Origin of the sequence: Actinomyces bovis, from assembly GCF_900444995.1 — a bacterium.
Lineage (GTDB): Bacteria > Actinomycetota > Actinomycetes > Actinomycetales > Actinomycetaceae > Actinomyces > Actinomyces bovis.
Window position 1 is genome coordinate 1 of sequence record NZ_UAPQ01000011.1, and the last position, 115,343, is coordinate 115,343.

Sequence of the window (115,343 nt, forward strand, 5' to 3'; positions counted from 1 at the left end):
TGATGGCTTCCGCTTGGGCGGCAGCGCAGCTGGTGATGCCGTGGAGCAGCACCAGTGTGGGGTCGGCGGGGTTGCCGGCGGTGATGCGGGCTAGGGCTTCGCAACTGGATGTGGGCATGTGCTGATTGTGCCTGCGACGGCGTCGTAGCCTGGGGGCATGAGTGATCACAGCGAGTCCTACACGGATACGGACGGTCCCCGCATGAATGTGGAGTCCTTCAACCTGGACCACACGCGCGTAGCGGCACCCTTTGTGCGCGTGGCCGACCGCAAGCGTTTGCCAGGCGGGGATGAGCTGGTCAAGTACGACGTGCGCTTCTGTCAGCCCAACCGGGAGCATCTGGAGATGCCGACGGTGCATTCGGTGGAGCATCTGGTGGCTGAGCTAATGCGCAACCATACGGACCGGCTAGTGGACTGGAGTCCGATGGGCTGTCAGACGGGCTTTTACGCGCTAACTCTTGGTTTGGAGCCGGCTGAGTTCCTGCCGCTGTTGGAGGCAACCTGCCGTGATGTGCTGGCGGCTGCGGCAGTTCCAGCCGCAAATGAGGTGCAGTGTGGCTGGGGGGCCAATCACTCGCTGGCTGGGGCGCAGGCTGCGGTGGCGGAGTTCCTGGCGGCTCGTGCGCAGTGGGAGACGGTCATTCCGGGGTGAGCTGAGGCTTTTGGGGGCACCGCATGGCACCTGCTGGGGCAGAGCTGTAAGCGGTTCGCCACTTATAGAACCGAGTTATTTCATCTTGGTCAACAATCTTGCAGTTAAGGCGCACAAGCGGTTGAATTATCCGCACGATGGCCCGCTAACCCGGTTGGCCACGTTAACCCCCTGTCAGGATGGAGACATGACCATCCCTAGTGCAATAACGCCGGGAACTATCGACGTTGAGTCGGTTCTCCCCACTATCCCGGTACTTCTCGGCCCGGGCCGTCGTGTGCTGCTCACAACGGTCGACGAGCAAGGTGCCCCGCACACCCGCCCTGTGCTCATGCTCGCGGACGCGGAGAACCGCCGCGGTTACGCCAGCCTATTGACAAAGAAGACCTCCACGAAGGCCCTCGACGTCCGCAGTCACCCGCGCGTGACGCTCTCCGGGTCCACGCCACAGCCCTGCTGGGGTCGCTTCTCCATTGAGGCGAATGCCCGCGTGGTGGAGGTGCCGCAGGCCCTGGGTGGCCCATCGGTGGTGCGTCTGGAGTTTGAATTGCTGTCCGCCCGGGTGTGGGTGATTTACTCCTCGGCGCCGCGCGACAACGAGGTCTTTGAAATTCCTGTGGCCTGAAAGCTGCGCTCCCAGCAGCCTTAGGTCCGGGCGAAATCCGGTCCGAGCCCAGGCTGGTCGCAGCGGATTCCCGCCGCTACCGACCACCCGCTCCGACCCGCAGGCTCCCCGCGCTCCCTTGCCGCAGCCGGCCCAGAGGACTCCGCAGTCCTCTGGGCCGGTTCCGCACCTGGTCCCGCGTAGAGCGGACTCAAAGGGCGCGTTCAGGGTGCGCCGTCTAAAGTTGAGGTGTGAGCACCCTGACTGAAAGCCCGCAAGCGCTGACCCGCGAGGTCTATGGTCCCGCCACGGATGCCAGCGCACCCCTGCTGGTGCTGTCCCACGGGATCACTGACAACGCCGCCTGCTGGGTGGAGGCCGTGGAGCTGTGGACGGCTCAGGGGTACCGGGTGCTGGCTTTGGACGCGCGCGGCCACGGCACTTCGCCGCGCTGGCAGGAGGCGGACCTGGTCTCCCAGGACAGCGCCGGGGAGCGCCTAGCCCAGGATCTGGAGGAGGTCCTAGAGGATGTGCGTGTCAAGGGACTGGCTGGCGAGGGTCCAGTGATGGGTCCCCTCGTGCTGGTGGGGCACTCCATGGGGGGAGTTACCTCCCTGGTGGTGGCGGCGCGCAGGCCAGAGCTGGTGGACGCCGTCGTGGCCGAGGACCCGGCATTCACCACCGCGACTTCGCGCCGCGTACTGCGGCTCACGGCTTTCCAGCGGCTACGCGAGGTGCAGGAAATCGCCAGTGACCCGCAGGCGCGCTTCGCTAAAGAGATCACTGCGAACCCCACCTGGTCACACCGGGAGGTGGCGGCCAGTGTCAAAGGCGTGGTGGATTGTGACCAGGCCTTCTTAAAGACTGGCTGCGTAGGGCCGACGACGCCGTGGCAGGAGGTCGTGGACGCGCTGAGCCTGCCGGTGCTGCTGGTTACCGGCACTGGAGACGACGTCATCATGAACCAGGCGCGACTGGCGGAGCTTCTCAAGCGCAACCCGAGGCTTAGCACCGCGATCATTGAGGGCGCCCCCCACTGTGTGCGGCGCACCTACTCGGGGCGCTTCCACTCGGTGGTGGACCCGTGGCTGCGTTTTCAAACCGCTCAGCACCCTAAGCAGACCGACCTCAGCTAGGTCAGGTACCTGGGCGCGCGCCTCGCGAGGGGAAGTAGGACACAGTCCCATAACCTCCTGTACGCCAAGGCGCCGCAAAGTGCTCGGGCGTCTAGGATTTGCCGAGTCACTGACGGCCAGGCCAGTCCTGCCGCTACCGTCCTCAGGAGAAACAATCCATGGCAAAGGCCCTGGCCAATCGCAGCCAGTCCTGGTCTCAGGTCCACCGCGCCCTAAAGGGTGCCCAGAAAAGCAACCGCAACGCTCCGGCCTACTCGCGCTGGTTCAACCGCCCCCTGGGTGGGGTGTTTGCAGCCACCGGCTTCAAACTGGGCCTAACCCCCAACCAGGTCACTGGCATCAGCGCCATCTTTACTTTCTGCGGACTGGCGCTGCTGGCTACCACCTCCCCCAGCTGGCTGCACGGTGTGAGCGTGGCAGTGCTGCTGGCTCTGGGCTATGCCTTGGACTCGGCCGATGGCCAGCTGGCGCGCCTGCGTGGCGGCGGCAGCCCTGCTGGAGAGTGGCTGGACCACGTCATTGACGCCACCAAGCAGGCTTCGGTGCACTTGGTGGTGGCCATCTTGTGGTTCCGTCACCTGGAGGGCTGGCCGCTGTGGACAGTGCTCGTGCCGCTGGGATTCTCCGTGGTGGCCTGCGTCTGGTTCTTCACCATGATCCTCACCGACCAGCTAGAGCGCGCTGCGGGCACCAAAAAGACCGGGGCGGTAGCCACGGCGCCGCGCACCTCCCTGCTGAACTCGGTAATCGCCACCGGCTTGGACTATGGCTTCCAGGTGGTCACCATGCTGCTGCTGGGCTGGTGGACCGGCTGGCGCTGGTTGTATGTGGCCCTGGCAGCCTTCAACCTGTTGATGCTGCTGGCTCAGCTGGTGCGCTGGTACCGGCGCGTAAACGCCCTGCCACGCCACTGAGGCGCGCTCGGGAGTGAGGCACGCTCGGGCAAACAGCCTGGGCGGCAGTTCTCTGCCGCTAAAGCCTCAGGCCATGGCGAGGCCCTAGGGTCTGCGGCTGCCGATCTTCTTGGCGGGCACGCCGCCATAAATGCCGTAATCCTCGTAGTTCCCTGCGGTGACCACGGCTCCCGCCGCGATGATGACGCCGTTGCCAATGTGCGCGCCGTCCAGAACGGTGACTTTGGCACCGATCCATACGTCGTCGCCCACGGTGATGCCCTGGTGAGTGACGCCCTGCTCGCGCATGGGGCGGGTGGTGTCTGCGTGGACGTGGTTCTCTGAATGGAAGCTGACGTAGTTGCCAATCATCACGCTGCTGCCAATCGTGATGCCGCCTGCTGCGCCGTAGAAGGCGTCGGTGCCCAGGCCGGTGTTGTCCCCCACGCGCATGCCTTTGCCCAGGTGCTCCAGGCTGCCGATGCACTCAATGCGGGAGTTTTTGCCTAGGGCCACGTTGTTGCCCCAGGTGACGCCGTCGGTGCTCATGGCGTCCAGGTAGGCGCCTTGGCCGATGGTGCAGCCGTAGCCGCAGCGGAACTTGGAGGCGCCGCGTAGGCGGGCGCGGCGGCCCAGGAAGATTGAGCGGCCGGTGCCGGTGCGCAGGATGCCGCGGGCTTTCATGGCGGCCCGCTCAGCTAGGACTCCCAGGAGGTAGTTAGCGGGTAGACCCTCGTCGACGTGGTAGTCGTGGCCTTTGACAGCCGCGATCAGCTTGCCCACGCGGCGGGCGGCGGATTTGCTTGCCATATCAATGTTCTTCCGGGGTGGTGTATTGCCTCAGATTAGCGCGCGACTGGACTAGGTGGCGAGTCGGTCAGATGACTGAATGGCTGCGATTCTGCGGCAGTGTCGTCGGGACGGCTGGCCGCCGACAAGGGGCCTGTGCAGGCTGCGCGACTAAACCGTGGCGCGAGGCCGCCTAGGCTCGGGGCATGAGCCTTTCCCAGCCTGCCCAGCTTGCCCAGTCCTGTTCGCCGCGGCCGGTGACGGCGGTGGTCGTGGTCGCCATGCCGGAGGAGGCGGCGCCTTTTGTGGCGGCCTTAGAGCCTTTACCAAGCGCGGCGCCGCTGCCGCCACTGCCTGGCCCGGGTGGGGTGGTGAGCTTGACACTGCCTGAGCGGCCCGGATTGGGGGCTGCAAACCATGCCGGACCACGCGAGCTAGTGCTGGTGCGCAGTGGGATCGGCTTGGTGAATGCTGCCTCTGCGCTGGCCACGGTGCTGGTGGCGGTGCAGCCAGAGCTGGTGATCTCCGCTGGAACTACCGGGGGCCTGGGGCGGCAGGTGGAGGTGGGTGATGTGTGTGTGTCAGATACGCTCAGCTACACCGACGCAGATGCCACCGCTTTTGGTTATGCGCGCGGGCAGGTGCCGGGCATGCCGGTGCTTTATGTCGGGGATTCAGCGGCTCTGGACCTGCTGGCCCAGCGGGCGGAGGTGTTGCGGGGGGCGACGGCGTCGTCTGGCCAGGCGCGGTTGCACCGGGGCTTAATGCTGGCCGGGCAAGCTTTTGTGACGGCGGCGAATGTTGCGGATGCGCGCGAGGTCTTCCCGGCGGCGCTGAGCACGGATATGGAGTCCACGGCTTTGGCGCAGGTGGCGGCGGGGGCAGGGCTGCCCTTCGTGTCGGTGCGTGGGGTGTCGGATTTGTGTGGCCCGGAGGCGGGTCAGGACTTCCACATCGGGGTGGAGGAGGCGGCTACCCGCTCCGCCGCCCTGGTGCTGTCCCTCCTGGCCTGAGGGCGGAGCGCCCAGGGGCTGGGAGACAGTCTGGCAGGCCGTACCCGCCTCGGGTGAGCCCAGACCCTCAGCGGAACTAGGCTGGATACACTCATAAGCATGAGTCGTGGACTGGGGACCTTGAGGGTCGAGGGACTGGCGTCAATCCGTAGCCTCACCTTGGATCTGAGCACGGAGGTGACCGTGCTGATCGGCGCCAACGGCTCCGGCAAGTCGAACCTGGTCAGCGCCCTGGAGTTGGTGGCCCGTATCTGGGACGACTCCTTCCAGGAGTACCTGCAACAGCGTGGAGGCATCAGCAACCTGCTGTTTGAAGACGCCCAGACCCGGGCCAAGCACGTCTTGATTGAACTGACCTCCGACTTCGACGAGGAGGAAAAGCGCAACGGCTATCGGGTGGAGATCACGGAGGACTGGAAGGACGCGGACCTAGCCACTTTGCATGAGTGGCTGCTGTTCCAAGCTGGCCGAGACCGGGAGCGGTCTTTCGCGGAGGCCCTGGGTTCCGGCACCAGCAGTCAGGTCCGCAGCCTGTCCGAGTCGGCGGCTGAAGACAGGCTCAGCGGCTTTGCCAAGTACGTGGGCCCGATCTTGCAAGGGTGCCGGGTCTTCCAGTTTGACGACGTCTCAGCGACCGCACCGGTCAAGAGCTGGTCCACCCTGGGTGACGACCTAGCCTTGCGCTCGGACGCGCAGAATATCGCCGCTTACCTGCACAAGGTCAAGGAGGAGCATCCGCAGCACTACCGGCGCATCGTGACGGCGGTCCGTCATGTTACCCCGTTCTTTGACGACTTTGTGCTGGTGCCCAGCAAGAATGAGCGCATCCGCCTGCGTTGGCGCCAAAAGGGCCTGGACCGGGTGTTCTCAGCGCGTGAGGCCAGCGACGGCACGCTGCGCTTCATCTGCCTGGCGACGCTGCTGCTGGGCCCGGACCTGCCGGCCACCGTGGTCTTGGACGAGCCCGAGTTGGGCCTGCACCCAGCGGCTATTGGCCTGCTGGCGGAGATGACGCGAGTGGCGGGCCGCAATGGTCATAAGGTCATCCTGGCTACCCAGTCCGTGCCTCTGCTGTCCCACTACAGGGTGGAAGAGGTGGTGGTACTGGACCGGGTTGACGGCGCCACCCAGGTCCGTAGGCCGGACCCCGCACAGTTGGAGGGCTTCCTGGAGGAGTACTCCACTGGGAATCTGTGGGAGATGAACCTGCTGGGAGGCCGACCCGCAGCTGAGGGGACCAGCGCATGAGACAGGTGATCGTGCTGGTGGAGGGGCAGACCGAAGAAGAACTGGTCAAGAACGTGTTGGCTCCGGCAGCCTTCTCACGAGACGTCCATCTGGTCCCTTCGGTAGTCATCACGTCAGCGAGCTCCGCAGCAACCCACCGGGGTGGTGGTAGCTGGAAGCACTATGAAAAGCGACTGCGGCACTTTCTGGCTAACCGCCACCTGAGCAAAGTTGGTCTGCTGCTGGACTACTACGCCTACCCCAAGGACGCCCCAGGGCAAGACCTTCCCGGCGGTGGCCCGGACCGGCAGCGAGCTCTGATGGCAGCACTGTGCTCCCAGCTGCCAGACCCACGTTTCCATCCCCTGGTCGTGCTCCATGAGATAGAGGCGCTGGTGCTGGCGGCAATCGACGCTGGCCGCGGTGACGACCTGTTCGAGCCCCTCCCCCTGGCCCGGCTGCGTGAGCAGATCAGCCAAGCGGGCGGCCCCGAGCAGGTGAACGACGGATTGCTGACTGCGCCGTCGAAACGCCTGGAGACGGCGGACCCTCGCTACCTGAAAACCGTCACTGGCCCGCTGCTGGTGGCTGAGGCTGGCTTGCAGGCCGTGCTGGAGCGTTGCCCCACGTTCAGCGCCTGGTGGGAGGACCTCCTGGCCTGAGGGTGGCCTGAGCGGCAGGTGTACGGCAGACCTGTATTACTTCTGTACGGGCAGGCTCCTGTAGCTCCTGTGCCCGCTCACGCCCGCGCAACGCGAGCGCCTGCACCCAAAGCCTGGCTGGCCCGGTGTTTAGGGCTGCTCCTGCAGGTGCTGCTCTACGCGCTCAACCTTCGCGCTGAGCTGGCCGGTCCAGCCGGGGCGGATATCGGCCTTCAGCACTAGGGCCACACGTGGGCTGACCTCGGCCACCGCCTGGCAGGCGGCTTTAACCACCGCCATGCATTCGTCCCACTCTCCCTCCAGGGTGGTGAACATGGAGGTGGTTTCGTTGGGCAGGCCGGAGGCACGCACGACGGCGACGGCGCGGGCTACCGCCTCGCTGACTGAGCCATCTGGCTCGTCGGTGGTGGTCGGGGACACAGAGAAAGCCACAAGCACGCCCCCACCCTAAGCCCCACCCCGGCGTCCGCCCTACGCTCTCGGCAACAATCGCTTCGATTAGGTCGGTTGACCTATTGAAATAGTGAACGTTCAGCTGGCTTGAGATGAGACACTCGTTTTCCATGCCAACTGATTGAGCACAGGTTACCCGGAAGAGGTGAGGGGTCAGCATGGAGCAATACGAATCTGCAGATGGCAAAGTCTTTGACGATGCTGACGTTGAGCGCTGGGCCGCTCAGGCAGAAGCGGGCCTTAAAGGCCTTGAACTCACGCGCACACCTGCACCTTGGCGTGCCACAGCTTCAGCGCCGTCGCCTCACTCGTAATCGGGCTCAGGGGCAGAAACGTCTCGCGCCATATTGGCAAAACGGGCCAGGTGCCCTTGGAAAGCCACCGGAATCGTCTTGGTCTCACCATTTCGGTGCTTAGCCACAATGATGTCCGCCTCCCCAGGACGCTGTTCAGAGTCGTAGTAGCTGGGGCGATGCAGCAACATGATGATGTCCGCATCCTGTTCCAACGAACCCGACTCACGCAGATCACTCATCTGCGGCTTCTTGCCTTCACGCTGCTCCGGGCCGCGGTTCAACTGGGCCACAGCGATCACCGGGATCTCCAACTCCTTGGCCAGCAGCTTGAGCTGGCGGGAGAACTCGGAGACCTCTTGCTGGCGGGATTCCACTCGTTTACCCGAACTCATCAGCTGCAGGTAGTCGATGACCACCAGCCCCAGGTCCTCCTGGTCCTTCATGCGGATGCACTTGGAGCGAATCTCCGGCATGGTCAGGTTCGGGGAGTCGTCAATAAACAGGCGTGCGGAATCCACCGGGTTGTAGGCCTGCGCCAGGTCCAGCCAGTCCTGATCGCTCATATTCAGGCCGCCTCGCAGCTTGGTGAGTTCCACCGCCGCCTCGGCCGCGAGCAGGCGCATCATGATCTCCATGCGCCCCATCTCCAGGGAGAAGTAACAGCTGGTCTTTCCGTGCCGGATCGACGCCGAGCGGCAGAAGTCCAAAGCCAAGGTGGATTTACCCATGGCCGGACGAGCCGCCACAATCACCATTTGCCCGGCCTGCAACCCTCCGGTCAACTCGTCTAGCTCCGTGAAGCCGGTGGGGATGCCGGTCATCTGGTTGGCGTCGCGAGACTGGGCTACTTCAATCTCCAGGTTGACGGCGTCCAGCAGCTGACCGATTGCGATGTAGTCCTCGCTCTGCCGCTTGTGGTTGACGTTGTAGACCTCTGCCTGCGCCTGGTTGACCAACTCCTCGACGTCGCCTGGCTGGGAGGTGTAACCCAGCTGGGTGACGCGGGTACCGGCCTGCACTAGGCGCCGCAAAATCGCCTTCTCCCGCACAATGCGGGCGTAATAACCGGCGTTGGCGGCGGTGGGCACACTCATGATGAGGGTAGACAGGTAGTCCAAGCCACCGATGCGTTCCAACTGCCTGTGTTTAGTCAGCGCATCAGCCACAATCACCGGGTCCACGGGCTCACCGGCGGCGTAGATCTCGGAGATGACGTCGTAGATGGTGACGTGAGCGGGCAGGTAGAAGTCGTCGGCCATCAGCTCGGACTGCACTACGGCGATAGCGTCCTTGCTCAGCAGCATGGAGCCGAGTGTGCAGACCTCGGCATTGAGGTCTTGGGGCGGCATGCGGTCGAAGGCATCAGCCAGGCTGGGGGCGGAGCGCTCCTGAATATCGCCGGGACCGGCGGTGTCTCGCTGTGACGTGGGAGCTCCTGCTCCACTGACACTCATCTGGCCTCCCACACAGTCTCACCAGCGGCACACCCGGACCGGGACCGTCCGCGTATAACGCTGGGCTCGCGACGATAGCGGTGAGTGCTGCTGACCGCAATCAGCAACTTTGGGTCTAGTGTGGACAGCTCTGGGACACCTTGTGGAGATCTGGGGTCAGCTTGGGGAGAAGTGGTGCCTAAGCCTGTGGATTAGTGTGGAGATCACGTTTTGAACACAAGCGACTTACGAGCAACATTCCCCTTGATAGCAAGGATTTCCTCTAACTTTCCCCCACCCAAGAAAGCGTATTGCTAACACTTTGGCTACCTGTGGATAAGTGGACATCTCTGTGGATGAACCTCAACTCCGTGTTGAGAAAACCCATGAGAAACTGCCTCCCAGCCCCCACATCTACCCCAGAAAGGTCACTGTGCACATCTCCCCCAGCCCACTGGACCGGCGCATCCTAGCCCTGGCCCTGCCAGCCCTGGGGGCCCTGGTGGCCGAGCCCCTCTTCGTGCTGATCGACTCGGCCATGGTGGGGCATTTGGGCGCCCAGAGCCTGGCAGGCTTGTCCTTGGCATCCACGGTGCTGACCACAGTGGTGGGTCTCTTTGTCTTCCTGGCCTACGCCACCACGGCCATCACGGCCCGCCTCTTTGGTGCCGGTGAGCGGCAAGCTGGCTTGCGCGCCGGGGTGGACGGCTTGTGGCTAGCGGCCTTCCTGGGCCTGCTGGCAGGCCTGCTCCTGGCGACGACGGCGCCCTGGGTAATCGCTGGTCTTGGTGGCCGGGGGGCGGTGGCAGCGGCGGCAGTCGCCTACTTGCGGACCTCAGCGGCAGGGGTGCCGGGCATGCTGGTGGTTTTCGCGGCCACCGGGACGCTGCGTGGCTTGCTTAATACGCGCACCCCTTTGGTCGTGGCCACCGTAGGCGCAATAGTCAATGTGCTCCTCAATGCCCTCTTCCTCTACGGCCTGGGCTTGGGAATCGCCGGCTCAGGCCTGGGCACGGCTCTGGCACAGACCGGCATGGCTGGGGCCTTAGTGCTGCCGCTGGCCCATGCAGCGCGGGCCGACGGCGTCGCCCTGCGGCCCAGCGGCACCGGCTTGGCCAGTTCCTTAGGCGCGGGCACGCCCTTGCTAGTGCGCACTATCTCCTTGCGCATTGCGCTGTTGACTACGGTCTGGGCGGCCACGCAGCTGGGGCAAGCGCCCTTGGCCGGGCACCAGGTGGTCAACGCCATCTGGGGTCTGGCGGCTTTCAGCCTGGATGCGCTAGCGATTGCAGCGCAGGCCCTGGTGGGCACAGCCCTAGGTGAAGCTGCTGCCGCGTCTGCATCCCCGAAGACCGTGCCGCCGGAGCGTCTAGGCCTGGGGGTAGACGCAGTCCTGCGCCGCTGCCTGGCTTGGGGGGTGGGCGCTGGAGTGGTGCTTGGCGCCCTGGTGGCCGTGGGGAGTCCTTGGCTGCCGCTGCTGTTCACCACTGATCCCGGCGTCGCAGCTGCGGCCCGTCCGGCCCTGCTAGTGGCGGCTACCGCGATGCCACTGGCCGGGGCGGTGTTTTTGTTTGACGGCGTGCTGATGGGGGCGGGTGATGGCCGCTATCTGGCAGGCGCCGGGGTGGTGACTCTGCTGCCCTACCTGCCTGCGGTGGTGGCTGTGGCCCACGGCTGGCCTGCTGGTGGACAGGCCGGTCTGCTGTGGCTGTGGGCGGCTTTTGTTTGGTTGTTCATGGGGGCTAGGGCGGTATCTACCGGCCTGCGAGCCCGCTCTGAGGCTTGGCGCCACTAATCTGCGCCGTCGTCGTCGACACAACCAGAGCTGCGGCCCCGGAGGCCGCCAGCGCGCACGAAGGCCCGCCACCGACTATCCGGTGACGGGCCCTCCTGCTTAAGGCTTATGCCCGATTAGCGGCGCTCAGCGAGCGGGAACGACGTTGACCTCGATCGGGGCGACGACGTCGGTGTGCAGGCGCACGGTGGCGCTGTGACGACCGGTCGACTTGATCGGGGGCACGATCTGGATCTTGCGGCGGTCCACAGCCGGGCCGCCAGCAGCCTTCACGGCCTCAGCCAGGTCAGCGGTGGAGACACCGCCGAACAGGCGACCGTTGGCGCCGCAGGAGGCGGAAACGGTCACGACGTTCTCGGCCAGCCAGGCGCGGGCGGTCTGGGCCTGCTCCAGGGACTCGATGCTGCGCTTGCGGCGCGCCTCGGCCATCTGGTCGATCTGACGCTGCGCGCCCTTGGTCCACGGGGTGGCGAGCTTGCGGGGCAGCAGGTAGTTGCGGGCGTAGCCGTCCTTTACGTCAACGACCTCACCGGCGGTGCCCAGGTGGGCGACGTCGTGCGTGAGAATGAGCTTGGTGGTCATACTTGGGCCTCCAATCAGCGAGCAGAGCTCGAGTAGGGCAGCAGCGCCATCTCGCGGGCGTTCTTCACGGCCTTGGCGATCTTGCGCTGCTCCTGGACGGAGACGCCGGTGACGCGGCGGGCACGGATCTTGCCGCGGTCAGAGATGAACTTCCGCAGGGTGGCAGTGTCCTTGTAGTCAATAACGCCGACCTTGATGGCCTTGACCGGGCCAATCTTCTTCTTCGGCTTACGAAGCTGAGGCTTCGCCATAGTGGTACTCCTTGTTCAGAGCGCCTGAGCGCTCAGTACGAGATTGGTTGATGTGGGTGGGCGCTTAGCGCCCAATATCCGTCCGAATTGCCTGCGCGGATCAGAACGGCGGCTCGTCACCGAAGGACGTTCCCGTGCTCCACGGATCGTCCGCGGCGCCACCAGCCGGGGCGTTATAGGAGGCCTGCTGACCCCCGTTGTAACCGCCACCGTGGTTCTGGTTTCCGTTGTAACCGCCGCCCTGGTAGCCGCCTTGGTTCTGGCTGCCGCCCTGGTAGCCACCACCTTGGCCACCCTGCCCACCAGCGCGTGGGGTGCGGGTGACCTCAGCCTTGGCGTAGCGCAGGGAGGGGCCGACCTCGTCCACCAGCAGCTCGTAAACCGTGCGGCTGGCGCCCTCACGGGTCTGATAGGAACGCTGGGTCAGGCGGCCCTGCACGATGACGCGCATGCCCTTCTTCAGCGAGGAGGTGACATTGTCAGCGGTGTCCCGCCACACCGAGCAGGACAAAAACAGCGCCTCGCCGTCGTCCCACTGGTTTGTCTGGCGGTTGAAAGTCCGTGGCGTTGAGGCCACACGGAAGTTGGCGACAGCTGCCCCATTAGGGGTAAAGCGCATCTCCGGGTCCGCCACCAAGTTGCCGACAACGGTGATTACAGGCTCTCCAGTCATGCTTTCCTCCGTGCTCTCAGGGTCTTCAGACGGTTAGGGCTCAGGCCTCGGGGCGCAGCAGCTTGGTGCGCAGCACGGACTCGTTGAGGCCGAGCTGACGGTCGAGCTCCTGGGCGATCTCAGGCGTGGTGGTCAGGTCAACGACGACGTAGAAGCCCTCGGACTTCTTCTTAATGTCGTAGGCCAGACGACGCTTGCCCCAGATGTCGACCTTGTCCACGGTCCCACCGTTGCTGGGGACGACCTGTAGCAGCTTTTCGAGCGACGGAGCGACAGTGCGCTCGTCCGTCTCGGGGTCGAGGATGATCATGATCTCGTAGTGACGCATGCTTGGTACCCACCTCCTCTGGTCTGAAGCGGTCACGGTCTTTCCGTGACAGGAGGGTGATGCGTGCGACGGCGTCGCCCGGACGGGTGCCCGGATGGCGCAGTCGGTTAGCGAGCCTACCGGAGATGACGCACCGCCCGGAAGGCCAAGGCCTTGCCGGGCGGCGTGCGCTGCGACACCTCTGTGTCAGGTTCCTAGGTCAAGCGAAAGCTCAGCGACTAACCGTTCCTGCCGTTTCGGTTGCCATCCCGGTTTCCGTTGCCGTTCGCATTGCCTGGCGCATTGCCATTGGCGTTGCCGTTCGCGTTGCCGTTGTTATCCGGCACTTTATCCCCTGGTGCTGGATCGTTAGACGGCCCCGGGTTTGGTTCTATTGGAATCTCAGTGATCTTGGGGGGTTGCTGCTTAGAACCAGGATCACCGGTAGCTATAGGCTCCGGAGCAGGCTTAACGCCCACCGTAGGCTCCGCCGTCGGCTCCGCAGGCTGTGCAGGCTGCTGCTGTACGCCACGGCCAGGATTAGGTTTGGTGGTCTCCTCGTCGGCTGGGACCTCAACCTTGTTGCTGCTGCGCGAGCCCTCGAGCTTGCCCTTGCGGTAGGAGCCAGGCGTGCGGTCAGGGAACTTCTCCACCGGCAGCTCCGCCAAGGCGGTTTGCATGTACTCAGTGAAGATATCCGCCGGATAGGTGGAGCCGATGATCTCCGGGTATTTGCCCCACGGCGTGATCGACTGCTCGGAGCCATCCGGACCGGACTGGTAGAGGGTGACCGCCGTAGCAATCTGCGGCGTGAAGCCCACGAACTGCGCGGACTTGTTATCCGAAGAGGAACCGGTCTTGCCAGCCACTGGGCGGTCGAGCTTGCGCGCCGTCTCACCCGAGCCGTACTCCACCACCTTCTGCATGGCGAAGGTCGCATCCGCCATCACTTCGTCCTTAAAGACCTTCTTCCCGGTGGTGTCTGGGGCATAGACGGCGGAGCCCTGCGCATTGGCCACGGAGGCAACGATGTGGCTGTCGCGGCGCGTGCCCCCTGAGGCGAAGGTGGTGTAGGCGGTGGCGATGTCAACGGTGTGGGGTGAGGCGGAGCCAAGCACCGACTGCACCACCGTGTCCATACCGACGGTGTTCTCCGGGTACCCGGCGCGAATAGCCACCTCATTGGTGCGCTCGGCGCCCAAGTCATTGTTGAGCTGCAGGTAGGAGGTGTTGATGGAGAAGGCCGTGGACTTCACCATGTCAGACCAGGTGTAGGACTGGTTCCCGTAGTTCTCAAAACGAGTGCCGTTCATCCAGATCGGCGATTTACCGGAGTAGCCATTGGCCAGGGTCAGGCCGTTCTCCAGGGCGGCCACCAAGGCAAAGGGCTTGTAGGTGGAGCCAGCCTGGGCGACGGCGTCGGTGGCTGAGTTCACCTGCTCGGTGAGATAGTCCTTGCCGCCGTAAAGGGCCAGGATTCCGCCAGTTTTTACGTCAACGGAAACCAGAGCCACCCGCAGGTTGGGGTCGGCGCCTTCAGGCAGATTGCCGACGGCGGCCACCGCCGCATCCTGGTTGGTCTTGTTGATCGTGGTGACGATCTTGTAGCCACCGGTGTCTATGCGCTCCTCAGTCAGGCCTGCCTTGGCTACCAGTTCCTTGCGGACCATTTGCAGCAGGTAGCCGTTGGGACCGGCGTAGACCTGATCTGTCATTGGGGTGATCGTCTCTGGCATAGCGGTGGCTGCGGCCCGGTCGGCTGCGGTGATGTAGCCGTCCTCAAGCATGAAGTCCATAACGCGGCTCCACCGCTTCTCAGCCTGCTCCTTGTCAACCGCCGGGTCCCAGGCCGAAGGCGCCGGCATGATGCCCGCCAACAGTGCCGCCTGGGAGGGACTGAGTTCTGCAGCACTGATCCCAAAGAAGGCCTGCGCAGCTGCTTCTATGCCATACGCACCGCGGCCGAGGTACACCGTGTTCAGGTAGGAGTCCAGGATCTCCTCTTTGGACTTCTGCTTGTCGATCTTGATGGCCATGATGGCCTGTTCGAACTTGCCCCAGTATGAGGAAGTCGTGTCCACGTAGTAGTTCTTGATGTACTGCTGCGTGAGCGTGGAGGCACCCTGGCGGCCACCGCCGCGCAGGTTGTTCCACAGGGAGCGGATGATGCCCTTGGGGTCCACACCGTTGTTCGTGTAGAAGCTGCGGTCCTCACTGGCCACCACCGCGTTGCCCACGTATTTGGGCAGCTTGGTGGTGTCGATGATGGTGCGGTTTACCTCAGCGAATTTGCCCATGACGGTGGTGCCGTCCGCGTAGTAAACGGTGGAGCTCTGGGCCTGCGCGAACTGGTTGGGCTCGGGCACATGGATCGTGGAGTAAGCCCAGGCGAAGAGGCCGCCAACTGCAGCAATCATCAGCAGGAAGCTAGCCAGGATGAAACGCCAGGAGGGTAGCCAGCGGCGAATCGGACCCTTGCCGTAACGCGGGTAGTTGAAGATCCGGCGCCAGCCCTTGGGCTTGTCTACCGGCTGCTTGCTACCCCTAGCCTCAGCGCGGGCAAGCTTGCCGCCTGTGGCGCTGGCAGCTGCACCGGCGCGATCCGGCTGGGACGAGCGGGTCTTGCGCTTGGGGCGCCGTCCTGCGGAAGCCGCTTGGGCGAGCTTCCGCCCTACGGGCCGCTCGGGACCTGCGGTCGGTTGTGACACGCGGTTCTCGCTTCCTGATCTGTCCCTTTCGGGAGGTGGACGCCTCAAGTATGGCTGCTTCCTCCCTTAGGAACAGTGACAGAAGCCTGTGAAACTGACTGTGAGCAGGGGACTCGGTCACTTTGCTGTGTGCTCCATCACGGCTAAACCTTGCCTAAGCGTGACGCCGGGGCCTGCGGCCGCTAGGTCGCAGGCCCCGGCGCGTCCGCAGTCACTGCCAGGTGGCAGTCTCGGGGTCTACGCCCTTAGCGGCGGCGTTAGCCTCCACCACCGCCTTCAGCCACTGAGCCAAACCGGGGGCGACGGCGTCGTAATGCTGTTTGAAACGCGGATCGCAGACGTAGCCACGGGCCAGAAGCACGTGCTTGGCATGAGTGACGTCGAACCAGCTGAGGCTGGCGCGATGCTCCTCAGCGAGGGCATTGGCCCGCTCAGATCCGGGCTTGACTCCCGCAGCCATTGCGGCAGCAAGCTCGCGCTCTACCGCCTCCACGCGTTCCTTATCCGCCTTGGACTCGGCCGGGGTCTTGGCGGCAAGCCGCTCCGCGGAGACCTTCCAGTCTTCCGTGTGCCCCCAACGCTCCTGGGCCTCAGCCTCCCAGGCGGGGTCCCACTGGTCCCCCATGATCTGGGCGCGCTGCGCGGCACTTAGCTTCTCTCCCATGGTGTCCTTCTCCATCATTGTGTCCACTGCCCGGAGCATCCGGGTCAGGTGGGCGATGCGCTCGGTCAGCAGCTCCCGCTGCCGGGACAGGTGCCCGAAGGCGTCCACCCCAGGCTGATCCAGCACCTCAGCCACCTGGGCCAAGGGCATGCCGGTCTCTCGGTAGACCAACACCTGGTGGACGCGCTCCACATCCGCTGAGGTGTAGAGCCGGTACCCGGCCCAACTGCGCTCCGAAGGCGTCACCAGGCCGATCTCGTCCCAGTGGTGCAGGGTCCTGACACTGACACCCACCAGGGCAGCCACCTGGCCCACGGTCAGGGACTGTCCGTCGGCGTCACTATCGCGTTCCACGGCCACCTCCTGTGCCTCGCTCACCTGGCCGAGCCTGGTGCCTCACGCCGCGTGAGGGTCAAGCAGCGCTCCGACGGGTATGGCGCGGGCGCCACACGGATCCCGCCTGTAGCCGGTGGCACATAGGATCATAAGGCTGTGACCTACGCCCTGATGTTCCTTGGTGCGGGTCTCATCGTGCCTGCCTGCGCCGCAGCCTTCGCCCTGGGGCTGCGCCGGGGTCGGAACACAGCCAGAGCCCAGGTCCCAACCTCCACCGCAGAAGTCGCCCCGCACCCCCAGGCGCCGGACGCCGCCGGGCCAGGCTCCCCCGTGCTGGACGCCCCGACCTCAGGCACCCCAGAGCCGGGCGCCGCGAGCCACCAACCGGTCGTCGCCGTCGGTCACAGCGACGCCATCAGCCTGACCCTGCTGGATGAGCGCAGTCCTCGGATTCGCGGAAACATCGGCCAGATCATCGAGAACACCTACCTGGGCACGACGCACCGACTGGTCATAGAGACCGAGCTAGGGGTCATGGATACGGTCGTGGACGCGCACGCTCCCGAGGCTGAGGCGGCTCCTGGGGACGCGGTGCGCGTCACCCTGAACGAAGACCGCCTCTGGGCCCTGCCAGCCACCTGATCCAAATGCCAAAACCCTTGTGAACTGACATTTCTGCACTCATGGCGCGACGCCACCGTCGCCCTCGCAGCAACGTCAATCTCGACGGCGCTAGGCAGCCCTCAGGCAGGGATGACGCGGGCGGAAAGCACGCCGTCAATTGCGCGCAGCTCCTCTAGGCCACCGGGGTGCACGGGCCCGTCAATATCCACCAGCGTGACCGCCAGGTCCCCCCGGGAGCGGTTGAGCAGGTTCGCAATATTCTGCCCATGCTGCGCCACCAGGGTGGAGACCTGCCCCACCATATTGGGCACATTGCGGTTGACGATCACCAGGCGATGCGTGCCTGGCTCGCGCGCCATAACGGCCTCAGGGAAGTTCACAGAGTTGTGGACCTGCCCCTCCTCCAGGAATCCTCGCAGCTCATCCACCGCCATAATCGCGCAGTTGCGCTCGGCCTCCTTGGTGGAGGCGCCCAGGTGGGGCAGGGAGATGCACTTGGGGTGCTTATGCACCGCGTTGGAGGGGAAGTCGCAGACATACCCAGACAGGTAACCCTGGTCTAGGGCGGAGATAATGGCGGGCTCGTCCACGATCTCGGCGCGGGCAAAGTTCAAGATGATGGCGCTGTGGCGCATGAGGGCCAGGCGCTGGGTGGAGATCAGGCCGCGTGTGGCGTCAATCAGCGGCACGTGCACGGTGAGAATGTCGGCGCGCTTGAAAACCTCCTCAATGCTTCCGGCGCGCTTCACCTCTGCGGACAGGTTCCAGGCGTGGTCCACACTGATGGCCGGATCAAAACCCACCACTTTCAGGCCCAGGCCCAGGGCGGCGTTGGCCACCTGCACGCCGATAGCGCCCAAGCCGATCACCCCCAGGGTCTTGCCGGGCAACTCAAAGCCCACGAACTGCTTCTTGCCGGCTTCCACGGCCTTGGCGATAGCGGCGTCGTCGCCCTCCAGGGTGTGGGCAAAGCGCGCCGCCGGGATCAGGTTGCGTGAGGCGATGAACAGGCCTGCGAGCACCAACTCCTTGACGGCATTCGCGTTGGCACCGGGCGTGTTGAACACGGGCACGCCCCGTTCGGTCATGGCGGCCACGGGAATGTTGTTGGTGCCTGCCCCGGCGCGGCCGATGGCCAGCACAGAGTCGGCAATGGGGGTGTCGTGGAGTTTGGCGGAACGCACCAGCAGGGCATGCGGCTTCTCGACGGCGTCGCCCACCTCATAAATCTCGGCGGGGAAGCGAGTCAGGCCGGAGCCGGAGATAGCGTTGAGGGTCTTGACGCGGAAACGCTCGGTGGGGGTGGGGATGGCGGTCATGGGGTTTCCTTCTGGCTCTCAGGCGTGGCTGCGTTCGAACTCGGTCATGTAGTCAATCAGGGCAGTGACGCCGTCGTCGGTCATCGCGTTGTAGAGGGAGGCGCGCATGCCGCCCACGGAGCGGTGCCCCTTGAGGTTCATAAGCCCAGCTGCGGTGGCCCCGGCCAGGAAGTCGGCGTCCAGGGCAGGGTCAGCCAGGGTGAAGGGGATATTCATGGCTGAGCGGGAGCGCTGCTCCACGGGGTTGTGGTAGAAGCTGGAGGCGTCGATGACGTCGTAGAGGCGCTGGGCTTTCGCGTCATTGCGCTCTCCCATGGCAGCTAGGCCACCTTGGTCTTCGATCCAGTGCAAGATGAGGCCAAAGAGGTAGATGGAGAAGGTGGGTGGGGTGTTGAGCATGGAGTCGTTATCCGCCATGACTTTCCAATCCCACACGGCGGGCACATCCGCGCGCGCCTGCCCCAGCAGGTCCTCACGCACAATATTGACGGTCAATCCGGCGGGGCCCAGGTTCTTCTGGGCGCCCCCAAAGATCACGCCGAACTTGTCTACCTCAATGGGCCGGGACAGGTACATGGAGGAGAAGTCAGCCACTAGGGGCAGGCCTGCGGCCTCTTCGGTGGGGACGTAGGGCATGGTGACGCCACCGATGGTCTCATTGGCGCAGTAGTAGAGGTATTTGGCTGCGGCGGGGACGGTGAAGGAGCCGGGCTGCGGGGTGGTGTTGTAGGAACTAGCGGATTCGTCGGCGACGACAATGGTCTCCACGCCCATGCGTCCAGCCTCTGTGATGGCCTTCTTGGACCATTGGCCGGTGCGGATGGCGGCGATCTGGTCGCCACGCTGGGTGAGGTTCATGGGGATGGCGGCGAATTGGCCGGTGGCGCCACCTTGCAGGAAGAGGACCCGGTAGTTCTCGGGAATGCCAGCGAGGCGGCGCATGGTGGCTTCAGCGTCCGCAGCGCATTCCACGAAGTCTTTACCTCGATGGGAGACCTCAAGGACACTCATTCCTCCGCGCCAGTCCGTGAGCTCGGCGGCGGCCTGCTCAAGGACAGGGAGGGGAAGTTGGGCGGGTCCGGCGGAGAAGTTGTGAACGCGCATGCTTCACCCTAACCCGAGGTGGTTTCAAGGTCGTGTCCCGGGAGGATGCCGGAGCCTTCCGGTGGGCGCGTTGGTGTATGCAAAGGGGCGGGTCCCGGAGTGCTTGACTCCGGGACCCGCCCTATCTGATGTGCGCCTGGGCCTTAGGCCTGGCGACGGCGTCGCACCGCTGCCCCAGCCAGCACCATCCCACCGGCCAACGGCAGGAGCACCTGGGCGCCAGCGCCCGTGGCGGCCAGGCCGCTCTTCTTGGGCTTGGGCGTGCTGGACTTAGGTGTGTTGGGCTTGGGCGGGTTGGTGGAGGTATTGAGCTTGGCCTTCGGCTGGGACTGCCCGGTGGTCGGGCTGGGCGCTGGCTCTGCGCTCGGGCTGGGCGTGGCCGTCACAGTAGGCGCTGGGCTCATCGACGGCGTCGCACTGGGCTGAGCCGACGCGCTGGGCGCAGCAGTGGCCGGAGGCGCTGGCTCGGCGGTGGCTGGCGCAGTCGGCGTGGCAGTAGCCGGGGCCGTTGGCTTGGGCTCTGCGCTTGGGCTGGGCGCAGCAGTGGCCGGAGGCGTTGGCTCGGCGGTGGCTGGCGCAGTCGGCGTGGCGCTGGGCGTGGCTGATGGGGACGGGCTGGAAGACGGCGAAGGCGTCGGCTTCAAAGACCCAAGGAGTGCCTCGCAGGTGCGGTCCACATTCGCCTGGTGGACTGCAGGGTCGATCTGATCCACGTAGGCCTTCAGGCGGTTCGTGTACTCAGTGACGGTAAAGGTCTGCTCCCCAGCTTTAGGTGCCCACGCCGAGCCCGCGGGCCAGTTGCCTGCGGAGAAGGTCTGGGAGGCGTATGCGCCAAATGAGCCGGTGCTGGAGGATTCTGCGATCGCGAAGCCAGTGTGCGTCATGCGTGCCCCACTGTTCGCGTCCGCCAGGGTCAGGTAGTGACCGACATGGCCAAAGTTGGTCTTCGCGGCGGTCTGTTCTCCCGAGCTCAGGGTATAGATGTGGTTGGACTCGTCCGCCAGCCAAGCATCACGTTGTGCTTGGGTCATGCCAGCTGTCTGCGTATCCCAGACGTCCTTCTCATCGAACCACCAGCCCTGGTAAGGCCCTAACGGGTTCCCCGAGTCTGAATGCCTCATATACATATTTGGCCCCACGGAGGACCACGAGGCAGCGAGGTTCTCCGCAGCTTGGTCATTGACCACGTGCTCGAGGCCCTCGATCGCCGCCTGGTGGTTGGCACTGTATTGGGCAACCGCCATGAGCCGGTCTGTGACCTGAAGCTCGGCCATACTGGCGCCCTCCTGCGGGACGCCACGCAGGGCAGCAATTCCTGGATCTGTTCGAGCGGGGTCGTCATTGCGGAGGTGGCTAGAGACCGGAATCCACTTGAGGCTCTCAAGCATCAGTTTCAGGTCCGTTGCGTCACCAGACTGGCCTATATGAGTGTCTCCTACGAACTCGCCACTGGTTAGCGCCGTCACGGCGTCGGCAGCTCCGTTCTTCTGAAAGAACCCCAGGGAGCCTTTGGCGTACTGGACCTTCGCATCAGCCTGAGCAGCCCGAGCGGCTTGGTAAGCATCCCACTCGGGGCCGGTTGCCGTGATGCCGTCACATTTCGGTCCGGCGGGCTCCACGGTGATCTCTGCCGACACGGCTTGTGAGCCGGCAATGGCCGGTACCAGGACCATGGCTCCTACGGTCAAGCCTGCGGCCAGTCGCCGCGCGGTGGGTGTTAGTCGCATGAGAGTCTCAATTCGGGAAATAGGGAAACGGTCGAAAAGACCCGCAATCGTTATCCTTGAGACACTTTCGTGACCTCGCAACTTGAGGGGCCGCAGGATTCCCGCAGCCCACCGCCACTAATCACCAAGTGTTATGTGCGCACGCGAACCACATAGGTGCGGAACCTCGCCGCAAGAGGCAGCACCCTCAACCCCAATTCACTAGCTGGCGCGCTCAGGCAGCACTCCAGAAGCCCTTAGGTCTTAGGCCTGGCGACGGCGTCGCACCGCTGCCCCAGCCAGCACCATCCCACCGGCCAACGGCAGGAGCACCTGGGCGCCAGCGCCAGTGGCGGCCAGGCCGGGAGCTTGCGCTGCCGGAGCCTGGTGCTTAGGGGCGTAGGGCGCCTGCGGAGCCACGAAGACCTGACCATCCTTATTGGTCACCACGTGGGTCTGCTCGGGCGCAGGCAACTCCGGCTGGGCGGCAGTGCCCGCCTCAGGCTGCTCCTCCGGGCCAGACTGCGGCTGGCAGGGCTTGGGACTCTCCTGCACCTGCTGGTTGGGGTCACATTTGGCGGCAGCCCCAGCCTGGGCGCGGGCCTTGGCGGCCACCTGGGCGTCAGCCTTAGCCTTGGCGTAGGCCTTGGTGAGAAGCGGGAAACGTGGGTCTGTAACTCCCGCCTTCATGGCCTCAGCATGGTTAATCGCCTCTAGGTCCTTAGCGGCCTGCACCAGCGCGGCGGCGTCAACGGTGCCGAAGCTCTTAGAACCGGTGGCGGCTACGAGGCGCTGACGTGCGCTCTGCAGCGCGGCCTGGGCGCGAGCAGCCTGCTGCTGCGCGGCGGTGGCGGCAGCCCGACCATCACCGCGACCGGTCAGCAGGTCACGAATCTGACCGACCCGGGCAGTGGCGCGCTCCAGTGTGCTTTGCGCCGTGGTGACAGCTTGTTTCGCGGTGGTCTCGGCGGCAGTGGCAGCCCGCAGCTTCCCGGTGGCCTGCGCAAGCTTCTGCTCCGCCGTCGTCAAGGTGGTGGAGGCGGATGCCAGGCGGGCCTCAGCAGCAGTCTCCGCCTGGTTGGCAGCCTGCAGCTTGGTCTTGGCCTTGTCTACGCGCTGTTGCGCTTCTTCCAGACTCATGCCGTCACCAAGGGCGGCGAGTGCCTGGCGGGCCGCCACCTCAGCGGCCTGCGCCTTAGTGAGCGCAGCTTTGGCCTGCGCAAGAGTGCTGCGAGCCTGCGACTGTGTGGCTTTCTTATCCGTCAGGTCCTGCTTCTTGGCGGTCAGGTCGGTGGCGTCGACGTCGGCCACCTGCTGGGCCTTCTTTAGAGCAGCGTCGGCCTTAGCCAGGATGGCGTCCTTGGTGGTTTTATCCGCCGTCGCCTTAGCGGCCTTGGCCTTGGCGGCGTCCAGTTCAGCCTGCGCGGCGTGCTGAGCGTTTTGCCCAGGGGCCGCTCCGTCGGCTGCTCCGGCGCGCTTTTGCGCTAGCTCCTGGTTAGCGGCATCCAGCTTGGTCTGAGCCGCAGCCACGATCTGGTCACCGGCGTGCTTGGCCTGGGTGACCTTGCTGCAGTAGGTGTTGACGAGCCGCTCGTACTCCTCAAGGGTGTAGAGCTTTTCCCCGTTCTTAGCGCTGGCCGCAAACTCCTGCACGTGGGTAAGCGGGTAGGAGATGGGCGGTGCGCTCTCAAAGCCCGTCTCAGCGCTGCCGCGCCTGGAGGTGATGGCGTAGCCAGTTGCGGTCTTGCCCTTGTCCACCAGGTTCAGGTAGTGGCCAAAGTGCGGGTAAAGCTCCGGGTGGGCCAGGTAGAAAGCGTAGGCGTCAAAGCGCTCGGAGGCTTTGACAGCGCCCTGTTTGACCTGCTCGTCCCATATGGCCTTCTCTTGGTGGTACCAGCCCAGGAATGGGTCCTCTTTGCGGGTGTTGTTCCAGGCGGCGTTTTCCCCGGCCTCGTATTTGTCACCGTTGTCGCCAGCGTGGCCACGGTAGTGCGCCGACCAGTTGGCGTGACGCTGAGCCACTGCGGTGTAGTAGGGGCTGATCTTGCGCTCCGCAGCAGCCTTGGCCTCAGCCTCAGTCATGCCGGCTTCCAGATACTCCTTGGTGCGCAGTTCCACTGACTTCTTGAGCAGAGCAACCGTGGCCTGGAGGTTCTCTAGGCTGGTGGCATCCTGCGGGTCGCCCTTGTGGGTGTAGGAGGCGATGGTCTTGCCGGAAGGATCTTTGGACTCGGTGTCGTTCAGGACATCCACCGCGGCCTGCGCTCCAAGCTTCTTGAAGAAGCCGAAGGAGCCTTCCGCGTAGAGGTCTTGGGCGGGCTTGGCGGATTTCTTGGCCTGCTCCAGTGCAGCCTGGGCCTGCGCCACCTGGGCTTCAGCGGCTGCGATTTGCTCAGCTGTAACGCCACCTTTGCGCTGCTCCTGCAGTCCCGCCTTGGCTGCCTCAAGCTCTTTGGTCTTGGTGGCGACCAGTGCCAGTGCGGCGTTTAGGTCCGCCTGGGCTTGGCTGGCCGCCTGTGCGGCGGTCATTTGTTCGGTCTTTGCCTTGGTGGCGGCTGCGTTGGAGGCAGTGGCCTTGGTGGTGGCGGTGTCCACCAACTGCTGGGCGCTGTCGACGGCGGTGGTGGCCTGATCCAGGGCCTGCTGCGTCTGCGTGACAGCGGTTTCCTTGACGGCGGAGTCGGCCGCCGCGGCAGTTACCGCCTTTTTGGCCTTCTCTTGGGCTTGGTTGCCGTCGCGCAGGATTGCCGCATGGGCGGAGACGGCGGCGTCGTGCTCAATGGTGGCGGTCCCCACAGCTTGGTCGGCCTCAGTCTTGACCTGCTCAACCTGGGCCTTTTCAGCGCGGGCAGCGTCGACGCCGGCCTGCGCTGTGTTCTGCTCCGACTTGGCGGTCTGCGTGGCCTTAGCAGCCTGCGTGGCGTCGAGCTTTGCCTCAGCTAGCTTCTGCGAAGCCTGCTGCTGGTCCTTGGTGGCCTCCGCGAGTGAGGCCTCAGTGAGTTTGCCTGCTGCGTGCTGTGCCTCATTAGCCACTTGCTCAGCGGTTTTGGCGGCGTCTGTGGCCTGCTGAGCGTTCTCAGCTTTGGCGGCGGCGTCTTTGGCAGCGCCTTGCGCCTCCACCAAGGTGGCCTTGGCGGTCATCTCAGACTTAGCGGCAGTTCCCTCAGCTTGCTTGGCAGCCTCTGTGGCCTTTGCTAGCTGGCCCGGAGGGCACTCGGCTACGGTGCTTGAATCCTCCGGCTGGCTTTTGACCTCGTCAGCATGTGCGACGTTGGGAATCAGCAGCACGGCGCCAGTCGTCAGCCCGGCAGCCAGAAGAGCAGGTCGGAGGGTAGAAGACACGAGGGACTCGATTCACGCGACAGGGACGCAGGTATTCAGGGCCTGCATTCGTTATCAATGTGACCCTAGCGTGATCTAGTCGTCTATACCAGCCCCTTTTAAACCCCAGGCTTAGCTCGGCACTTCAGCCAGCATGCTTGCCCCGACGTCGTCCCGCAGGCCTCGCGGCTAAGCTTCCAGCAGCGCTAGAACCAGGCTTGAGCAGCCGGTATTTCCCTGCCATTGCGCCATTCCTGTGGCGGTCCACATGACTGACAACCGCAGTGGCCGGGGTGGTTGAAAGCCCGCGGGCAGCAGCATTCGCGCGCGCTTTGATGGCGGCATCCAAATGCGCTTGCGCCCGGGCATAGGCGCACACCAGCAGGGGAAAGCGGGCATCATTGAAACCCTTAACCAAGGCCGCTTGGTGATCAACGCCACTTAAGTTAGCGACCAAGAGGTCGAGGGCGCTCGCCTCCACCTGGTCGTAGCGGTGCGTGCCAAGCGCCTGGGCCAGCTGCAGTCGGGAAGCAGCCAGGAGCGCCGGCGCATCCGCCGCTGGCCCCATGGGGGCTGCCCGGCGCTGTGCAGCGGCCTGGACGGCGCGGCGAGCAAGGTTTGCGTAAACCTTGGCAGCCTCGAATCGTGCCGAGGCCGCAGCTGTTGCCACACAGGCGTCCTGCAGAGTCTCTTGTGCCTGGTTTTCCAGCTCTTGGGCATGACCAAGGGCTGAATCCTGACTGAGCCGCTCGCGCAGTTCACGAGCCCAGCCTTCTGCAGCTAGTGCCTGGATCAGCGCGCTCCAGGAGGTATTGGGTTGGGAGGGCGCCGGTAACTGCGGTGCCTTGGCCACAGCAGGGCCACTGGCCTCCGACGCCGCTGCCGCGCTACCTATCTGCGAATCTGCCGCGCTATCTGACGCCTTGGCTGCCCGGTCCTGGGCGTCAGCCTGGCCGACTCCTGCCTGCGGCACCACTTCTAGCATGCAGGCGTCAGTCACCTTTTCTGCAGCTGCCAAGGCCGTCTCGGCGCGGGCCACCGCCTGGCGGCCATCGCACTCAAGGGCTTTGCAGATCGCAGCTGCCAGATCGCGCTCGTGCCGGGCCTGAAGCACCGCCGCCTCGGCCCCTGCTTTGGATTCCTCCGCCTTGTCGAGTTCCTCGCGAGCCGCCTCATAGGCAGTCTGGGCGGCAGCCAGCGCCCGGCGGCAGTCGGTTTCACTGCCGACGGCGTCGGCAGAATCGGTAGCCGACACCTGCCTCTCGGCCTGCGCTGGGACTGTAGGCGCAGCCTCGACCGTGTGAGCGTCTGCGGCAGCTCGCAGCGCCGCCATCTGAGCTCGCAGGAGGGCGTCGGCAGCAACCTCGCAGGACCTGGTGGCCTTAGCCTCAGCTAGATCGGCAGGATTTGCCGGATTTGGCGTACTCACATTTGCTTGCGGGAGGCCGCCGGGTGGAGTGGTGAGTTCCAGCGGCTCGGGCGCCGCCGTCTTTTGGCTGGATGCCGCTTCCACAGTGGGCGCGGCATTTCTTGGGGCGGTAACCGAAGGAATGGATCGTAGGGCCAGTGACACTGGAGGCTCAATTCTTCAAGGCGAAACGCGGGTCAAATAAACTCACCTTCGTTATCTTTGACATCAAAGCGTTACCTCACAACAACCGACACCGCACGCTTAGGCGCGCCAGCTGCACCGCTCCTATATTCAGTTATATTGCCGCTCTCGCCGATAACCTTCGCAACTCGGTTGCCCGGCAATTACCTTTACATAGCGGAGGGCCGGGCGGTTTGAGGATCACCCTCAGGCCGCCCGGCCCACCACTAAGGCCTAGTTGTCAGGCGAGCGTCTTGCGGCGGCGCAGCGCCACACCAGCCAGCACCATGCCGCCAGCTAGCGGCAGCAGGTCCAGAGAGTCCACACCTGTGCGCGCCAGCTCCCGACCATTCTCGGCCGGCTTAGCCAGGTGGCGGGGCTGGTAGGGCGTCTCCACCTTCAGATGGGTGCGGCCATCGGTGTCCACCACCATCTTGGCGGTCGACCCGGTCCTGGCAGCCTCCTCAGCGGCCAGCTTGTCAGCCTCCGCACGCATCGCCGCAGCGGTCTCCTGCGAGACCCCGGCGACCTGGTACACCTCAACCAGCACCGGGTAGGCACTCAGGCCGAAGCCCTCAACCATGGCCTGCTCGTGCTTCACGGCTGCCAGCTCAGAGGCGACGGCGCTGAGCTTGGCGGCATCAGCCTGCGCCAGGCTCTTGGCACCCGTGGAGGCGATAAGGCGTGCGAGCGAGTCCTTGAGTGTGGCCTGGAAGGCCGCCAGGTTGGACTCAGCGGTGGCTACGGCGGCACGGGCCTGCTGCTGCTCCATCAGGAGCTTGCGCACCGGGGCGACCTTCGCCGTCACCTGGGCCAGAACAGTGGCGGCAGCGGTGGCGGCCTGGTCCGCCTCAGTCTTGGCAACAGCGGCTGCGGCAGCCTTGACGGTGGCGTTCTGGACAGCCGTCTTGGCCTTGGCGACGGTGGCAGCAGCAGCCTCGACCCGCTTGTCGGCGGCGGCTGCGGCGGCACGGGCATCGGTCAGGGCGCTCTCCGCCTTCGTCACGCGGTCCATCGCGGCCTTCAGACCGTGACCCTTGAGGAGGTCATCCAGACGCTGCGCGGCTACGGCCTGCGCGGCCCGCGCCTTGGTCAACTCCTGCTGGCGAGCCGCCAGCGCCTTGGCGGCGGAGTCCTGCGCAGCCTGCGCCGCAGTCTTGTCCCGGGCGGCCTGCGCGGCCTGGTCCTGCTTGCTCTTGTAGTCCCGCGCAGCCTTCTCCCGTACGGCCTGCGCGGCCCGCGCCACCTGGTCGGCCTGCGCCTTACCCGCCTCGGCCGTCTTCAGGTCGGCCTGGGCCTTGGCCACCTGAGACTTGGCCGCGGCCTGCTCATCAAGTCGGGACAGACGGGCAGTGGAGGCGGTGTCGAGGTCCCGCTGGGCGGCCTTGACTGCGGCACGTGCGGTCGCAACCTGGTCCTTGGCGGCCTGGATCTTGGTCTGGCCCTGGTCCTTGGCCGCCTTGACCCGGTTGTAGTAGGCCAGGAAGGCCTTCTCGTAGGTGTCGAAGTCCTGGGCGCCCTCGGCGGTCCGGCTGCTCTTCATCGCGTACTCACCGGCGACGGCCCGGTAGTGCCCGTCCACCCTGGAGATGCCCATGCCCGCGGCGACGCCGTCGTCTGGCAGCATCAGGTTCAGGTAGTGACCCACCTGCAGGTACAGCTCCCGATCCTTCATGAGGACTCCGAAGGCGTCCGCCTTGTCCGCCTCGGTGACCCTGCCGTCCTTGACGGCCTGATCCCAGATCTTCTTCTCGGCGTACCAGAGCTCAACCGCACCCAGTCCGTTGCCTCCGGAGGCCAGGTTCTCCCCATTGGCCTGCATGAAGGGTTCATCGGAGGTTAATTCGTGGTGGACCAGCTTGTTCTGACTGGCGGTCCAGTTGGCGTAGATCTGGGCGAGCGCCATGAGGGTGTGGCTGACCTTGAAGGGCGCCAGGCCCTCTGCCTTGCGGAACTCGTTGGTGTGGCGAATGGCCTCCAGGGACTTGCGCATCTCCTCAAGGTCGGTGGCGTCCCCGGGGGCTCCGGGGAAGGTGGCCTCCCGGTAGGCCTTGCCGTTCTCACCGGAGGTGCTGCTAGTCAGGGCCTTGACGGCATCCTCAGCTTTAGCCCACTCGAAGAAGCCAATCGAGCCTTTGTTGTACTCGGCGGCAGCTTCCTTGGCGGCCTGCTCCGCAGCGGTCACAGCGCCTTCGGCGTTGCCAACGGCAGCTTTCTTGGCAGCCAGGTCAGCATTGGCGGCAGCAATGGCAGCATTAGCGGTAGACACGGCCTGCTTTGCAGCCTTTAGGGCAGCCTCAGCCTGGGCCACTGCAGTCTTGGCATCAGTCACCGGCTTGCCTGCGTTAGCAGCGGCCTGGGCGGCAGTCGCCTCGTTCTTCTTGGCCTGCTCTAGCTCAGCCTTAGCAGTTCTGACCGCCGCTTCAGCCTTGGCCAACTCATTCCTGGCCTGGACCAGCTCAGCCGTGAGCATGATTTCGGCGTTTGCCAGGCCCTTTACGTTGTCGGCGATTTCAGCGGTCTTTTTCTTGGCCTCGGCGAGCTCGGCCTGAGCCTTCTTGGTGGCGGCGTCAGCATTGGCGAGCAGGCGGTCGTGGTTGGCGACGGCGTCTGTCTTCTCCTTGGTGGCAGCATCCAGGGTGGCCTGCGCCTGGGGCTTAGCCTCTGCAGCTGCTTTCTGCTCCGCCTTGGCTGCCAAGGCCTGCTTCTCAGCCGCAGTCTTGGCCTCCTGCTCCTTGGCAGCCTTCTGCGTAGCCTCAGCCTGGGCCTGCTGTGCCGCCTTGGCTGCGGCGGCGGCCTGGGCTTCGGCCTCCAGGTTCTTCTTGTAGGTGTCTTGGTCAACGTTGGCCGCGGCAGCATCAGCGGCCTGGGCCTGCTCCTTGGCCTTGGTCAGTTCGGCGTTGGTGGCCTGCGCATCTGCGGCTGCCTTGGCGGCGTCCTTAGAGGCATCCTGAGCTTCGTTGAGAGTCTGCTTGGCGGTGGCCTCAGCGGAGTCGGCCACAGCCTTGGCGGCATTGGCCTCAGCATTAGCCTCCTTAGCGGTCTTAACAGGCTCCGACTTCTTGGGGGCCTCAGCAGCACCGGTGGGCACGGATGCAGCCTTGCTTGTGGAGGTGGTGGCAGCAGAGGCGCCGGCAGCTTGGGAGTCCGTGACCTTTGAACTGGTTTCCGGCGCTGGGGTGGCCTCCTCTGCGTTAGCGGTGGAGGGAAGCAGGAGAACTGCTCCGGTGGTCAGGCCAGCAGCCAGCAGGACGGGGCGAAGGTTTGTGCGCACACAAAGCTCGATTCGGGTTGGGGAAGGGGATAGCAACTATGTTGCCAGTCATTCCCAAACAATAATCTCACAGTTTGAGCCTTGCAATCGCAGCGTTAGGGAGATGTTATCCAAAGATGGGAATGTCCCTATTGACAGTCTCCACAGGGCCACATATTAGGTGTGCGTTACATCGCATTTGTTAGCTGGAAGCAAGGCCTCGCCACCAGACTCCCGCAGCCTGTTTACCCCCACCCAGCAATGCCCGCGCCACCAAACCCTACCGGGGCGCAGCCGCTCACAGCCCCACCAGCACCTGAACCATCACGATCTTGACCACAATCGCCAGGGCAAACAGCGTGGCATAACCGGCCTCCACCCGCTCGTCGTCGCGCTTGGACAAAGCAAAAGCCAAGATGGCGGGCTGCCCCACCAGACCGGCAAAACCCCCGGCCGCCCTTTGGACGCTCACCCCCGCCCAGCGCGCCCCTGCCAACAGCACCACCGCGTTAACCGCCACAATCAGGGCCGCGAGCGCTCCCACCGCAACCCCCGTCCAAGAGAAGGCGGCCGCAGCGAAGGAGGGGCCCGAAGCCAAGCCGATAGCCGCTAGGAAGAACAGCAAGCCCAGTTGCCGGATCGTGGCATTGGCGGCGTGGGGCAGCACCCAGATGAAAGGACCGGTGCGCTCGGCCCAACCGAGCACCATGCCCACCACCAGCGGACCTGCGGCCACACCGAGTTTGAGGCTGAGGCCACCGGGCAGAGGGATCGCCACTAGACCCAATAGGACTCCCAGAGCCATGCCCATACCTACGGAGAAAGCGTCGATCTGGGCAATGGACTTCTCCGAGTCGCCAAAGTAGTCAGCGGCTTTCTCCAACTGCTCGGAGGGAACCACCGCCAGGACCCGATCTCCAAGCTGGAGTACTAGGTCGTCGCGAGCCAACAGGTCGAGGTCGCCGCGCTTGACGCGAGTGATGACGCCTTGGAAGCGACCGTGCATATCCAACTCAGCGATGGTTTGCCCGGCCACGCGGGTAGAGGAAACAGTCAAGCGCCGGTAGTCCACCACGGTGCGATCTTTGGCTAAGCACTTGCCGTAGCCGGTGCCCAGGCTGTGCAGCGCCTCCTCAAGGGCGGCAGGTGCCCCCACAACCACCACCTTGTCCCCAGGGAGCAGCTCTTCCCCCGGCTGGGCCACACGGGTGTGGCCGTCGCGCTCCAAGTAGGAGATGCGAATCCGTCCGGTGCGGAAGAGTTCAAGCTCACTTAGGCGTATGCGGGTGAGCAGGTAGACGCTGGTGGCTTTGAGACCGTCGGCGCTGGCGGGGCGGGGGTCGCGGCGGCCAGGCCAATCCCGCCCAATCACCGCGGCAACGATGATGATGGCCACGGCCACACCCACGGGATAGGCCAGGGCATAGCCGACGGCGGGCTCCTGGTTTCCGGCAGCCTCGATGGCGGCGTCAAGCACCGGGGAGGTCAGGGCTCCAGCGAAGGCCCCAGAATCCATGGCCGGAGTGATGCCGGTGAGCCGGGAAAAGGCGGCTCCAGCAGCTCCGGCTATGACCAGGGCGGCGGCACACAGGCCCATTAGGGGAAGCTGACGGCGTAGGTCGCGGAAGAAAGTGCCGCCAGCACCAATGCCAACGGTGTAGCAGAACAGGCCAAGGCCCAGACTGCGCAAAATGCTTAGGTCTGAGCCCAGGCGGGGGTCCAGCGCGCCGATGACCAGGCCCACAAACAGGGCCCCGGCGGCACCGAAGCGGATTGGGCCCAGCGGGATATGCCCCACCGCAGTGCCCAGGCCGATCACCAGGAAGACGGTGAGCAGCGGGGCGGTGGCAAGCACGTCCACGACTGGTTTGAGTAGGTCTGGCACGCGCAAAGGCTAGTCCGATCTCTCGCGGGCCAGTCAGAGTTCGACGGCGTCGCCGACGCCGACGCTCGCTGAAACGACCCCGGCCACCCGGCCTCCCCGCACCCGCCCCGAGCGCAGCTTGTGGAATCCCCACAGGACGTCGACTCCACCCCGACCTGACCTGGCGTCACCTAAGAACCCGTGACAGTCTTCAGGATCGCGGTATTCACCATTAACGTGTGACCAATGACGCAGCCGCGTCGTGTACCTGACACAAACAAGGCGGTGAACGGGTGACAACCCAGACCAAAGCATCTCTGCCCTCCTACTCTCCGGAAGAGGAAGAGCTCATCATCAGGAACAAGCAAGGTGTTCCGGTGGGCATCAAGCCGCACCACAAGTGGACCCCCAAGTCGATCGCTATTTGGGTGGCTATCACCGCCGTAGGCGTGCTCGGCTGGTGGATGTTGGCTGTGGCGCGTGGGGAGAACGTGAACACGATCTGGTTCGTGGTGACGGCCATATCCACCTACGCCATCGGCTACCGCTTCTATGCGCTCTATATCCAGCGCACCATCATGCGGCCCGACGACTCCAATGCCACCCCCGCTGAGCGCATCAACAACGGCCGCGACTTTGACCCCACCCACCGTGTGGTCCTCTATGGTCACCACTTCGCGGCCATCGCCGGCGCCGGTCCCCTGGTGGGTCCGGTGCTCGCCGCCCAGATGGGTTACCTGCCCGGCACGCTGTGGATCATCCTGGGTGTGGTTGTGGCCGGAGCTGTCCAGGACATGCTGGTCCTGTTCTTCTCCATGCGCCGCGGCGGCCGCTCCCTCGGTCAGATGGCCACGGATGAGATCGGCAAGATCGGCGGCACCGTGGCCACCGTCGTCGTGCTGGTCATGCTGATGATCGTGCTGGCGGTGCTCGCCATGGTCTGCGTGAACGCCTTGGCTGAATCTCCCTGGGGCGTCTTCTCCGTGGGTATGACCATCCCGATCGCCGTCGCCATGGGCCTGTGGCTGCGTTTCGTACAGCCCGGCAATATCACCCAGGTCTCCCTGGTGGGCTTTGCAGTTCTAATCGGAGTGATTATTGGTGGCCGCTACGTCGCAGAGTCCTCCCTGGGCCAGTACCTGCACCTGTCCCCCACCGCCCTGGTGTGGGCCATGATCATCTATGGCTTCCTGGCCGCTGTGCTGCCCGTGTGGGTGCTGCTGACCCCACGCGACTACCTGTCCACCTTCATGAAGGTCGGCACCATCGTGATCCTGGCCCTGGGCATCATCATCGTGCGCCCAGTGGTGGAGATGGCTGCGGTTTCTGAGTTCGCCTCCAACACCGCCGGCCCGGTTTTTGCGGGCGAACTCTTCCCCTTCCTGTTCATCACCATCGCCTGCGGCGCCCTGTCCGGCATGCACGCCATGGTCTCCTCGGGCACCAGCCCCAAGATGATCCAGAAGGAGAGCCAGGTGCGCATGATCGGCTACGCCGGCATGCTTATGGAGTCCTTTGTGGCGATTATGGCGATGGCGGCGGCGGTTTCTTTGAGCCCCGGCATCTACTTCTCCATGAACACGCCGGTGGACTCGCTCAACAAGCTAGCTCCCGACGTCGTGGCCACCGCCCCCTGCAAGACGGCGGATGACCCCAACCACAACTGTGAGAAGCTCGCGGCGGCGGCCATGAAGAACCTCAAGGTCACAGACGCCCACGGCAAGACCCTGGACCCCACCTGGGAGTCCTGGGACGATGCAGGCAACCCCAAGACCTACAAGGGAGCTGAAGCCCTGGAGCGCCTAGCTTCCGACGTCGGGGAGAAGAACGTGGTTTCCCGCACCGGTGGCGCCCCCACGCTGAGTGTGGGCATGGCCCATATCCTTCACCAGATCGGTGGTGGCCGCGCCATGATGGGCTTCTGGTACCACTTTGCGATCATGTTCGAGGCCCTGTTCATCCTCTCAGCGGTGGACGCCGTAACCCGTGTGGCCCGCTTCCAGCTGGGTGACGCACTGGGCAATATCTGGCCTAAGTTCCGTGACCCGTCCTGGCACGTAGGGGCCTGGGCCACCACTGCCGCCGTCGTGGCCGCCTGGGGCTCCCTGCTGCTGATGGGTGTAACCGACCCCCGCGGTGGCATTAAGACCCTCTATCCGCTGTTCGGTATCGCCAACCAGCTCATCGCGGCGGTGGCGCTGTTGATGTGCCTGGTGATGACGGTGCGCAAGGGTTACTTGAAGTACGCCTGGATCCCGGCGGTGCCACTGGTCTTTGACACGGTGGTGACTTTCACGGCCTCCTGGCAGAAGATCTTCTCCACGGATGCACGCATCGGCTACTTCCAGCAGTGGCGGGACGCCAAGGCAGCGCTGCCGAATCTGACCGACCCGAACCAGATCTCCGTCACCAAAGCGGTTATCCGCAACACCATGATCCAGGGGACGCTCTCGGTGGTGTTCTTGGTGCTGGTGGCCTTTGTGATGGTGTGTGCGGCCATTGCCATGGTTAAGGCGGTGCGCCGCGGCGACACCACCACCTCAGAGGACCCCTACCAGGAGTCCAACTTCTACGCACCGGAGACCATGATCGCCTCCAAGCTGCAGAAGCGCCTGGTCAAGGAGTACGAGATGGTGGGCGACCCCGCCCTCATTCCGGGCCGCTCCCATTCAGGGCATTGAGATGCGCGCTTTGCCTGTAATAGCAGCGCTAGCTGAACCTCCCGCCCCCAGCCCGGCAGCGGCAGATTGCAGCGGTGGGTCGACGGCGTCGTCCCGGCGTGGTTGGGTTCGCCGCCTGCAAGGCCTGCGGGAGGGTTTGCGTGAGGCCCGCGCCTTGTGGCGGGACTTCACCGGTGAATCTGCCTATGAGCGCTATGTGGAACGTCACCGGCGCGAGCACCCGGACCATGAGCCGCTGACTGAGCGGCAGTGGTGGCGGGCGCGCGCGGCCTTTGACGAGGAGAACGTCTCCACCGGCTGCTGCTGAGTCTGGCCCTGGTTGTGCCGGGTGCCTGGCGGTGTTCTGCCGTCGGGTGCCCGGCACACTCGTGCCCAAGCAATTCACTGGGCGCAATCCAATGGAGGTGACTGCGCCAACGTGTCACCTACCACCAGATGGTTTGCAAGAAAGCGGCAAACTAGCGGGTAGACTCTGCCGAGTGTCTGAGAAGAGCCTTAACCCCAAGACCTGGATTTGCTTGGTGCGCGCGGCGTGGCTGGCTTATTTGATCGTGGTCTTGGTGGCGGTTCTCTGGCCCAGCGGGCAGGAGGTCTCTGAGGTCAAGGAGACGATTGGGCCGCCCACGGTGGCACCAGAGCACAAGGATGTCTTCCTGAACTTGGTGATGCTGACGCCGCTGACTTTCTTGGGGATGCTGGGCTGGCCTCGCTTTGGCCCCTGGCGCTGGTGTCTGGCGGGCGTGGTCTTGGCCGCCGCCATTGAGTTCACGCAGTTTGCTGTGCCTGCGCTGACGCGCCGCGCCAGTGTGGCAAATGTCTTCCAGAACTCCTTTGGTGCCGTGGTTGGGGTGGCTTTGTTCCTGCTGGTGGCCTGGGTGGCGCGCCAGCTCTCGGCGCGCGGTAGCCGTCAGTAGCCAGGTAAACCGTTACTATCAGCACAGTCGCGGTCGCCAGGCCAGTGACCGACCCCTCCCCCTGAGGTCGGCTGGACCGCGCAGCGGATGTGAGGAGAGGACATGGGTCTTCTGGACGGGATCGAGAAGAGCTTCGGAAGTGTGGGCGATGCCGCCAAGCGCACTTTCTCCCACCTGCCCTCGGGCTCCGTCACCGACGTGCTTAGCCAGGAGCTGCGCCGGGTACTGGCGGAGACGGCCACGCCCTTCGGGCACGGCCGCTCGGTGGTGGCCAACTCCTTCATCTTCACTGTGAATCCGCAGACTGCGGAGCGCATCTCCCGGGAGGGTGAGCAGGCGGTGTTTGCCTCCCTGGAGAACACCGCAACGGTCTTTGCCACGGAAAACGGCCACTCTTTTGTGGGGCCGATTGAGTTTGGTTTGGCTCTGGGACCGGAGGGCTCCCAGCCAGTCTTGATTGAGGCCAGCCGTAAGCGGGGGGCGACGGCGCCGGCCACCGCTGGACCCACGCAGGACCGCCCGGTAATTGAGGTTGACGGGCAGCGCTATGTGCTCACCGGTGAGGTGACGATCCTGGGCCGCGGCAGTGAAGCCGACGTCGTCGTGGATGACTCCGGGGTTTCTCGCCGCCACCTGGAGATCCGCAACCGCTCTGGGCACTACGTGGCCACGGACCTGGGCTCCACCAATGGCACCCTGATTGAGGGCCACCCGATTGACGCGGCCACGCTGGTGGACGGCAACACGATCCAGGTGGGTCGCACCACTATCCGCTTCTGGGACGGCAGCCAGGGCACCTCTGCCTGAGGAACTGAGGGACTCTGAGCAGCTAGGGCACTTAGACCCCAGGATCCATCACCCAAACTTATGGTTTGGGGTCGCTTTGCGGGCTTCAAGCGAATTGTTATCACAATGTGGCCGTAGGCCCGCTGCAGCCGCCAAGCTTCTCCACACACAAAAAGACCCGGCCGTTCAGCGACCGGGTCTACCTTCGTGCGCGGGGGGGGACTCGAACCCCCATGATCGTAAGATCACACGGACCTGAACCGTGCGCGTCTACCAATTCCGCCACTCGCGCGAAGCGAGGACGACGATAGCACGCACCCCCCGCACCCCGTCCAACTCAGAGCGAAGCCCAAAGGCGTGAGACCGCTCACGGCCAGTACCCGGGCACTGGTACCCGTACTTTTCGGCCTGCTGAAAGGCGGATTAACGCCGCCGCTCCACACTTGAGCTCTCCCCACCCGCTACGATGAGCAGGCCCGTGTATGCACTTCATGCACCCGCGTGAACGGCGTTGATGGATAGGAGGTCCCTGCGTTGGTCGCACCCTTGTGGAGCAACAAGAAAGCCAGCCCTGCCCAGGGCACCCCAACGCGCGGCAAAGACGTTGAGGCCATTGAGATCCTCACGCGCATCAAGGAACTGATGGACACCGGTGCTCGCCGCACCTCCTCAGGCAAATACCTGGTGCCAGACACCTACACCGTTCACCTCCTGCCTGCCGACTACAACCGCTTCGTTGCCTGGGGCATGGACGCTCTACGCGCGGAGCTCGCGGACGCCGCCCAGGCCGCCGTCGCCGAACAGGGTTACAGCACCACCACCCCCGTGACTGTGGACCTGGTGGCGGACTCAGAGATCCACTCAATCTTTGGCGCCTTTGAGATCGTGCCCACCTTCACCGAGCCGCACCGGGGCGCCGTCATCACCGTGCACGTCCACGGCACCACCAATGCTGAGCGCTACGCCCTGCCCTTCACCCCCGTGACCGTAGGCCGACGCACCGGGGCGGATATCGTGGTTCCGGACACCGCCATCTCCAGCCGTCACCTGCGTTTCATGACCACGCAGCGGGGTCTGGTGGTTGAGGATCTAGGTTCCACCAACGGCACCCGCATCAATGGCCGCCGCGTGGCCGCCAAGGCTCCCACCCTGCTCAACCAGGGGGACCTGGTGATGATTGGCGAAGGCACTTCCATCACAGTGACTCAGGCGCCGCTGGGCGCGGGGGGCAGCCTGTGAGCGAGTTCTTATTCTCCGTGCTGAGATTTGTATACCTGGGCTTGCTCTGGCTGCTGATCTTCCTAATGCTGCGAGCCCTAGCGCGCGGCACCGCTGACGTGGCCTCTGTGTCTCATGCCCCCGTGCGTCGACCCGGCGCGCGCCTGCGCCCTGGTCAAGGGCGCCGCAAGGGCGCTAGCACCATCTACATCTCAGAGGGGCGTTTGGCGGGCACTTCCATGCCCCTATCGCCGGTATCCATCACCATTGGCCGTGCGGTGGACAACACCTTGGTGCTGGATGACAACTACACCTCCTCCCACCACGCTCGCATCTATCCCCAGGCGAGTTCCTGGTGGGTGGAGGACTTGGGCTCCACCAATGGCACTATCGTGCAGGGAAGAGCCATTGACAGGCCGATGCGGCTAGACCTCCACATGCCCGTTTCCATCGGTAAGACAACCTTGGAGCTGCGCTGATGACCATCTACCTGCGCTTCGCAGCGCGCTCCGACGTGGGCCTGGTACGCCAGTCCAACCAGGACTCCGGCTACGCCGGACCGCACCTGGCGCTCCTGTGTGACGGCATGGGCGGCCCCGCCGGTGGAGATATCGCCTCCGCCGTCGCGATTGAGCACCTCACTCACCTGGATTCGGATATTTACCGGGCCGACGAGATGCTGGACCTGCTGCGCCACTCCGTGCAGGAAGCGCACGCCGACCTGATCTCCCGTTCCTCCGAGAACCCCGACCTCTCGGGCCTGGGCACCACCTGCATCGCCATCATGCGCAGCGGCAACAAGCTGGCCATGGTGCATGTCGGAGACTCGCGCGCCTACCTGGTGCGCGGCGGCGTGCTCACCCAGGTCACCACCGATCACACTTTTGTGGAATACCTGGTGGAGACCGGCCGTCTCACCCGTGAGCAGGCCCGCCGCCACCCCCAGCGCTCTGTGCTGCTGCGGGTCCTGGGTGACACGGAGGGCGAGGTCCAGCTGGACGAGTCGATCCGCGAGGCCCTGCCAGGAGACCGCTGGCTGCTGTGTTCTGACGGCCTATGCGGGCCGGTCACCGCAGACACCCTGCAAGAGGTCCTAACCACCAATGAGGACCCAGGTGAGGCTACGGACAAGCTCATTGACTTGGCCTTGCGCGCAGGCGGCCCAGACAACGTAACCGCCGTGGTCTTTGACGTCGTCGAGGGCGAGCCCACTGACAATCCCACCCCCCAGGTGGTGGGTTCTGCTGCCGCCATCCGCTCACGCAACGAGGCCCTGCTGGATGGTGGCAAGCCAGGCGCCATACCTGCCTCCACCAGTTCGGACTCTTCCTCCCCAGCGGGCAAAGCGGCTGCCCTGCTGGCACAGGCGAGCGGCCAGGGAAAAGGTTCTAACGAGCGTCTGGCCGCCCAGGAGGCACTGGCGCTCGCAGAAGCCGCGGAGTTGCAGGCCTTAGCTCGCAGACGCTCCCGCCGCAACACAATTCTGGGCACCCTGCTGCTGGTGGTGGCACTGGCGGTGTCTGGTCTGCTGGCCTACCAGTGGACTCAGACGCAGTACTACGTCACTGTGCAGGATGACCATGTGGTCATCTACCAGGGCGTGCCCCGCGGCTTAGGTCCCGTGAAACTGTCCCACCTGGTGCAGACCTACGACGGCCCCACGGACCCGAAGGTCTCCGCCCTGGATGCAGAGATGCGCAGCCGTCTAGAACAGACGGTCAGTGAGCCTAGCTTGGAAGCGGCCCGTAACTACGTGGAGAACACAGTGCGCCCCCGCCTGGCCGACGCCGTCCTGCCGGGTGCCTCAGAGCCTTCCGCGACCTCATCTGCGACCGCGCCTGCCAGTGGCACCCCCGCTCCCACCACCCCCATCCCTAGCCCTCCGAGCCCCAGTCCGACGCCGTCATCGGGGGTCTGAGATGTCCCTAGTGACTGGTCCAGGAGCCATTTCACCGGACAGTCGACGGCGCACCGAAGCCAAGCTGCTGGTGATCGCCGTGCTGGTTGGTGTCGGCGGGCTGGTGCTCACTGCCGCTGGCCGCGACGACGTCGCCTGGAACGAAATCACGGTCCAGTGCGTGGCGCTGGTAGTGCTACCACTGGTAGCGCACCTAGCGATCCGTTTCCTGGCACCACACGCCAACCCGTTGCTGCTACCAGCCGCCACAGCCCTCAATGGGCTGGGGATCGCCATGCTGCGCCGCCTGGACTTCGCTTTTATCTACTACAGCAACAAGCCCCTCATGGGTACCGGCCCGGTGCTTCACATGGCTATCGGCGTGGCGCTGCTAGTGCTGGTCCTGTTCTTACTCAAGGACTTCCGACGCCTGGAACGCGCCATCCCGCGCTTTTGGGAACGCGGTGAAAACGGTGTAGCGGCTAAGCCTTTGCCCATCACCCCGGCGCAGGTAGCAGGGATTCTGGCCGTACCACTGTTGCTGCTGCCCTTCGTGCCCGGCATCGGTCAGTCCGCCAACGGGGCGCGCGTGTGGGTGAATATCGCCGGTTTTGGCTTCCAGCCTTCTGAGCTGGCCAAGATTCTGCTGGCCGTGTTCTTTGCCTACTACCTCAAGACTCGGGGCGCCAACCTGGCTCAGGCCGGACGCCGCAAGATCGGACCGCTGCGCCTACCTTTTGGTTGGCGCGTGCCCAAGTCCCGGGACCTGGTGCCTCTGTTGATCGTATGGGCACTGTCCACGGCTTTCCTGGTGGCGCAGAACGACTGGGGCATGTCCGTGATGTTCTTTGGTGTGTTCGTGGTGACCCTATGCGTGTCCACCGGCACCTTCATGTGGGCTTTCCTGGCGGCCATTCTGATCATCCCGATGGCTTGGATTGGCTATCTGACCACCAGTCAAATCGCCTCACGCTTTACCGCCTGGATTCACGCCATGGACCCGCAGTACGCGGCAGGCCCCTCCTACCAGCTGGTCCAAGGCCTGTTCGCCCTGTCCTGGGGTGGCTCTTTTGGCACCGGTTGGGGTCAGGGCAACCCCAATCTCATCCCGGAGGTGCAGACGGATTTCATTCTGGCGGCCTTTGGGGAAGAACTCGGCCTGACCGGCACCATCGTGATCATCCTGCTGTACGCGACCATCGTGATGGTGGGGCTAAACACCGCCCTGGCAGCCCGGGACAACTTTGGCAAACTGCTGGCCAGCGGACTGTCTTTCTCCTTGGCACTGCAGGTCTTTGTGATGGTGGCAGCACTCACTCGCCTGATGCCGCTAACCGGCTTGACCACCCCGCTGCTGTCCAATGGTGGCTCCTCAGTGCTGTCCACCTGGATCATCCTGGCGGTCTTGCTGCGCCTTTCTGACACCGCCATGCAACCGGGCTCAGAAGACAATCCAGTCAGTCGCAACGCCGTCGTTCTACCAGGCGCCCAGGGGGTGGGAGCATGAGTATCTCCGCTCTCAACAAATCGGTTCACCGCTTACAGGCACTGGCTGTGGTGCTGTTTGTGACCCTCTGCGTGGGCCTGAGCTCCGTGCAGTTCTTTGCTCGCCCCTCACTGTGGGAGAAGGGCTCACCTTCCGCCTTGGGTAGCAACAATGACCTGCGCCAAGACCCGCGCAACCCCCGGATTCTCATTGAGCGCTACAGCCGGCCGCGCGGTTCGATTGTGGCGCGTGGCTCCGACGGCGCCACGGTCACCCTAGCTAGCTCCACCAAGGACGAGAACGGCTACTACACGCGGTCCTACGCTGACGGCCCGCTGTACTCCCACGTCACCGGCTACATCTCCATGACCCAGCAGGCCTCCACTGGCTTGGAGCAAACGGAAGACTCCGTGCTCACAGGCCGGGCCCAATCCCTGTGGTGGTCGCGGCTGCGTGATGCAATCCGCAATCAGAACCAGCGGGGTGGTTCGATTGAGACCACCATCGACCCCAAGATTCAGAAGGCCGCCCAGGAGGCCTTGGGGAACCGGTCGGGCAGCGTCGTCGCCATGGACCCACGCACAGGAGCGATCCTGGCACTAGTCTCCACGCCTACTTTTGACCCGAACCCACTGGCCAGCCTAAACTCCAGCACAGCCCTGGACGCCTCCAAGTCCCTGGCCGCGCAGTCTGGAGCACCCTTGGTAAACCGGGCCCTGAACGGCCAGTACGCGCCTGGCTCCACCTTTAAGATCCTCACGGCCGCCGCCGGCATCCGCAGCGGCAAGGTCAAGCCTGACACCCAGGTTTCCGCACCGGACCGCATCACGCTGCCAGGCACCAATCACCAGATGGAGAACTACGCCGGGGAGTCCTGCGGCAACGGCGTCGTCTCCCTGAGCTATGCCTTCGCCCGTTCCTGCAACACGCCTTTTGCACAGCTGGGAATGGATGTGGGTGAGAAGTCTCTGCGCGCAGAGGCGGAAGCCTGGGGCTTTAACTCGCAGGTTTCTGTGCCCCTGCATGTCACGGATTCGGTGTACACCCCCAACGGTGACGACCAGGCCCGCACCGCTCTGGCGGGTATCGGCCAGGGTGGGGTCACTTCCACCCCACTGATGATGGCAATGGTGGCCGCCACCGTGGCCAATCAGGGCCAGCAGATGCAGCCCCATCTGATCTCCCGCGTGCTGGACCAACGCCTCAACACGGTCCAAAAGACCCAACCGCAGGTGCTGCGCACCCCCATCAGCAAAGACACTGCCAAGTCACTGTCCACGATGATGCAGCAGGTGGTGGGCTCCGGCACTGGCACGACGGCGCAGGTCGCTGGAGTCACCGTGGCCGGCAAAACCGGCACGGCGGAGAGCGATTCCCAGCAGGCGGGGGACGGCCCCACCACCTGGTTCATTGGTTTCGCGGGCACCGACATCGCCAAGCCAACTATCGCCCTGGCGGTGGTGCTGGACTCCGGTCCGCAGACCAACCACGGCACCGGTGGCAGCCTGGCCGGGCCCATCGCCGCCCAGGTGATCGACGCGGCGGTGGATCAGTGAGACCGCGCACCGGCCTGGAGATCCAGGGACGCTACCAGCTGGCCGAGCGCATTGCCTTGGGCGGCATGGGTGAGGTGTGGCGGGCCACCGACCTGCGCTCGGGCCGCGCCGTCGCCGTAAAAATCCTGCGCCCGGAACTGCAGGGCGATGAAATCTTCCTGTCCCGCCTGCGTGCCGAAGCCAAAAATGCCTCCGGCCTGCGCCACCCCAACCTGGCGGTGGTGCTAGACGCCGGTGAGCGTCAGGGCTCCGGTTGGATCGTTATGGAGTTGGTGCAGGGGCGCCCCCTGTCGGACATCCTGGCGGAGCGGGGCACTATGCCGCCCGAGGAAATCCTTACGATCCTGGCGCAGGTGGCTCGTGCCCTACAGGTGGTTCACGACGCCGGGGTGGTGCACCGGGATGTCAAGCCCTCCAATATCCTCATCACCCAGGAGGGCTTGGCCAAACTCACCGACTTTGGTATCTCCACCGGCACCAACCAGCTGCCCATGACGGCGGCGGGCATGGTGATGGGCACCGCCCAATACCTGGCTCCTGAGCAGGCCATGGGCAATCTGGCCACTCCCGCTGGGGACCTGTACTCCCTGGGGATCATCGCCTATGAGGCACTCACGGGGAACCGGCCTTTCGCCGGGGCCTCTCAGGTGGATATCGCCTATCAGCACGTGAACACCCCGGTTCCGCCCCTGCCGGAGTCACTGCCAGCGCAGGTGCGCCAAGTGGTTATGGAACTGCTGGCCAAGCGTCCGGCGGAGCGGCCTTTCTCTGCCCGGGAGCTGGCGCGGCGTCTGGATCGGATTGTGATCCGTATGCCGCAAGAAGACTGGGATCCTAAGGAGGGCGTGCAGTGGCGTGGCCCGGCCTCGGTCCGTGCGGCTGAGTTGGAGGCCGGGGCGCAGGCTGACACTCCCGCCACCCCAAGCAGCCCACAGTCCGCCACTGAGGGGCAAAATGCTGCGCCGGAAGAGGCGCCGGGGCCTGGCTCGGCGCCAGGGCAGGTGGCTGCCTTTGCTGCTGCGAAGGGTGCTCGTGGCTCTGCAGAGCGGCGCGGCACTGATCGACGCGCGGCGGTGCGGGCGGCTACAGGCGCTGGCCCTGCCGGTTCCGTAGCTTCGGGAGCGGCTGGCGTTGCGGCCACCGGTTTGGGCACGCCTGCCGCCGTCGGCACTCGGGCCGCTGCCGCCCGAGTACGCCCCCGAAATAAGCCACCTTTCCCAGTGACACCAGGAGCGGAGTTGTCTACCCCCAGCCCTGCGGGCACGGCAGCACGCCGTCACGGACGCAGTGAACAAGTCCTGGTGTATACGCTGTTGGTAGCCACACTGTTTGTACTCGTCGCGGTCCTCGCGCTGCTGGGCATGTTGTTGTCCGGCTCGGGAGCAGCCGCAGCCCAAGGCCAGGTGCCTGTGGGAGCCGTGTCCGTCATTCCTGCCAAGGAGGCACAGTGACCGAGCATTTCCCCCGCATTCTTGCGGGACGGTATGAGATCCGCGACCTCATTGGTCGCGGTGGCATGGCTGAGGTGCGCCTCGGCTATGACACGCGCCTATCCCGCACCATCGCCGTCAAGCTGCTGCGCGCGGATATTGCTGACGACGAGACCTTCCAGGCCCGCTTCCGCCGGGAGGCCCAGTCGGCCGCTGGCCTGAACCATCCGGCCATTGTGGCCGTCTACGACTCCGGTGAGGAACCGATGACGCAGCCCGACGGGACTGTGCGCTCTGTGCCCTACATCGTCATGGAGTATGTGGAGGGACACACGGTCCGCGAACTGCTTGGTGAGGGCGAGGCCGTCCCGATCGAAGAGGCTGTGGAGATCACCGTGGGCGTGCTAAACGCCCTGGAGTACTCGCACCGGGCAGGGATCGTGCACCGGGATATAAAGCCCGGAAACATCATGCTGACCTCCACCGGCGATGTGAAAGTCATGGACTTTGGTATCGCCCGGGCCATTGAGGACTCGGCAGCCACCGTCACCCAGACCCATTCGGTGGTGGGCACCGCCCAGTACCTGTCTCCAGAGCAGGCACGGGGCGAGCTGGTGGACGCCCGCTCGGACCTGTATTCCACCGGTTGCTTGCTCTATGAGCTGCTGACTGGGCAGCCGCCCTTCCAGGGTGACTCAGCCGTAGCTATCGCCTACCAGCATGTGCGGGAGCTAGCCAAGCCGCCGTCAAGCCTGGCTGCGGACGTGCCCGAGGCCCTGGACCGGGTGGTGCTCAAGGCTTTGGCTAAGGCCCGCGATGACCGCTACCAGGACGCTGCACATATGCGCTCTGACCTGCTGGCGGCCTCGCAGGGCTTGGCCGTGGTGGCGCCGGCGGTGGATGCCTGGAGTCAGCAGACCACCTTCATTCCGGCGCAGAGCCAGCTAGTTAACCCCTCTCCGGCACCGGCACCGCCGTCGGGGCAGAGCTCGGAATCAGCGGAGGAGGAGCCACACCGCTCCAACACCTGGGTGTGGTGGCTGGTGGGCGGCTTGGTGCTGCTGGCCGCACTTATCGGTGGCTTGTATGCAGCCGGTGCGGTGGGTGGCTCAGCTTCGCACACGCCCACTCCGGTGGTGACGGCAGCCCCCGTGCCTGACGTGGCGGGCAAGAGTGAAGCTGAGGCGAAGGCGGCCATTGAGGCAGCTGGCCTGGTATTCAAGCGTGGCGACGACGTCGCCTCAGACACGGTTGATCCTGGCCTCGCGGTCTCCACCGATCCTGGCAGCGGCACCAATATGGTGCTGGGCCAGACGGTCACCGTGCACTTCTCCTCTGGTTCCGCCATGGTTACGGTGCCTGATGTGAAGGGCAAGAGCCAGTCTGAGGCACGTTCGCTCCTGCAGGCCGCAGGCCTGGTGGTCGGTGACGTGACCACGGAGGACGCGGCCGGCTTCGACGCCGGTGAGGTCATCCGCACGACGCCGGTGGCGGGTACCTCCGTCAAGCGGGGCGCCACGATCTCCCTGGTGGTGGCCTCCGGTAAGGTCACGGTTCCCACGGTGGTGGGTCTCAAGCTCTCCGAGGCGGAGGAGGCGCTGCGGGCAGCAGGGCTCAGCTACAAGATCGTCACGGAGAAGACCACTGACCCTGCGCAGGTGGACACGGTCAAGTCCGTGGACCCGCTGGAGGGCGCGGCCGTGAACGCTGGCAAGGACCAGGTCACCGTCACCGCCTGGGTGGCGGACCAGGTGGACGTCCCGGACGTGAAGGGCCAGACACAGGCGCAGGCGACTGCTGCCCTCCGGGCCGCTGGCCTGGGTGAGGTGACGGTGACGGAGGTGGAGGCCCAAAGCCCGGCGGAAGCCGGCAAGATCGTCTCGCAGACTCCGGAAGCCGGCCAGAAGGCCATGCGAAACACCCCGGTGAGCATCTCGGTGGGTAAGTCTGCCGCCCCCACCCCGGCTCCCACGCAGAAAGCCAGCAAGAAGTCGGAGTGAGCAGGCCTGAGGCTGGGTGGGGCTGGCTGGATGGTTAGCCCCACCCAGCCTCTAGGTGTGCCTGACCAACTCCACCCCGGGAGACCACCGGGCCGCCGTCGCCGCGTTGGGGCCTGTCCGCCTGGGCGCTAGCCGACGTCGGCCCGACCAGAGAAGTGCCAGCGGGCATCAGCCCACGGGAAGCCGTACTCCATGAGCAGGTACACGACGCCTGCAAGCAGCGCCAAGGCTTCAATGACCTTGAACCAGGTGGGGCCGGGCAGGTGCCGCCAGATGAATCCGTACATCAGTTGACCTCCGGGTCCTTCAGGACCGACTCGGGGCGCCCCTCGGAGCGCGGCATCCAGTACGCAAACTTCGCATGCACGATCCAGCGGTGGTCATTGCCCCATTCGCCGACGTCGACTGAGTGGCAGGTAGTCATGGTCAGGTAGCGATCCGTGGCGGGTAGCTCCGGGTGTCCGGGCACTGGTGCGATCACCTCAGTCTGGCTGGGCAGCACAATCTCATGGCTCTCCACCTGGTAGACGTACCAAGTGTCCTTGGTAGAGACGACGATCTCATCACCGGGCTCGAGCAGGTCGACGCGGCGGAATGAGTTGCCGTTGGAGCGGCGGTGACCAGCCATCGCAAAGTTGCCGACTTCTCCAACCTGTTGGGTATCGGCATAGTGCCCGGCAGCCGCCTGGTCGAGCACCTCCGGGCCGGTGCCTTCCTGGATCGGCATATTGTTGTTGGTGATGCCGTACCACTTGGGGATCACGAGCATGCCGATGGTCTCTCCATATGCGGCCTTTGGCATAACCGGGGGGGCATCGGTGTGCTTGGTACCAGTGGTCTTGGGGGACTCCACCTGAATCTGGGTGAAGGCCTTGGTGGCCACTTCCGCCTTCTGGGTGGCCTCAATACCGGTCCACCAGATCTGCCACACCAAGAACAGGCCGACGACGGCGCCGGCGGTAATCAGGAGCTCACCCAGGAGTGTCAGCAAAATGTCCAGGATGCTGCGGCGCTTGGGTTTTCGGGCGTGAGCGGGGGCCCGCCGCAAGTCCTTGCGGCTGACTGGCGCGGCAGCGCGGGTTGCTTCCAACTTGGGGAAGGCCTCCTGCGCTGGCGCTTGGCCAGTTGCCGCACGGGATGGTGCCGTGCTCGGCTGGTCATCCCGGGCCGACTCGGGCCGGATGGAAGGCGGCAGCTCAGAGGGCGCCGTCGCCTCATGCGGTTCTTGTTCAGCCATCGCTGCTCCTTGCCGTCCCACCCTGGAACGCTGCCAGTCTATGTGTAGCACGGCAATGGCCTAGGCTATGGCCGGTGCAGGTTCGCCAACAACAGACGAACCGCCAGCTGATTGCTCATAGTTCCATCGTCAGGAGGTCCGCGTGGCCGACCCCAAGAAGTCCGGTAACCCCGCCAAGGCAGCCAAGGCCCTGGAGGAAGAGTCGCGCGCAGCGGCTAACCGTGTGGCTCGTACACCGGTGAAGGTAAAGGACACCCACAGTCCTCGCTGGTACGTGCCCACCGTGGTGGCGCTGATGCTGATCGGCCTGTTCTGGGTTGTGACCACCTATGTGTTCCAGGGTCGGTACCCGCTGCCCTACTTCCTGGAAAACCACCGTGGTGACTGGCTGCGCAACGGCAACCTGTATGTGGGTGGTCTGATCACCTTGCTTGGTTTCCTAGGCATCCTGCGCTGGAAGTGAGTTACGACGTCGCAGTTGCGGCGCGTAGCTAGGCCCTGCTTAAGCGGCGGTTGTCCACCTCTGTGGACAACCGCCGTTTTTTGACTTGTGGACGGGTGAATTGCTGGGTTTAGCTGCAATTGGCGCCTTATCCCCAGGTGTGTACATCCCTGTGGATTAATTACAGAGCTGTTATTCCCCAGGCTTGTCCACAGCTGTGGACTAGTTACACCTGTGTAAGACCCGCTACCTACCGGTGGTCTGTCCAAGGAATTACAGTGCTCCGACGGCGAGCCCCGAAACCCAGAGCTAGCTTGACTGGGCGCGCGAGTGGTTTAACCGGGCTCAGGCGAGCAGCGCCCGCGCCGTGACTAAGGCCAGAAGCAGCAAGGTGATCGCCACTGTGCCCGCCACGGAAACCATCGTGCGCTTGCCGCGCGGCGCCCAGACGTAGATGGCAGCCAGGGCAGCACCCGCGATCATGCCGCCAATATGGCCTTGCCAGGAGATATTGGCGCCCACAAAGGAGATCACCAGGTTGATGCCCAGCAGGCCCAACACCGCTGAGGTGTCCCGCCCAAAGCGCCGCTGCACCACGAACATAGTGGCAAAGAGTCCAAAGACGGCGCCCGAGGCACCCACCGTCCAGGTCAACCAGCTCTCTGAGCCGGGAGTGGCCAGCAGATAGATCATGGTGGAGCCTCCCAGGGCACTGACTAGCAACAAGCACAGGTAGCGCCAGCGCCCCAGGATGCCCTCGAGCTGTCCGCCCACCACCCACAGGGCGAACATATTGAAAGCCAGGTGCATGGTTGAGCCGTGAAGCAGGGCTGTGGTCAAGAAACGCCAAGGCTCAGCGGCGGCCCGGCTCGGGTTGAAGGCCAGCCAGCCGGTTACTTGCAGGTTGGGGGCCTGCTGCGCCAAGAAGACCAGCACGCAGGCGGCGATGAAGCCAATGGTTACCGTGGCATTGTTAGTGGGCATGCCGCCGAGCACGGTGCGGTTGGGGCGGCGGGCGGCAGCGGCACCCTGGGCACAGTCCACACAGCGCACGCCCACCGCGCTGGGCACCTGACAGTTGGGACACACGGGCTGATCGCAGCGCTGGCAGCGCACATAGGCGACCCGGTCGGGGTGGCGGGGGCAGACGGGGGCAAGGTTGCTGGCTGGCTGGCTCACGGGATCATCTCCTGGGCGGGTACAGCGACGCCGTCGGACCAAGGCCCGACGGCGTCAGCGGGGTGCTTGGTGGCGTCACTCGCTCACAGTCACAGAGTCAATGACCACGTCCTGTAAGGGACGGTCACGGCCGTCAGTGGCCACACCGGCGATAGCGTCAACCACCTGCTTGGAGGCGTCGTCGGCCACCACACCGAAAATCGTGTGCTTGCCCTGCAGCCAGGGAGTGGGGGCCACGGTGATGAAGAACTGTGAACCGTTGGTGCCCCGACCCATGCGCAGACCGGCATTGGCCATGGCTAGAACGTAGGGGTCGTTGAAGTTCAGCGAACGGTCGATCTCGTCGTCGAAGTTGTAGCCCGGGCCGCCGGTGCCGGTGCCCAGCGGGTCACCGCCCTGAATCATGAAGCCGGGGATTACACGGTGGAAGATGACGCCGTTGTAGAGCGGCTCATGCTTCTGCTCGCCGGTGTTGGGGTCGGTCCAGGCCTTGGTGCCCTTAGCTAGACCGGTGAAGTTGGCAACCGTCTCTGGTGCCTGCTCGGGGAAGAGGGTGACGTGAATGTCACCGTGGTTCGTGTGCAGTGTCGCTTCCATGCACGCATGTTCCCACGCCAGATTGGGTGCTTCCTAGGACGCTCCGCTCAGCGCGCATGTGTTCACCCCAGGCAAAACCCTCATAGAATCCTCCTCTAGGCGGGTGCAGAGGTGTCGCGGGGATGCGACGATGTAGCTCACGACGGCGTCCCACGCCGTCGCCGTGCCCGGGCATGCCCGGCAGCAGCTAGCAAGGAGGCAGGTATGTCCTTCAAGAAATGCGACGCGAACCAGATGCGGCAAGAAGCCGCCGAGTTCGCGGGGAGCCTGGCCTCTCAGGCCGAGCACGCCGTGGACCGAATGGCGCAGTGGGCTGGCCACGGCCTCAGCCGCGCTCGTTCCGAGGCCGAGAAACTGGCCCGTAACGCGCAGGCCCGCACCGCTATGCTGGAGGAGGCGCGTACAAAAGTCGTTGAGGACTACGTGCCGCGGGTCCAACGGGCCAGTGCTGCCGTCCGCACGGCAAGTGATCAGACCGAGGGCGTGCCATTTATGGAGCGCGCCCATATCATCAGCACTGCCGCCAAGCAGGCGGCACTTCAGGAGGTTCCCGTGAAGAAGAAGCACCCCATTCTCAAGACCTTCGGCTGGGTCACCCTGGCCGGTGTGGCTGCTGCGGCCGCCTACGTCGTCTGGCAGCGCAGCCAGCCGGTGGAGGACCCGTGGGCTGAGGAGTACTGGGCCGACTCGGAGGAGGCCGAGGAGACCGAGGTCAACGCCAACTGAGGCCTTAACCCCAATTAAACGGCGGGCCCTGCAGGATTAGTCCTGTAGGGCCCGTTGGCTTTCAGACCGGAGCAGCTGCCCAGCAGGCGGGCAATGGTGGGGTCAGTCGCGGGGTTCGCGCATGTCATTGGGGTGCATGCCGTAGCGCCGGCCACGGTCCAAGGCGTCCAGGCGGGCCATCTGTGCACCGGTGAGTGCGAAGTCGAAGATGGCGGCGTTAGCGGCCAAGCGCTCAGTGTGAGTGCTCTTGGGGATCAAGACGTCGCCGCGTTGCAAGTGCCAACGCAGCACCACTTGGGCGGCGCTGCGGCCCACCTCAGCGGCCAGCGCTGCCAGCTCAAGGTCACCGAGTAGCCGGGCGCGGGCAAGCGGGGACCAGGCCTGGGTGACGATTCCCTGGCTGCGGTGGTAGGCCCGCAGGGCGTCTTGGCGCAGGTAGGGGTGGATTTCCACTTGGTTCACTGCTGGGGTGACACCGGTGGCCGAGATGATCGTCTCCAGGTGTTCCGGCTCAAAGTTGGATACGCCGATGGCGCGCACGCGCCCAGACTCCTGTAGTTCGATCATGGCCTGCCAAGTTTCTACTAGGTCCAGGCCTGGGGAGGTGGCCAGGGGCCAGTGCACTAGGAACAGGTCCAGATAATCCAGGCCTAGAGCTTTGAGTGAGGCGTCAAAGGTGCGGAATACGTCGTCGCGACGGTGGTTGGGGTTGTTGAGCTTGGAGGTGATGAAGAGTTCTGCGCGGGGCAGGCCGGAGTCAGCTACTGCGCGCCCTACACCGGCCTCGTTGGCGTACATCTGGGCGGTGTCCACGTGCCGGTAGCCGAGCTCTAGGGCTGCGAGCACGCAACGGGTGACGTCGTCGTCAGGGATCTGGTAGGTACCTAGGCCCAGTTGGGGGATAAGCACTGGCTGGCCACCGGTACCTCGGGTCAGGGGCAGCAGGGGCACAGGCAAGGTGGTGCAAACCGGAACGCAGCTCATACCTTGAGCCTAAGCGCCACCGCCCCCGCGCGGAAGGCATTGACGGTGTTGCGGGAACACCTGAAAGACCCTTCTGGTGGAGCCAACGGGACTCGAACCCGTAACCCCCTGCTTGCAAAGCAGGTGCGCTACCAATTGCGCCATGGCCCCTATGTGTTCATGTCTGGGAAGACTCAGCCTCCGCCGTCGGCTCCTGGATTGGGTCGGTGACCTCAGCCCAGGCGGTCCGCCAAGCGCGGGCCTCCTCGATCCTAAGCCACGCAGCGTAACCAGCAGCAGCCAGACATGAGAAGACCGCAGCAGATACGAGCTTCCGGTTCTTCATGAACCCTCCTCATCGTTCCACCGCGGGTGGTGGGCCTAGCTGGACTCGAACCAGCGACCTCATCCTTATCAGGGATGCGCTCTAACCAACTGAGCTATAGGCCCGGGCGACCGGATGAGATTAGCGCACCCGATCTGGAGCAACCAAATTGGATCAGTCGTCCGCCAGTGTGAGATGAACCCCACCGACCAGCGAGGCGGTGATGTTGTACAGGAAGGCGCCAATTGTGGCCAGGGCGGTGGTCAGCACGATATTCACCACGCCTACGATCGCGGCCATAGCGATTGCGCGGGAGAACTTCAGGTACTCCACCAGAGCCTGGAAAGCATTGTTGTTCTGGTCGAAGACGGAACCCACAAGCTCCTGGATGCGTGAGAACACCTGCATCCGGTCCAGCATGAACCACACCACGGCAGTGCCCACAATAATCACGATGAAGGCCGCGAAAGACAGCAGGAACGACACCTTCATAACGGACCAAGGGTCCACGCGGGTCAGTGCCAGCCGGACTTTGCGGGGGCCTGCGATCTTCTTCTTGACCGACTTGCTGCCACTGGCTGCCTGAGCAGGGTTCGCGCTGGCGGGGAACTTTGCCCCAGGGGCTGCCGGCGGAATCGTAGGCGTCTGGCTCATGCCTGGTCCTCCCTTTCGTCCTCAGTCGAGCCTACCGCCTCAGTGCCCTTGGGCGCTGCCGGAATGCTCACGCTCTCAGCAGTGACCTCTGCCGGGCTATCTGCGCTGGCCGCACTGGCCGCCACATCAGCACTCTCTGGGCTATCTGCGCTAGCCGGTAGGTCATCGCCGTCGAGCTCACGCTCAGTATTGCGAGCCACCGCGATAATGCGGTCGCCGTCGTCAGGTTTGGCGAAAGTCACGCCCTGGGTATTGCGGCCGGTGCGGGAGACCTCGTCCACGGCGGAGCGCACTACCTTGCCGGATTCCATGATGCACATGACTTCATCGCCCGCACCGGTAACCAGCGCGCCCACCAAGTCGCCGCGCTCCTCCACCAGGTTGGCGACCTTCACTCCCAGGCCACCGCGCCCCTTCACGGGGTAGTCGGCCACATTGGTGCGTTTGGCGTAGCCACCTTCAGTGACCACAAAGAGGTCGGCATCAGTCCACTCGGGGTCCACCACATCCATGGCCAGCAGTGAATCGCTTTCGCGGAAGCGCATGCCGGTGACGCCGCTGGTGGCGCGGCCGGTGGGGCGCAGGGCCTCGTCACTGGCGTGGAAGCGGGCGGACTGGCCGTGGCGAGAGACCAACAGCAGGTCCTGGCCAGCAGACAACAGGGAGGCGGAGACCAGCTCGTCGGCATTGCCAGCTTCGTCCTCACGCAGGTTGATGGCGATTACGCCGCCCGAGCGGTTGGAGTCGTATTCGCCTAGGCGAGTCTTCTTGACCAGGCCGCGGCGGGTGGCAAGCACCAGGTAGTCGGCCTGCCCGTAGTCCTTGAGCTCCATAACCTGAGCGATCTCCTCCCCAGGTTGGAAGGCCAGCAGGTTGGCCACATGCTGGCCCTTGGCGTCGCGCCCTCCCTCAGGCAGTTCATAAGCCTTGGCCCGGTAGACCCGGCCCAGGTTGGTGAAGAACAGCAGCCAGTGGTGGGTGGTGGTCACAAAGAAATGGTTGACGACGTCGTCCTCGCGTAGGGCTGCACCCTTAACTCCCTTGCCGCCCCGGTGCTGGGAACGGTACTGGTCGGTGCGAGTGCGCTTGGCATAGCCGGAGCGGGTGATAGTGACGACTACCTCCTCCTCCGGAATCAGGTCCTCCATGCGCATCTCGCCGTCGAAAGGCACGATGCGGGTGCGCCGCTCATCCCCATACTTATCCACAATCTCAGCCAGCTCATCGGAGACGATGCCACGCTGACGCTGTGGGGAGGCGATGATGTCTTTGAGGTCAGCGACCTTGGTTTGCAGCTCCTCGGCTTCCTGCTGAATCTTGAGACGCTCCAGGGCGGCCAGGCGGCGCAGCTGGAGGGAGAGGATGGCCTCGGCCTGGGCTTCATCCACACCCAGCAGCCCCATCAGGCCATTGCGAGCCTCCTCGGTGGTGGGTGAACGACGAATTAAGGCGATGACGGCGTCTAGGGCGTCAATAGCCTTGAGCAGGCCTTCCAGAATGTGCAGGCGTTCCTCAGCCTTGCGCAGGCGGTAGCGGGAGCGGCGCACGATCACTTCGATCTGGTGCTCCACCCAGTGACGCACAAAACCGTCCAGGCTCAGGGTGCGGGGCACCCCGTCCACCAGGGCCAGCATATTGGCGGGGAAGTTGTCCTGTAGCTGCGTGCGCTTGTACAGGTTGTTGAGGACTACCTTGGCGACGGCGTCGCGCTTAAGCACGATCACTAGGCGCTGGCCCGTGCGGCCGGAAGTCTCGTCACGGATATCAGCGATGCCGCCGACCTGCCCGTCACGCACCAACTGGGCAATCTTGTCGGCCAGGTTGTCAGGGTTTACCTGGTAGGGCAGCTCGGTGACCACCAGGCATTGGCGGCCGTGAATCTCCTCCACATTGACCACGGCCCGCTGGGTGATCGAGCCGCGGCCGGTGCGATAGGCCTCCTCGATTCCGCGCCTGCCCAGGATGGTGGCGCCGGTGGGGAAGTCTGGGCCGGGGATCCGCTCAATCAGGGCTTCCAGCAGCTCTTCGCGGCTAGCGTCAGGGTGCTCCAGGAACCACTGCACTCCGCGGGCCACCTCCCGCAGATTGTGCGGCGGGATGCGGGTAGCCATGCCGACAGCGATGCCCTCAGAGCCGTTGACCAGCAGGTTGGGGAAACGGGCCGGTAGGATGGTGGGTTCTTGGTTCTTGCCGTCGTAGTTGTCTTGGAAGTCGACCGAGTCTTCGTCGATGTCGCGGACCATTTCCATGGCCAGGGGCGCCATCTTGCATTCGGTGTACCGCGGGGCGGCAGGTCCCAGGTTGCCGGGCGTGCCGAAGTTTCCCTGCCCGGCTACCAGCGGGTAGCGCAGGGACCAGGGCTGGACCAGGCGGGCTAAGGCGTCGTAGATGGCGGCGTCACCGTGGGGGTGGTAGTTACCCATGACGTCCCCGACGATGCGGGAGGACTTGGAGAAGGAGGCGTTGGGGCGGTAGCCGCCGTCGTACATGGCGTACAGGACGCGGCGGTGGACGGGCTTGAGTCCGTCGCGCACATCCGGCAGGGCACGGCCCACGATGACGCTCATGGCATAGTCCAGGTAGGAGCGTTGCATCTCCAACTGGAGGTCTACCGGCTGGATGCGGTCGTGGGTCTGCTCGCTCAGGGGGACGGAGGTGGTCTCGTCGCTCACGGGATTCCTTTGCTGGTCTGAGTCGGTGGGGGTTCCTGGGCGCGGGGCGCTCAGATGTCCAGGAACCTCACGTCAGCGGCATTGCGCTGGATGAAAGAGCGGCGCTGTTCGACGTCGTCGCCCATGAGAATGGAGAAGGTTTCATCCGCGTCAGCGGCCTCGTCGAGGGTGACCTTCTTGAGAATGCGAGAAGCGGGGTCCATGGTGGTTTCCCACAGTTCGTGGTCGTTCATCTCACCCAGACCCTTGTAGCGCTGGATGCCGCCCTCCTTGGGCAGACGGCGCCCGGCCTGAGCTCCGGCTTTGAGGAGTTTGTCCCGCTCGGCGTCAGAGTAGGCGAACTCGTGTTCGGCGTTGGACCACTTGAGGCGGTACAGGGGCGGCATGGCGATGTAGGTGTGCCCATGCTCGATTAGCGGCCGCATATAGCGGAACAGCAGGGTGAGCAGAAGGGTGGCAATGTGCTGACCGTCGACGTCGGCGTCCGCCATGATCACGATCTTGCCGTAGCGCAGCTTGGATAGGTCAAAGTCCTCGCCGATGCCGGTGCCAAAAGCCGTGATCAGGGAGCGGATGGTGTCTGAGGATAGGGCACGGTCCAGACGAGCCTTCTCCACGTTCAGGATCTTGCCGCGGATCGGCATGATGGCTTGGTGCTCAGGGTCGCGGCCACCGACGGCGGAACCCCCAGCAGAGTCACCCTCTACAATGAAGATCTCGCATTCGGCGGCGTTGCGGGAGGAGCAGTCGCGCAGTTTGCCGGGCATGGAGGCCGATTCCAAAACGCCTTTGCGGCGGGTAGCTTCCCGGGCCTTGCGGGCGGCCAAGCGGGCAGCGGCAGCCTGGGTGGCCTTGGTAATCACAGATTTGGCGTCGGCGGGGTGGGAGTCCAGCCAGTCGGCAAGCTTGGCAGAGACGGTCTGCAGCACGAAGGTGCGGGCTTCAGTGTTGCCTAGCTTGGTCTTGGTCTGACCTTCAAACTGGGGCTCGGAGAGTTTGACGGAGATGACGGCGGTCAGGCCCTCGCGGATATCGTCGCCGGTGAGGTTGTCATCTTTGTCTTTAAGCAGGCCCTTCTCGCGGGCGTATTTATTGACCAGGGTGGTTAGGGCCGTGCGGAAGCCCTCTTCATGGGTGCCACCTTCAGTGGTGTTGATGGTGTTGGCGTAGGTGTGCACGGACTCGGAGTAGGCGCTGGTCCACTGCATGGCGATTTCCAGGCTGATGCCACGGTTCTCATCCAGCTGGGTTTCGGCCTCAAAGTCGATGATCTCGGGGTGGATCAGCTCGGTCTTCTTGGACTTGTTGAGGAAGGCCACGTAGTCGCGCAGGCCGTGCTCATAGCAGTAGGTGTCGGAGCGGTGGCCCTTGATGGGGTCGTCTGCGGGGCCGGCGTTGTCCCCGGTGATCTCGTCACCGGCATCGTTTACACCCGCGCGTTCGTCGGTCAGGGTGATGCGCAGGCCCTTGTTGAGGAAGGCCATCTGTTGGAAGCGGCGGCGCAGGGTCTCGTAGTCAAAGACCACGGTCTCAAAGATTTCAGGGTCGGGGTAGAAGACCTGGGTGGTGCCGGTGGCCTCGGTGGCTTCTGCCTTGATCAGGGGGGTTTGGGGTTTGCCGCCGTCGCCAAAGCTCATGCGCCAGACGTGGCCTTGACGGCGCACCTCCGTGTCCACTCGGGTGGATAGGGCGTTGACTACGGAGATACCGACGCCGTGCAGACCACCGGAGACGGCGTAGCCGCCGCCGCCGAATTTGCCGCCAGCGTGCAGGATTGTCATGACCACTTCGACGGTGGGCTTGTGCTCGGTGGGGTGCTCGTCCACGGGGATACCGCGGCCGTTGTCCACCACTTTCAGGCCGCCGTCGTCTTGGATGGTGACCTGGATGTGGTCGCAGTAGCCGGCCAGGGCCTCGTCAACGGCGTTGTCAACCACCTCGTAGACCAGGTGGTGCAGGCCGCGTTCACCGGTGGAGCCGATGTACATGCCGGGGCGTTTGCGGACGGCTTCTAGGCCTTCCAGGACGGTGATGTCGCTGGCTCCGTAGTCCTGGCTGCCTTGGCCACCCCGGTTACCGTTGGTGGTTTTGGGCTTAGAGTCCTTGGGGTCGACGGCGTCGGCGGTCACAGTGATGTCTTGCTCAGACACGTGCTGGTAGCTCCTCGTTGTGTGCCGGGCGCCCCGGTGGTCGGTGCGCATTGGTCCGGCGACGGCACCGCTGCGGGCTCCTGAGGCTCGTGAACCCCATCCGTGTGGTGAGGTACGTGCGTAGGGCCTTGGGCGCACCATGGCATTTCCAGGGCGATTCTAGCGTGTGTTGGCTTGCTCCCGGGCAGCGCACGCATGATGAGGCCGTGGCTCAGATCACCAAGCTGCAGGTCAATTCGAGCGGCTTCCTCCAAGGACACAGTTCTCTCTACAAACTCCCACGGCGCGGGTGCTCACCCGGCGCCAAAGTTCACCGCTCTGGGATTCACAGCGCCTACACGGACCACAGTTCCTAACCGGCGCCGGAAGCAGTAGGCGCCACCTCAGCCGTAGGTGTCGCGCGGGCCGCGACCGTTGCGCACCGTGCGCTTGCCATGACACCAACTGGGACCCTGCGGCCCCAACACCGTCATCTTGGTCACCGCGCCCTGGCCAATCTGCTCGGCCAGCAGGGCTTCAATCCGTGGCTGAAGCAGCCGCAACTGCTGGGCCCAAGCGGAGGAGGAGGCCCGCACCGTCAATACGCCCTCGTCAAAGGACTCCACCACGCAGTGCTCAGCCACCTGCTCGCCCACCAGCTCCGGCCAGCGCACAATCACCATGGCCATGCGCAGCTTGCCGTTCCAACCTTTCTCCCGGGCCGTAGCCCGCAAAGCCTTGGAGGCCAGGTGCGGGTCAAAACGGCTGGGCCCAGGCCGACCTTTGCCAGGTGCCAGACCTGGCGCGGCAGGCGCCTGCGGATCCAAGTCTTCAGGACTCTCCCCACCCCGGCGTTGATCCCAGGCGGCTGCCTGCCCATCCGCTGTGCGACGCGGAGCAGCTCGGCGGGCTAAGCCCCGATCCCAGGCCACTGAAATCTGCCGAGCTAAAGCTCGCTGGGCCAGGGCATCCCCAGCGCTCTCCCAGGCCTCAACCACGGCTAACCCCAGAGTCCTGCACCTGTAGTCGCGCCCCCTTGAGTTCCGTGGGCACATCCTCATCCACAGCGGCGGTTAACAGCACCTGCTGCGCCTGAGAAACCAACTGGGCCAGAGCTGTGCGGCGCCTGGCATCCAGGGAGGCAAAGACGTCGTCGAGGACCAGCACCGGTTCACCGTCGCCCTCAAAAGCAGCGATGTCGTGGCGCAGCATCTCATAGGAGGCCAAGCGCAGCGCCAAAGCCAGGGACCACTGCTCACCGTGAGAGGCGAAACCTTTGGCGGGCAGACCTCCCAGGAACAAGGAAAGGTCATCGCGGTGAGCCCCAATGAGATTCACACCACGGTTGATTTCCTTGGCGTGCAGCGTCCCCATGGCAGCCACCAGACGGGCAGTGGTGCTCGCGATATCAGCCAACTGCGCCTTTACCTGCGCAGGATCATCACGCGGGTCTGGCGCGGGAACCCCCTCGTGTTCCAAGAGGCTGGAGCGGTAGGCGATCACCGCCTCGGATTGGCCCAAACTCACCGCCTCATAGCAGGCGGCCACCCAGGGCCGCAGCCGCGCTACGACGTCGATCCGGGCTGCCAACAACTGGGCTGCTGCGGCCGCCAGCTGGGCATCCCATATCTCCAAGGTGGCCTCTAGGGCCTTGGTGGGGGTGCGTTGGGCGCGGGCGGATTTCAACAGTCCTGCCCGCTGCGCCAAGATTCGCTCGTGGTCGGCGCGCACTGCGGCTAGGCGCGGGGTCAGTTGGATCGCCAGGTCATCCAAAAAACGACGGCGTACGGCTGGTTCCTCCCGCACCAGTTGCAAATCCTCCGGGGCAAAAACCACTGTGCGCAGCACACCGAGCAACTCCCGGGGGCGCACAGCAGAACGATTTAGGCGGGCCCGGTTGGCTTTGCCGGAGATAATCTCAACCTCCAACACACTGGGCCGCTCACCATGAATCACTTTGGCACGCACCACCGCCCCAGCTGCCTGACTTTCACCGGGTGCAGCTCGGCGCACCAGGGCGGTGTCCTGGCCGACGCGGTGACTGGACAGGGCTGACAGGTAGGCGATGGCCTCAACCAGGTTGGTTTTGCCCTGCCCATTGGGGCCGACGATGGCGGTAGGCCCCGGCGCAAATTGGACCAGCAGCTCCCGGTAGGAGCGGAAATCTGTCAGTGCCAGGTCGGAGACGTACATATTTCGGGCACAGCTTCCCGGCGACGGCCGGGAGCAGGCTCAGGCCCCGAAGCGGATCGGCATGATCAGGTAGCGGAAGCTGGCATCTTCCTGCCCCCCGATCGCGTCCATGCCGGTGAGCACCGCAGGCTTGGAGGGATGAGTGAAGTCCATGCGCACGTATGGAGTGCTTAGGGCGCCTAAGCCATCCAGCAGGTAAACCGGGTTGAAGGCGGTGGAAATGTCCTCACCCTCTAGGTGAGCTACCAGGTCTTCACTGGCCTGGGCGTCGTCACCTTGACCAGCCTCCAGTGACAAGCTGCCTTGGGTGAATGACAGGCGGATAGGCGTGGAGCGTTCCGCCACCAAGCTGACGCGACGCACCGCCGCAATCAATTCTTCTTTGCCCACAGTGGCGTTAATCGTGGTCATCTCTGGGAAAAGTCGACGCACGGGCGGGTAGTCGCCGTCGGTAAGCAGGGAGGTGGTACGCCGCCCGCCAGCTTCAAAACCAATGAGACCAGCTGAGCTGGCGCCGTCTTCACTGAGTGCCACGGTTACGTCACCGGAGCTGGTTAGGGATTTGGCGACGTCGGACAGGGTGCGGGCCTTGAGCAGTGCGGTGGTGGAGATGTTCTCCTGGGCTGGGGACCAGTGCAATTCGCGCATGGCCAGGCGGTAGCGGTCGGTGGCCAGGAGGGTCAGGGTGCTGCCTTCAACTTCCATCAGCACGGAGGTCAACATGGGCAGGGTTTCATCGCGGGAGGCGGCGGTGAAAACCTGGCTGACGGCCTTAGCCAAGTCACCGGCGTCGATTGTGCCTGCTACGGCGGGCATCTGTGGCAGGGCCGGGTAGTCGTCAGCAGCCATGGCAGCCAAGGTGAAGTGGGCGCTGCCGCAGGTGACGGTGACTTTGGATCCGTCCACATCTAGATCTACGGGCTTGGCGGGCAGGGCCTTTGCGATATCAGCCAATAAGCGGCCCGAGACCAGGACCACGCCGGGCTCTTCAACTTCAGCTGCCACCTCGCTGCGGGCGGAGACCTCATAGTCGAAGGAGGACAGAGTCAAGCTGGAGCCTTCTGCCTCCAGGCGGACTCCGGCGAGCACCGGCACTGGTGGGCGCTGGGGCAAGGAGCGGGCAGTCCAGGTTACTGCCTCCGCGAGCACGTCGCGGTCAACCCTTAGCTTCACGGTCGTTTTTCTCCTGTGGCGGGGGCTTGGTCACTGCCTGGCAGTGTAGACGAATCACAGGACTTATCGGCAGGGCGTCATGGCCCCGAGAGGAGTTCATTCGTCGTCGAGATCTCTTGTAAGTAGTGGTAGTAGCAGCTGTGGATCATGTGGATAGCGCGTGCTTGCGTTCAAACGACGCCCTTCGCGCTTGTGGAAGCACACGGGTGTGCTTCGGTGGAGGAGGGCCAGAAGCTGTGAGTTGGCACAGCCTGGGATTTTGAAATTACACAGAGGCCCGGCCTGAACACACAGGTGAGTTACAGGTTTTCCACCTCTTGTCCCAAGCACTGCGCACAGGGTGCAACACGAGGTCTTTCCCGCGCCGTCACGGGCGCTCAGACGGGGCGCGGTGTCTGAGCAGCCTGCTTGATACGGCTGGTGATCTCTGCGACGTGGTTGTAGGTCTCGCGCCGCTCAGCCATCTGAGTGCGGATCTTCTTATCCGCGTTCATGACTGTGGTGTGGTCCTTGCCGCCGAACTCCCGGCCAATAATCGGCAGAGACAAGTCGGTGAGTTCTCGGCACAGGTACATGGCGATGTGTCGGGCAGTCACCAGCGTCTTGGAGCGCTTGCGGGAGCAGAGCTCGTCAATGGTGATGCCAAAGTAGTCGGCGGTCTGCGCCATGATCAGGGGCACGGTGATCTCCTCACCACCTGGGTCGGTGATGATGTCCTTGAGGACCTTCTCCGCCAAGATCCGGTCCACCGGCTGCTTGGTGAGGGAAGCGAAGGCGGTTACACGGATCAGTGCGCCCTCCAGCTCACGGATATTCGTGGTGATTCGGGAGGCGATGTAATCCAGTACGTCATTTGGCAGGTTCAAGCCCTCAATCCGGGCCTTTTTGGACAAGATGACGGTACGGGTCTCCAGGTCAGGCGGCTGCACGTCCACGATCAGCCCCTCCGCGAAGCGCGAGCGCAGTCGCTCCTCAAAGCCACCCAGGGACTTGGGCGGCTGATCGGAGGTAAGTACCACCTGCTTGTTGGCGGTGTGCAGTGCGTTGAAGGTGTGGAAGAACTCCTCCAGGGTGCCTTCCTTGCCTTGGAGGAACTGGATGTCGTCGATCAGCAGGATGTCAACCTGCCGGTAGCGGCGTTTGAAGCCATCAATCCGTTCCTGGTCACCTACGGAGTTGATGAAGTCTGAGAGGAACTCCTCAGAGTTGACGTAGGTGACTCTGATATTTGGAAAAAGGCTGCGGGCGTAGTGGCCAATGGCGTGCAGCAGGTGGGTTTTGCCCAGCCCAGAGCCGCCGTAGATGAACAAGGGGTTGTAGGCCTTGGCAGGTGCCTCGGCGACGGCGACGGCGGTGGCATAGGCGAAGTTGTTGGAGGGCCCAGACACGTAGGTGTCGAAGGTGTACCGGGGGTTCAAGGGGGTTCCGGAAGGGCCGGCCAAAGGGGTATCGGCCGTTGAAGCCAGTGGCATGGGTTTGCCAGCAGGCTCCAGCTGCCTATCGCGACTAGCCTGCACTGCCACCGGGGTGACGGGAGCCCGCGGCGTCTTAGGGGCAGGGGCCTCGGCCTTGGCCGGGCGTTCAGCCAACCAAGCTGCCGGGGTGGTTTCCAAGGAAGTGTCCACGGTGACTTCTACGTCCACCGGGCGGCCGAGCACCTCGGCCAGAGCGGCTTTAATCTGATCGAAGGCCTGGTTGTTGATCACCTCGCGGGCAAAGGCTGAGCCCACGATCAGCACGATGGTGCCGTCGACGTCGACGGCGCGGGTGGTGCGGATGATGGAGAGTTTGCCTTGGCCGAGGCCGGAGGTGGCCGCGAGGATGTCGCAGGCACGGCGCCACTGGTTTGTCGCTGAGTCTGACACGTCAGGACCTCTTCTCATGCGCTGGCGTGAGCCAGGCGGAGCTGGGGGTCGCAGGAGATCGGAGTGACCCGCGGCCTGGGGTTATCAGGAACTGTAGAGCCTAGCGGCAAGCCTCAGGGTGGCAAGTTGTCGACAGGTTTATCCACAGACGGGGACAATCTACGGCGCTGAGGCAGGGGTTTGTCCACAGGTTGGTAGGTAAGTAGCCGCACATGCTGTGCGTAATTGACCACAATGATCTACAGGCGGCTACGCTGCAGTGCAGCACCTGGTTGGAGCGTGGCGGGATTCTCACAGTTTCCGCCACTTTCACGTTTGACCCCGATTCCCGCCCACCTTTAGGGTTGTGCAGACGTTCGCGTGGACTCCGGTCCCGATCTAGGGGGCAGCCACTCGAGCGACGGCACCACGATTCCGCGGATTGCCGTTCCGATCATCCCCACCAGGAGAAACAGCCGTGAGCAAGCGGACCTTCCAGCCGAACAACCGCCGTCGTGCCAAGGTGCACGGCTTCCGCAAGCGCATGAGCAGCCGCGCTGGTCGTGCCGTCCTCGCGTCGCGCCGTCGCAAGGGCCGCGCCCGCCTCGCTGCCTGACGGTGCTCCCGGCAGCGCACCGGATGCTGCGGTCCGAGGACTTCGGTGCCGCAGTCAGATCTGGTGTGCGCAGCGGGACCCGCAGGCTCGTGATCCACTACCGCGCCGGCGAGGCTGGGGAAACCACCCCGGCGCTCGTCGGCGTCGTCGTGCCAAAGAAGCAGGTCAACCGAGCTACTCACCGCAACCGCATCAAGCGGCGGGTGAGGGCACTCATGCGTGAGCGCGTCGATCAGCTTGAAGCTGGCAGCAAGGTGGTGGTGCGAGGCCTGGCAGCCGCTGACGGCGCAGCCTCACCGGAGCTAGCCCGCGACCTCGACCGCTGCCTGCACCGCCTGCGCGGTCCAGCTCTGGAGAGGAGCGGTGGTGGACGCAGAGACTGAAGAGTCCCTGTTCACGCGCCTAGCGCTGCTACCCGTGCGCCTCTACCAGCGCTGGATTTCCCCAGCACTGCCTCGCAGCTGCCGCTACTACCCAAGTTGCTCGGCCTACGCCGTCGAGTCCATACACGTGCACGGTGTCCTCAAAGGCATCGTCCTATCAACCTGGCGCCTTCTGCGCTGCAACCCCCTGACCCGCGGTGGGGTAGACCATGTGCCTGAACTGGGGCATTGGCGCTACCACCATCCACACGACGTCGCTCGCTTCCTCATTCAGGATTGACGGGCAGCCCGGGGAACCATTCCCCGCGAACCTCAAGGAGCTCACATGGACTCGCTGCTTTGGCCGCTGATGGTGGCCGTCGCCTGGGTGATGGTCCACATTCACCGGGCCCTGGTGTCCATCGGCCTGAACGACGGCGCCGGCGTGGCCTGGGTGCTATCTATCGTGGGCCTGACGGTGGTGGTCCGCATCCTCATCATGCCGCTGTTCTTCAAGCAGATTCGCGCCTCACGCGGCATGCAGCTGATGCAGCCTGAGCTCCAAGCCCTGCAAGCCAAGTACAAGGGCAAGAAGGACCGCGCCTCCCAGCAGAAGATGCAGGAGGAGATGATGGCCCTGTACTCCAAGCACGGGACCAACCCCTTCTCATCCTGTCTGCCGATCTTGGTGCAGATGCCGATCTTCTTCGCCCTGTTCCGGGTGTTGGCCAGCTTGGCTCAGGTAGCAGACGGCACCTACGCCGGGCACAGCTCCATCGGCCCCCTGACCAGTGAACTAGCCAAGCAGGTGCAGGCCTCCACCGTGTTTGGGGCGCCGCTATCAGCCTCCTTCATGAACTCCTCGGAGACCCTGGTCAAGGTAGTCACCGTGGTCATGATCATCATCATGAGCCTGACGCAGTGGTACACGATGGCTCAGATCACCACCAAGAACATGCCAGAGTCCGCCAAAAACTCTGACAACCCGGCCATGCGCACGCAGAAGATCATGCTGTACGTGATGCCCGTGTTCTTCGCGATTACTGGCGTGCAGTTCCAGATTGGTGTGCTGGTCTACTGGGTCACCACCAACCTGTGGACCATGGGGCAGCAGGCATATTCCATCTGGAAGATGCCTGCCCCGGGTTCAGAAGCCGAGCGCAAGCAGCGTGCGCGCATTAACGCCAAGCGTGCAGCTCAGGGCCTGCCCAGCCTGGAGGAAGAGGAGCGTGCTGCCGCTTTGGCTGACGCTCCGGTCAGCAGTGGTCAGCGGGTGCAGCCGGTGCGCAAGGATCGGCAAAAGAATCCTAAGAACCGCCCTGCCGACGCCGTCGCCGAGGAGGAGCAGGAGACTGCAGAGTCTGAGCCCACCACCCATGGCCTGACCAGTGAGGAAATCGCCAGGCGCCGCTACGAGAAGCGTGCTAAGGAGCGCCGCGCTGCTGCCGAGCGCCGCAAGGCCAAGAAGAAGCGTCAGGGCTGAGATCCCTGCCACTGCCCCCAAAGACCCCTAGAGAACGGACCTATCCATGAGCGAGAACACCACCGTCAAGCGCCTCGAGGAAGAGGGCGAGGTCGGCGCCGACTACCTGGAAGAGCTGCTGGATATTGCTGATCTGGGCGGCGACATTGACATCGACGTGGACCACGGCCGCGCCGCCATTGCGATCGTTGCCTCTGAGGAGGGCGATGAGACCGAGCTATCCGACCTGGTTGGACGCGACGGAGAGGTACTGGAGGCGGTTCAGGAACTAACTCGCCTGGCGGTGCAGGCCCGCACCGGCAACCGCTCCCGCCTCATGCTGGACATCAACGGCTTCCGCGCGGCCCGCCGCGAGGAACTGACCGTGGTGGCGCAGGAGGCCGTGGACAAAGTTCGCGCCACCGGCAAGTCAGTGGCTTTGGCACCCATGAATCCCTTTGAGCGCAAGGTTTGCCACGATGTGGTGGCCGACGCCGGTCTGGTCTCGGAGTCTGAGGGTGCTGAGCCGCATCGCCACGTCGTGGTTCTGCCAGCTGCAGCGGCTGATGACGCTGCGGATACCGGTGACGACGCCGGTGACGATGCAGCTGACACCAAGGTCACTGAGGCCTGAGATGAGCCAGGACCAGCCCGCACCCGAGTTCGCCAAGCAGTCGGCCCAAGCATCCAAGTCCGTGGTGGAGCAGCCGACAGCCGAGATGCGTGAACTCTTTGGGCTGGCCTTTGGCGCGGCGGAGCATTTCGCGGCCATGCTTGCTGAGGAAGGTGAGTTGCGGGGCTTGGTGGGGCCGCGCGAACTGCCGCGTTTGTGGAGCCGGCACCTGGTCAACTCCGCGGCGGTGGTGCCTTTCTTGCCGGCGCGTGGAACTGTGGCCGACGTCGGTTCCGGGGCTGGCTTCCCTGGGATTGTGGTGGCGCTGTTGCGCCCAGACCTGGAGGTGACGCTCATTGAGACCATGGAGCGGCGCACCCAGTGGCTTCAAGACGTGGTTGAGGAACTGGATCTGGACAATGTGACTATCCGCCGGGCCCGGGCGGAGGAGGTCAAAGACCGCTACGACGCCGTGACGGCGCGGGCGGTGGCTAACCTGTCCAAGCTGGTGCGTCTGACGGCGCCGCTGCTGCGTCAGGGTGGCGCTTTGCTGGCGCTGAAGGGGACTAAGGCGCAGGAAGAGGTGGATGACGCAAAGTACGTCATCAAGAAGGCGCGCTTGGAGTCTGCGGTGGTGCATGAGGTGGTGATGCCGGGTGAGGAACACACCATGGTTGTGGAAGTCCGCCGACCAAAAGCATAATCTATTTAATCGCCTAGATTAATTAGGGCTGCATTATGGTGTGTTTGCGTCATTTTGTTGGCAATTGACGTACGTCGGGCGCGTGTGCGCAGGTGTCACTCACGTAGACTGGTCGAGCCCTGGTGCTTAGCACCGAGGGAATCGATTTGTGAGGAGTACACGTGTCCGGATCGATATTCGACGAGCTGCAAGCGGACCACTCCGCGCTGCATGAGGTGGCGGCGGGGGGCTTTCCGCAGCCAGATAAGACCCGCGTGATCGCTGTGGCCAACCAGAAGGGTGGCGTTGGCAAGACCTCAACTACGGTCAACGTCGCCGCTGCGCTCGCTGAGGCCGGGTTGCACGTGATGGTTATTGACGCCGACTCCCAGGGCAATGCCTCAACCGCCCTGGGGGTGGAGCACGGGGAGGATATTGCCTCCGTTTACGACGTGCTGGTGGAAGGCATGCCTCTGGCCGAGGTGGTGGCTATTACTGAGTTCTCGCCAACGCTTTCATGTGTGCCTGCGAGCCTAGACGTGGCAGCGGTCGAGGTTGAATTGGTGGGTGCGGCCCGCCGCGAGTCTCTGTTAGCCAAGGCCCTGGATGCCTATCTAGCTGAGCGGGAGCGGCAGAGCCTGCCGCGGATGGACTATGTGTTGATTGATTGCCCGCCGAGCCTGGGCATCATGACTATCAACGCCTTTGTGGCCTCCAATGAGGTCTTAATCCCGATGCAGGCTGAGTACTACGCCTTGGAAGGCCTAGCCCTGCTGAGCCGGTCCATTGACCGAATCGCTGAGCTGCACAATCCTGATCTAGCTATCTCCATGATCGCCCTAACCATGTTTGACCGCCGCACCACTCTGGCCAAAGAAGTGGAGGGCGAGGTACGTCGCTTCTTCCCACAACAGACCCTGCTGACGCGAATTCCTCGTTCAGTGCGGGTGGCTGAGGCGCCGTCTTTTGGAGCGCCAGTGGTTTTCTGGGATCCGCGCTGCAGTGGCGCCATTGCCTATAAACAGCTTGCCCAAGAGATTGCTTACCGCGGAGTTGCGGGACTCATGTGGAATCCGACTGCTGCTGCCGACACCGACCTGGTTGCGGATATTGCGGGCAATGACGACGCTGAGGAGGCGTGACCATGGCTGAAAAAAGGCGTGCGCTAGGCCGCGGACTAGAGGCACTGATGCCTTCCGCTCAAGCCGAGCCAGTGGGGCGTCCAAGTGACGTGTTCTTCCCCGAAGGTTCACGTCGTAGCGCGACTGCGGCTAAGGGGACAACCACCAAGGAGAACCAGGCAGAAGATAGGAGCCGCAGTCAGTCTGCCTCGCACTCCGATCTGGCGGCCAAACTCCTAGCTCCCAGCAAACGGACCACCAAACACAGCAAGAAGGCTCCGACTCGCTCCGCCAAGCCCGCTGCGGTTTCACGTGAAACCGAGGTAGAGGCTGAGGTCAAGACGGCGTCAGGTGCTAAGACATCCGCAGCAAAGACGACGGCGTCGCAGGCGCCAGCTGTTGCCACAAAGCGGGCCGCGGTTAAGCAGTCTGCGGCGGTTAAGGCAAGTAAGACAGCGACTCCCGAGTCGAAAGCAGCGAGGCCAGAATCTTGTGAGGTGGAGGCCGTCGCAGAGAAAGCTCCTGTGGCCGAGGTTAAGGAGGCTGCGCGCACGGTGACCGAAGCGGCTGAGGAACTCGCTCCTGCAGAGACCGGGGCTGTTTTTGTAGAGGCGGAGTCTGAGCCTGCTTTGGTTTCACGTGAAACCGAGGCTACGGATGAAGGCTTAGTGCCAGTTCCGGGCGCGACCTTTGGACACATTCCGCTGGACCACATTGATGCCAACCCACGGCAACCGCGCCAGTACTTTGACGATGAGGAAATCGAAGAACTGGCCGCCTCCATTAAAGAGGTTGGTCTGCTGCAGCCCGTCGTCGTCCGCCGCTCTCCCGACACTGACGACGATGATCCTCGCTACGAACTCATCATGGGTGAACGGCGTACTCGCGCCGCCCGGGTGGCTGGCTTAGAGACCATCCCTGCGATCGTTCGCTACACCGACGATCAGGACCTCCTGCGCGATGCATTGCTTGAGAACTTGCACCGAGTCCAGCTGAACCCGCTGGAAGAGGCTGCTGCCTATAAAGCTCTGCTTGAGGACTTTGGCTGTACGCACGCAGAACTGTCTAAGCGCATTGCGCGTTCCCGCTCCCAGATCTCCAATACGCTGCGCCTGATGAAGCTGCCAGCGCTCGTGCAGCGCCGGGTGGCTGCTGGGGTGCTCTCCGCTGGGCATGCTCGCGCGCTTTTGGGTCTGCCAGACGCCGGAGCAATGGAACGTTTGGCGCAGAAAATCGTGGCAGAGGGCCTATCTGTGCGCGCCGCCGAGGAGCTGGTGGCCATGCATGACGAGCCTGAGGATGTCACCATGGCTCCTCGGCCGCAGCGGCTTCGGTCTATGCCGCTGCCGGCACTGTCGACACGGCTTTCAGATGCCTTCGAGACCCGGGTGAAGGTCACGCGCAGCGCAAAGAAGGGCAAGATCACCATCGAGTTTGCTGGCGATGAGGATCTAGCGCGCATCGTAGATGCGCTGGCTCCCGGCACTTCCCTGGCAGAGGACTAAGGTTCCCGATTCAGATCATTGCTGCACGGTTTCACGTGAAACCAAGCCGCTGCCGCAAATAGAGCGAAGGGCCCTGGTCACCGTTCGGTGACCAGGGCCCTCAGTTTCGCTTAGCTCAGTGGCAGAGCGGGTTGTGTACTAGCTCATCGTAAAGCTGAGGCAGATTCCCGGCTGCTTCAGCGGCAATCGGGAACAGTGAAGTCTCAGTCATTCCGGGCACTACGTTGACATCGATGAACCACGGAGTGCCTTCCTGATCGAGGATCAGATCGGTGCGGGAGATATTGCCCAGGCCCAGGGTTTGGTGCACCTTCAGCGCCGTCTCCTGCACAAGTTCAATCTGTGCTGCATCCAGTCGCGCCGGAGTGAAGTACTCTGACCGACCCGGGTTGTAGCGGGCGTCGAAGTCATACTGGCCTTCAGAAACCACCTCTACAGGCGGCAGCGCATGTGGACCCTGCCCAGTGTCCACAACACTGACGGCCGCCTCAGTGCCCTGCACGTACTTTTCTACAAGCGCGCGCTCGTCGTAGGCGAAGCAGGTGACCATGGCGGAGCGGAGCTCGTCAGCGGAAGCGGCGTAAGAGACCCCCAGCCCTGAGCCTCCCTGATTGGGTTTCACCACCACCGGATAGCCGAGGTGTTCTGCCACCAAGGTCAAGACCTCCTGGGCCCCGAGCTGGGCAAAGTAGGCCTTAGGCAGTGTGACGGAGTCTGGGGTGAGTACCCCACCGGTGCGGACGGTGGCCTTGGCGGTGGGCTTGAAGGATGCACGTTGGCAACCGTCTGAATGGGTGCCGACATAGGGGGTTTCTAGCGCAAGCAGAATATTCTGCAGGCCGCCATCCTCTCCGGGGCCACCGTGAACCAGGGGCCAGATCACGTCCGGGGCAAATGACCGCAGGGAAGACAGGAGCCTTGCGTCCACATCCAAAATAATGACCTGGTGACCCAGGTGTCGCATGACCTGAGCTACGCGATGCCCGGAGCGCTGCGATACATCCCTTTCGTGGCTAAGACCCCCTGCCAGGATGGCTACGCGAAGTGGCTCATTGATTGAGTTGGTGGCATTCATGGCGGTTTTCCTCAGATCTGGTCGGGCGCTGGTGCGGATACGCCGCTGATTGGACGTGAAGTGGCGGGGCCAAAGAGTTCTAGAAGTTCCAGATCGTGCAGGACGACTTCTGACAGGCGTCGCACCCCTTCCTTGATTTCTGCAGGCTCGGGGTAGCAGAAGGACAAACGTAGGTGGTCTTGACCGGCTTTTCCGCCGGCATAAAAAGCAGTGCCAGAGACATAGGCGACTAGGTTGGTGACGGCGCGCGGCAGCATGTCCTTTGCGTCGAGTCCTTCAGGCAGGCCCACCCAGACGTAGAAGCCACCCTCGGGCACGTTCCACGTGCACCTAGGGAGATACTCATTGAGCGCTGAGATCATGGCATCGCGACGCCGTCGATACATGCCGCGGAACTCCTCGATCTGGCGCTTCCAGTCGAAGCTCTCCAGGTACATGGAGATTGAATATTGCCCCATGGAGGAGGGGCAGAGAATGGCCGCCTCGGAGGCCAGCTTTAGCTTCTCCCGCACCGCCGGGGGCGCTACGGCCCAGCCCACGCGGTAACCCGGCGCAAAAATCTTGGAGAATGAGCCCAGATAGACCACGTCTTTTGGTGCCAGGGTCTTCAGTGCGGTGTAGGTCTGTCCTGCAAAGCCCAGCAGGCCATAAGGGTTGTCTTCCACGATAAGCACGTGGTGACGTCGGCAGATCTCGATGATCTGTGGGCGACGCTCTTCGGAAAGCGTTACCCCGGCAGGGTTGTGGAAGTTGGGCAGGCAGTAGAAGAACTTGACCCGCTTGCCTTCCCGCTCCAAGCGGGAGATGGACTCCTCTAGGGCTTCTGGGACTACACCCTTGGCGTCGATCGGGACCTGTTGTACATCCGCTTGGTAGGTGGAGAAAATGGACAGAGACCCAACATAGGTGGGGGCCTCCGTGAGAATCACGTCGCCGGGGTCAATGAAGAGCTCGGTGATTATATCGACGGCCTGCTGCGATCCAGTGGTGACGACGACGTCCTCCGGGTCCACCTCAATGCCTTCCAAGGCCATCACCTCGGTAACCTGCTCGCGCAGCCGGGGTAGCCCTTGTCCATTGCCATATTGGAGTGCTTTACCGCCGTCTTTGCGCAGCATTTGGGCGGTAGCCTCGGCGAGCTGTTCAATAGGCAGATCCTTGAGGTTCGGCATTCCGCCAGCTAAAGAGACGACCTCGGGACGCGAGGCCACAGCAAACAATGAGCGGGTCTCTGAGGCGCGCAAGCCGTGGGCTCGTGCAGCGTAGTTATCCAACCATGGGTCTAGCCGATTCCCTTTCACGGTCTTGTCCTCAGTCATGACTTCCTCTCGTACGCTCCCCGGTGGTGCGTAGTGCAATGATTCTGCCATGCGGTCATGTCTGGGAGATATCGGCGGCGATACTGATTGCGGATTGCTGGTCAAACTGGAACGAGACCTGCGGGGTAGGTTTCACGTGAAACCAGTAGTCGTCTGCCCCAGCGATGTTTCACGTGAAACCGAGAGTCAGCTACGTCAGCAGAGTGTTTCACGTGAAACCAAACTGACCGCAAACAACTGGGGAAAGGCTCGCGCAAACGGAAAGCGAGCGGAGCAGCTTAAGCGACCCCCACTCGCCGCTAGCCGAGGAACTTCCTAGAGCGCCCGCTGCTCAATAATCGAGCGCAGCTGCGCAGCAGAGTTCTCAATCTCCTCGACTCGCTGCGGCAGTGCCAACAGTTTCTCAATCTCCGGGGTGGAAGGCACAGGCACACTCAGTGCTTCAGCCACCGTCTCTCCGAACTTTGCAGCCTTCGCCGTCTCCATCACCAGCACGAGTTCACCGGGCTCCGCCAGGCGCTGCGCCACCGTCCAGCCGTCGGCAGTATGCGGGTCAATCAGCCGACCGTGCTTCGCCTTTACCTCCGCAATGGCTGCGAGGCGATCCTGATGAGTGGAGCAGGATGAGGCGAAGCCAAACTCAGTACGCATCCGCTCAAGCTGAGCAGATAAATCGACCTGGCCGGAGGCCTCCAAAGTGGCCCAAGCGGCTTTGAAGTCTTCAGGGCCGAGCAGCGTCCACAAGAAACGCTCCAGATTGGAAGCCTTGGAGATGTCCATGGAAGGGCTGGAGGTGGCGTAGGTCTGCGCACTGGGTCGGGGGCGGTAAATGCCGGTGGAGAAGAACTCGTCTAAGACGTTGTTCTCATTGGTGGCCAAGATGAGTCTGCGAATCGGTACCCCCATCTCCCGCGCCAAGTGCCCGGCGTAGATATTGCCGAAGTTGCCGGAGGGCACTGAGAAAGACAAACGTGGACTGGTGTGCTCGGCTTGCCGCTGTGCGGCGCTGAGGGAATCGGTCACGCGCAACCAAGCCCATACGTAGTAGACGCATTGCGCTGCGATGCGGCCAAAGTTGATGGAGTTGACGGCTCCCAAGCTGTGCTGCTTCTTGAAGGAAGCATCGGCGTTAAGCTCCTTGACCAAGTTTTGGCAGTCGTCAAAGACGCCGCGCACCGCAATATTGTGAATAGTGGGCTCAGTGAGCGAATACATCTGGGCCCGTTGCACGTCACTCATGCGGCCTGCCGGAGACAACATGAAAACGGAGACGCCGGGGCTAGCGCGAAAGGCATGCTCGGCAGCAGAGCCGGTGTCGCCACTGGTTGCGCCCAGGATATTCAGCACCCCTCCCCTCAGGGAAAGCACATGGGGCACGGCCTGGCCCAGGAACTGCATAGCCAAGTCTTTGAAAGCCATGGTGGGGCCCTCCGAGAGCCCAACCAGGCCGATGCCTTCCCCGAGGAGTTCCACTGGAACCACCGGCGCTGGGAACCGCTCGACGCTGTAGGCGCGCGCGGTCATCTTGGCTAGCTCCGCAGCCGGGATATCTGTGGCGAAGAGCCCGATAACCTTGGCAGCAAGTTCCGGGTAGGAGAGCTGGCGCCAATCCTCTAAGTCGGTAGGAGTAATGCGGGGCAGCGTCTCCGGCACGACTAGTCCGCCGTCGGGTGCTAGGCCATCTAGAAGCACTTCAGTGAAACCTGCGGGGCTCATGCCGCCCCGGGTGGAAATGAACTGCATGGTGGCCCCGCTTTCAAATCATCGCCTGGTGCGCCCAGTGTAGTTCGCCTAAGAAACGCGCGTCCTCCGCACCGGTAGCTGGGACTTATGCGGAGGACCGGTAGCGCGGGTCTGCCTCAGCTTGCTAGTGGTTTAAGCCGACCTGAGCTCACTGCAGCGCCTGCTGAATCTCCTGGATGAGTTTGCCCTTAGGACGAGCACCCCCAAAGCGGCGCACTTCCTGACCGCTTTGAAAGACCACAAAGGTTGGAATTGAGCGGATTCCTAGCTTGCTGGCCAGCTGTGGACTGCCGTCGACGTCGAGCTTGTAGAAACTCACCTGCCCAGCTAGCTGCTGAGCGACCTCCTTCACCACAGGTGCCATTTGGCGGCAAGGACCGCACCATGGTGCCCAAAAGTCCACTACCACTGGCAGCTCACTGGCGGCGATGGTCACCTCAAAGTCATCCCCCCGCAAGTCCTGGACGACAGTCATTGCAATCTCCTTAATCATCCGCCGGTTAAATATATGAATGTACTAACAAAAGCGGTGGCCGCCTGGAACCAGAATAGGTCCAGGCGGACACCTTCGCTCCCCAACCGGGGCTCAGGCCTCAAGCTCAGCCAGGTAAGCCTCCACATCCAAGGCGGCGCGGCAACCAGAGCCGGCGGCAGTTATCGCCTGCTGGTAGATGGGGTCGGCCACGTCACCGCAGGCAAAGACTCCGGGCAGGCCGGTGCGCTGGCTAGGCGTCTGCACCTTGATGTAACCCTGCTCGTCTAGCTCCAAGACATCTTTTACAAGCTCGTTGCGTGGAATCTGGCCGATGGCCACGAAAAGGCCAGTAGCCGCCAACTGCCGCTCCTCCCCAGTGACCGTGTCCCGCAAGGTGACACCCGTCAAAGCCTCCTCACCGTGCAAGGCCACCACCTGCGAGTTCCAAGCGAAGGTGATCTTGGGATCAGCCTTGGCGCGCTTCTCCATAGCCTGGCTGGCACGCAACTGGTCGCGGCGGTGCACCACTGTCACGGAGCGCGCAAAGCGCGTCAGGAAGGTGGCCTCCTCCATGGCCGAGTCGCCACCACCCACCACCACGAGGTCCTGATCCTTGAAGAAGAAACCATCGCAGGTGGCACAGTAAGACACTCCGTGCCCCGAGAGACGATCTTCGCCGTCGACCCCAAGCTTGCGGTATTCCGAGCCGGTGGAGATGATGACTGCGCGAGCCTCATAAACCTCCTCCTCGGTGGTGATCCGCTTGACCTCACCGGACAGGTCCAGGGCGGTGACGTCCTCGTAGCGCACGTCGGCGCCAAAGCGCTCCGCCTGCTGCTGAATCTGGGTCATCAGCTCGGGCCCCATGATGCCCTCAACGAATCCGGGGTAATTCTCAACCTCGGTGGTGTTCATCAGGGCTCCACCTGCGGTGATAGAGCCAGCCAAGACCACAGGCGCCAAACCTGCGCGGGCAGCGTAGATGGCGGCCGTGTAACCGGCGGGACCAGAGCCGATGATGACGACGTCGTGGATCATGGTTCTCCTTGTGAAGTTAGTTGGCTTGCAGCCACCCTAACCACCCAAAGACCGTGCTTGTTCCCGCCTCAGCGGATCACTACCTCGGAAATCGTCACACGGTTCTTGCCGTCCTGCGTGCGGGGGAGCTCAGTTACCCACAGCACCAGATTGGAGGCCTCCGTAGGCGAAACGGAAATGCTGGTAGTGCCCCCCACAAAGGCCCCCTCAGCCAGGAGCGTGCCTCCGGCTGGATCCTGCGCAGTGGTGCTGCGCAGTTGGAAATGCCCGCCATTCGCGGTGCCCTGCAGTTCGACGGCGCTTACGGTGGCGGGAGCCTGCAACTTGAAGGCGACGCCGATGCCAGGCTTGCCGTTATTAGGCACGGAAGGGTCGTTGTAGTAGCGGGTGTACCAGTTGGTGTTGGGATCGCCGTCAGTAAGCTTTCCGGCCAGTTCAGTGTGCTCCTCACCGTCGAGCACCTGCGCACCGGCTAGGACCGGTGGAGCGGCAGCAGGAGCTCCACCACCTGGCTGCTGACCTTCTTGCGCTGCGGCAGTTTGGGTGGGCACGGTTTTGGCGGCCGGGATCTCTCGGTCCGTCAGCGGTACCTTGGCCAAGCTCAGCAGGTTGAAGAAGGCGAAGAGGACCACCAACAACACCACCGCGCCAATGGCAATCAGGACGCCCTTGGTGGTCCGCTGGTTCTCAGCCTCCTCACCAGCGACGAGCTCCTCCAACTCCGAGTCCTCATCCTGAGACAGCAGGTCCGAGCCTTGGTCATCCGCAATAGTGATCAGGTCAGACTCCACTGCCATTCGGCTGTCTGAATCGCCACGCACCGAGTCAATGTCCACCACCCGGGTGGAGCCGGGACCCTGTGGTGTCTCCAACTGCCCCTGGCCCATCACCTCCGTGGGAATCGCACTCTCGGTGACTTGCTGCCCACCACCACGTCGGGCACGCAAAGCGCGCATACCCCGCTGTAAGCCAGTGGGCATCTGCTCCCTTTGCTTCTCGCCCGCCTCTGCGGCGGCATGCGCAGCACTGCTGGCTGCAGCTGGACGGGCAGACTGGACCGGGCTGGTGGCTGGGGCCGGAGAGCTCATCTTGGGGACCGGAGGCTGCTTGGCCGGAGCTGCCGCTGGGGCCTGCTGCGCACCAGTTTGCGAGAACTGCCCCGTGCGAATCGAGCGCGTGATCCGCGTGAAGAGACTGCGCGTAGCACCGGCCATAGTGCTGGCGGTTGCAGCAGCGCGAGCGCCCGCCTCCGCCAGCGCGGTGCTGCCGGCGCCGGCGTCTGCAGGCTCGACCCCGGCGGGCTTGGCAACCGGTGCGGGAACTGAGATAGCCGGCTTAGCGGGAGCTGCAGGCGCATCTGGCATCTTGGGCGGTTGCACCTTGGGCCAAGGTTCCAGGAGCGCCGCCACTTCTGCCGCCGAACGAGGCACATCTCCCTTCCAGGTGCGCTCACACAGGGCGTCGATTTCCTGCGGCACTCCTGAAGCGATCTCAGATGGCGGCACCGGAGCGCCGTTGCGACGTGGGGCGGGACGAATGCCGCTGCGCTTGCCAGGCCAGCGGCCAGTGACGGCGTAGTAGAGCAGCTCAACCAAGGCCTTCGCGTCGTCTTTATCTGCCAGCAGCGGGCTGCGGAAACGCGAATCCATGCCCCGGGCGGCGCCGTCGATCCCAATTCCGGCCACCTTCACCTGACCGGAGGCGTCAACGCGAATGGATTCGGGGCGCAGCACTAAGTGGTGCAGGTTGCGCAGCGAGGCGCAGGCCAAGGCTTGAGCCGACTCTCCAATCACTGCGCGAGCCTGGGCGGTACTTAGCCCCTGCTCCACCAGGCGTGGCAAAGTCACACCGGAAGTGGGCTCAGAGACGATAAAAGCATCGCGGCCTTGATCGACGTCGTAGATACGTTGGCAGCGCTGGTCATCAATGAGCACAGCGCGGGCGGCGGCGCTCAAGACCTCTTCACGATGTGCGGTGGCCGGTGTCAGTAGAAGGATGGTGACATCTCGGTCCAGGATCGTGTCTTTGCCGCGGTGACGGATGATGTGTGGGAGCGTCGTGGGCATGGTGTCCAGGACCCGGTAGCGGCCAGAGCCGATTGGCTTGCCCTCGTCCACACCACGGTCCTTTCCCTTGACCTGAGAGTCAGTATCCATCGTAGCGCTAGGTTGCGAAAGGGTCTCTGCTGAATTGGAGGTTTCGGGTTCTGCCGACGGCGTGGCTGCGGCGACCGGAGCCTTAGGCGCAGCAATCGTGCGGGAAGTTGCAAGCCCCTGCGGCTGGGGTGCGGTAGCAATCTGGTGTCCAGCGGTCAATTGTGCGCGCCGGGACCTGCGGGTAGGCGCCGCTGGAGGCACGGGTGCAGACTCTGGTGCTGATTGGTCTGGTGCGGCTGGTTGGGCGGGTGCCGACGCCGTCGGGCGCACCACCGGTGCCGACTTGGGTGCCACCGGCCGCAACGGAACAGACGCTGAGCCCACCGCTTGGGCAGGCGCCGCTGGGACTCGGTGTACCGGTACTGGCCTGGGTGCCACTGGTCGGCCAGGTGTCGCGGTGGATGCGGTTTGGTGCAGCGGCGCAGATCTGGATGACCTGGCTGGCATGCGCGTAAATACAGGCACCGGGCCCCGCGGGGGGATCGAGGGCGGCAGGCCCTCGCCGGCAGCCAGGCTGGCCGCTGCGGCTCGTGGGGGGATTGAAGGCGGCAAGTCAGACTCGACAGCAGTCTCCACTGCGGTGGCCCCCGCCTCTGCGGCGGTCCCAGCTGGAGGTGCCATTCGGGACGCCAGGGCATTGAGCGGGCCTCCTGCAGGCCCCAGCAGCCGGGCCACCTTGCGTAGGATCCGGGAGATGGGGCCCGTGGCCACGGACAGCTCCTCCACCCGCACCAAAGCCGCCACCAGTGCGTAGACCACCGTCATCACCAGGGCCACCAACAAGATGGTCACCAGGGCGTCCACCGGACGACTCCCAGTCAGCGAGCCATCAGCTGGACCCAGCAGATAACGCACCCCAATACCCACCAAGGCCGCCACCCCAGCGGACAAGCCCAGCCGCAGATGATTGGAGCCAATGCGCTTGGTGTCCAGGTCCGGGATGTAACGCAGCATGAATGGCGCACAGATAGCCAAGCCAATCAGGTGGCCCAGGGTGTTGACCACCGCCGCCAAAGTCATCCAGTGCGGGGCCGGAGCCAAAGCATGAATCGCAAAAGCCGCCAGCACCGGCACGATTCCCAGCGGTGCATAAGCCCAGAAAAGCCGCCGCGTATCCGAGTAAGCCAGAAGCACCCGCTGCGCCGTAAAGAACAGCCCCTGCGGCACAATGCCCAGCGCTAAAGCCACCAGGATCGGGGCACTCGCCTGCGCCTCAGCCAGAGACAAGGAAGGCACAAAGGCCTGCAGCGCCGGAGTGGCCAGCACCGCGATCCCGGCACTGGCCAGCATGGTGAACACCGCTACTGTGCGGGCCCCAAAGGAGAAGTCATCCCTGACTCCCAAGGCATCGCGCTCCGCCGCCTTAATGCTCATGCGCGTGAACAGGGCCGTCACAATGGAGGTGGTGATCAAGGACTGCGGCAGGATGTAGACCAGCTGCGCGTTATTCCACATGGTGGTGGACGGGATGATCTGACCAGAGCTAGCAGCCCCTTCTGCGGCCGTGACTGCTGCCGACCCCAGGTTGGTCCAGGCCATATCAGACAGACCTGTAATCAACACTCCAGCTAGTGCCCAGGAGGCCACAATCGAGGTCTCCCGCAGGCCAATGCCCCGCACTCCCCAAGACAACTTGGGCTTGAAGCCGATCTGGCGCAGCGGCAGGTACAAAGTCAGCGCCTGCACCACAATGCCCAGCGTTGCGCCGCCCGCAATCACCGCCGTGCGCATCCACGACCAAGCGGCCGGATCACCCCCGGCAGCGTAGGAGCCATAGAGCTGGATATAGGCCAGCAGAGAAGCGATTGCAATGATGTTGTTGACCACCGGCGCCCACATATATGGGCCAAAGCGCTCGCGCGCATTAAGCACCTGACCCCACAGCGCCGTGAGCCCATAGAAGAAGATCTGCGGCATACACCAGACCGTGAAAGCCACCGCTAAAGGCTGCCAGCGCCCCAAACCGGAGGCATAAAGCTTGACCACCAGCGGCGCGGCCAAAGTCATCAGACCCGTCACCACCGCCACCAGCGCGCCGGCAGCCGTGAGCAGACGGTTTACGACGTCGTCGCCATTGTCCTGCTTGAGTGCACGCACGATCTGCGGCACCAGCACAGCGTTGAGGATGCCGCCCAACAACAGGTTGTACAGCTGGGTGGGCAAAGCGTTAGCGGTGTTAAAGGCGTCGGCTGCACCGGAGGCCGTTGCGCCTAGGGCCACCACTACCAGTGCGTTGCGCACAAAGCCGAGCAGGCGGGAAACCAGGGTCCCAGCGAACATAATTGCTGAGGAGCGGGCCAGGGAGGCCGACTGCCCTGAGTCATCTCGATGCTGACGGCTCATGGCTAGTCCTCTCGCAGTTTCGGCCGGGCGGGCTTAGCGACTTGGGCGGCTAAGGCAAGATTGCCACCCCTACGGCCTCGCCGCACGGTACGGAAAATACCCACCACCAGCAGCAGCACCAGACCCACAGTGACCACGCGGATTCCCCGCGACTCCCACTCCGCATGCACCAGCATATGAACCGTGGCAGGCTCACCCACCTCAGAGCCGTCAGGTGCTTTGACTTTGATAGTCACCAGTACCTCACCGTTGCCAACGGCTTTAACCGGCACCATCACTACGGCGTCGCCATGAGCGGGAATGGTGGCGGAAACCGGCTCTTCTGCCTGCAAACGTGTGGAGGAAGAAGACAGCTGCACCTGTACGGTCGCATCCTGCGGCAGGCTAGAAGCGATGCGAACCGGCAGATTAGCTTGCTCACTAATCAAGGTCACCGTTGAGGAGGGCTGCATGCTCAAGGCGCCCAGCAAATTCTGAGACCATGCCCCCACCTGCGCCAGCATCTCTTGGCGTTGCGTGGGGGCAGAGCGCCATGCCGAGGCTGAGGCCCAGGTCAATACCTCGCCGTTTTGCCCTAATAGGGCGCCAGCGTCCGCCACCGTAGCGCCCACAGCAGCCAAAGCAGCCGCAGAATTGCGGGCCGAATCCAGATCAGCGGCAGACAACTCGCCGGCCTCCACGGCCGCTGGGCTCAAAGCTGAACGCTGCACCTCGCGCAGATATGTGCCGCCCTGGCCCTGCGCAATAGCGGCGGCATGCTGCGTCATATCGTCCAGCCGCAGCGGAGTGGCCCATGGCGCGGAGACCAAGGCTTCCACACGCCGCGATAGCACCTGCGCGTCCGTGCTTGCGGCAGTGGAGCGGTCGAGGCTAACGATTAGGTCGCGACTGACCGAAGGCAGTTGGCGGGCAACAATCGCAGTTTGTGCGCGCAACAATTGGCGCGTATCTAGCTCACTGAGTGCACCGGCGGAGCGTTCCGGCATGACTGGGCCCAGGGGCATGGTGCCGCGCAGAGTGGCGGAGGCGCTGGCGTCCGGCAGGATCATCACGCGACCCTCTGCGGTGGTGAGGCCAGAGGGCGTATAAGTCAGGTCCTCACTGACCGGCAGGGTGCCCGGCGGCGCCAGCACGATCTGCTCACTGGCTGGCAGAGCGCTGAAAGTCTGCTGATCTAGGGTTGCCGAGGCTGGCCAAGCGGTGTCCTTGCGGGCGCCCAGTTGGGCTAGGGGTGAGGCATCCGCGCGAGTGCGGGCCTCGGCGATGAGTTTGCTTTCGCCCGCGTGGGCGAGCCCGGACACATCGGCATCAGCCCAAGGCAGAGCTACGACGTCGCCCGCCTTAAGCGCGGCTACGAGTTTGTCCCGCAGCTGCTCTACCACGGTAGGCGGTGGAGCCGGGCTGGCGGTGGGTGAGGCGCTGGGGCTAGAGCTGGGGGCGGGCGAGGCGACAGCCTCGGCAGTGGCGCCCGCTGAGGCCTCTGGCTGAGCTACCTGACTGCCTTGAGGAGGCGCTGCCGTGACCCCTACCCCGCCCTCAGAAGCCGCATGCGAGGCATTGGCGGTGGGTGAGGCAGTCGCTTTGGCTTCAGCTTCCGCTTGCGCCTGGTCCACGCCGAGGGCGGCGAGAACCGCTGGATCAACACCCAAGACCACTCCGGGGCGAGCCAAATCTAACTGGGCGGACCAGCGGGCTACCAGGCCTAGCAGGGGGTCGGGCGGCGCCTGGGCGGTTTGATCGGCGGCTGTGGGCGTGGCAGAAGCGCTGGCAGATTCTGGGGGATGCGCAGTGGGTTCAGCGCTGGCTGAGTCCGTGGGGTGGGGGGCGGCCGTAGCCTCAGGTGCTGGCGCAGTCCAGCGCAGCTGCGCCATGGTGGACAGCGCCGTCAACTCAGCCGGAGTGGCAGTTAGCGGCACCGCTACCAGCACACCCGTCGGCTGGATTTCATAAGCCTGCTGCAGCAACAGGTAAGAGCGGTCTGAGGCCACGGTGACGCGGTCACGAGTTACCGCCACCTGCACCCCTCTGGGGCCCCACTGGCTGGAGTCACCTAAGGGCAGGTTGGCGGCTGGCACTGTGAGGCTAAAGCCTGCCGTAGCGCCGGGTTCAATCGTTGCCGGCAGGGTTTCAGTCAGGACGGTACGCAAGTAGGTGTCACGGTTGCCGCTCAGCCAGTTGCTGAGCTGTTCCACAGACACGGGCGTGGCGTCCTGTACCTGCACCACCAGCACCAGATCGGTCAGTGGATTACTGGTGCCATTGGCAATAGTGCCAGTGATGACCAAATCCTCCCCACCGGTCATGATCTCGGGAGCCAGGGCGTCTAGAGAGGTGGTGACCTGTCCCTCCGTGACCTCTAGATTGGTCTGTGGGGGCAAGGGCGTGGCCGGGGTAGCCAGGGCAAGTGGCGGGGTAGCCAAGGGGCTTAGCACCAGCAGCACCGCCACCAGCAGGCTCCACAAGGTGACTGCCAGCGGGCGGCGACGCCGTCGCCAGGCGGACAGAGCAGTGCCTTCGAGCCGGGCGCAGGCTCCACCGCGGGTGGTCCCAGCGACCATTTAGTCCCCCACGAGGATCTCGCGGGCCGCCGCCACGATCCTGCGCTCATTGGGATACGCCAGGCGTCGGGCTACTTCATCCAGGTCCACCCAGGCGACATCCTCCGCCTCATGGTCAGGGTCATTCTCCGTGGTCAGAGTGCCGCCAGTAGCCTCCAACAGGAAGTGGTGCACCACTTTGTGGACGCGGTGGGAATCCCCGGAAAACCAGTAGTCGATGGTGGCCAGATGACGCAGGACACGGCCAGAGATACCCGTCTCCTCACGAATCTCCCGCACGGCAGCTTGCTCAGCGGTCTCCTCACCCTCCAAATGCCCCTTGGGCAGACACCACTCCAGGCGGCCCCCCCGGTTGCGGCGGGCGATCACCGCAGTGAAAGCGCGGCCATCCTGCACGTCCACAATCAGCCCGCCAGCGCTGGTTTCATCAACCACTGGCAGGGCATGCGCACTCTGGCGGCGCGGGCCGGAGCCAGCGCGGGGCGTGTGAGTGCGTGAGAACGACATAGGGACACTTTAGGCGGTCTAGGCCCCAAGGCCCGGTTGGTAGGGGGTGAATTAGGTCAGGTAGCGTACCGACACCCAAGCCATGGCAGGCTTGGCGCGATGACTTCCACCCCACACCCGACCGCACTGCCCCCACACCGTGTGCCCGCACACCTGGATATTGACCTCCAGGTGGTTGATGAGCGCGGCCTAACCCCCCTGGCCTCCCGCACCTTGGCTGGCCTCCCGCCCTCCCTGGCTGCCTTAGGGCATCTTTTTGCGCGGGCTGGGCACGAGCTGGCCTTAGTCGGCGGGCCTGTGCGTGACGCCTTCCTAGGGGTGGCGCCCCATGATCTGGACTGCACCACCTCTGCCCACCCTGATCAGACCGAGCAGATCCTCAAGGCATGGGGCGATGTTTGCTGGGATATCGGCAAGGAGTTCGGCACCATTGGGGCACGCAAAGGCGACGTCGTGGTGGAGGTCACTACCTACCGCACCGAGGAGTACGAGGTTGGCTCCCGCAAACCGGTGGTGGTCTATGGCGACACCTTGGAAGGTGACCTCACCCGCCGCGATTTCACCGTCAACGCTATGGCCCTGCGCCTGCCGGATCTGCAGTTGGTGGACCCCTGCGGTGGACTTGAGGATTTGGCGGCGGGGGTGCTGCGCACACCCGTGAGCGCCGAGCAATCCTTCGACGACGATCCCCTGCGCATCATGCGGGCTGCGCGTTTTTCTGCCCAGCTGGGCCTGGATGTGACGGCTGAGGTCATACGCGCTATGGCGGACATGGCTGAGCGGCTGGAAATCGTCTCCGCAGAGCGCGTGCGCGCCGAGCTGGAGCGACTGCTCACCAGCCGCTGGCCCCGGCGCGGCATTGAGTTGATGGTGCACACCGGCGTCTGCGACATTGTGCTGCCTGAGCTTTCCGGCTTGCAGGAGACTGTGGACGAACACAAGCGCCACAAGGATGTATACGAGCACACCCTGACAGTGCTGGACCAGGCCATGGATATGGAGACCGGACCGGAAGGGCCTGTGCCCGCCCCGGACCTGGTGTTGCGCCTGGCTGCGCTGATGCACGACATCGGCAAGCCTGCGACCAGGCGATTCCTGCGCGACGGCACGGTCACCTTCCATGGGCACGACCACGTAGGTGCCCGCATGACCAAGAAGCGCATGAAGGCCCTGACTTTTGACAAGCAGACCACCAAGGACGTGGCCCGCCTGGTGGAGTTGCATCTGCGCTTCCACGGCTACGCCGACGCTGGGTGGACTGATTCTGCGGTGCGCCGCTACGTCACGGATGCGGGCCCACTGCTGGAGCGACTGCACCGGTTGACGCGTGCAGATGTAACCACCCGCAATCGGCGCAAGGCCGCCATGCTGGCGCATGCCTACGATGACTTGGAGGCGCGCATTGCTCAGCTGCGGCAGGACGAGGAGCTGGCGGCAATCCGGCCAGATCTGGATGGCCAGCAGATTATGGCTGAGCTCGGGGTCGGGCCTGGTCCGGTGGTGGGTCAGGCCTACCGCTTCCTGATGGACCTGCGCATGGAGAAAGGCCCGGTGGGTGAGGAGTTGGCCCGTGAGGCCCTGCGCGCCTGGTGGGCTGCGCGCACTAAGGGCTGAGGGGGCTGTTTGTCACTGGCGGAGGCATAGACCCTGGCGGTGGCGTGGGGATACGGGTGGCGTCGTTGCAGTTGCGCGATGGTTGCTGACAGTGTCTTCTCGGGTATGGATTGTGTCCGGGTGAGTTGATACGGTTGTCAAACCCTTCCTTTGCAATATGTAAGGCTTTGGGTTTTGGTGTCAAAGACGACTCCAAGTCACACCGATGTGACGACCGCCAACAGGAGATTCCACCATATGACCACGAGCACGAAGAGAATCCTCCTCGGGGCGGGCGCGGTGATCGCGCTTGCCGCCGCCCCGATAAACGCCTACGCGGCACCTGATCCTGAGGTCCCGATCAGAGTGGCGGTGCCGACGGCCTCCGCCTCGCAGGAGGCGCCCGCCCCGGCTTCGCCCAAGAGTGAGCGGAGCGCCAGTCCCTCCGCGCGCCCCACAGAAGCCAGCGGCGAGGGGATAGCGCAATCAGGATCCGCGCCTAGCGCCAAAGCTCCGACCTCCAGCGGACCAGATGCTCCCCCGCAGACACCCACGGCCCGCGGGCAGCGCACCGAAGCCGAGCTCACTACGATCCCTGAGATCCAGAAACCCGGCGTAGCCGACGACTCCGCGCTCATTGGCACCACCGTAACCACCCTCGGCGTCGTCACCGGAGCCCACCCGAGGAACGAGGACGGGCTAGCCACCACCCTCGACGGATTCACCATCCAGACCCCCGGAACCGGCGGTGCCTGGGACCCGGCCCGCGCATCCTCCGACGGACTCTTCGCCTGGGTCGGGAAGAGGAGCCTTGACATCCCTGAGATCGGCTCCTGCGTCCGCGTGACCGGCACAGTCGGCGAATACCCCGCGACCGGGAAGAAAACCCCTGCCTCCACCCAGAGCCTCACCCAGCTCGCCGTCACGGCGATCGAGCACGCCTCCGGCTGCGCCCCCGTCACCCCGACACCCCTGGAATCCGTGCCCAGCGCGGATCAGCTCGAAGCACTCGAATCCATGCTTGTCACCCCGCAGGGGACCTGGACGATCACCGACAACTACCAGGTAAGCCAGTACGGCACCCTTGCCCTAACCCCCGGGACCGAGCCGCTGCGGGCCGCGACCGACATCGTTGCACCCGGCGAGAAGGCCGCTGCATACGAGGCGGCGAGTGCCGCCGCCGTGATCGCTCTCGACGACGGGACAAACACAAACCTCACCCGGGACGCGGCCACGGGCGTCCCCTACGCCTACATCGCCAACGGCGCCCCCGCCAGGGTCGGCTACCACGCGGCTTTCACACAGCCCGTCCTCGTCGACGTGCGACACTCTGCCTTCGTTCTCCAACCGACCCGCATGACTGCGGGACACCCCGAGCGCTCGCCCATCGCCATCACCGGCGAACGCCCCGCAGTCCCTGAAGTCGAAGGGGATATCAAGGTCGCGACCTTCAACGTCCTCAACTACTTCTCCGACCTCGGTGAAGACGAGCCCGGATGCAAGGGCTATCCCGACCGGCAGGGGAACCTCCTCACCGCGAAGAACTGCACCGTGAGAGGAGCCTGGTCCAGCGCCGCATTCGCCCAGCAGCAGGCCAAAATCGTTGCCGCGCTCAGCGCGATCGATGCCGACGTCGTCGCCCTAGAAGAGATCGAGAACCCCGTGGCAGTCGGAGTCGGCGAGGACCGCGACGCGACCCTTAAGACCCTCGTCACCGCGCTTAACACGGCGGCCGGATCCGAGAAGTGGGCATACGTTCCCAGCCCGGCGAAGGTTCCCGCGAAGGAGGACGTCATCCGCACCGCCTTCATCTACCAGCCCAAGACGATTGCGCCCGTCGGCGGATCCGTGATCCTCGACGACCCGGCCTTTACCGATCTCGCCCGCCAGCCCCTCGCCCAGGAGTTCACCCCTGTCGTCACCGAGCAACAGATTGGGAGGAGCATCGTCGTCATCGCGAACCACTTCAAATCCAAGGGCTCGGTCCCCACAGGCATGGAAGAGGGCAACACCGACACCGGCGATGGCCAGGGTAATTCGAACGCGATCCGTGTCGCGCAGGCGAAGGCGCTGGCCCTCTTCGCCGAGCGCTTCGAAAAGACCCCGACGCTCCTGGTAGGCGACTTCAACTCCTACTCCAAGGAGGATCCGCTCACGGTCCTCACCGAGGCGGGCTGGATCCACAAGTCGGCAGAGGCTCGCCCCTCCTACGTGTACTCGGGGCGCTCCGGCTCCCTCGACCACGTCTTTGCCAATGCCGCCGCCGACCCTCTGGTTCGGGGGGTTGCCTCCTGGGGGGTGAACGCGGAGGAGTCCATCGCCTTCGAGTACTCGAGGTCGAATATGAACGCCCATCTGGCAACCGAGATTGACAACCCCTACCGCTCCTCGGACCACAACCCGGAGATCGTGGGCCTGGACCTCGTGAGCGAGAGGCCCCAGGACGGTGGGCAGACCATTGTCCCGGAGACCCCCGACACTCGGAGCGCCCCTGCCTTGACGTCCCCGTCCGGAGGGAAGGCCTCGGCGAAGGCCCCGGGATCCCTCGCGAATACCGGGGTCGCAGGCGGAACCATTGTGACGGCCGGAGCTGCGCTCTGCCTCGGAGCGGTGCTCACCCTGCGCCGACGCCTGCTCGAATCCTGAACCACATCACCTCAGGGTGCCCCTGCGCGGCGCTCTGAGGAGAAGACAAGAAGAACCGGAGAATCATGAGTACGACAACACGACGCGCAATCCTCGGCGTAGGAGCCGTCTTCGCCCTGCTCCTCACCCCTACGGCCGCGCTCGCCGAGCCGAGTGCCAATGAGGCGCCCGCACCGGCCGAATCCACCCTCGTCACCCTCGACCTGTACAACCTCACGGATGTGCACGGCCACATCGAACAGGTCTCAAAAAAGGGGGTTGTTAAGGAGGCGGGCCTGCCTGCAATGAACTGCTACCTAAAGCAGGCGCGGGCCGCCAATCCGAACTCCTCCTTCACCCTCCTGGGCGACAACATCGGTGCCTCCCCTTACACCTCGGGCTCCCTCAAGGACAACCCCACCATCGAGGCCCTCAACACCCTGAAGCCTCTCGCCTCGACCATCGGCAACCACGAGCTCGACATGGGCCAGGAGGTCTTCAAGCAGCGTGTCGACGGTTCGAAGCCCGCTGAATTTGTCCAGGTAGGCTTCCCTTACCTCGGCGCGAACATCGAAGGTATGGGGACCTGGACTAAGGCGGGCAAGCAGACCCCCTACCTCGGCGACTACGAGGTCTGGGAGTCGCCTTCGGGAGTGAAGGTCGCCTTCATCGGCGCGATCGCCGAGGACGTGCCCTACAAGCTCAGCCCCGGCACGACGGCGGGCCTGACTTTCACTGATCCCCTCGCGAAGATCGACGCGCTCGCTAAGTCCATCAAGGACAAGGGCGAGGCGCAGATCGTTATCGCGATGCTCGACGACGATGTGAAGAATAACTACCCGAAGGTCTCCGAGCACGTCGACGGCATCATGGGCGGGGACACCCACGTGCCCTACGAGTTCGACAAGGTGGATTCCGCCGAGCGCCTCGACTCGAAGAACCCGCTCCTGGCGGGCGTCGCCTCCGGCTCCTACACCGATAACCTGGGCCTGATTCGTATCTCCTACGACACGGCCGCGAAGAAGGTCGTCTCCGCCGACACACGCCTCATCCCCGCGGCTACGGTCGCCCAGTGTGGCACCGACTCCGAGACCCAGGCGGTAGTCGACCGGGCCGTCGCCGACTCTCAAGAGGCCGGCAAGGCCATTGTCGGAACCGGCTATACCCAGTCCTTCAAGCGTGGCGTCTTCACGACTCCCGCAGGCTCCACCGACCCCGGGTCGAACCGCGGTATCGAGTCGAGCCTTGGAGACTTCGTCGCCGACGCCATGAAGGAGATGGTCCTCGTCGAGGGCAAGCCTGTTGACATCGGCATCATCAATGCCGGCGGCCTGCGCGACGACCTCATCCCGAAAGAGGACGGGACTATCACCTACGCCCAGTCATACTCCGTCATGCCCTTCTCCAACGAGCTCGGCTACGTGTCCATCACCGGCGCGGACTTCCAGCGGGCTCTCGAACAGCAGTGGAAAACGGACCTCAACTCGCAGAACTCCCGCCCGCTGCTCAAACTCGGCATCTCCTCGAACGTGCGCTACACCTACGATCCAGCCAAGCCCTACGGGCAGCGCATAACTTCCGTCATGGTCAATGATGAGCCTCTAGACCCGGCGAGAATTTACACCGTCGGCTCGGTGACTTTCCTCCTCGACGGCGGCGACTCTTTCGATGCCCTCACCGCGGGTGGGCCCGCCAAGACGAACGGCAACCTCGACCGGGACAAGTTCAATGAGTTCCTCGCCGCCCATTCAGGCGCGGTGCCGCGCGCCGCCAAGTCCGCAATTGGTCTGAGCCTGCCGAGCCAGTCCCTCACCGAAGGGGCGAAGGCGACGATCCCGCTGCGTGGCCTGTCATTCTCCGAAGGGCCCTCGATCACACAGAACGTCACTCTCAGCCTTGACGGAGTGAAGGCGAGTGCGCCGGTGGACAACTCCTTACTCGATGAGCACGCTTCCGATGAGGCGGCCGTCATTACCACCGACGGCGCCGGGCGGGCGAGTGTCGAGATCACAGCCACGGCAGGGGAGCGCTGCGCGGGCCTGCCCGAGGGTGAGGTCGTGCAGGTCCCCGTCTCCGTCTCCACGGATTTCGCCGAGGTCGTCACTGCGAGTCAGGGGCTGAGTGTCCCGGTGAGCTGCCCGGCGGGCGCACCGGCCCCGCAGCCAGAGGCTCCCCAGTCGGTGCCCGAGGCCCCTAAGCCGCAAGCCGGGAAGACCTCTACGGCGGAGCTTGCCAATACCGGCGCTTCCGCTGATCTGCTCATCGGATCGGCGATCCTCCTCACGCTTGCGGGCACGGGATTGGTCTCCTGCAAACGCGTATGAGCTAGGTAGGGAGCCGCTGCGTGTGAGCGGCGCTGCCTCTCGTGAATCGGGCAGGTGCGCACTGTCCTATCGCGTCGCTCTCGACGTGCCGTCCGCTACTGTGGCGCGGTAGCGGACGGCACACTGCCACCCCGGCCATGGCACGCCTACCGGAGATCATCACCGGCTGGTTCAGCAGACGCCCTCTACTCAACCTCACCCAAGCTCTCAACAGCATTCACCACGACACCAAATGAGCTAAGCCAGGTCACAAGGGCTGAAGCCCTTGGCGGACAAGGGCCATACCGGTGTTGGCGGGTGCATTTGTCATCGGCAGAGGCGCATAGCCAGTGACGGAGCTAGGGGCCTAGGAGGGCTGCTGGGATCACGGCGATGCCGTCCTCGTCGCGGTAGGCGTAGCGGCCGGTAGTAATGACGACGGCGTCGGCTAGGCGTTCCCCAAGGCGCTGGCGCAGCCACAGCAGATGCTTGGTGTCGCCTGGGCGGGGCGTGGCGGTGGTCTTGACCTCGATGGCCACTATCTGTCTGCCCGGCCCCTCCACTATGAGGTCTACTTCCTGGGCCCCGGCTTTGGTGCGCAGGTGGCTGACGCGGGCATTGCACAGCGCGGCGTAAACCTGCACGCTCTGGGTGACCAGTGACTCAAACAGCGGCCCGAGCATGCGGGCGCGGCGGGGAATGTGGCTGGTGGGCCGCGTAGTTGGCAGTCCAGTCCCGAGGAGGGCGTCTGCATCCAAGTTCAGTAGGCGTGCGGCTAGGGCCGGATCGCAGAGTTGGTGTTTGTCTGATGTAGTGATTCGGGCGAACTCGTTCTCACTTGGGCTCCAGCCGCGCAGCGGGTCCAGCACCCACATGCTTTCCAGCAGGTCGCGGTAGCCGCGTGTCGTAGTGGCGGCGACTGGAGCATCCAGGTCTTTTGAAGCCAGGCGTGCGATTTCAGTGAATGACGCCGTGGTGGAAACCGAGGCTGCGTAGGCTGCAAGCCAGTCCTTTAGTGACCGTGCTCGGCGTGTGGTTCCATCGGAAAGGTCGTGTCTGGTCGTCTGGTCAATGTAGGCGTCGAGTTGCGCTCGCCTGGCAGCGGAGGAAAGGTCACGGATACCGGGCAAGCCTGAGCAGAGGATTTCCTGCACGTAGTCGCCCAGGGCCACCTTGGTGCTCCCCTCGATCGGTGTGTCCTGTCTGCCTGAGAGCAGGTGCTTGAGGGAGACGATGGGCTGATCCATGCCACGCTCTACCAAAGTCATGGGACGCATGCGGAGGTTGACGATGCGCCCGGCTCCGGTATGAACGGGGGCCTGCGTTGGTGAGGCTGAGCCCGTGAGAATGAAGCGGCCGGGTGTGGGGTCGTCGTCGACGGCGCGCCGGACTCGGTCCCAGATCTCAGGCATGAGCTGCCATTCGTCCAGCACCATGGGTGTTGCTATGTGCCGGAACATGTTTCTGCCTAAGGACATGAGGTGCTGTCGCTCTTCAGGGTCATCAAGGGGGATGAAAGTGGCGGCGTGTTCTTGGGCGGTACGGGTTTTGCCGACGCCGCGTGCACCCTCCACGTTGACGGCGGCTAGGCCTTCCAAGAGGATCTGTAGTTGCTTGTCGACAAGACGCGGTGTGTAAGCGCGCATGTGTAGATGGTAGCGGATTGTTTTGCGGTTGTTCGGCTGAAATAGAAGGCAAAGTGATAGTTGCGCTCTGTTTCGTCACCTGTTTGCGCTCTGTTTCGTCACCTGTTTGCGCTCTGTTTCGTCACCTGACTCACCGCTCGTCTTGGTGGTTGTCACGAGTGGAGGCATGGAGGCACAGAAGCCGGGGGTGCTGCCCGGAAGCGCCAGGCGTCGTCGCAATTCCGTGGCCCGGCTAGGGCGGTGGTGCTTGAAACCGTTCAAAGCCCCGCCAGCGACAGAATATGCACTGCTCAGGCGCCCAGCGCCGACAGAGGGCAGGTGACCGTGCCGTCAGGCAGGGTCAGGATCGGCCCGGTGCCGGTGACCACCAGACGCAGCACAGGCTCGCCCGCCACCGCTGGATCTACCTGTGCCACCGCCTTGGCCAAGGACTCAGCACCAGCTTTGATCTGCGAGGCACCCAGCTTCACCTCTATGGCCACCCACCGGCCTCCCGGCAGCGTGATCACCGCATCTAACTCATGCCCATTGGAGTCCCGGTAGTGGCACAGAGTTCCGTCCAAGTCCTGGGCGAGTACCAGCAGATCATGCACGACTGCACTCTCAAAGATAAGACCGGCCGTCTGCGGGTCTTGGCTCAGCCGGGCCGCGTCGGCGTCCAGCACAGCCAACGCCAAGGCCGGGTCCGCTAGATGCCACTTTGGGGCAGACCGTAGCCTAGCCCGGGACCGCAGCCCAACCACCCACGCAGGCACCCGTTCCACCACGAATAACCGCTCCAGCAGCGCCACATAACGACTAACCGTCTCTGGCGTGATGGCGGGACCCGCCTGCCGCAGGTCCTTAGCCAAGGTCTGCCAAGAGACCTCTGAAGCCGTGGACCGCGCCAAAGCCAGTAGCAAGGCGCGCAACAACGCAGGTTCGTGCCGCACCTCCGCCAGCCGCCCCAGATCTGCGCGCACGACGTCGTCAACGTAGCTGCGCAGGGCGACGGCCGCCTCGGCGGGAGCCAATTGCGCCAAGGCAGGGAAACCAGTGCGAGACATCTCCTCCACCACTTCCTCGAAAGCCATGCTGCTGGTGTCAGACACCGGACGCTCGCCGTCAATCAGCGCACCTAGGCTTACTGCCCCGGTGGAGCCACCGCGCTCCGCCCAGGTCATGGTGCGCAAGCGCATCCGCAAGAAGCGCCCCGCTCCAGTGTGGCGGGTTAGGTCGTCACTGGGCACAGCAGAACCAGTCAAGATGAACGATCCCGGATGTTTGGAGGCGTCAACCTCGCGGCGCACAAGGTTCCACAAATCCGGTGCGAGTTGCCACTCATCAAGTAGTCGCGGACGTTCTCCCGCCAATACCGCCTGTGGTGACAATTCCATCAGGCTGCGAACGGCTGGGTCGTCTAGCAGTGCTGCCGAGCGCGCGGCGTGCAGGCCGGTCATCGTCTTGCCGCAGGCCCGCGGCCCCTCGATCACTACGGCGCCGCCGACGCCAAGCAGTCGTGAAAGCTGCGCGTCAGCAATGCGTGGCCGATACTCGCGATCAGGAAAAATCCTTGTATCCACGCCAAAATCATACATTAGGCCGGTGTTTGCAGGGTGGCTAGGCCGGTGTTTGCAGGGTGGCTAGGCCGGTGTTTGCAGGGTGGCTAGGCCGGTGTTTGCAGGGTGGCTAGGCCGGTGTTTGCAGGGTGGCTAGGCCGGTGTTTGCAGAACAGGGGGCGCGCTACTTGCCACGGGTGGAGGCGTAGAAGCCGGGGGTGCTGCCCGGAAGGCGCCAGGCGTCGTCGTAATTCCGTGGCCTGGCCAGAAGCACTTGAACCGTTCAAAGCCCCCGTCAGTAACTGATGCACCAGTGGAGCGTGGCGCCAGCACAGGCTCAGCGGCGCCTCGCCACCACCACAGCAGCCACCAAAAAGCCCACGATCCCGGCGAGCAGCCACCAGGGCACCAGAGCCGCACGTGAAAGCACCGCATCTTCCAGCTGCGCCATCCGCTCAACCGAAAGCAGCCCACCGCCCAGCCCCTGCGGCCCAATCAGCACCATCACTACACCCAGCGCCACACACACCAGGCCCCCAAGCAGCTCCAACACCGTCGTCTGCCGCCCCAGCACCCGCACCGGCCGCGGTCGCAGCCACGACCGCTCCCGCAGCCGCGCTGAGTCCCAAAGCAACGCCAGCAAAGCCAAAGGTGCCACCATACCTACGCCGTAGACCAGCATCATCACGGCCGCGCGCAGGGGCTCACCGCCCAGGCCCGCCAGCACCAGCACTGCCCCCAAGATTGGCCCCGAGCAACCCACCCCAGCCAGTCCATACAAGGCACCCAACAAGTACACAGCCAGCGGACTCGCCGCATCCCGGCGAGCGGCCTGACCCGTCGCTGGGCCAACTCCAGCCAAGCCAGCATTGCGGTCCCCACGCCGTCTGAGCCCAAACCCCATGCCAAGCCCCGGCATATGCACCGGCACCGCCAGGGCCTGCAGCAGCCCCAGCACCACCAGCAGCAAGCCGCCAACTAGCACCAGGACACCCATATGTTCACGCAGCAGCGCACCGGCAGTGGAAGCCGCCGCCCCTAAGGGCACCAGCGTGCTCACTAAACCCAGCCAGAACACCGCTGTGCGGGACAGCAAGGCGCGCGGGGAATTGAAGGCGTAAGCGAAGAATGCTGGCAGCAGCATCACCGAGCAGGGTGCCAGCAGCGTCAGCGCCCCACCCAGGAAGGCTGCCAGAAGCGAAATCTCAGAGCCGATCACAGTGTTGGGCGCCGCTCAGTGACCGGCTTTCGCCGCCTGGTCCAGCACTGTGGCCCGCACATAGGCGCCGTCCTTGTAACCATTGATGAAGGCGTTGTTAATAATCATGAAGGGGGTGCCCTGCACACCGATCGAGTAGGTGTGCTGCTTGGCCTGCTCCACCGCCTGCTTGGTCTCCGGCGCATTCAGTTTGGTTTTGAAAGCCTCCAGATCTGGCACACCCGCCTGCGTGGCGAAGCCCACCAGGGACTCCTCTGAGTAGCTCGGATGGCCCTTAGGGTCGGCTGCCGCGTAGACGGCGTCGTGGAACTCCCAGAATTTGCCTTGTGCCGCAGCAGCCAAGCCAGCCTGAGCTGCCAGTGGCGAGGTCTCCGTGATCTGTGCCAGGTCTCGCCACTCAACCCGCAGGGTGCCGTTGTCTACCAGGTCCTGCAGCGCAGGCTGGACCTGCTGGGCGAATAACGTGCAGTAGGGGCAGGCGAAGTCCGAGTACAGGACAAGCACCACCGGCGCATCTACCTTGCCCTTGGCCTGCCCATCGGCGGGATCCCGCTTGACCTCCTGGTGCATGACATTCAGAAGCTTCTGGTCGGTGGCTTCAGGGGCGGCGGTCCCTGCTCCCGGTTGTGCCGGACCCGCCTGCGGTTCAGCTTGCCCGCCCGCCTGAGGAGCGGTCGACGCCGTCGCCCCAGCCTCTGCCGCAGGCTTGTTGTTCGCCGTTGGCCGGGTGAACAGCAAGGCCGCAATTACCGCCAGCAGCACTGCGATTAGCACCAGCAGCACCACGACGACGGGATTGCCTGAACGCTTGGCCTCCGCTGCGGCTGCGGTGCTCCCAGCTGGGCTCGCAGGAGTGTTGCCAGAGGCCTGCGCGGTGGGTTTTTCGGTGGCTTGCGCAGAAGCGGAGGTCTTTGGGGAGTTGGTCGGCATGACCGCATCCTCTCAGACTTCCGCTTCTACGCAAGCATATGGCTGAGGCCTCCAATTGCTGCACGCCTCAGGGAATGCCTTACTCCTTGTTGGCCGTGGCCTCCGTGAGCTTGGCCAGCATGCCGGACAGGCTCGCCCCGGTTAGGGACCGCATTACGGCGTCCAGCTGCTCCACATTGCTGGCCACCGCACGCGGCAGTGCCGAGGCGCCGTCAGTGGAGATGATGGACAGGTCCTTAACCGAGCCCAGCGGCTCAGCCAGAGCCCGGGCGATCTCCGGGGCCTTGTCCAGGATCATCTGCTGGGTGGCGGCCTGACCGTACTTGGCCAGGGCGTCAGCCTTGTCACTCATGGCCTTGGCCTCAGCCTCACCAGCCGCACGCACAGCCTCCGCCTCGGCCCGTCCCTTGGCGGCAATGGCTTCCGCCTCGGCCTTGGCGCGGGCCGCAGTGGCGCGCGCCTCCGACTCAGCCCGGGCCACGGTCGCCTGGGCCTGCGCCTCGGCGTCCAGGCGGGTCCGCTCAGCCTCAGCCTCAGCGCGGCGGATCGCCTCAACCTTGGCCGCTTCAGCTTCCTGCTCCCGTTGGTAGCGGGCGGCGTCGGCGGGCTTGCGCACGGTGGAGTCCAGCTCACGCTCAGTCAGGGAGGCCTTGGCTTCCGCGGCCTCCTGCGCAATGATCGCAATCTCCCGTTCCTTAGCGGCGCGGGCTAGCGGGCCGGAGGAGTCAGCCTCGGCCTGAGCTTTATCCGTCTCCGCCTTCAACTGGGCCTGGCGCAGTGCCAGGTCACGCTCACGCTCAGCGATCTGCTGGCGAGAAGAGACCTCAGCATCCTTGGCCTCACGCTCAGCGTTGGCGCGGGCAATGCGGGCATCCTTCTCCACACGCTGCTGCTCGGGCACGCCCAGGGATTCGATGTAGCCGCCGCCGTCGGTAATCTCCGAGATCTGCAGCATGTCGATCTCCATGCCCATGTTGGACAGGATCGACTTGGCGTCATCAAATACGTTCTGTTGTAGGGCATCGCGGTCAGAGATCAGCTCAGTGACCGTCATATGGCCGATGATCGAGCGCAGGGAACCGATCAGGGCGTCGCGGGCGGAGTCAGCAATGGCCTGATCCGTGTTGGGCTTGCCCAGGAAGCGCTTGGCCGCGGCCCGGACCTGCTCGTCGGTGTCGCCCACCTTCACGGCAGCCACGGCAGACACATTCACGTTGATCTTGTTCTGGTCCTCCGCAGTGACCTGGAAGCCGATCGTGTTCTGGGTGAAAGGCAGGTACTGGATGGACTGGATGATGGGCAGCACAAAGTCGCGCCCACCGGGCCGGATGATTTTGACCTCGCCGTTGCGGGCGGAGCCGGAGATCAGACCGGTCAGGTTGGATGGCACTACGACGACGCGCGAGAGCATGTACAGCATGACCAGCACCGCGAGTACGATCACCGCCACGATGGCCATGATTACACCGAATGGCATGGATTCTCCTTAGCTATCAGGGGTTTAGGGATGAGTGGGAACGCTGTGCAGCGGCTACAGCGCAGTGACTTGCAGGACCCCGTCTTTGGCATCCAGCACAATGACCTCAGCCCCGGCGTGTAGGGCCTCGTCTGAGATGGCCAGCAAGGTCAGCTGATGTCCCCGCGCGCTTGCGGAGACCTCACCCCGGCCTTCCCGCCACCACTGGACGCGGACGCGCGCACCTACCAGCTCCTCCGCCATCGGGGCGACGGCGTTGCGTGGCATGGAGCGCTTGAAACGCCGCCACAGCGAACGGGTAGCCCAGCCAGAGGCCAGGCCTGCGGTCAGGGGCACACCGAAAGCTACTGCCGCATTGACCTCCCGTCCGAGCAGCGCTTGCACCAGCATGCCCATGGCACCAAAGACCCCGACGGCCATAGCAGTCACAGGCAGTGCGCCGTCAAAGAAGCTGTCATCTAGGCCGTCTAGAAAGCCGTCAAACAGGCCATCTAGGACCAGTGACAGCAGCAACACGCCACAGCCGATCACGCAGCACCAAGAGAACAGGGTCATTTTCGGCGGGTTCACTTTCGGGAATTGGGGTCGGTGAAAGTATTGACCCTCAGAGCCTATGCCCCAATGGGTAGGGGTCTCCGTTTGCGGTGTAGAGCCACCTAAGTGCGGACCCGGCAGCTCGCCAGACTGCGCCGCGCGGTGTCAAAAGACCGCACTGCCCAGGGCCAGGCCCGCCGTCGCTGCCAACAGCGTGCCCAAGGTGAGCAGCAGCGCATGCAGCAGTTGCGCGCACCAACGACCTGCCAACGCCAAACGGGCACCCTCCAGGCAGGCTGTTGAAAAGGTGGAGTAGCCACCCAGCAGGCCCGTGCCCAAGACCGTGCTTAGCGCAGTGCCGGTGCGGTTATTAGCCCAGGCGGCCACCAGCCCCAAGAGCAGACAAGCGCTCAGGTTCACCGCCACCGTGCCCAGGGGCAGCGTCAGCATCCGCTGCGGCCACCCGGACTCGCTGCGAGCGCTCGCTTTGCGCAGCTGCGCCTGCGAAACCCAAGCATCCACCAAGAAGCGCGCATCCGCCCCCGCGCCCCCGGCCAAGCAGGTGGCTAGCCACAACCATCCAGTCACGCTGCCTCCCGCTGATATGCGGCGGCAAGGCGTCCCCCAGCCCACAATCCCAAGCCCGCTAGCGCCAGCCCCAAGGTGAAGGAACCCAGCAAGTAGGCCGCCCCCAAGGTGGGGTGAGCGCCCAGCAGGCGTTGAGACTCCAGAGCAAAAGTCGAGTGAGTGGTGAAGCCGCCCAGAAAGCCAGTGCCTGCCAGCAGCCGCAGGCGCAGCTGCGCTGGAGTCGCTGCCCGCCCCCGGGCTCGCTCTGCCAGCCAGCCATGCAGCAGGCCCAACAGGAGTGCACCGCTGAGATTGACCAGCAGCGTCGTGGTAGGCAAATGGCCGGCTGGAACCGGGAAACTGGCCGCCAGCAGAGCGCGAGCGCCCGCGCCGCCAGCCCCACCGGCAGCCACCCAGGCCAAGGCGCGCGGTTCAAACAAGCTGCTCACCCAGCTTGCTCAACCGGGTTCAGCAAGGCGGAACCGGGCTCAACCATTGCGCTTTGCCAGCTCGAAACCTTCAACATTCAACACCTTGGTGTAGGTAGCCCCCGTTTTGGAAGCCCGCTCAGCGAAGGCCTTCGCATCAGGCCGCGCCGACCAACCCGCGCCGCGCGTATCCACCAGCACGTAATCCGTGTCCCCCGGAGCCGTCCCCACCCAGTAGACCGTGGCTTGAGGCACCAGGCGGGCCAACAGGGTCAGATCACTGGAAACCGTGGCCCCCTCCGGCACCGCCGCCAACACCTGCTGAGCGGCAGAGACTCGCTCCGGTGAGGCCTGCAAGCGGCCCTGGGCCGCACCCCAGAAAGGCAAGTCCCTAGCCGTCCAGGCGGCACCCACCAGCGGCAGCAACACCGCCGTCACCACCAGTCCCCGCAGCCACGGGCGCGCTAAAGACAAGGCCCGCCAGTTCCATGTGGGCACCACTGCCTCCGGTCGGGAACCTTCCCGCAGCCGCGTCAGCACATCCAGCAAGGCCCCAAAAGCGACCGGCACCAGCACCGCGTTGTAATGCCAGCGCTGCCAGTCCCAGTAGAACTCCACACTCCCCAAGAAACGCCAAGCGATCGTAGGCAGTACCAGCAGCATCCACGGTGAGGCCAAGCCAATCACCCCAGCCGCCACCACCAGCACGGCCAGGGTGGCCAGCTTCTTGTCCGCAGGCTGCAGGAAACGCCCCAAGATCCCCAGGCGTTCGGCCCGGGTGGGGTCATCGTTATTCAAGCCATAGGCCCATACGCCGTCGGGATTCATGGCGGGCAGCAACACCAGCACCGTCACCAAGAAAGCCAGCGCCCCGCAAACCGCGGTGAGCAAACCCAGGCGGACTGCTTTGGGGTCAGGTGCATGATTGCCACCCGGATAGCGGCCCCGCAGGGCAATCGCCAGGCCCACCATCAGCACCACTAAGCCCATATCCTCCTTGACCAGCACCAGTGGCGCTGCCCAAGCCAGGCAGGCCACCCACCGGCGCTGCACAAAAGCCACCGCAGAGTAAGCCAGCAGCGGCACCGCGAAGGCAATCTCATGGAACTGCGCCTCAACCGCCCCCTGGAACCCCCAGGACAATACATAAGCCAAGCCCAGGGCAGTGCCCGCCCAACGGCCCGTCAGGTGCACCGCCAAGCGGGTGATCGGCCAAGCAGAAAGCGCCAACAGCAGTGCTTGCGTGATCAGCAAGCTCAAGCCGGAGGGATAAATCCAATACGGGATGGCCAAGAGCACCAGTATGGGGTGGAAGTGGTCCCCCAACAGGTTGTAACCCTCGCCCTTGATTGGCACGATCGGCGCCTCAAAGTTCGCGTAGGCCTTGGCCAACTCCGTGAAAATCGCCAGATCCCAGCTCGGTGCCGCCAAAGCCCGCCACTGGGCGACGGCGTAAACGGTCATGGCCACAAAGCCCACCAACACCACCAGTGCCGGGGGTATCACCTTGACCACGCTCAACTTCAAAGGCGAGGACGCAGGCACGAACCGGCCCATCAGGGGTGGAGCTGGCGCAGGTGGAGTAGACATCCCCGTGAGCGTACCGCCCAGCGGGCACACGCGCCCGGCGCAGGGCGGCGTCGTACGCTATGGCGCGAACAACCCGAGGAGCGCCCTATGAACCGGCCCAACCACGATCTCCCTGACCAACCTGGGAATCCGACCGCCTCCGACGCCGTCGACCAGCTGGTTGACGAACTCAACCAGGACGGCCTCCAACGGCGTCTGACCAACCGGCACGTGCAGCTCATCGCCATCGGTGGGGCCATCGGCACCGGCCTGTTCATGGGCTCCGGTAAGACCATCTCCCTGGCCGGTCCCGGCGTGCTGCTGGTATACGCAATCATCGGATTCGTGCTGTTCTTCGTGATGCGGGCCCTGGGTGAAGTGCTGCTCTCTGACCTGTCCTACAAATCCTTCGCGGACGTGGCCACGGACCTGATCGGGCCCTGGGCTGGGTTCATGACCGGCTGGACTTACTACTTCTGCTGGCTGGTCACGGCTATCGCCGAAGTGGTGGTGGTGACCGGCTACGTACAGTTCTGGCTGCCAGAGGTGCCCTTGTGGCTCCCGGCGGTGGTGACCGTGCTGCTCCTGCTGGGACTAAACCTCACCACCGTGAAAGCCTTTGGCGAGATCGAGTTCTGGTTCTCCATCATCAAGATCCTCGCCATCGTGGGGCTGGTGGTAGTTGGTGTGGTGATGGTGGCCGCAGGCTTCACCGCTGCCAATGGCTCCCAGGCAGCAGTCTCCAACCTCTGGAGCGACGGCGGGCTGTTCCCCAATGGCTCCCACGGCTTCTTTGGGGCCTTCCAGATCGCGGTCTTTGCTTTTGTGGGCACCGAGCTGATCGGCACCGCAGCCGCTGAAGCCAAAGATCCGGAAGTCACCCTGCCCAAGGCCATCAACGCGATCCCGGTGCGGATCGTGGTGTTCTACCTGGGGGCGCTCGCGGCCATCATGATGGTTACGCCCTGGCGTGAGGTTTCCCCCGATAAGAGCCCTTTTGTGGCCATGTTCTCCCTGGCGGGCTTCGCTGCTGCAGCTGGGCTGGTGAACTTTGTGGTGCTCACCGCCGCAGCTTCCTCCGCCAATTCCGGCATCTACTCCACCTCCCGCATGCTCTACGGACTGGCCTGGGCAGACCAGGGGCCGCATCTCTTCAAGCGGTTGACGGCGCGGGCCGTGCCGGGCTGGGCGCTGCTGGTCACCTGCGTGGGGCTGCTGGCCTCAATCCCGCTGATGTACATGTCCAAGTCGATCATTGCGGCCTTCACCACCGTGACCACGGTGGCCAGCGTGCTGTTCATCCTGGTGTGGGGCGTGATCGTGGCTTCCTACCTGCGTTACCGGCACCTGCACCCAGAGCGGCACGCGAAGAGTGCTTTTAAGATGCCTGGGGGGCGCGTGGCTGCCTGGCTCAGCCTGGGGTTCTTTGGCTTCGTGACCTGGACCCTGACGCTGGCCGATGACACCCGTACCGCCGTGCTGGTCTCTCCGCTGTGGTTGGTGGCTTTGGGGATTGCCTGGATGGTGCACTCCCGGCACCTGGCGCGGCGCCAGTGAGCTACCGCGCCTAGTGCGCCTAGGCGACTGCCCCCCGGCACGGATGCCAGGGGGCAGTCTTGCGCAATGCGCTACGGCCTGAAGAGGCCGAGATCTACGTCAGCTGACGTCACAGATTGCGCAGGGCTGTCCAGAAGTCCCAACGCCAATTGAGAATGAATGGAAACATGTCGATCACCTTCAACTTCCTGTGAAATCTGTGTATCGGGGCGGAAGCAATTATTGCCCTCTGCGCAGTTTTGTGAATCCGCCGATCGATGGAACTGATGGAATGAAAGCAGGCTGTTAGTCACACCAGCCCGGCGCGCAGCGCGTGCACCACGGCACCCACCCGGTCCTGTACCCCCAGCTTGGCGATAATCGTGGACACGTGGGTCTTCACCGTGGCCTCACTTAGGCATAGGCGGTGCGCGATCTGCTTGTTTGACAGCGCATCCACCATCAGCGCCAGCACCTCCATCTCGCGGGGAGAAAGTGAGACGCCCGTAGGCAGAGGCACTGGCGGCATCTCTTGCACTGCGACCCGTGCCGCCAGCGGCTGTGCTTCCGCAGGCCGGTGCCCAATAATTGCCGACGACGTCGGTGAGAGCACCATATTGCCCGCGGCCACGTGCCGGATCGTGGCAGCCAAGGAGTCAATCGAGTCTTCCTTGGCGATGAAGCCACGCACCCCAGCAGCCAGGGCGCGGTCAAGGATGGCGTCAGCTACGAAGGTAGTGAGCACCAGAACTGCCAGGTCTGGGCGCTCTTGGTGCAGGCGGGTGGCCAGGGCAATGCCGTCCATGCGCGGCATCTGCACATCCAGCAGCAGGACCTGCACCGGGGGTTGCTCGGCGGCAATCAGCTCTAGCGCCTCTTGGCCGTCGCTGGCGGCCCAGGCCACGCGGATGTCCTCCGTGGTGGCCAATAAGTCAGTGAGGGTGGACCTGACTAAAGCGTCGTCGTCCGCAATTCCTACGTGGATCATCTGGAACCTCTCAGGGGGAAACGGACGTGTTGGTGGTTGGTGTGGAGTTAGGAACTGTGGCGGCAGTAATCCAAGCGCCGTCGTCGGCCAAGGTGGTTAGGTTCCCGTCGACTGCCTCCAGGCGCTCCCGCATACCCATGATCCCAGTGCCGGAGCGCGGAAGCGGGTTGCTGGCCTCCCGGATTCCGTTAGTGGAGACCAGGCGGGTGACTTGGGGTCCCAGGTTCAAGGTGATGGTCACCGGCAACCGCGGGTCCCCATGCCGAATAATATTGGCCCCCATCTCCCGAGCCACGCGGGAGACTGTGCTGGCCTGTAGCCGTCGGGGCATGGCATTGCCGATGCACCTATAGGTGACGTCAAAGCCGGCAGCGGAGACGTCGTCGCTCACTGCCTGCACCGCAGAGGCCAGATCGGTGACGACGCCGCCCAGGCCGGTGGTGGTGCCGATGGGCTGGCCCAGATCTGGGGTGGCCTGACGCAAGGTCCGCAACAGCAGGCGCAGTTCGTGCAGTGCGTCAGTGGCGGTGGACTCTAAGGCGGCAAACTCCTGGCGCGCCACCTGCGGATAGTGCTCGTCGAGGGAAGCTCTTTGGGCGCGCAAGGCTGTCTGGGACATGGAATAGGCCACCAGGTCGTGCATCTCTCGGGCAATGTCTAGGCGCATGCGCTTGGCGGCAGCTGCTGCGCGCTCCGAGGCACGCTGGTGGGCCTCATCAATTGACCGAGCGATCGAGCCAATCGGGGTGAGGATAACCGCCATAGACAGGTAGGCCATCAGGGCAAGCTCAGTGCCTGAGGAGAGCCCCTGCAGCAGCATTGCTGCTGCCGCCAAGGCCAGGAATGGCACCACCAGGGCTACTGCCCGGCGGAAGGTAAACAGGCGCCCCACCAGGAGGAAGAACACCAGGTTAGTCAGCACCAGGTCCGTGGAGTAGAACCAGGGCAGAGACACGGCCACGGCCCAGCAGGCCAGGTAGCCCAAGCTGGCTGCCACAGGTCGCAGCGGCATCAGGGTCACGAGCACCAGAGCCGCGACCATCAAAGACCAATCCCCCCAGCGGAGGGGACCGTCCGTCAAGGCGTTCAGACCAAGGTTTGAAATACCAACCAGCGCGGCCAGGATGATGTAAAGGATCCGGCCCGGCAGGTCTTCCTGCGGCTCCAGCACTTTGGCTAGGGTCCGCCGCCACGCCGGTGCAAGCTCATTCCCAGCCGACGTGGAGGTGGTTTTGGAGGAGGGCGCAGGCCGCGTCAAGACTCCTCCTAAAATGCTCATAGCCAATTCCTTGCGCCACCTTATCGGCGTCGGAGCCCCAAGTACAGATACTTACCTGCGGTCGAAATCGCTGCGCACACTGTGACCACTGCCAAGACTGCCCGAATCTAACCCAGAGCTTAGGCCGCCACCACGCGGTGGCTGCCAGTCATCTCGACGACGGCGTGGTGCACCCGGTCCATGAGCCGGTCCAGGTCCTCACGCCCGTACACCAAGGCAGGCGCCAACTGAATGCAGTTCGGCCCCGGGTGCACCACCGCACCCCCATACAGGCAACGCTCCACCAGGTGACGCACGCCAGCCGCATTCATGCCCGGCAAGGTCAAGGACCGGAAGCAGCCAGTGCCGGTCAGGCCCGTGCCTGGAACCACCGAAGTGATCTCATGCAAGCGCTCATCGAGCTGGTAAGCCACCGCAGCAGCCTGGCCCAGCACGTCCTCGTCATGGAAAGCAGAGATGGTGGCCATAATCGCGGCGCAGGAGGCCGGAGTGCCGGCCTGAGTCTCCTTGTGGCGCAGCAAGAAATCAGCCTCATTGATCACTCGCGTCACCTTGGGGGAAAGCAGCACTGCGGAAGCCGCCTGGGTGCCATTGGTCAGTCCCTTAGCAGTCACCAGCAGGTCCACGTTCTGGCTCCAACGCTGCGAAGCAAACATGGGGCCAGTGCGCCCAAAACCAGTAGCCACCTCATCAGCAGCCACCAGATAGCCGTACTCCGCCCGGCCCTCCAGCACCGTGTTGAGGAACTCCTCCTCCAGCACCCGCGTCCCCGCACCTTGCACGGGCTCCAACACGAAGGCGGCAATCCGGTCACCCTCTAGCTCCAGCAGCTGCTTGAGCTCCTGGGGACGGCGCTGGTCCAGGTGGCGCACCGCCCGCATATCCACCCCCAGGTCCGCCTGACCCAGGTTCTGGGCGCTCAGCGACATGGCTCCCAGAGTGGTGCCATGGTTGGAACCCTGCAAAGACACCACGATATTGCGGCGCCGCTCCCCCCGCAGGGCGTGATACTCGCGGGCCACCTTAATGACCGCTTCCAGGCTGGCTGAACCCGAGGTGCTGTGCATGACCCGCGTGAAACGGCCCGGCCCCGCGACCTCCAGCAGCATCTTGTCCGCACGGTCCAGCCAGGTGTGCCCGCCGTCCACATCTGGCAGGTAGGAAGCCTCCATAAGCGCCTGGTGCACGGCGTCGGCCACACCCTGGTGGCCATAACCCAGGGGCACATTCCAGTTGCCGGCGACGCCGTCAAGGCAGTCAGTGCCGTCAGACAGCTGAATCTTGGTGCCGTTGGCCGAGATTGGCCGGACGCTGCCGACAAAGCCTGAGGGACGGGTGCCGAACTTCGGGATCGACGAGGTGAACATGGGCGGTTTCCTTTGTGGGAGCAACGATCAACGCGGGACGGACGCGCCGATCACGACATTGCTGTGATGGGGTAGGGCGGGGTCTTGGGTAGAACGCTGGAACTCGGTGCTTAGGCCTAAGCGCCGCAGGTCTGCAGAGAGGGTGGCGGGCGGGTACAGGAAGAGGTCAGTGGCGTAGGACTCTTGCTCCCAAGCCAGGACGGTCCGGCGGGTGCCCGCAGCCGGGTTAACTGACTCAGTCAGGGTGATCCGCGGCCACAGCATCACTTTGGTGGTGGTGGGATGCGTGACGGCCACCAGATCCGTGGAGACAATCAACTGGCCGCCAGGCGCCAGGTGAGAGACCGCCGTCTTAAGGGTCTGAGTGCGTTTAGCCGGGTCCAGCAAAGTAATAGCGGCTGACATCAGGCAGACCGCCTTGAACTTCTCTTCAGTCTGAAAAGTGGCCGGATCGGCCTGCTGCACTTCCACCTGCGCGGCGGCCTTAGGGCAGCCCATGGACCTATCGGCAAGGCGCTCGCGGAGAATCGCCAGCAGGTCAGGGGCACGGTCAGTGGCCAGGACCCGGTGCCCAGAGGCAGCCAGGGGCAGGGTGACCCGGCCAGTGCCGCAGGCCAGTTCCAATACGCGCAGGTCCTTGAGCTGTGGGTCAGTCTGCTGCTCCAGCAACTCCAGCACGCTGGTGATCTCTGTGTCATCGCGCAGACTGAGCTCGTGAAAACGCTTGGCACCTTGGCCCACATGCAGGCTGGGCAAAGGCTGGTCGATGCTCTCAGGCACGTAGATCACGTCCTCGGGTCAGCAGGATCGACGCCGTCGTCAAGACAACGGTCCAGGTGAGCAGTAGCAGAGCCGCTAGCACAGTGCTGGCCTCAGGGCCGGTGGCCTGCAGCAACAGGGAACTCAGGCCTAAAGGCAGCGATTTGACGACGGCCTCGGGAAGCAGGTGGTCAAGCAAAGGCCGCACCGCCAGCGCCCACGCCACGATCAGCAGAGCGCAGGAGCGCGCGTCCCGCAGCACCCAACCCACACTGATGCCAATGGGGGCCGCCAGGGCGGCAACCACCAGCAGGCCCAGCACTGAAGCCCAGTAGCCGGAACCAAGCAGCGTGGGTTCCAGCTGGAGGCCTTCCAAAGCCAGGGCGCAGATCGTGGCGCTGCTGGCTCCAGCAGCAGCCAGGAGGAGGCTGCCGGGAAGCACGGCGAAAGCGTGATGCAGGGCCAAGTGCGCCAGGCCCCGGTGCTGCGCCACTGAGCTGGTGACGGTGCCGTCGCGGAACTGGTTAGTGACGCGGGTGGCGCCCCAAGCCTCCGCCAGCATCATCAGCTCCATGCCCACCAGCACCCGGCTGGACACGCCAACGCCCAGCAAGGGCAGGCGGGGCCGAAACGCCAAGAGGGACAGGCTGAAGGTAGGCAGCAAGGCGGCGGCTAGTAGCCAGGCCCAGAAGCGGTCAGCTGCATAGCAGTGCACCAGTGCGGCGATGGGACGATGCGTGCGGGGCGAACGCCAGTCGATGCCCGGGGAGGCGCCTAGACCAGCTCCGGGCCGCCCCGACGTAGCCAGGGTATAGACACTCATGCGGCTGCCCTCTGCGGCTTGATGAGCCTCAGGTAGGCCTGAGCCAGGGTGGGGCACTGGGGGGAGCGCAGATCTGCGATCGGCCCGGAGTACAACTGTTGTTGGTTAATGACCACGACGGAATCAACCACCCGCTCAACGTCCACCAACTCAGTGCCGGAGATCAGGAGGGCCCCGCCGTCGCTCACATGCCTTAGCAGCACCTGCCGCAGCCAGTGCGCGGCCTGTAGGTCTAGGTTGCGTAGCGGCTCATCGAGCACCAAGAGGCGGGGCCGGAAGGCCATGGCGGTGGCCAGGCTGACTCGCAGGCGCTCAGCCTCGCCCAGACGCCGGATTCGCTGCGGCAACAGGGGCCCCAGCCCAAATTCGGTTACCAACTCGTTCAGGCGATAGGGCGGCAGTCCAGTGGTCAAGTGCAGGGCGGTTAGGTGTCCCTCAACCGTCTGAGATTTGGGCAGCCCAGTGCCGCCAAACACAAAGCCAACCTTGCACTCAGGGGTGGGCAGCTCCAGGGGCGGGTAGCCAGCCAAGCGCACCTGTCCCGTGTTGGGACGCAGGGCTCCTTGAGCCAGACGCAGGGTGGTGGTTTTGCCGGCGCCTTCGGGCCCCACCAGGCCAATCGCCTGGCCCGCTTGCACGCTGAAGGTCAGGTCTGTGATCGCCGTCTTGGAGCGGAAGCGTTTTCCTACTGACGTGAAGGCAAGCAGGGTACGCAAGACGAGCTCCTTTTAACACGGGAGGCTGGGTAGGCCGGGACGTGGGTTTGCCTACTGTCTTGCATTTACGCCGGTGTTACATCGGCTGATTGACTCCGCCAAAGGGATGAGCAAGCGGGTTAATTTCGCGCTCCACAGCCGCATTCATGCGGAAAGAAGCTGAAAACGCAGGCGGGGCGGGTTAAAGCTCGCCGGTCTTCTGCAGGCGCTGCAGACTCAACCAGCCCACGGGAATTGGCACCCAGAAGGTCACCAAGCGGTAGACAATCGCCGCGGAGAGGGCCACACCGCTGGGGATACCGGCAGTCACCAGGCCCGCCGTCAGCGCCAATTCGACCGGGCCGATACCACCCGGGGACGGCACCACAGAGCCCACCGTATTGGAAGCCAAATAGGTGATCGCCAGCACCGAGAAGGGCAGTGTGTAGCCAAAAGCCCACAAACTCGCGCCGAAAGCCAAGATGTAGCTCAGGGACAGCAGGACCGCACCGCCAATACCCAGGGCCAGACGGCGCGGGTTCGACATAACCCACACCAGACGCGGCCACACCTGCTTGTAAGTCGGCTCAATTTTGACCCACACCCAATTGCGCAAAGACGGCACCAACAACACCACAGAAGCAGCCAACACGAGTACCCCAGACCCGGCCAGAAGCCAGCCCGAGGGCAGGCTCAGGCCGGTGGAGCGGCCCGTCGTCGCCGCCAGAACCACCAACAGCACCACCGTGACCAGGAACTGAATCACCTGCACCAGCGCCACCGTGGCCACACCCACCGCCGTCGGCACGCCCTTGCGGTTCAAGAAGCGCAAATTGATGGCGGCGCCACCCACACCAGCGGGCGCCACCAAGGAGACCACCGAAGAAGCCAAATGCACCTCGGTGGAGCGCCACAAGGACAGGCGCACCGGACAGAAAGCCACCAGGGTCTGCCCAGCCCCCAGATAGGTGGCCAAGGAAAAGATCAGGGCGGCCGCCACCCACCAGAAATTCGCGTCGGCTACCGCCGCGCTGACCTCCGCGAAGTTCATGCGCGCCAGCAGGGTCCACAGCGCGGCCACACCCACCACTGCCATGGCCACAGTGCGCGCGGAGAAGCGCGTGATCTTGGCGGGCTCGGCATGCGCGGTGGGGGTCAGCGCCACCAGGGCGTCCCGCAGGTCCTGCAAGGTAGTGCGCTTGCCCAGCGCCTCCCGGGTGGAGCGGGGCAGGACCACCCGCTGCAGCATGGGGGCGATGGAGGCCACCTGGGCGGTGGTCAGGGCGCGGGAGGCGGAGGCGATAGCCCGCTCCACATCGGTCACACAGGCCACCAGGGCTAGGGCCTGGGCCAGGTCCAGGCGGCGGGAAAGCTCGGAGGAGATGATCTCCCCGGAATCCCAGTCCAGCAGCCAGACTCGGCCGGTTACATCCACCACCACATTGGCTGACTCGATCGAGCGGTGTGCCAGGCCCGCCTCGTGGGCGCGGCGCAGTTGGGTCCACAGGTCATCCAAGATGGCGTCACTGACGTGATCCAAGTCGGCGAAGGTGCGGGCACCCACAATGTGGTCAGTGACCAGTAGGACGGACTCGTCCACCTCGGCCATGCCCAGCAGGTTGGGGGTGCGAACATTGGCGCGGCGTGCCTCCAGGGTCATGAGGGCGGCGTGCTCGGCGGCGGTGCGTACGGATAGGTCTCGCTCGGGCGCTAGACCGCGCACCCGGAGCCGGTCCCAGGCGGTGGAGAGGAAGCCAGCGACCTGCCGGTCGGCGTCCAAGATGGTGACGTTGCGGCGGATGCCAGCGCGATCCCAGGCGGCGTAGAGGCGGTGGACGGAGGGGCGGCCCTCTGTGAGGGCTTTGGAGGAGGCGTCGGTGAGGATCGGCTCCAGGTCAATGTCCATGGGCGTGATGGACACGTCTTGCTCAGGCCCCGGCTTTGTGGCGGGCTGGGAACTGGGGGCCGGGGTGGGGCTGGTGGGGCTGGTTTTGCCGTCTAGTTCGGCGTCGCTGAGGGGGATGGCCAGCGGGTTCTCGCGGACGCGTTCGGTGTAGCCGGTGGTGGACTCGGTGGTGACTGACCAGGCGCGGGCGTTCGGGGCGTGGTCCATGCGGACGATGCGTTCGGCGTCGACCCCTGCGCGGCGCAGGGCACGCACCAGGGACAGGCCTTTAGCGCGCTGGTCTTCCATGCCGACGGCGTAGCGCAGCGCTAGGCCCACCAGGCGGCCAAGCAGCAGGGAAATGAAGGCACCTGGCAGATTCAGGGCATTGCGCACCAGGGCCATACCGGTGGCTACCCAGAAGGCCAGCCAGCCGGCGCGCACCACGGTGGAGGAGCGGCGTTCCCCGGCGGCGGTGAGGATGCCAGACAGGGCAGCCAGGGTGGCGGAAATGGAGAGTTCAGGGCTGCCTGAGGCGGTTACGGTCAGGCCGGCGCGCAGGGTTTCAGGGGCCCAGGTGCTGATGAGGGTGATAGCGAGTGCCGCGGCTATAAAGCCACCGACGGCGGCCAGGGCGGCGGATATGGCCCGGTGCCAGCGGCGTCGCAGCAGGCGGTCCCCAAAGACGACGACGGGCACCAGGAAGGACACCAAACCCTCAATGGCTTGCAGCGGGAAGACCAACACGCGGCGCAGGACTACCGCGAAGGCGTTGTGTACGTCTTCGGTGACGCCGGTGGTGGTCTCGTGCGCGTAAATCGCCAGGACTAGCAGGGAGGTGATGCCTAGGGCCGCGATCATCATGGAGACCAGGTCCTCGGTGCGGCGCTGGCGCCGAGGAGCGGAGTCCACCAGCAGGGCGGTGGCCAGCTCAGGTTGAGGCCGGGCCGGGGTAGGCGCCAAGGGGGCGACGCCAATTGCTGGGATGCCCACGGGTGAGGTTGCCGGGGTGCTTGCGGCCTCCTCGCTGCCGAGGTGGGGGGCGTCGGTCATGCGCTGAGTCTACGGGGGTGTAGCTTCCGGGCGCCGTTTCCGGGCTAGCGAATGCGAGTTAGCGGGCCCTCACTCACGCCGCTTTTCCTGTTTCGGACAACCTTCCGCCGTTCGTACAACCTTGGACCGCTTCTATGGTTGTCCAAACGTACGTTGGTTGTCCGAAAGGGGGGAGGGGGTCCCCGCCCGCCGCAGGCGCAGGGAATTGGTCACCACAATCACGCTGGAACAGGCCATTGCCGCGCCCGCAATCATGGGGTTCAGCAATCCAGCCATCGCCAACGGAATTGCGGCCACGTTGTACGCAAAAGCCCAGAACAGGTTTTGGCGAATCACCCGCAGCGTCGCTCGGCTCACCCGCACTGCGCTGACCACTGCCCCCAGGTCCGCCCGCATTAGGGTGATATCCGCCGCCTCGATTGCCACATCCGCGCCCGAGCCCATAGCAAAACCCAGTCCCTGCCTGCCCGCCTGCGCTAGCGCCGCCGCATCATTCACGCCATCGCCAACCATTCCGGTGCACCGGCCTGCAGCCTGCAAGGCAGCAACCACTTCCTGTTTTCCGCCCGGCAGCACCTGCGCACGCACGTCCTGCGCCGCAATCCCCACTGCCCGCGCCACAAACTGGGCGGCCCGCTGGTTATCCCCCGTCAACAGCATGGCTTGCAGTCCCAAGGCTTTCAGCTCGGCGATTGCCGCAGCCGAGCTGGGCCGCACCGTGTCCCGCACGGCCAACACCGCCGCGGGCGCACCAGCCACAGCCAGCACGACGGCGGTGGCCCCAGATTCCTCCGCCTTCGCCAGCACCGCCAGGGCCCGTGCATCCAGCACCGCGCCGCGCTCGGCCAGCCACTCCGCCCGCCCCACGGCGACGGCGTAACTCCGTCCCGCCACGGTCACCGTGCCGGTCACGCCACGACCGGCGTGGTTTTCAAAATCCCTAACCGGCGGCAGCTCACCCACCGCCGCGCGCGCCGCCGTCGCCACCGCAGCCGCCACCGGATGCTCACTAGCCGCCTCCACGGCACCAGCCAGGGCCAAAGCCAAGCTTGGGGCGGGGGTGCCTATGCCGTCGCAGCCAGGCCGGCAGGAGCCGTCCGCAGAACTAGAACTGCGAGAACTCTGCGCGGAGGCATCACCACCCCAACCCTCCAAAGCCAGAACATCGCGCGCCACATCCAGGCTCATTTGCCCCTGTGTGACCGTGCCCGTCTTATCCAAGACCAGCGTGTCCAAAGCCCGCGTGGATTCCAGCACCTCCGGGCCTTTGATAACCACGCCCAGCTGTGCCGCCCGTCCGGTGCCCACCAGGATCGCCGTCGGCGTCGCCAAGCCCAGGGCGCAGGGGCAAGCAATCACCAGCACCGCCACCGCCGCCGTAAAGGCCTGCTGCGGTGCGTGGCCCGTGACCAACCAGCCCAGCAATGTCACCAAGGACAGTCCAATGACCGCCGGCACAAAGACCCCAGACACCCGGTCCGCCAAGCGCTGCACCGGCGCCTTACCCGCTTGCGCCGCCGTCACCAGCGCCCCGATCCGGGCCAGCGTGGTGCCCTCACCCACCGCCGTCGCCCGCACCAACAGCGCGCCCGAGGTGTTCACCGTCGCGCCGGTCACCGCGTCGCCCGGCCCCACCTCCACCGGCACCGATTCACCAGTCAGCAGGGAGGCATCCACCGCCGAGCGTCCCTCAATAACGACGCCGTCGGTGGCCACCTTCTCTCCCGGCCGCACGGCAAACAGCTCGCCAGCCGCCAGCGCCTCCACCGGCACCCGCTCCTCTAGCCGGGTGACCTCCGCGCGGGGCAAGCCGTCATCGTCCAGCACTTCCACCGCATCTCGGGAGCCCGAGGGCGCCACCAACACCACCCGCGAGACCTCTTTGGCACCCAGCTCCAGCAAGGAACGCAGCGCATCACCCGAGCGGTACTTCGCGCGTGCCTCCGCATAGCGACCCGCCAGCAGGAAGGTAGTCACCCAGGCTGCCGACTCAAAGTACAGATGCGCCCTAACTGGCTGTGCGCGCGGCAGCAGCTCCATATGCATATGTGCGCCGATCTGCCCGGCACCACCCCACAGTAGCGCCCACACGCTCCACCCGAAAGCGGCCAGCACCCCTAGGGAAACCAGCGTGTCCATGGTGAAGGTCCCATGCCGCAGGGCTCGCGCCGCTGCCGCGTGGAAAGGCCAGGCCCCCCAGCTGGCCACCGGCAGGGTCATGAGCGCGACCGCCCACTGCCAGCCGGGGAACTGCAAGGCAGGCAGCATAGAAAGCGCCATCACTGGCACCGACAGCACCAGGCAGACAAGCAGACGACGTCGCAGCGCGGCGGCACGCTCCAGGTGTGCGGCGCCCAACGGTTTTGGTGCGGTCTGGGGGACGGCGGCGCCATGCACCTGCGCTTGGCTATCACCTGCACCGAGGGTACCGCGCGCCGCTCCCGCAGCCTCTGCTGCCATGCCTGAAGAACCAGCCGATGCCTCGGGCTGGACGGAAGAGCTGGAGGTGAGTGTGGCGGTGTAGCCGGCACGAGCGATCGTGCACAGCAGGTCCTCGTCGCTGACAGCAGCCGGGGCGGTCACCCGGGCGGATTCGGTGGCCAGGTTTACTGAGGCGTGGACGCCGTCGAGCTTGGAGAGCTTCTTCTCCACCCGCGCTACGCAGGATGCGCAAGTCATGCCACCCACCGCCAGGGTGACGAGGCGCAGATCGGCTGCGCTCGCGGACGTGGTCTTGGCGCTGCTGGGGCCTGGCGGGCTTGGCTGCTGGTTCATATCCCTCCTGTGCTGGCTCAGGGCAGGTCGCGCTCCACACCCTCCAGCTGATAGTCCCCGGCCTCGTCAATCGCCTCAGCCAGGGCGTCATCCTCCAGGAACTGGTCAGAAACCACCGTGACCACGGACTGGCCGCCCTTTTCCAGCACCACGGATACGTTCTTCACGCCCGCCAGCGCCTCCAACTCTTCCGTCACATGGGCCACGCAGTGGTGGCAAGTCATGCCGGAGACTTTCAGGGTGGTGGTGCGGTCGACGCCGTCGGCGGTGAACTCAGTCATTGCTGCTCCTTAGGTTGAGGTTGATGGTTCAGATGGCTGTGAAACTGTGCGGAGCCTAGCTGCGCGGCAGGTGGCCGGTGGCAGGCCGGCCAGCGGGTGATCACGGCAGTGGCCTCCCCCATCCTCTCATCGTCCCCGCCCGACGCGGACCGGGCAGCACGCGAAGGTACCCCCGGGGTAGGAGAGTTAAGAACCCCGGGGGTACCGAGCTAGAGGTGGGACCCGGCTACTTCACGGCGCCAGAAGTGATGCCAGAGATGATGGAACGCTGGAACACCGCGAATAAGATGATTAGCGGCGCACTCATCAGCAGCACATAGCTGAAAATCAGATGCCAGTTGTTCAGGTGTATGCCTGCGCTCGCCACCTTGAACAGGTTCAGTGGCAGCGTATCCATCCGCCCACCCACAACAAAGAACGCATAGAAGACGTCGTTCCACACGTACAGACTGATCAGAATCGTCGCAGTGGCCAGCACCGGGCGCAGCAGCGGCAAAATAATCGTCATAAACACCCGCAGTGGCCCGGCCCCGTCGATCCGCGCCGCCTCCTCCAGCGACTCCGGCACCGTGCGCACGAACCCAGTCACAAAGAAGATCACCGTGGACAGGTACATGCCGGTGTAGGCGCAGATCATGCCCACCGCACTGCCTGCCAAACCCAGCTGGCGCAGCAGCAACACCAGCGTCACCACTGCCGGCGGCAGGATGATCCCGGAGATCCCCAAGGCATAGACGACGGCGGCCAGACGGCTGGAACGGCGCGCCAGCACCCAAGAGGCCATTGAACCCAGTACCAGCACCGCCGCCACGGAGGGCGCCAGCAGCAGCAAGCTACCCAGGAAGGCCCAGCCAATCTCGCTTTCACTGCTCTGGACTACCTCCTGCAGGTTCTGCCCCAGTTGCCACTGTGAGGGCAGGGACAGGTCCGGAGACAGCGCCTCAGCCTGCGACTTGCCCGCCGTTACGAGCACCGTCCACAGCGGCACACCCACCAGCAGCACCGCCAGAAGCGTGGCCACCACCGGCTGCACCACCCGCTGCATGATCTTGGTGGCGCTCATGCCATGCTCCTTTCACGACGCCGCAGCATCCCGATCACCGGGAAGGCCAGCAGCACCACCGCCAGGAACAGCACCAGGCTCATAGTGGTGGCCTGGGCATACAGGCCCTGCCCGAAGGTGCGGAAAATAAACAGGTTCAGCAGTTCGGTGGAACTGCCCGGCCCGCCTGCCGTGGTGGCCTGAACAATGTCAAAGGAGTTCATGGAGCCAAGCAGGGCTGTGGCCACGTTAAAAGTGACCGCCGGGGCGATCAGTGGCAGCCGAATTCGCAGCAGCATCTGCCACCGGGAGACGCCGTCGATCCGCGCCGCCTCCAGCACCTGCGAGTCAATGGTCTTCAGCCCCGCTAAGTACACCAGCATGGACATACCCATCCACTTCCAAGAGTGGATCAGTATGACCACCAGCAGGGTCCAGGTGGTTGACCCCAGCCAGGCCGTGTGCACTGCCGAACCAGTCAGCCAAGACAAGAGCTGATTTACCCCACCCGCCGGTTTAAGCAGGGCCTGGAAGATATAGCCCGCCGCCAGCGCGGAAAGGATCACGGGGATGAAGAACACTACCCGCAGCACCTTGTTCAGCCAGGTGTCTCGTTCCAGCAGCAGTGCCAAGCCCAGGCCAAAGAGATTCTGGAACACGGCCACGCCCGCGGCGTAGATAAGGGTCACCATTAGGGCGTGTTTCAAGGCCCCCGAGTTGGCTAGGTCTCGGAAATTGTCTAAGCCCACCGGGTTGATCGCGCTTTTGAAGCTAGACCAGTCCGTGAAGGCGTAGATGAAGTTATAAACCGTGGGCGTCAGGAAGAACACCGCGAGCACGGCAAAGGCCGGCACCACAAAGCTCCATGGGTGTGCCGCGCCAGCCCGGCCAGCCCGCGGCCTTCGTCCTTTCAAGCTCATCGGCTCAGAACCCCTTAGCGCCAATCGCCTTGGCCAGCTGAGCGAACTGAGACTGCGTCTCCTCTCCCACCTGGGCGGCGGTCTTGGTGCCCGCGATCATGTCCCCCAGGTTCTTAGCCAGGTCTGGGTTAGCTATGGCCAGGGACTGCATGGAGCCGATGGCGCCGTCCAGCGCCTTGTAGGCCTCCTTGATCGCCGTCGGCACTGAGGCTGGGGTCTGCACGCCCTCGATGATGGACACCAGGTTCTGGTCCTTGACGAAGTCCGCATAGCCATCAGACAGCCAGAACACCAGGAACTGGCGGGCGGCCGCCTCACGCTTAGCGTCCCCGGTCTTGAAGGCGACGACGGCGTTGGTCTGCTCGGGGATGGAGGTGGCGGTGGCGGAGGTGGCGGAGACGGGGAAGAAGCCGATCTTCTGGTCCAGGGTGGTGGAGTCGGTTTGGGCAGCCATATTGGCCAGCAGGGAGTTGACCTGCAGGGCCATGGCGGCCTTGCCCTCCAGCACGGCCTTGGCCTGCTCGTCGAAGGTGGCGGTCTTGATGTCCTGGTTGTAGAGGCCCTCGTCGATCATCGCCTTGTATTGGTCGATGGCGCCCTGGATGTCCTTGCCGGTGAACTGGTCCTGGTTTTGGTTGACCTTGTCCCACAGGCCGGTTTTGGCGGCGTCGGCCAGGTAGGCCTGCACGGTCCACTGGGAGGCCCACCATTCGCCACCCATCTCATGCAGTGGGGTGATGCCCTTGGCCTTAAGGTCGCGGGCCAGGGTCAGCAGCTCGGTGAAGCTGGTGGGAATCTTGGCGCCATTGGCCGCGAAGACTTCCTTGTTGTACCAGACGCCCATTACGGAAGGGGCGGAGATGAAGGCCGCGTAGCGGTGGTCGTCCAGTTTGCCGCCCGCGTTCAGTACGGACTTGACGGTCTTGGCCTCCCAGGGGGCGCCGTCGAGCACCTGTAGGCGCTCCTTGGCGCCAATGGCGGTCAACTGTGAGGCCGTGGGCTGCCACATGGCCAGGTCGGGCAGGTCACCGGTGGCCACCTTGGTCTGCACACCCTGCTCGTAGGGGTCGGGGATGGTGACGATCTCAACCTTCGCGCCGGTGGCGGCCTCAAAAGCCTGGGCTACCTTGGCGGGAATCTTGTTGGAGGACTGGGCGGCCCAGACGGTCAGCTTGACGCCTTCTAGTTTATCTGTGGCTTTGGGCCATGAGGCCGGAGCGGACTGGTCCTTGGAGCCCTTGGCACCGGGGTCCGAGCAGGCGGCCAGGCCGAGTGCGGCGGAGGCGCCCAGCGCCAGAGCCAGGGAGCTGCGGCGGCTGAGCGGGGTGCGGGGCAGGCTGAGCAGTGAGGCGTGATGGTTCATGATCTCTCCTTTTCGTACGGCTTCGTTGCCGCAGTCCTGGTTTCCCGGACCAGGTAGGCCCGGGCGGTAGGGGTGTGGTTTTCAGGCGTGAGCCGGGGGCCTTCTGGTCCTAACTCAACGCGCAAACCCGCTTCAGGGACGAGGCGGGAGGGCGGGAAGACCTGGGTGAGCGTGGTGCCCGCCAGCGCTGGCAGGTCTAGGGAGGAGGGCGGCGCCTGCCCCGGGCGGTGCCATACCAGCAGCAGGCCGTCACGGCTGGTGGAGCTAGCGCGCCGCGCGGCCACCACCCATTCCTGCTCCCAAGCAGCCACGCCCGCAGGCCACCAAGGCTGTTCAGTTCCCAGTGCTGGGCGCAGTTCGCGCGCCAGGTCGGTGGCGGCGCGCACCAGGGCTAGCTGCTCCGGGCGCATGCGGTCCAGATGCCCCGCCAAGTAGAAGGAGCCCGCCAGGGAAGTGGTCAAGGTGAAGACAATCTCCTCAGGACTCATCTCCGGCTGCGGATAAGCCCAGTTTCCTGCCTGCTCTGGCAGCACCGTCAGGGGGGTGTTGGCAGCGATTGGCGGGTAGCGCAGCGGGTCTTGCAGGTCCGAGGTGGACTGCAGGCGGGCGTGTGCCAGCAGTGCGTAGTCCGTGGTCATGCCCCCCGAGGCGCAGTTCTCCACCACCAGGCCCCGGTGGCGGCGCGGCAATTCAGCCAGCCATTGCGCCCAGGCCCGCGCGTGCTCCAGCAGGCTGTCCCCCGGGGAGTTGGTGTCAGTGCCCAGACCGATGGAGTAGTTGTCATCCACCTTCAGGTAGCTGATGCCATAACCCATCATCCGGTCTACGACGGCGTCGAGGTGGGCGCGGGCGGCCGGATCGCGCAGGTCCAGGCGGTAGCGGTCCTGTTCTACTAGCCGCACCCCGGCGCGTTGCATGAAGGCGCTCGCGGGCAGGGAACGGGCCACTGGGCTTTTGACGCCCACCGCCAGCGGTTCGATCCACAGCCCTGCACCCAGGCCGTGGGTGCGAATCAGCTGCAAGGTGGCTTCCAGGCCGTCAGGGAAGCGGCGCCTGGAGGGCTCCCACTCGCCCACCGCGTCCCACCAAGCTTCGGCGTCGGAATGCCAGCCGTCGTCGATGCAGTAGACCTCTGCCCCGGCCTGGGCGGCGGCGGGGATGAGGGTGGCCAGGCGCTCCTGGGTGGGATTGGCCATCAGGGTGTTCATGTAG

At 64.4% G+C, this 115,343-nt stretch carries 94 protein-coding genes and 3 tRNA genes (1 of these 97 running past the window's edge); 35 read left to right on the forward strand and 62 right to left on the reverse strand.

The features are described 5' to 3' along the window. Positions 1 to 157 precede the first annotated feature (157 nt). The 4 genes from DR039_RS10135 (at position 158) to DR039_RS10150 (ending at position 3,309) form a co-directional block, all read left to right on the forward strand. Positions 158 to 655, forward strand: coding sequence for an S-ribosylhomocysteine lyase (locus DR039_RS10135; RefSeq protein WP_111837255.1), 498 nt, complete (start codon positions 158 to 160; stop codon positions 653 to 655). A 187-nt stretch (positions 656 to 842) separates the two neighbouring features. After that, positions 843 to 1,280 (forward strand): pyridoxamine 5'-phosphate oxidase family protein, encoded by a 438-nt coding sequence (locus DR039_RS11340; RefSeq protein WP_170166936.1) that lies wholly within the window; start codon positions 843 to 845, stop codon positions 1,278 to 1,280. 230 nt (positions 1,281 to 1,510) lie between these two features. Next, positions 1,511 to 2,395, forward strand: coding sequence for an alpha/beta fold hydrolase (locus DR039_RS10145; RefSeq protein WP_111837257.1), 885 nt, complete (start codon positions 1,511 to 1,513; stop codon positions 2,393 to 2,395). 158 nt (positions 2,396 to 2,553) lie between these two features. Next, positions 2,554 to 3,309, forward strand: a complete 756-nt coding sequence (locus tag DR039_RS10150) for a CDP-alcohol phosphatidyltransferase family protein (RefSeq protein ID WP_111837258.1) — start codon at positions 2,554 to 2,556, stop codon at positions 3,307 to 3,309. 84 nt (positions 3,310 to 3,393) lie between these two features. Here the strand turns inward: DR039_RS10150 and DR039_RS10155 are convergent, their stop codons facing one another. Continuing rightward, complete coding sequence (locus tag DR039_RS10155) at positions 3,394 to 4,098, reverse strand: acyltransferase (RefSeq protein ID WP_111837259.1); 705 nt, start codon at positions 4,096 to 4,098, stop codon at positions 3,394 to 3,396. A gap of 185 nt (positions 4,099 to 4,283) precedes the next feature. On the opposite strand from DR039_RS10155, the gene mtnN reads away from it, so the two are divergent. From mtnN to DR039_RS10170, 3 genes are all read left to right on the forward strand, one after another. Continuing rightward, positions 4,284 to 5,090, forward strand: a complete 807-nt coding sequence (gene mtnN / locus DR039_RS10160; RefSeq protein WP_229116942.1) for a 5'-methylthioadenosine/S-adenosylhomocysteine nucleosidase — start codon at positions 4,284 to 4,286, stop codon at positions 5,088 to 5,090. Between the two features lie 99 nt (positions 5,091 to 5,189). Further along, positions 5,190 to 6,338: an AAA family ATPase gene (locus tag DR039_RS10165; protein WP_111837260.1), complete on the forward strand. Its 1,149-nt coding sequence runs from the start codon at positions 5,190 to 5,192 to the stop codon at positions 6,336 to 6,338. Then, on the forward strand, positions 6,335 to 6,979 hold the full coding sequence (locus tag DR039_RS10170; protein ID WP_111837261.1) for a DUF4276 family protein: 645 nt from the start codon (positions 6,335 to 6,337) through the stop codon (positions 6,977 to 6,979). Before DR039_RS10165 ends, DR039_RS10170 begins: the two co-directional genes overlap by 4 nt. A gap of 129 nt (positions 6,980 to 7,108) precedes the next feature. Here DR039_RS10170 and DR039_RS10175 read toward each other — a convergent pair whose 3' ends face one another. Beyond that, positions 7,109 to 7,417, reverse strand: coding sequence for a thiamine-binding protein (locus tag DR039_RS10175; protein WP_111837262.1), 309 nt, complete (start codon positions 7,415 to 7,417; stop codon positions 7,109 to 7,111). A 173-nt stretch (positions 7,418 to 7,590) separates the two neighbouring features. Between DR039_RS10175 and DR039_RS11345 the strand changes: the two genes are divergently transcribed. Further along, positions 7,591 to 7,746 (forward strand): hypothetical protein, encoded by a 156-nt coding sequence (locus tag DR039_RS11345; RefSeq protein ID WP_170166935.1) that lies wholly within the window; start codon positions 7,591 to 7,593, stop codon positions 7,744 to 7,746. Here the strand turns inward: DR039_RS11345 and dnaB are convergent. Then, entirely contained in the window at positions 7,737 to 9,077 is a 1,341-nt protein-coding gene (gene dnaB, locus DR039_RS10180; protein ID WP_229116954.1) for a replicative DNA helicase, read from the reverse strand. The two genes, DR039_RS11345 and dnaB, sit on opposite strands and share 10 nt — an antisense overlap. 478 nt (positions 9,078 to 9,555) lie before the next feature. Between dnaB and DR039_RS10185 the strand changes: the two genes are divergently transcribed. Continuing rightward, positions 9,556 to 10,956, forward strand: coding sequence for an MATE family efflux transporter (locus DR039_RS10185; RefSeq protein ID WP_111837354.1), 1,401 nt, complete (start codon positions 9,556 to 9,558; stop codon positions 10,954 to 10,956). Positions 10,957 to 11,082: 126 nt separating this feature from the next. On the opposite strand, the gene rplI is transcribed toward DR039_RS10185, so the two are convergent. The 6 genes from rplI to DR039_RS10215 form a co-directional block, all read right to left on the reverse strand. Beyond that, positions 11,083 to 11,538, reverse strand: coding sequence for a 50S ribosomal protein L9 (rplI, locus tag DR039_RS10190; RefSeq protein WP_111837263.1), 456 nt, complete (start codon positions 11,536 to 11,538; stop codon positions 11,083 to 11,085). A 14-nt stretch (positions 11,539 to 11,552) separates the two neighbouring features. Beyond that, positions 11,553 to 11,789 carry a 30S ribosomal protein S18 gene (rpsR, locus tag DR039_RS10195; RefSeq protein WP_026426343.1) on the reverse strand — a complete coding sequence of 79 codons (237 nt, stop codon included), beginning with the start codon at positions 11,787 to 11,789 and terminating at the stop codon, positions 11,553 to 11,555. 100 nt (positions 11,790 to 11,889) lie between these two features. Continuing rightward, on the reverse strand, positions 11,890 to 12,462 hold the full coding sequence (locus DR039_RS10200; protein WP_111837264.1) for a single-stranded DNA-binding protein: 573 nt from the start codon (positions 12,460 to 12,462) through the stop codon (positions 11,890 to 11,892). 40 nt (positions 12,463 to 12,502) lie between these two features. Next, positions 12,503 to 12,790 carry a 30S ribosomal protein S6 gene (gene rpsF / locus DR039_RS10205; RefSeq protein ID WP_111837265.1) on the reverse strand — a complete coding sequence of 96 codons (288 nt, stop codon included), beginning with the start codon at positions 12,788 to 12,790 and terminating at the stop codon, positions 12,503 to 12,505. Positions 12,791 to 13,008: 218 nt separating this feature from the next. Continuing rightward, positions 13,009 to 15,186 (reverse strand): transglycosylase domain-containing protein, encoded by a 2,178-nt coding sequence (locus tag DR039_RS10210; protein WP_407641295.1) that lies wholly within the window; start codon positions 15,184 to 15,186, stop codon positions 13,009 to 13,011. Between the two features lie 502 nt (positions 15,187 to 15,688). Next, positions 15,689 to 16,519: a MerR family transcriptional regulator gene (locus DR039_RS10215; protein WP_229116943.1), complete on the reverse strand. Its 831-nt coding sequence runs from the start codon at positions 16,517 to 16,519 to the stop codon at positions 15,689 to 15,691. Positions 16,520 to 16,633: 114 nt separating this feature from the next. Between DR039_RS10215 and DR039_RS10220 the strand changes: the two genes are divergently transcribed. After that, complete coding sequence (locus tag DR039_RS10220; RefSeq protein ID WP_111837267.1) at positions 16,634 to 17,119, forward strand: TOBE domain-containing protein; 486 nt, start codon at positions 16,634 to 16,636, stop codon at positions 17,117 to 17,119. Between the two features lie 101 nt (positions 17,120 to 17,220). Here DR039_RS10220 and DR039_RS10225 read toward each other — a convergent pair whose 3' ends face one another. The 7 genes from DR039_RS10225 to DR039_RS10255 all read right to left on the reverse strand — a co-directional run bounded on the left by DR039_RS10225 (position 17,221) and on the right by DR039_RS10255 (position 31,280). Further along, positions 17,221 to 18,420 carry a phosphoglycerate dehydrogenase gene (locus DR039_RS10225; RefSeq protein WP_111837268.1) on the reverse strand — a complete coding sequence of 400 codons (1,200 nt, stop codon included), beginning with the start codon at positions 18,418 to 18,420 and terminating at the stop codon, positions 17,221 to 17,223. An 18-nt stretch (positions 18,421 to 18,438) separates the two neighbouring features. After that, positions 18,439 to 19,524 carry a 3-phosphoserine/phosphohydroxythreonine transaminase gene (gene serC, locus DR039_RS10230; RefSeq protein WP_111837269.1) on the reverse strand — a complete coding sequence of 362 codons (1,086 nt, stop codon included), beginning with the start codon at positions 19,522 to 19,524 and terminating at the stop codon, positions 18,439 to 18,441. A gap of 143 nt (positions 19,525 to 19,667) precedes the next feature. Then, entirely contained in the window at positions 19,668 to 21,251 is a 1,584-nt protein-coding gene (locus tag DR039_RS10235; protein WP_126622382.1) for a hypothetical protein, read from the reverse strand. Positions 21,252 to 21,494: 243 nt separating this feature from the next. Further along, positions 21,495 to 24,572 carry a hypothetical protein gene (locus DR039_RS10240; protein ID WP_126622380.1) on the reverse strand — a complete coding sequence of 1,026 codons (3,078 nt, stop codon included), beginning with the start codon at positions 24,570 to 24,572 and terminating at the stop codon, positions 21,495 to 21,497. 124 nt (positions 24,573 to 24,696) lie between these two features. Continuing rightward, positions 24,697 to 25,980: a hypothetical protein gene (locus tag DR039_RS10245; protein ID WP_126622378.1), complete on the reverse strand. Its 1,284-nt coding sequence runs from the start codon at positions 25,978 to 25,980 to the stop codon at positions 24,697 to 24,699. Positions 25,981 to 26,383: 403 nt separating this feature from the next. Next, on the reverse strand, positions 26,384 to 29,416 hold the full coding sequence (locus DR039_RS10250; protein ID WP_111837273.1) for a CAP domain-containing protein: 3,033 nt from the start codon (positions 29,414 to 29,416) through the stop codon (positions 26,384 to 26,386). A 277-nt stretch (positions 29,417 to 29,693) separates the two neighbouring features. Next, on the reverse strand, positions 29,694 to 31,280 hold the full coding sequence (locus DR039_RS10255) for an aspartate:alanine exchanger family transporter (protein WP_111837274.1): 1,587 nt from the start codon (positions 31,278 to 31,280) through the stop codon (positions 29,694 to 29,696). A 272-nt stretch (positions 31,281 to 31,552) separates the two neighbouring features. Between DR039_RS10255 and DR039_RS10260 the strand changes: the two genes are divergently transcribed. The 4 genes from DR039_RS10260 (at position 31,553) to DR039_RS10275 (ending at position 35,661) form a co-directional block, all read left to right on the forward strand. Continuing rightward, positions 31,553 to 33,940: a carbon starvation CstA family protein gene (locus DR039_RS10260; RefSeq protein WP_111837275.1), complete on the forward strand. Its 2,388-nt coding sequence runs from the start codon at positions 31,553 to 31,555 to the stop codon at positions 33,938 to 33,940. A gap of 1 nt (position 33,941) precedes the next feature. Next, positions 33,942 to 34,247, forward strand: coding sequence for a YbdD/YjiX family protein (locus tag DR039_RS11700; protein WP_111837276.1), 306 nt, complete (start codon positions 33,942 to 33,944; stop codon positions 34,245 to 34,247). A gap of 172 nt (positions 34,248 to 34,419) precedes the next feature. Further along, positions 34,420 to 34,854 (forward strand): VanZ family protein, encoded by a 435-nt coding sequence (locus tag DR039_RS10270; protein ID WP_229116944.1) that lies wholly within the window; start codon positions 34,420 to 34,422, stop codon positions 34,852 to 34,854. A gap of 102 nt (positions 34,855 to 34,956) precedes the next feature. Continuing rightward, a complete protein-coding gene (locus DR039_RS10275; protein WP_111837277.1) occupies positions 34,957 to 35,661 on the forward strand; it encodes an FHA domain-containing protein in 705 nt (234 codons plus the stop codon). 187 nt (positions 35,662 to 35,848) lie between these two features. Here the strand turns inward: DR039_RS10275 and DR039_RS10280 are convergent. Next, positions 35,849 to 35,932: transfer RNA gene (locus DR039_RS10280), tRNA-Leu, on the reverse strand. A gap of 242 nt (positions 35,933 to 36,174) precedes the next feature. Between DR039_RS10280 and DR039_RS10285 the strand changes: the two genes are divergently transcribed. Genes DR039_RS10285 through pknB form a run of 7 tightly spaced genes read left to right on the forward strand, consistent with a single transcriptional unit; the run spans position 36,175 to position 45,227 of the window. Next, positions 36,175 to 36,879 (forward strand): FhaA domain-containing protein, encoded by a 705-nt coding sequence (locus DR039_RS10285; RefSeq protein WP_111837278.1) that lies wholly within the window; start codon positions 36,175 to 36,177, stop codon positions 36,877 to 36,879. Beyond that, positions 36,876 to 37,337, forward strand: coding sequence for an FHA domain-containing protein FhaB/FipA (locus DR039_RS10290; RefSeq protein ID WP_111837279.1), 462 nt, complete (start codon positions 36,876 to 36,878; stop codon positions 37,335 to 37,337). The genes DR039_RS10285 and DR039_RS10290 overlap by 4 nt, the downstream gene beginning before the upstream one ends. Next, a complete protein-coding gene (locus tag DR039_RS10295) occupies positions 37,337 to 38,776 on the forward strand; it encodes a PP2C family protein-serine/threonine phosphatase (protein ID WP_111837280.1) in 1,440 nt (479 codons plus the stop codon). Before DR039_RS10290 ends, DR039_RS10295 begins: the two co-directional genes overlap by 1 nt. Before the next feature lie 10 nt (positions 38,777 to 38,786). Next, a complete protein-coding gene (locus DR039_RS10300; protein ID WP_170166934.1) occupies positions 38,787 to 40,262 on the forward strand; it encodes an FtsW/RodA/SpoVE family cell cycle protein in 1,476 nt (491 codons plus the stop codon). Continuing rightward, entirely contained in the window at positions 40,259 to 41,797 is a 1,539-nt protein-coding gene (locus DR039_RS10305) for a peptidoglycan D,D-transpeptidase FtsI family protein (RefSeq protein ID WP_111837282.1), read from the forward strand. The genes DR039_RS10300 and DR039_RS10305 overlap by 4 nt, the downstream gene beginning before the upstream one ends. Continuing rightward, positions 41,794 to 43,248: a serine/threonine-protein kinase gene (locus tag DR039_RS11595; RefSeq protein ID WP_229116945.1), complete on the forward strand. Its 1,455-nt coding sequence runs from the start codon at positions 41,794 to 41,796 to the stop codon at positions 43,246 to 43,248. Before DR039_RS10305 ends, DR039_RS11595 begins: the two co-directional genes overlap by 4 nt. Continuing rightward, entirely contained in the window at positions 43,245 to 45,227 is a 1,983-nt protein-coding gene (gene pknB, locus DR039_RS10315; protein WP_111837283.1) for a Stk1 family PASTA domain-containing Ser/Thr kinase, read from the forward strand. The genes DR039_RS11595 and pknB overlap by 4 nt, the downstream gene beginning before the upstream one ends. 128 nt (positions 45,228 to 45,355) lie before the next feature. Here the strand turns inward: pknB and DR039_RS11350 are convergent, their stop codons facing one another. After that, the gene (locus DR039_RS11350) at positions 45,356 to 45,514 is read right to left on the reverse strand and encodes a hypothetical protein (protein WP_170166933.1); all 159 of its coding nucleotides are present in this window, start codon (positions 45,512 to 45,514) and stop codon (positions 45,356 to 45,358) included. Beyond that, complete coding sequence (locus tag DR039_RS10320; protein ID WP_229116957.1) at positions 45,514 to 46,215, reverse strand: class E sortase; 702 nt, start codon at positions 46,213 to 46,215, stop codon at positions 45,514 to 45,516. Before DR039_RS10320 ends, DR039_RS11350 begins: the two co-directional genes overlap by 1 nt. A gap of 391 nt (positions 46,216 to 46,606) precedes the next feature. Between DR039_RS10320 and DR039_RS10325 the strand changes: the two genes are divergently transcribed. After that, positions 46,607 to 46,927 (forward strand): cell division protein CrgA, encoded by a 321-nt coding sequence (locus DR039_RS10325; protein ID WP_111837285.1) that lies wholly within the window; start codon positions 46,607 to 46,609, stop codon positions 46,925 to 46,927. Positions 46,928 to 47,251: 324 nt separating this feature from the next. Here the strand turns inward: DR039_RS10325 and DR039_RS10330 are convergent, their stop codons facing one another. After that, positions 47,252 to 48,085, reverse strand: coding sequence for a rhomboid family intramembrane serine protease (locus DR039_RS10330; protein WP_111837286.1), 834 nt, complete (start codon positions 48,083 to 48,085; stop codon positions 47,252 to 47,254). Positions 48,086 to 48,160: 75 nt separating this feature from the next. Further along, complete coding sequence (locus DR039_RS10335; protein WP_111837287.1) at positions 48,161 to 48,682, reverse strand: peptidylprolyl isomerase; 522 nt, start codon at positions 48,680 to 48,682, stop codon at positions 48,161 to 48,163. Between the two features lie 204 nt (positions 48,683 to 48,886). On the opposite strand from DR039_RS10335, the gene DR039_RS10340 reads away from it, so the two are divergent. Further along, entirely contained in the window at positions 48,887 to 49,408 is a 522-nt protein-coding gene (locus DR039_RS10340; protein ID WP_111837288.1) for a hypothetical protein, read from the forward strand. Positions 49,409 to 49,510: 102 nt separating this feature from the next. On the opposite strand, the gene DR039_RS10345 is transcribed toward DR039_RS10340, so the two are convergent. The 11 genes from DR039_RS10345 to dnaA all read right to left on the reverse strand — a co-directional run bounded on the left by DR039_RS10345 (position 49,511) and on the right by dnaA (position 61,382). Continuing rightward, positions 49,511 to 50,392, reverse strand: a complete 882-nt coding sequence (locus DR039_RS10345; RefSeq protein WP_111837289.1) for an aldo/keto reductase — start codon at positions 50,390 to 50,392, stop codon at positions 49,511 to 49,513. 74 nt (positions 50,393 to 50,466) lie between these two features. Continuing rightward, positions 50,467 to 50,542, reverse strand: a tRNA-Ala gene (locus DR039_RS10350). 7 nt (positions 50,543 to 50,549) lie between these two features. Then, entirely contained in the window at positions 50,550 to 50,717 is a 168-nt protein-coding gene (locus DR039_RS11355) for a DLW-39 family protein (protein WP_170166932.1), read from the reverse strand. A 27-nt stretch (positions 50,718 to 50,744) separates the two neighbouring features. After that, a tRNA-Ile gene (locus DR039_RS10355) sits at positions 50,745 to 50,821 on the reverse strand. Between the two features lie 49 nt (positions 50,822 to 50,870). After that, on the reverse strand, positions 50,871 to 51,350 hold the full coding sequence (locus DR039_RS10360) for a DUF3566 domain-containing protein (RefSeq protein ID WP_111837290.1): 480 nt from the start codon (positions 51,348 to 51,350) through the stop codon (positions 50,871 to 50,873). Next, a complete protein-coding gene (gene gyrA / locus DR039_RS10365) occupies positions 51,347 to 54,022 on the reverse strand; it encodes a DNA gyrase subunit A (RefSeq protein ID WP_111837291.1) in 2,676 nt (891 codons plus the stop codon). The genes DR039_RS10360 and gyrA overlap by 4 nt, the downstream gene beginning before the upstream one ends. 50 nt (positions 54,023 to 54,072) lie before the next feature. Then, positions 54,073 to 56,172 carry a DNA topoisomerase (ATP-hydrolyzing) subunit B gene (gene gyrB, locus DR039_RS10370; RefSeq protein ID WP_267489839.1) on the reverse strand — a complete coding sequence of 700 codons (2,100 nt, stop codon included), beginning with the start codon at positions 56,170 to 56,172 and terminating at the stop codon, positions 54,073 to 54,075. Between the two features lie 383 nt (positions 56,173 to 56,555). Then, complete coding sequence (locus tag DR039_RS10375) at positions 56,556 to 57,149, reverse strand: DUF721 domain-containing protein (protein ID WP_229116946.1); 594 nt, start codon at positions 57,147 to 57,149, stop codon at positions 56,556 to 56,558. Further along, the gene (gene recF, locus DR039_RS10380; protein ID WP_111837293.1) at positions 57,142 to 58,344 is read right to left on the reverse strand and encodes a DNA replication/repair protein RecF; all 1,203 of its coding nucleotides are present in this window, start codon (positions 58,342 to 58,344) and stop codon (positions 57,142 to 57,144) included. Before recF ends, DR039_RS10375 begins: the two co-directional genes overlap by 8 nt. 39 nt (positions 58,345 to 58,383) lie before the next feature. Continuing rightward, positions 58,384 to 59,517: a DNA polymerase III subunit beta gene (gene dnaN, locus DR039_RS10385; protein ID WP_111837294.1), complete on the reverse strand. Its 1,134-nt coding sequence runs from the start codon at positions 59,515 to 59,517 to the stop codon at positions 58,384 to 58,386. Between the two features lie 377 nt (positions 59,518 to 59,894). Beyond that, positions 59,895 to 61,382: a chromosomal replication initiator protein DnaA gene (gene dnaA, locus DR039_RS10390; protein WP_111837295.1), complete on the reverse strand. Its 1,488-nt coding sequence runs from the start codon at positions 61,380 to 61,382 to the stop codon at positions 59,895 to 59,897. Positions 61,383 to 61,839: 457 nt separating this feature from the next. Between dnaA and rpmH the strand changes: the two genes are divergently transcribed. The 8 genes from rpmH (at position 61,840) to DR039_RS10430 (ending at position 67,722) form a co-directional block, all read left to right on the forward strand. Next, complete coding sequence (rpmH, locus tag DR039_RS10395; protein WP_067941256.1) at positions 61,840 to 61,977, forward strand: 50S ribosomal protein L34; 138 nt, start codon at positions 61,840 to 61,842, stop codon at positions 61,975 to 61,977. Positions 61,978 to 61,979: 2 nt separating this feature from the next. Continuing rightward, entirely contained in the window at positions 61,980 to 62,360 is a 381-nt protein-coding gene (gene rnpA / locus DR039_RS10400) for a ribonuclease P protein component (RefSeq protein WP_111837296.1), read from the forward strand. Beyond that, a complete protein-coding gene (gene yidD, locus DR039_RS10405; RefSeq protein ID WP_229116948.1) occupies positions 62,344 to 62,640 on the forward strand; it encodes a membrane protein insertion efficiency factor YidD in 297 nt (98 codons plus the stop codon). The genes rnpA and yidD overlap by 17 nt, the downstream gene beginning before the upstream one ends. 45 nt (positions 62,641 to 62,685) lie before the next feature. Next, on the forward strand, positions 62,686 to 63,822 hold the full coding sequence (gene yidC / locus DR039_RS10410; RefSeq protein WP_111837297.1) for a membrane protein insertase YidC: 1,137 nt from the start codon (positions 62,686 to 62,688) through the stop codon (positions 63,820 to 63,822). A 46-nt stretch (positions 63,823 to 63,868) separates the two neighbouring features. Beyond that, positions 63,869 to 64,435: a Jag family protein gene (locus DR039_RS10415; RefSeq protein ID WP_111837298.1), complete on the forward strand. Its 567-nt coding sequence runs from the start codon at positions 63,869 to 63,871 to the stop codon at positions 64,433 to 64,435. Between the two features lie 85 nt (positions 64,436 to 64,520). Further along, positions 64,521 to 65,117 carry a 16S rRNA (guanine(527)-N(7))-methyltransferase RsmG gene (rsmG, locus tag DR039_RS10420; RefSeq protein WP_407641297.1) on the forward strand — a complete coding sequence of 199 codons (597 nt, stop codon included), beginning with the start codon at positions 64,521 to 64,523 and terminating at the stop codon, positions 65,115 to 65,117. A gap of 161 nt (positions 65,118 to 65,278) precedes the next feature. Further along, positions 65,279 to 66,238, forward strand: coding sequence for a ParA family protein (locus DR039_RS10425; RefSeq protein WP_111837300.1), 960 nt, complete (start codon positions 65,279 to 65,281; stop codon positions 66,236 to 66,238). 2 nt (positions 66,239 to 66,240) lie between these two features. Next, positions 66,241 to 67,722 carry a ParB/RepB/Spo0J family partition protein gene (locus DR039_RS10430; RefSeq protein WP_111837301.1) on the forward strand — a complete coding sequence of 494 codons (1,482 nt, stop codon included), beginning with the start codon at positions 66,241 to 66,243 and terminating at the stop codon, positions 67,720 to 67,722. Between the two features lie 115 nt (positions 67,723 to 67,837). Here the strand turns inward: DR039_RS10430 and DR039_RS10435 are convergent, their stop codons facing one another. The 8 genes from DR039_RS10435 to DR039_RS10470 all read right to left on the reverse strand — a co-directional run bounded on the left by DR039_RS10435 (position 67,838) and on the right by DR039_RS10470 (position 80,936). Then, a complete protein-coding gene (locus DR039_RS10435) occupies positions 67,838 to 68,779 on the reverse strand; it encodes a D-alanine--D-alanine ligase family protein (protein ID WP_172458383.1) in 942 nt (313 codons plus the stop codon). Between the two features lie 29 nt (positions 68,780 to 68,808). Continuing rightward, positions 68,809 to 70,116: an aminotransferase-like domain-containing protein gene (locus tag DR039_RS10440; protein ID WP_111837303.1), complete on the reverse strand. Its 1,308-nt coding sequence runs from the start codon at positions 70,114 to 70,116 to the stop codon at positions 68,809 to 68,811. A 315-nt stretch (positions 70,117 to 70,431) separates the two neighbouring features. After that, positions 70,432 to 71,859 carry a threonine synthase gene (gene thrC, locus DR039_RS10445; protein ID WP_111837304.1) on the reverse strand — a complete coding sequence of 476 codons (1,428 nt, stop codon included), beginning with the start codon at positions 71,857 to 71,859 and terminating at the stop codon, positions 70,432 to 70,434. A 148-nt stretch (positions 71,860 to 72,007) separates the two neighbouring features. Beyond that, positions 72,008 to 72,334, reverse strand: a complete 327-nt coding sequence (gene trxA, locus DR039_RS10450; protein ID WP_111837305.1) for a thioredoxin — start codon at positions 72,332 to 72,334, stop codon at positions 72,008 to 72,010. A 111-nt stretch (positions 72,335 to 72,445) separates the two neighbouring features. Continuing rightward, positions 72,446 to 73,372, reverse strand: coding sequence for a thioredoxin-disulfide reductase (gene trxB, locus DR039_RS10455; RefSeq protein ID WP_111837306.1), 927 nt, complete (start codon positions 73,370 to 73,372; stop codon positions 72,446 to 72,448). A 68-nt stretch (positions 73,373 to 73,440) separates the two neighbouring features. Next, positions 73,441 to 77,871, reverse strand: a complete 4,431-nt coding sequence (locus tag DR039_RS10460; protein ID WP_111837307.1) for a murein biosynthesis integral membrane protein MurJ — start codon at positions 77,869 to 77,871, stop codon at positions 73,441 to 73,443. Positions 77,872 to 77,873: 2 nt separating this feature from the next. After that, positions 77,874 to 80,429 carry a DUF6049 family protein gene (locus DR039_RS10465; protein WP_111837308.1) on the reverse strand — a complete coding sequence of 852 codons (2,556 nt, stop codon included), beginning with the start codon at positions 80,427 to 80,429 and terminating at the stop codon, positions 77,874 to 77,876. Then, complete coding sequence (locus DR039_RS10470) at positions 80,430 to 80,936, reverse strand: NUDIX hydrolase (protein WP_111837309.1); 507 nt, start codon at positions 80,934 to 80,936, stop codon at positions 80,430 to 80,432. It abuts the gene before it with no gap. Between the two features lie 99 nt (positions 80,937 to 81,035). On the opposite strand from DR039_RS10470, the gene DR039_RS10475 reads away from it, so the two are divergent. From DR039_RS10475 to DR039_RS10485, 3 genes are all read left to right on the forward strand, one after another. Beyond that, positions 81,036 to 82,550, forward strand: coding sequence for a CCA tRNA nucleotidyltransferase (locus DR039_RS10475; protein WP_111837310.1), 1,515 nt, complete (start codon positions 81,036 to 81,038; stop codon positions 82,548 to 82,550). Positions 82,551 to 82,787: 237 nt separating this feature from the next. Beyond that, a complete protein-coding gene (locus DR039_RS10480) occupies positions 82,788 to 85,175 on the forward strand; it encodes an ExeM/NucH family extracellular endonuclease (protein WP_111837311.1) in 2,388 nt (795 codons plus the stop codon). Between the two features lie 65 nt (positions 85,176 to 85,240). Beyond that, positions 85,241 to 87,478, forward strand: coding sequence for a bifunctional metallophosphatase/5'-nucleotidase (locus DR039_RS10485; RefSeq protein WP_111837312.1), 2,238 nt, complete (start codon positions 85,241 to 85,243; stop codon positions 87,476 to 87,478). Positions 87,479 to 87,816: 338 nt separating this feature from the next. Here the strand turns inward: DR039_RS10485 and DR039_RS10490 are convergent, their stop codons facing one another. The 9 genes from DR039_RS10490 to DR039_RS10530 all read right to left on the reverse strand — a co-directional run bounded on the left by DR039_RS10490 (position 87,817) and on the right by DR039_RS10530 (position 97,386). Beyond that, on the reverse strand, positions 87,817 to 89,103 hold the full coding sequence (locus tag DR039_RS10490) for an ATP-binding protein (protein WP_111837313.1): 1,287 nt from the start codon (positions 89,101 to 89,103) through the stop codon (positions 87,817 to 87,819). Positions 89,104 to 89,393: 290 nt separating this feature from the next. Then, positions 89,394 to 90,665, reverse strand: coding sequence for an ATP-binding protein (locus DR039_RS10495; RefSeq protein ID WP_229116949.1), 1,272 nt, complete (start codon positions 90,663 to 90,665; stop codon positions 89,394 to 89,396). 313 nt (positions 90,666 to 90,978) lie between these two features. Further along, positions 90,979 to 91,860 carry a cytochrome c biogenesis CcdA family protein gene (locus tag DR039_RS10500; protein WP_111837315.1) on the reverse strand — a complete coding sequence of 294 codons (882 nt, stop codon included), beginning with the start codon at positions 91,858 to 91,860 and terminating at the stop codon, positions 90,979 to 90,981. A 15-nt stretch (positions 91,861 to 91,875) separates the two neighbouring features. Next, a complete protein-coding gene (locus tag DR039_RS10505; RefSeq protein WP_111837316.1) occupies positions 91,876 to 92,790 on the reverse strand; it encodes a DsbA family protein in 915 nt (304 codons plus the stop codon). Between the two features lie 79 nt (positions 92,791 to 92,869). Next, positions 92,870 to 94,267 (reverse strand): flotillin family protein, encoded by a 1,398-nt coding sequence (locus DR039_RS10510; RefSeq protein ID WP_111837317.1) that lies wholly within the window; start codon positions 94,265 to 94,267, stop codon positions 92,870 to 92,872. 54 nt (positions 94,268 to 94,321) lie between these two features. Then, positions 94,322 to 94,822 (reverse strand): nodulation protein NfeD, encoded by a 501-nt coding sequence (locus tag DR039_RS10515; RefSeq protein ID WP_111837318.1) that lies wholly within the window; start codon positions 94,820 to 94,822, stop codon positions 94,322 to 94,324. A gap of 144 nt (positions 94,823 to 94,966) precedes the next feature. Next, positions 94,967 to 95,389 carry a fluoride efflux transporter FluC gene (locus DR039_RS10520; protein ID WP_229116950.1) on the reverse strand — a complete coding sequence of 141 codons (423 nt, stop codon included), beginning with the start codon at positions 95,387 to 95,389 and terminating at the stop codon, positions 94,967 to 94,969. Next, entirely contained in the window at positions 95,386 to 95,817 is a 432-nt protein-coding gene (locus tag DR039_RS10525) for a CrcB family protein (protein WP_229116951.1), read from the reverse strand. The genes DR039_RS10520 and DR039_RS10525 overlap by 4 nt, the downstream gene beginning before the upstream one ends. A gap of 39 nt (positions 95,818 to 95,856) precedes the next feature. Beyond that, on the reverse strand, positions 95,857 to 97,386 hold the full coding sequence (locus tag DR039_RS10530) for a DUF2079 domain-containing protein (protein WP_229116952.1): 1,530 nt from the start codon (positions 97,384 to 97,386) through the stop codon (positions 95,857 to 95,859). A gap of 87 nt (positions 97,387 to 97,473) precedes the next feature. On the opposite strand from DR039_RS10530, the gene DR039_RS10535 reads away from it, so the two are divergent. Continuing rightward, the gene (locus tag DR039_RS10535; RefSeq protein ID WP_172458382.1) at positions 97,474 to 98,922 is read left to right on the forward strand and encodes an amino acid permease; all 1,449 of its coding nucleotides are present in this window, start codon (positions 97,474 to 97,476) and stop codon (positions 98,920 to 98,922) included. A 289-nt stretch (positions 98,923 to 99,211) separates the two neighbouring features. On the opposite strand, the gene DR039_RS10540 is transcribed toward DR039_RS10535, so the two are convergent. From DR039_RS10540 to DR039_RS10600, 13 genes are all read right to left on the reverse strand, one after another. Then, positions 99,212 to 99,889: a response regulator transcription factor gene (locus tag DR039_RS10540; RefSeq protein WP_111837320.1), complete on the reverse strand. Its 678-nt coding sequence runs from the start codon at positions 99,887 to 99,889 to the stop codon at positions 99,212 to 99,214. Between the two features lie 10 nt (positions 99,890 to 99,899). Continuing rightward, positions 99,900 to 101,168, reverse strand: a complete 1,269-nt coding sequence (locus tag DR039_RS10545; protein WP_111837321.1) for a sensor histidine kinase — start codon at positions 101,166 to 101,168, stop codon at positions 99,900 to 99,902. Between the two features lie 119 nt (positions 101,169 to 101,287). Next, on the reverse strand, positions 101,288 to 102,535 hold the full coding sequence (locus DR039_RS10550; RefSeq protein WP_111837322.1) for an aminotransferase class III-fold pyridoxal phosphate-dependent enzyme: 1,248 nt from the start codon (positions 102,533 to 102,535) through the stop codon (positions 101,288 to 101,290). A gap of 27 nt (positions 102,536 to 102,562) precedes the next feature. Beyond that, on the reverse strand, positions 102,563 to 103,315 hold the full coding sequence (locus tag DR039_RS10555; protein ID WP_111837323.1) for a class I SAM-dependent methyltransferase: 753 nt from the start codon (positions 103,313 to 103,315) through the stop codon (positions 102,563 to 102,565). Then, positions 103,308 to 104,117, reverse strand: coding sequence for a hypothetical protein (locus DR039_RS10560; protein WP_111837324.1), 810 nt, complete (start codon positions 104,115 to 104,117; stop codon positions 103,308 to 103,310). The genes DR039_RS10555 and DR039_RS10560 overlap by 8 nt, the downstream gene beginning before the upstream one ends. Next, complete coding sequence (locus DR039_RS10565) at positions 104,114 to 104,833, reverse strand: ATP-binding cassette domain-containing protein (RefSeq protein WP_111837325.1); 720 nt, start codon at positions 104,831 to 104,833, stop codon at positions 104,114 to 104,116. The genes DR039_RS10560 and DR039_RS10565 overlap by 4 nt, the downstream gene beginning before the upstream one ends. Positions 104,834 to 105,014: 181 nt before the next feature. Next, positions 105,015 to 107,750, reverse strand: coding sequence for a lysylphosphatidylglycerol synthase transmembrane domain-containing protein (locus DR039_RS10570; protein ID WP_111837326.1), 2,736 nt, complete (start codon positions 107,748 to 107,750; stop codon positions 105,015 to 105,017). A gap of 132 nt (positions 107,751 to 107,882) precedes the next feature. After that, complete coding sequence (locus tag DR039_RS10575; RefSeq protein WP_111837327.1) at positions 107,883 to 110,525, reverse strand: heavy metal translocating P-type ATPase; 2,643 nt, start codon at positions 110,523 to 110,525, stop codon at positions 107,883 to 107,885. Between the two features lie 17 nt (positions 110,526 to 110,542). Further along, entirely contained in the window at positions 110,543 to 110,806 is a 264-nt protein-coding gene (locus DR039_RS10580; protein ID WP_111837328.1) for a heavy-metal-associated domain-containing protein, read from the reverse strand. A gap of 226 nt (positions 110,807 to 111,032) precedes the next feature. Continuing rightward, a complete protein-coding gene (locus tag DR039_RS10585; RefSeq protein ID WP_170166930.1) occupies positions 111,033 to 111,869 on the reverse strand; it encodes a carbohydrate ABC transporter permease in 837 nt (278 codons plus the stop codon). After that, positions 111,866 to 112,702, reverse strand: a complete 837-nt coding sequence (locus tag DR039_RS10590) for a carbohydrate ABC transporter permease (RefSeq protein WP_197719039.1) — start codon at positions 112,700 to 112,702, stop codon at positions 111,866 to 111,868. The genes DR039_RS10585 and DR039_RS10590 overlap by 4 nt, the downstream gene beginning before the upstream one ends. A 70-nt stretch (positions 112,703 to 112,772) precedes the next feature. Next, positions 112,773 to 114,131 carry an ABC transporter substrate-binding protein gene (locus DR039_RS10595; protein WP_111837330.1) on the reverse strand — a complete coding sequence of 453 codons (1,359 nt, stop codon included), beginning with the start codon at positions 114,129 to 114,131 and terminating at the stop codon, positions 112,773 to 112,775. Continuing rightward, positions 114,128 to 115,343, reverse strand: the 3' portion of a protein-coding gene (locus tag DR039_RS10600; protein WP_197719038.1) for a glycoside hydrolase family 36 protein. The gene runs 929 nt beyond the window's last position; the window shows 1,216 of its 2,145 coding nt (coding positions 930–2,145); the start codon falls outside the window, past its right edge; it ends in the stop codon at positions 114,128 to 114,130. The genes DR039_RS10595 and DR039_RS10600 overlap by 4 nt, the downstream gene beginning before the upstream one ends.

Bases quoted from the DNA above. Each gene is read 5' to 3' on its own strand.
- DR039_RS10465 (WP_111837308.1), bottom strand. From the start codon at position 80,429: ATGGTCGCTGGGACCACCCGCGGTGGAGCCTGCGCCCGGCTCGAAGGC.
- DR039_RS11355 (WP_170166932.1), bottom strand. From the start codon at position 50,717: ATGAAGAACCGGAAGCTCGTATCTGCTGCGGTCTTCTCATGTCTGGCT.
- DR039_RS10345 (WP_111837289.1), bottom strand. From the start codon at position 50,392: ATGAGCTGCGTTCCGGTTTGCACCACCTTGCCTGTGCCCCTGCTGCCC.
- thrC (WP_111837304.1), bottom strand. From the start codon at position 71,859: ATGCAGTTCATTTCCACCCGGGGCGGCATGAGCCCCGCAGGTTTCACT.
- DR039_RS10475 (WP_111837310.1), top strand. From the start codon at position 81,036: ATGACTTCCACCCCACACCCGACCGCACTGCCCCCACACCGTGTGCCC.
- DR039_RS10540 (WP_111837320.1), bottom strand. From the start codon at position 99,889: ATGATCCACGTAGGAATTGCGGACGACGACGCTTTAGTCAGGTCCACC.
- yidC (WP_111837297.1), top strand. From the start codon at position 62,686: ATGGACTCGCTGCTTTGGCCGCTGATGGTGGCCGTCGCCTGGGTGATG.
- DR039_RS10440 (WP_111837303.1), bottom strand. From the start codon at position 70,116: ATGACTGAGGACAAGACCGTGAAAGGGAATCGGCTAGACCCATGGTTG.
- DR039_RS10360 (WP_111837290.1), bottom strand. From the start codon at position 51,350: ATGAGCCAGACGCCTACGATTCCGCCGGCAGCCCCTGGGGCAAAGTTC.
- trxA (WP_111837305.1), bottom strand. From the start codon at position 72,334: ATGACTGTCGTCCAGGACTTGCGGGGGGATGACTTTGAGGTGACCATC.
- DR039_RS10580 (WP_111837328.1), bottom strand. From the start codon at position 110,806: ATGACTGAGTTCACCGCCGACGGCGTCGACCGCACCACCACCCTGAAA.
- rpsR (WP_026426343.1), bottom strand. From the start codon at position 11,789: ATGGCGAAGCCTCAGCTTCGTAAGCCGAAGAAGAAGATTGGCCCGGTC.
- DR039_RS10575 (WP_111837327.1), bottom strand. From the start codon at position 110,525: ATGAACCAGCAGCCAAGCCCGCCAGGCCCCAGCAGCGCCAAGACCACG.
- DR039_RS10295 (WP_111837280.1), top strand. From the start codon at position 37,337: ATGACCATCTACCTGCGCTTCGCAGCGCGCTCCGACGTGGGCCTGGTA.
- DR039_RS10535 (WP_172458382.1), top strand. From the start codon at position 97,474: ATGAACCGGCCCAACCACGATCTCCCTGACCAACCTGGGAATCCGACC.
- DR039_RS10560 (WP_111837324.1), bottom strand. From the start codon at position 104,117: ATGAGTGTCTATACCCTGGCTACGTCGGGGCGGCCCGGAGCTGGTCTA.
- DR039_RS10490 (WP_111837313.1), bottom strand. From the start codon at position 89,103: ATGCGCGCTTACACACCGCGTCTTGTCGACAAGCAACTACAGATCCTC.
- DR039_RS10530 (WP_229116952.1), bottom strand. From the start codon at position 97,386: ATGTCTACTCCACCTGCGCCAGCTCCACCCCTGATGGGCCGGTTCGTG.
- DR039_RS10430 (WP_111837301.1), top strand. From the start codon at position 66,241: ATGGCTGAAAAAAGGCGTGCGCTAGGCCGCGGACTAGAGGCACTGATG.
- mtnN (WP_229116942.1), top strand. From the start codon at position 4,284: ATGAGCCTTTCCCAGCCTGCCCAGCTTGCCCAGTCCTGTTCGCCGCGG.
- DR039_RS10235 (WP_126622382.1), bottom strand. From the start codon at position 21,251: ATGCGACTAACACCCACCGCGCGGCGACTGGCCGCAGGCTTGACCGTA.
- DR039_RS10200 (WP_111837264.1), bottom strand. From the start codon at position 12,462: ATGACTGGAGAGCCTGTAATCACCGTTGTCGGCAACTTGGTGGCGGAC.
- DR039_RS10275 (WP_111837277.1), top strand. From the start codon at position 34,957: ATGGGTCTTCTGGACGGGATCGAGAAGAGCTTCGGAAGTGTGGGCGAT.
- DR039_RS10150 (WP_111837258.1), top strand. From the start codon at position 2,554: ATGGCAAAGGCCCTGGCCAATCGCAGCCAGTCCTGGTCTCAGGTCCAC.
- DR039_RS10545 (WP_111837321.1), bottom strand. From the start codon at position 101,168: ATGAGCATTTTAGGAGGAGTCTTGACGCGGCCTGCGCCCTCCTCCAAA.
- DR039_RS11350 (WP_170166933.1), bottom strand. From the start codon at position 45,514: ATGTACGGATTCATCTGGCGGCACCTGCCCGGCCCCACCTGGTTCAAG.
- DR039_RS10470 (WP_111837309.1), bottom strand. From the start codon at position 80,936: ATGTCGTTCTCACGCACTCACACGCCCCGCGCTGGCTCCGGCCCGCGC.
- DR039_RS10570 (WP_111837326.1), bottom strand. From the start codon at position 107,750: ATGACCGACGCCCCCCACCTCGGCAGCGAGGAGGCCGCAAGCACCCCG.
- DR039_RS10210 (WP_407641295.1), bottom strand. From the start codon at position 15,186: ATGATTGCTGCAGTTGGCGGCCTCTTCGCCTGGGCTTACTCCACGATC.
- DR039_RS10585 (WP_170166930.1), bottom strand. From the start codon at position 111,869: ATGAGCGCCACCAAGATCATGCAGCGGGTGGTGCAGCCGGTGGTGGCC.
- DR039_RS10305 (WP_111837282.1), top strand. From the start codon at position 40,259: ATGAGTATCTCCGCTCTCAACAAATCGGTTCACCGCTTACAGGCACTG.
- DR039_RS11700 (WP_111837276.1), top strand. From the start codon at position 33,942: ATGCGCGCTTTGCCTGTAATAGCAGCGCTAGCTGAACCTCCCGCCCCC.
- DR039_RS10505 (WP_111837316.1), bottom strand. From the start codon at position 92,790: ATGCCGACCAACTCCCCAAAGACCTCCGCTTCTGCGCAAGCCACCGAA.
- DR039_RS11340 (WP_170166936.1), top strand. From the start codon at position 843: ATGACCATCCCTAGTGCAATAACGCCGGGAACTATCGACGTTGAGTCG.
- DR039_RS10335 (WP_111837287.1), bottom strand. From the start codon at position 48,682: ATGGAAGCGACACTGCACACGAACCACGGTGACATTCACGTCACCCTC.
- DR039_RS10165 (WP_111837260.1), top strand. From the start codon at position 5,190: ATGAGTCGTGGACTGGGGACCTTGAGGGTCGAGGGACTGGCGTCAATC.
- serC (WP_111837269.1), bottom strand. From the start codon at position 19,524: ATGCGCGTTCACAACTTCTCCGCCGGACCCGCCCAACTTCCCCTCCCT.
- DR039_RS11345 (WP_170166935.1), top strand. From the start codon at position 7,591: ATGGAGCAATACGAATCTGCAGATGGCAAAGTCTTTGACGATGCTGAC.
- DR039_RS10170 (WP_111837261.1), top strand. From the start codon at position 6,335: ATGAGACAGGTGATCGTGCTGGTGGAGGGGCAGACCGAAGAAGAACTG.
- DR039_RS10515 (WP_111837318.1), bottom strand. From the start codon at position 94,822: ATGACCCTGTTCTCTTGGTGCTGCGTGATCGGCTGTGGCGTGTTGCTG.
- trxB (WP_111837306.1), bottom strand. From the start codon at position 73,372: ATGATCCACGACGTCGTCATCATCGGCTCTGGTCCCGCCGGTTACACG.
- rpsF (WP_111837265.1), bottom strand. From the start codon at position 12,790: ATGCGTCACTACGAGATCATGATCATCCTCGACCCCGAGACGGACGAG.
- DR039_RS10510 (WP_111837317.1), bottom strand. From the start codon at position 94,267: ATGCCATTCGGTGTAATCATGGCCATCGTGGCGGTGATCGTACTCGCG.
- rsmG (WP_407641297.1), top strand. From the start codon at position 64,521: ATGCGTGAACTCTTTGGGCTGGCCTTTGGCGCGGCGGAGCATTTCGCG.
- DR039_RS10135 (WP_111837255.1), top strand. From the start codon at position 158: ATGAGTGATCACAGCGAGTCCTACACGGATACGGACGGTCCCCGCATG.
- DR039_RS10415 (WP_111837298.1), top strand. From the start codon at position 63,869: ATGAGCGAGAACACCACCGTCAAGCGCCTCGAGGAAGAGGGCGAGGTC.
- DR039_RS10340 (WP_111837288.1), top strand. From the start codon at position 48,887: ATGTCCTTCAAGAAATGCGACGCGAACCAGATGCGGCAAGAAGCCGCC.
- DR039_RS10595 (WP_111837330.1), bottom strand. From the start codon at position 114,131: ATGAACCATCACGCCTCACTGCTCAGCCTGCCCCGCACCCCGCTCAGC.
- DR039_RS10460 (WP_111837307.1), bottom strand. From the start codon at position 77,871: ATGAGCCGTCAGCATCGAGATGACTCAGGGCAGTCGGCCTCCCTGGCC.
- DR039_RS10155 (WP_111837259.1), bottom strand. From the start codon at position 4,098: ATGGCAAGCAAATCCGCCGCCCGCCGCGTGGGCAAGCTGATCGCGGCT.
- dnaB (WP_229116954.1), bottom strand. From the start codon at position 9,077: ATGCCGCCCCAAGACCTCAATGCCGAGGTCTGCACACTCGGCTCCATG.
- DR039_RS10480 (WP_111837311.1), top strand. From the start codon at position 82,788: ATGACCACGAGCACGAAGAGAATCCTCCTCGGGGCGGGCGCGGTGATC.
- DR039_RS10550 (WP_111837322.1), bottom strand. From the start codon at position 102,535: ATGTTCACCTCGTCGATCCCGAAGTTCGGCACCCGTCCCTCAGGCTTT.
- rplI (WP_111837263.1), bottom strand. From the start codon at position 11,538: ATGACCACCAAGCTCATTCTCACGCACGACGTCGCCCACCTGGGCACC.
- recF (WP_111837293.1), bottom strand. From the start codon at position 58,344: ATGTACGTCTCCGACCTGGCACTGACAGATTTCCGCTCCTACCGGGAG.
- DR039_RS10485 (WP_111837312.1), top strand. From the start codon at position 85,241: ATGAGTACGACAACACGACGCGCAATCCTCGGCGTAGGAGCCGTCTTC.
- DR039_RS10225 (WP_111837268.1), bottom strand. From the start codon at position 18,420: ATGACCGCCATCCCCACCCCCACCGAGCGTTTCCGCGTCAAGACCCTC.